Annotated in this window: 87 protein-coding genes and 2 pseudogenes; 35 read left to right on the forward strand and 54 right to left on the reverse strand. The window is 73.3% G+C overall.

Going from position 1 to position 95592, the window contains the following annotated elements:
- A partial coding sequence (locus ACIRS1_RS07100; protein WP_402837527.1) for a hypothetical protein occupies positions 1–589 on the forward strand: 589 nt, incomplete at its 5' end.
- 116 nt (positions 590–705) lie between these two features.
- Here ACIRS1_RS07100 and ACIRS1_RS07105 read toward each other — a convergent pair.
- The 12 genes from ACIRS1_RS07105 to ACIRS1_RS07160 form a co-directional block, all read right to left on the reverse strand.
- On the reverse strand, positions 706–1599 hold the full coding sequence (locus ACIRS1_RS07105; RefSeq protein ID WP_402837529.1) for an alpha/beta hydrolase: 894 nt from the start codon (positions 1597–1599) through the stop codon (positions 706–708).
- Positions 1596–2309 carry an indole-3-glycerol-phosphate synthase gene (locus tag ACIRS1_RS07110; protein ID WP_402837531.1) on the reverse strand — a complete coding sequence of 238 codons (714 nt, stop codon included), beginning with the start codon at positions 2307–2309 and terminating at the stop codon, positions 1596–1598. The genes ACIRS1_RS07105 and ACIRS1_RS07110 overlap by 4 nt, the downstream gene beginning before the upstream one ends.
- Positions 2306–3043, reverse strand: a complete 738-nt coding sequence (locus tag ACIRS1_RS07115) for an N-(5'-phosphoribosyl)anthranilate isomerase (protein WP_360206768.1) — start codon at positions 3041–3043, stop codon at positions 2306–2308. The genes ACIRS1_RS07110 and ACIRS1_RS07115 overlap by 4 nt, the downstream gene beginning before the upstream one ends.
- On the reverse strand, positions 3040–4185 hold the full coding sequence (locus ACIRS1_RS07120; protein WP_360206766.1) for an acyl-CoA dehydrogenase family protein: 1146 nt from the start codon (positions 4183–4185) through the stop codon (positions 3040–3042). Before ACIRS1_RS07120 ends, ACIRS1_RS07115 begins: the two co-directional genes overlap by 4 nt.
- A 172-nt stretch (positions 4186–4357) precedes the next feature.
- Positions 4358–4732 carry an ectoine synthase gene (locus ACIRS1_RS07125; RefSeq protein ID WP_360206763.1) on the reverse strand — a complete coding sequence of 125 codons (375 nt, stop codon included), beginning with the start codon at positions 4730–4732 and terminating at the stop codon, positions 4358–4360.
- Positions 4726–5601, reverse strand: a complete 876-nt coding sequence (gene trpA, locus ACIRS1_RS07130; protein WP_402837534.1) for a tryptophan synthase subunit alpha — start codon at positions 5599–5601, stop codon at positions 4726–4728. The genes ACIRS1_RS07125 and trpA overlap by 7 nt, the downstream gene beginning before the upstream one ends.
- A complete protein-coding gene (locus ACIRS1_RS07135) occupies positions 5594–6625 on the reverse strand; it encodes a hypothetical protein (RefSeq protein WP_402837536.1) in 1032 nt (343 codons plus the stop codon). The genes trpA and ACIRS1_RS07135 overlap by 8 nt, the downstream gene beginning before the upstream one ends.
- Before the next feature lie 4 nt (positions 6626–6629).
- Complete coding sequence (locus tag ACIRS1_RS07140; protein WP_360206754.1) at positions 6630–6899, reverse strand: phosphopantetheine-binding protein; 270 nt, start codon at positions 6897–6899, stop codon at positions 6630–6632.
- A 94-nt stretch (positions 6900–6993) separates the two neighbouring features.
- Positions 6994–8589, reverse strand: coding sequence for an AMP-binding protein (locus ACIRS1_RS07145; protein ID WP_402837538.1), 1596 nt, complete (start codon positions 8587–8589; stop codon positions 6994–6996).
- A 5-nt stretch (positions 8590–8594) separates the two neighbouring features.
- Positions 8595–9422 (reverse strand): MaoC/PaaZ C-terminal domain-containing protein, encoded by an 828-nt coding sequence (locus tag ACIRS1_RS07150; protein WP_402837540.1) that lies wholly within the window; start codon positions 9420–9422, stop codon positions 8595–8597.
- Complete coding sequence (locus ACIRS1_RS07155) at positions 9419–10654, reverse strand: beta-ketoacyl-[acyl-carrier-protein] synthase family protein (protein ID WP_360206745.1); 1236 nt, start codon at positions 10652–10654, stop codon at positions 9419–9421. The genes ACIRS1_RS07150 and ACIRS1_RS07155 overlap by 4 nt, the downstream gene beginning before the upstream one ends.
- 117 nt (positions 10655–10771) lie before the next feature.
- Entirely contained in the window at positions 10772–11983 is a 1212-nt protein-coding gene (locus tag ACIRS1_RS07160) for an aminotransferase class I/II-fold pyridoxal phosphate-dependent enzyme (RefSeq protein WP_360206742.1), read from the reverse strand.
- A 628-nt stretch (positions 11984–12611) separates the two neighbouring features.
- Here ACIRS1_RS07160 and ACIRS1_RS07165 point away from each other — a divergent pair.
- The 11 genes from ACIRS1_RS07165 (at position 12612) to tpx (ending at position 25141) form a co-directional block, all read left to right on the forward strand.
- A complete protein-coding gene (locus ACIRS1_RS07165; RefSeq protein ID WP_360206739.1) occupies positions 12612–13487 on the forward strand; it encodes a bacterial transcriptional activator domain-containing protein in 876 nt (291 codons plus the stop codon).
- Positions 13488–13731: 244 nt separating this feature from the next.
- On the forward strand, positions 13732–14094 hold the full coding sequence (locus ACIRS1_RS07170; RefSeq protein ID WP_360206736.1) for a helix-turn-helix domain-containing protein: 363 nt from the start codon (positions 13732–13734) through the stop codon (positions 14092–14094).
- 1061 nt (positions 14095–15155) lie between these two features.
- Entirely contained in the window at positions 15156–15716 is a 561-nt protein-coding gene (locus tag ACIRS1_RS07175; protein WP_402837543.1) for a hypothetical protein, read from the forward strand.
- 812 nt (positions 15717–16528) lie between these two features.
- Positions 16529–18607, forward strand: a complete 2079-nt coding sequence (locus ACIRS1_RS07180) for a hypothetical protein (RefSeq protein ID WP_402837545.1) — start codon at positions 16529–16531, stop codon at positions 18605–18607.
- Between the two features lie 53 nt (positions 18608–18660).
- Positions 18661–19008 (forward strand): hypothetical protein, encoded by a 348-nt coding sequence (locus ACIRS1_RS07185; RefSeq protein WP_402837547.1) that lies wholly within the window; start codon positions 18661–18663, stop codon positions 19006–19008.
- Positions 19009–19145: 137 nt separating this feature from the next.
- Positions 19146–19682, forward strand: coding sequence for a GNAT family N-acetyltransferase (locus tag ACIRS1_RS07190; protein ID WP_402837549.1), 537 nt, complete (start codon positions 19146–19148; stop codon positions 19680–19682).
- Positions 19683–20155: 473 nt separating this feature from the next.
- Entirely contained in the window at positions 20156–20494 is a 339-nt protein-coding gene (locus ACIRS1_RS07195) for a WXG100 family type VII secretion target (RefSeq protein WP_402837551.1), read from the forward strand.
- Positions 20494–22227: an alpha/beta hydrolase gene (locus ACIRS1_RS07200; RefSeq protein WP_402837553.1), complete on the forward strand. Its 1734-nt coding sequence runs from the start codon at positions 20494–20496 to the stop codon at positions 22225–22227. The genes ACIRS1_RS07195 and ACIRS1_RS07200 overlap by 1 nt, the downstream gene beginning before the upstream one ends.
- On the forward strand, positions 22224–22955 hold the full coding sequence (locus tag ACIRS1_RS07205; protein WP_402837555.1) for a hypothetical protein: 732 nt from the start codon (positions 22224–22226) through the stop codon (positions 22953–22955). Before ACIRS1_RS07200 ends, ACIRS1_RS07205 begins: the two co-directional genes overlap by 4 nt.
- 10 nt (positions 22956–22965) lie before the next feature.
- The gene (locus tag ACIRS1_RS07210) at positions 22966–23478 is read left to right on the forward strand and encodes a hypothetical protein (RefSeq protein WP_402837557.1); all 513 of its coding nucleotides are present in this window, start codon (positions 22966–22968) and stop codon (positions 23476–23478) included.
- A gap of 1162 nt (positions 23479–24640) precedes the next feature.
- Positions 24641–25141: a thiol peroxidase gene (gene tpx, locus ACIRS1_RS07215; RefSeq protein ID WP_360206715.1), complete on the forward strand. Its 501-nt coding sequence runs from the start codon at positions 24641–24643 to the stop codon at positions 25139–25141.
- Between the two features lie 456 nt (positions 25142–25597).
- On the opposite strand, the gene ACIRS1_RS07220 is transcribed toward tpx, so the two are convergent.
- Positions 25598–25837, reverse strand: a complete 240-nt coding sequence (locus ACIRS1_RS07220) for a hypothetical protein (RefSeq protein ID WP_402837559.1) — start codon at positions 25835–25837, stop codon at positions 25598–25600.
- A 533-nt stretch (positions 25838–26370) separates the two neighbouring features.
- Between ACIRS1_RS07220 and ACIRS1_RS07225 the strand changes: the two genes are divergently transcribed.
- The 3 genes from ACIRS1_RS07225 to ACIRS1_RS07235 are packed head-to-tail and all read left to right on the forward strand — an operon-like array spanning position 26371 to position 29143.
- A complete protein-coding gene (locus ACIRS1_RS07225) occupies positions 26371–27129 on the forward strand; it encodes a DedA family protein (protein WP_402837561.1) in 759 nt (252 codons plus the stop codon).
- Positions 27126–28511 carry a sensor histidine kinase gene (locus ACIRS1_RS07230; protein ID WP_402837563.1) on the forward strand — a complete coding sequence of 462 codons (1386 nt, stop codon included), beginning with the start codon at positions 27126–27128 and terminating at the stop codon, positions 28509–28511. The genes ACIRS1_RS07225 and ACIRS1_RS07230 overlap by 4 nt, the downstream gene beginning before the upstream one ends.
- Positions 28499–29143, forward strand: coding sequence for a response regulator (locus ACIRS1_RS07235; protein ID WP_402837565.1), 645 nt, complete (start codon positions 28499–28501; stop codon positions 29141–29143). Before ACIRS1_RS07230 ends, ACIRS1_RS07235 begins: the two co-directional genes overlap by 13 nt.
- 248 nt (positions 29144–29391) lie before the next feature.
- Here ACIRS1_RS07235 and ACIRS1_RS07240 read toward each other — a convergent pair whose 3' ends face one another.
- Positions 29392–29637, reverse strand: coding sequence for a hypothetical protein (locus ACIRS1_RS07240; RefSeq protein WP_402837568.1), 246 nt, complete (start codon positions 29635–29637; stop codon positions 29392–29394).
- A gap of 597 nt (positions 29638–30234) precedes the next feature.
- Here ACIRS1_RS07240 and ACIRS1_RS07245 point away from each other — a divergent pair.
- Positions 30235–30501 carry a hypothetical protein gene (locus tag ACIRS1_RS07245; protein ID WP_402837569.1) on the forward strand — a complete coding sequence of 89 codons (267 nt, stop codon included), beginning with the start codon at positions 30235–30237 and terminating at the stop codon, positions 30499–30501.
- A gap of 596 nt (positions 30502–31097) precedes the next feature.
- On the opposite strand, the gene ACIRS1_RS07250 is transcribed toward ACIRS1_RS07245, so the two are convergent.
- Positions 31098–31313: a hypothetical protein gene (locus ACIRS1_RS07250; protein ID WP_402837571.1), complete on the reverse strand. Its 216-nt coding sequence runs from the start codon at positions 31311–31313 to the stop codon at positions 31098–31100.
- Positions 31314–32203: 890 nt separating this feature from the next.
- On the opposite strand from ACIRS1_RS07250, the gene ACIRS1_RS07255 reads away from it, so the two are divergent.
- Together ACIRS1_RS07255 and ACIRS1_RS07260 are read left to right on the forward strand one after the other, a co-directional pair.
- On the forward strand, positions 32204–32992 hold the full coding sequence (locus ACIRS1_RS07255) for a hypothetical protein (RefSeq protein WP_402837574.1): 789 nt from the start codon (positions 32204–32206) through the stop codon (positions 32990–32992).
- An 81-nt stretch (positions 32993–33073) separates the two neighbouring features.
- Entirely contained in the window at positions 33074–34441 is a 1368-nt protein-coding gene (locus ACIRS1_RS07260; RefSeq protein ID WP_402837576.1) for a hypothetical protein, read from the forward strand.
- 1192 nt (positions 34442–35633) lie between these two features.
- Here the strand turns inward: ACIRS1_RS07260 and ACIRS1_RS07265 are convergent.
- The 3 genes from ACIRS1_RS07265 to ACIRS1_RS07275 form a co-directional block, all read right to left on the reverse strand.
- The gene (locus ACIRS1_RS07265) at positions 35634–35879 is read right to left on the reverse strand and encodes a hypothetical protein (protein ID WP_402837579.1); all 246 of its coding nucleotides are present in this window, start codon (positions 35877–35879) and stop codon (positions 35634–35636) included.
- Between the two features lie 608 nt (positions 35880–36487).
- A complete protein-coding gene (locus ACIRS1_RS07270) occupies positions 36488–36694 on the reverse strand; it encodes a hypothetical protein (protein ID WP_402837581.1) in 207 nt (68 codons plus the stop codon).
- A gap of 717 nt (positions 36695–37411) precedes the next feature.
- Positions 37412–37669 carry a DUF6221 family protein gene (locus ACIRS1_RS07275; protein WP_402837583.1) on the reverse strand — a complete coding sequence of 86 codons (258 nt, stop codon included), beginning with the start codon at positions 37667–37669 and terminating at the stop codon, positions 37412–37414.
- 311 nt (positions 37670–37980) lie between these two features.
- On the opposite strand from ACIRS1_RS07275, the gene ACIRS1_RS07280 reads away from it, so the two are divergent.
- The gene (locus ACIRS1_RS07280; RefSeq protein ID WP_402837585.1) at positions 37981–38466 is read left to right on the forward strand and encodes a hemerythrin domain-containing protein; all 486 of its coding nucleotides are present in this window, start codon (positions 37981–37983) and stop codon (positions 38464–38466) included.
- Positions 38467–39717: 1251 nt separating this feature from the next.
- Here the strand turns inward: ACIRS1_RS07280 and ACIRS1_RS07285 are convergent.
- From ACIRS1_RS07285 to ACIRS1_RS07295, 3 genes are read right to left on the reverse strand one after another with little or no spacing between them, the layout of a single operon-like run.
- Positions 39718–40473, reverse strand: coding sequence for an SDR family oxidoreductase (locus ACIRS1_RS07285; RefSeq protein WP_402837587.1), 756 nt, complete (start codon positions 40471–40473; stop codon positions 39718–39720).
- Positions 40470–41453 carry a 3-oxoacyl-ACP synthase III family protein gene (locus ACIRS1_RS07290; RefSeq protein WP_402837589.1) on the reverse strand — a complete coding sequence of 328 codons (984 nt, stop codon included), beginning with the start codon at positions 41451–41453 and terminating at the stop codon, positions 40470–40472. The genes ACIRS1_RS07285 and ACIRS1_RS07290 overlap by 4 nt, the downstream gene beginning before the upstream one ends.
- Before the next feature lie 22 nt (positions 41454–41475).
- Positions 41476–41736, reverse strand: a complete 261-nt coding sequence (locus tag ACIRS1_RS07295) for a hypothetical protein (protein ID WP_360206673.1) — start codon at positions 41734–41736, stop codon at positions 41476–41478.
- A gap of 3045 nt (positions 41737–44781) precedes the next feature.
- Between ACIRS1_RS07295 and ACIRS1_RS07300 the strand changes: the two genes are divergently transcribed.
- From ACIRS1_RS07300 to ACIRS1_RS07315, 4 genes are all read left to right on the forward strand, one after another.
- Positions 44782–45669 carry a class I SAM-dependent methyltransferase gene (locus ACIRS1_RS07300; RefSeq protein ID WP_402837591.1) on the forward strand — a complete coding sequence of 296 codons (888 nt, stop codon included), beginning with the start codon at positions 44782–44784 and terminating at the stop codon, positions 45667–45669.
- 18 nt (positions 45670–45687) lie between these two features.
- Positions 45688–47280, forward strand: a complete 1593-nt coding sequence (locus ACIRS1_RS07305; RefSeq protein WP_402837593.1) for a flavin-containing monooxygenase — start codon at positions 45688–45690, stop codon at positions 47278–47280.
- 214 nt (positions 47281–47494) lie between these two features.
- Positions 47495–48991 (forward strand): FAD-binding protein, encoded by a 1497-nt coding sequence (locus ACIRS1_RS07310; RefSeq protein ID WP_402837595.1) that lies wholly within the window; start codon positions 47495–47497, stop codon positions 48989–48991.
- Positions 48992–49250: 259 nt separating this feature from the next.
- Positions 49251–50018 (forward strand): 4'-phosphopantetheinyl transferase, encoded by a 768-nt coding sequence (locus ACIRS1_RS07315; RefSeq protein ID WP_402837597.1) that lies wholly within the window; start codon positions 49251–49253, stop codon positions 50016–50018.
- A 283-nt stretch (positions 50019–50301) separates the two neighbouring features.
- Here ACIRS1_RS07315 and ACIRS1_RS07320 read toward each other — a convergent pair whose 3' ends face one another.
- Positions 50302–50526, reverse strand: a complete 225-nt coding sequence (locus ACIRS1_RS07320; protein ID WP_402837599.1) for an e9imm peptide — start codon at positions 50524–50526, stop codon at positions 50302–50304.
- Positions 50527–50640: 114 nt separating this feature from the next.
- Here ACIRS1_RS07320 and ACIRS1_RS07325 point away from each other — a divergent pair, with 114 nt between their 5' ends.
- Positions 50641–51114: a hypothetical protein gene (locus ACIRS1_RS07325; RefSeq protein ID WP_402837601.1), complete on the forward strand. Its 474-nt coding sequence runs from the start codon at positions 50641–50643 to the stop codon at positions 51112–51114.
- A gap of 209 nt (positions 51115–51323) precedes the next feature.
- On the opposite strand, the gene ACIRS1_RS07330 is transcribed toward ACIRS1_RS07325, so the two are convergent.
- Positions 51324–52028: a metal-dependent hydrolase gene (locus ACIRS1_RS07330; RefSeq protein ID WP_402837603.1), complete on the reverse strand. Its 705-nt coding sequence runs from the start codon at positions 52026–52028 to the stop codon at positions 51324–51326.
- Between the two features lie 337 nt (positions 52029–52365).
- Between ACIRS1_RS07330 and ACIRS1_RS07335 the strand changes: the two genes are divergently transcribed.
- From ACIRS1_RS07335 to ACIRS1_RS07345, 3 genes are all read left to right on the forward strand, one after another.
- Positions 52366–53808 carry a bifunctional phosphatase PAP2/diacylglycerol kinase family protein gene (locus ACIRS1_RS07335; RefSeq protein WP_402837604.1) on the forward strand — a complete coding sequence of 481 codons (1443 nt, stop codon included), beginning with the start codon at positions 52366–52368 and terminating at the stop codon, positions 53806–53808.
- A 579-nt stretch (positions 53809–54387) separates the two neighbouring features.
- Entirely contained in the window at positions 54388–54558 is a 171-nt protein-coding gene (locus ACIRS1_RS07340) for a hydrophobic protein (RefSeq protein WP_387903734.1), read from the forward strand.
- Between the two features lie 495 nt (positions 54559–55053).
- A complete protein-coding gene (locus tag ACIRS1_RS07345; protein WP_402837607.1) occupies positions 55054–56784 on the forward strand; it encodes a thiamine pyrophosphate-dependent enzyme in 1731 nt (576 codons plus the stop codon).
- A gap of 251 nt (positions 56785–57035) precedes the next feature.
- On the opposite strand, the gene ACIRS1_RS07350 is transcribed toward ACIRS1_RS07345, so the two are convergent.
- The 5 genes and pseudogenes from ACIRS1_RS07350 to ACIRS1_RS07370 form a co-directional block, all read right to left on the reverse strand.
- Complete coding sequence (locus ACIRS1_RS07350; protein WP_402837609.1) at positions 57036–57521, reverse strand: ATP-binding protein; 486 nt, start codon at positions 57519–57521, stop codon at positions 57036–57038.
- 97 nt (positions 57522–57618) lie between these two features.
- The gene (locus ACIRS1_RS07355; RefSeq protein WP_402837611.1) at positions 57619–58017 is read right to left on the reverse strand and encodes an STAS domain-containing protein; all 399 of its coding nucleotides are present in this window, start codon (positions 58015–58017) and stop codon (positions 57619–57621) included.
- The gene (locus ACIRS1_RS07360; protein ID WP_402837613.1) at positions 58014–58994 is read right to left on the reverse strand and encodes a SigB/SigF/SigG family RNA polymerase sigma factor; all 981 of its coding nucleotides are present in this window, start codon (positions 58992–58994) and stop codon (positions 58014–58016) included. Before ACIRS1_RS07360 ends, ACIRS1_RS07355 begins: the two co-directional genes overlap by 4 nt.
- Positions 58995–59154: 160 nt before the next feature.
- A pseudogene (locus ACIRS1_RS07365) lies at positions 59155–59403 on the reverse strand (ATP-binding protein); the annotation flags it as partial.
- Between the two features lie 10 nt (positions 59404–59413).
- Positions 59414–60199 (reverse strand): response regulator, encoded by a 786-nt coding sequence (locus ACIRS1_RS07370; RefSeq protein WP_402837615.1) that lies wholly within the window; start codon positions 60197–60199, stop codon positions 59414–59416.
- 111 nt (positions 60200–60310) lie between these two features.
- Here ACIRS1_RS07370 and ACIRS1_RS07375 point away from each other — a divergent pair, with 111 nt between their 5' ends.
- Together ACIRS1_RS07375 and ACIRS1_RS07380 are read left to right on the forward strand one after the other, a co-directional pair.
- Positions 60311–61918, forward strand: coding sequence for a CHASE3 domain-containing protein (locus ACIRS1_RS07375; RefSeq protein WP_402837617.1), 1608 nt, complete (start codon positions 60311–60313; stop codon positions 61916–61918).
- Complete coding sequence (locus tag ACIRS1_RS07380) at positions 61915–63144, forward strand: PP2C family protein-serine/threonine phosphatase (protein ID WP_402837619.1); 1230 nt, start codon at positions 61915–61917, stop codon at positions 63142–63144. Before ACIRS1_RS07375 ends, ACIRS1_RS07380 begins: the two co-directional genes overlap by 4 nt.
- A gap of 86 nt (positions 63145–63230) precedes the next feature.
- Here ACIRS1_RS07380 and ACIRS1_RS07385 read toward each other — a convergent pair whose 3' ends face one another.
- The 11 genes from ACIRS1_RS07385 to ACIRS1_RS07435 form a co-directional block, all read right to left on the reverse strand.
- Positions 63231–63617, reverse strand: a complete 387-nt coding sequence (locus tag ACIRS1_RS07385) for an STAS domain-containing protein (RefSeq protein ID WP_402837621.1) — start codon at positions 63615–63617, stop codon at positions 63231–63233.
- Positions 63618–63667: 50 nt separating this feature from the next.
- Positions 63668–65338 carry a SpoIIE family protein phosphatase gene (locus ACIRS1_RS07390; RefSeq protein WP_402837623.1) on the reverse strand — a complete coding sequence of 557 codons (1671 nt, stop codon included), beginning with the start codon at positions 65336–65338 and terminating at the stop codon, positions 63668–63670.
- Entirely contained in the window at positions 65335–67182 is a 1848-nt protein-coding gene (locus ACIRS1_RS07395) for a hybrid sensor histidine kinase/response regulator (RefSeq protein WP_402837624.1), read from the reverse strand. Before ACIRS1_RS07395 ends, ACIRS1_RS07390 begins: the two co-directional genes overlap by 4 nt.
- Positions 67179–68447, reverse strand: a complete 1269-nt coding sequence (locus ACIRS1_RS07400) for an ATP-binding protein (protein ID WP_402837626.1) — start codon at positions 68445–68447, stop codon at positions 67179–67181. Before ACIRS1_RS07400 ends, ACIRS1_RS07395 begins: the two co-directional genes overlap by 4 nt.
- The gene (locus ACIRS1_RS07405) at positions 68435–68851 is read right to left on the reverse strand and encodes an anti-sigma regulatory factor (RefSeq protein ID WP_402837628.1); all 417 of its coding nucleotides are present in this window, start codon (positions 68849–68851) and stop codon (positions 68435–68437) included. Before ACIRS1_RS07405 ends, ACIRS1_RS07400 begins: the two co-directional genes overlap by 13 nt.
- Entirely contained in the window at positions 68848–69225 is a 378-nt protein-coding gene (locus tag ACIRS1_RS07410; RefSeq protein ID WP_360206616.1) for an STAS domain-containing protein, read from the reverse strand. The genes ACIRS1_RS07405 and ACIRS1_RS07410 overlap by 4 nt, the downstream gene beginning before the upstream one ends.
- Positions 69222–70064, reverse strand: coding sequence for an STAS domain-containing protein (locus ACIRS1_RS07415; protein WP_402837630.1), 843 nt, complete (start codon positions 70062–70064; stop codon positions 69222–69224). Before ACIRS1_RS07415 ends, ACIRS1_RS07410 begins: the two co-directional genes overlap by 4 nt.
- A 315-nt stretch (positions 70065–70379) precedes the next feature.
- The gene (locus ACIRS1_RS07420; RefSeq protein WP_402837756.1) at positions 70380–72344 is read right to left on the reverse strand and encodes an APC family permease; all 1965 of its coding nucleotides are present in this window, start codon (positions 72342–72344) and stop codon (positions 70380–70382) included.
- A gap of 191 nt (positions 72345–72535) precedes the next feature.
- Entirely contained in the window at positions 72536–72895 is a 360-nt protein-coding gene (locus tag ACIRS1_RS07425; protein WP_402837632.1) for an STAS domain-containing protein, read from the reverse strand.
- The gene (locus ACIRS1_RS07430; protein ID WP_402837757.1) at positions 72892–74001 is read right to left on the reverse strand and encodes a B12-binding domain-containing protein; all 1110 of its coding nucleotides are present in this window, start codon (positions 73999–74001) and stop codon (positions 72892–72894) included. Before ACIRS1_RS07430 ends, ACIRS1_RS07425 begins: the two co-directional genes overlap by 4 nt.
- A gap of 11 nt (positions 74002–74012) precedes the next feature.
- Complete coding sequence (locus ACIRS1_RS07435) at positions 74013–75668, reverse strand: PP2C family protein-serine/threonine phosphatase (RefSeq protein ID WP_396316472.1); 1656 nt, start codon at positions 75666–75668, stop codon at positions 74013–74015.
- 221 nt (positions 75669–75889) lie between these two features.
- Here ACIRS1_RS07435 and ACIRS1_RS07440 point away from each other — a divergent pair, with 221 nt between their 5' ends.
- Positions 75890–76279: an STAS domain-containing protein gene (locus ACIRS1_RS07440; protein ID WP_402837634.1), complete on the forward strand. Its 390-nt coding sequence runs from the start codon at positions 75890–75892 to the stop codon at positions 76277–76279.
- Between the two features lie 161 nt (positions 76280–76440).
- On the forward strand, positions 76441–76881 hold the full coding sequence (locus tag ACIRS1_RS07445; RefSeq protein ID WP_402837636.1) for an ATP-binding protein: 441 nt from the start codon (positions 76441–76443) through the stop codon (positions 76879–76881).
- Positions 76882–77218: 337 nt separating this feature from the next.
- Here ACIRS1_RS07445 and ACIRS1_RS07450 read toward each other — a convergent pair whose 3' ends face one another.
- The 6 genes from ACIRS1_RS07450 to ACIRS1_RS07475 form a co-directional block, all read right to left on the reverse strand.
- Positions 77219–77941, reverse strand: coding sequence for a hypothetical protein (locus ACIRS1_RS07450; RefSeq protein WP_402837638.1), 723 nt, complete (start codon positions 77939–77941; stop codon positions 77219–77221).
- Between the two features lie 273 nt (positions 77942–78214).
- Complete coding sequence (locus ACIRS1_RS07455; protein ID WP_402837640.1) at positions 78215–78568, reverse strand: beta/gamma crystallin domain-containing protein; 354 nt, start codon at positions 78566–78568, stop codon at positions 78215–78217.
- Positions 78569–79131: 563 nt separating this feature from the next.
- Positions 79132–79356 carry a translation initiation factor IF-1 gene (gene infA / locus ACIRS1_RS07460; RefSeq protein ID WP_360206599.1) on the reverse strand — a complete coding sequence of 75 codons (225 nt, stop codon included), beginning with the start codon at positions 79354–79356 and terminating at the stop codon, positions 79132–79134.
- A 172-nt stretch (positions 79357–79528) separates the two neighbouring features.
- Positions 79529–80326, reverse strand: coding sequence for a GNAT family N-acetyltransferase (locus ACIRS1_RS07465; RefSeq protein WP_402837642.1), 798 nt, complete (start codon positions 80324–80326; stop codon positions 79529–79531).
- 214 nt (positions 80327–80540) lie between these two features.
- On the reverse strand, positions 80541–80825 hold the full coding sequence (locus ACIRS1_RS07470) for a hypothetical protein (RefSeq protein ID WP_402837644.1): 285 nt from the start codon (positions 80823–80825) through the stop codon (positions 80541–80543).
- A 147-nt stretch (positions 80826–80972) separates the two neighbouring features.
- Positions 80973–81830, reverse strand: a complete 858-nt coding sequence (locus ACIRS1_RS07475; RefSeq protein WP_402837646.1) for an SDR family NAD(P)-dependent oxidoreductase — start codon at positions 81828–81830, stop codon at positions 80973–80975.
- Between the two features lie 99 nt (positions 81831–81929).
- Between ACIRS1_RS07475 and ACIRS1_RS07480 the strand changes: the two genes are divergently transcribed.
- Positions 81930–82658, forward strand: coding sequence for a GntR family transcriptional regulator (locus tag ACIRS1_RS07480; protein ID WP_402837648.1), 729 nt, complete (start codon positions 81930–81932; stop codon positions 82656–82658).
- A gap of 95 nt (positions 82659–82753) precedes the next feature.
- A complete protein-coding gene (locus tag ACIRS1_RS07485) occupies positions 82754–83857 on the forward strand; it encodes an NADH:flavin oxidoreductase/NADH oxidase (RefSeq protein ID WP_402837650.1) in 1104 nt (367 codons plus the stop codon).
- Positions 83858–83975: 118 nt separating this feature from the next.
- Here ACIRS1_RS07485 and ACIRS1_RS07490 read toward each other — a convergent pair whose 3' ends face one another.
- From ACIRS1_RS07490 to ACIRS1_RS07500, 3 genes are all read right to left on the reverse strand, one after another.
- Entirely contained in the window at positions 83976–84869 is an 894-nt protein-coding gene (locus tag ACIRS1_RS07490) for a RimK family alpha-L-glutamate ligase (protein ID WP_402837652.1), read from the reverse strand.
- Positions 84870–85014: 145 nt separating this feature from the next.
- Positions 85015–85641 carry a hypothetical protein gene (locus ACIRS1_RS07495; RefSeq protein WP_402837654.1) on the reverse strand — a complete coding sequence of 209 codons (627 nt, stop codon included), beginning with the start codon at positions 85639–85641 and terminating at the stop codon, positions 85015–85017.
- 225 nt (positions 85642–85866) lie between these two features.
- Positions 85867–86715 (reverse strand): hypothetical protein, encoded by an 849-nt coding sequence (locus tag ACIRS1_RS07500; RefSeq protein ID WP_402837656.1) that lies wholly within the window; start codon positions 86713–86715, stop codon positions 85867–85869.
- A gap of 190 nt (positions 86716–86905) precedes the next feature.
- On the opposite strand from ACIRS1_RS07500, the gene ACIRS1_RS07505 reads away from it, so the two are divergent.
- A complete protein-coding gene (locus tag ACIRS1_RS07505; protein ID WP_402837658.1) occupies positions 86906–88168 on the forward strand; it encodes a glycosyltransferase in 1263 nt (420 codons plus the stop codon).
- A gap of 225 nt (positions 88169–88393) precedes the next feature.
- On the opposite strand, the gene ACIRS1_RS07510 is transcribed toward ACIRS1_RS07505, so the two are convergent.
- A complete protein-coding gene (locus ACIRS1_RS07510; RefSeq protein ID WP_402837660.1) occupies positions 88394–89446 on the reverse strand; it encodes a DNA polymerase IV in 1053 nt (350 codons plus the stop codon).
- 463 nt (positions 89447–89909) lie between these two features.
- On the opposite strand from ACIRS1_RS07510, the gene ACIRS1_RS07515 reads away from it, so the two are divergent.
- Positions 89910–90416, forward strand: a complete 507-nt coding sequence (locus ACIRS1_RS07515; RefSeq protein ID WP_402837662.1) for a hypothetical protein — start codon at positions 89910–89912, stop codon at positions 90414–90416.
- Positions 90417–90521: 105 nt separating this feature from the next.
- On the opposite strand, the gene ACIRS1_RS07520 is transcribed toward ACIRS1_RS07515, so the two are convergent.
- The 5 genes and pseudogenes from ACIRS1_RS07520 to ACIRS1_RS07540 all read right to left on the reverse strand — a co-directional run bounded on the left by ACIRS1_RS07520 (position 90522) and on the right by ACIRS1_RS07540 (position 95329).
- On the reverse strand, positions 90522–90791 hold the full coding sequence (locus tag ACIRS1_RS07520; protein ID WP_387903778.1) for a hypothetical protein: 270 nt from the start codon (positions 90789–90791) through the stop codon (positions 90522–90524).
- 108 nt (positions 90792–90899) lie between these two features.
- Positions 90900–91859 carry a hypothetical protein gene (locus ACIRS1_RS07525; protein ID WP_402837664.1) on the reverse strand — a complete coding sequence of 320 codons (960 nt, stop codon included), beginning with the start codon at positions 91857–91859 and terminating at the stop codon, positions 90900–90902.
- 60 nt (positions 91860–91919) lie between these two features.
- On the reverse strand, positions 91920–92135 hold the full coding sequence (locus ACIRS1_RS07530; RefSeq protein ID WP_387903781.1) for a hypothetical protein: 216 nt from the start codon (positions 92133–92135) through the stop codon (positions 91920–91922).
- The gene (locus tag ACIRS1_RS07535) at positions 92132–93112 is read right to left on the reverse strand and encodes a S8 family serine peptidase (protein ID WP_402837666.1); all 981 of its coding nucleotides are present in this window, start codon (positions 93110–93112) and stop codon (positions 92132–92134) included. The genes ACIRS1_RS07530 and ACIRS1_RS07535 overlap by 4 nt, the downstream gene beginning before the upstream one ends.
- A gap of 157 nt (positions 93113–93269) precedes the next feature.
- A pseudogene (locus ACIRS1_RS07540) lies at positions 93270–95329 on the reverse strand (phosphocholine-specific phospholipase C).
- Between the last annotated feature and the right edge of the window lie 263 nt (positions 95330–95592).

Raw genomic sequence — 95592 nt, forward strand, 5'->3', positions numbered from 1 at the left:
GATGTCGCCGATCCCCGCCGGGTGGGTGATCACCAGCTCCTACAGCAGCGCGGGCTGCGCCGGCACCGGCGTCGCGTACACGATCTCCAACACGGCCACCCTGAACGGTGCGACGGTCTGCTCGATGTCGCCGATCCCCGCCGGGTGGGTGATCACCAGCTCCTACAGCAGCGCGGGCTGCGCCGGCACCGGCGTCGCGTACACGATCTCCAACACGGCCGGGCGCACCGGCGCCACCGTCTGCTCGATGTCCCCGATCCCCACCGGATGGGTGATCACCAGCTCCTACAGCAGCGCGGGCTGCGCCGGCACCGGCGTGGCGTACACGATCTCCAACACGGCCGGGCGCACCGGCGCCACCGTCTGCTCGATGTCCCCGATCCCCGCCGGATGGGTCGTCACCACGTCCTACAGCAGCGCGGGCTGCGCCGGCACCGGCGTGGCGTACACGATCGCCGACACGGCCGGGCGCACGGGTGCGACGGTGTGTTCGTTCTCGCCGATCCCGTCGGGGTGGGTGGTCAGCGGTTCGTACAGCACCAGCAGCTGCTACGGCTCCGGTTGGGCGTACAACATCCGCAAGGCCTGATCCGGTGTGAGGGCCCCGTCGCTTCCCGGCCGCGCGCCGGGGGCGGCGGGGCCCTCGCGCGTGCCGGGCCTTCGCGTGTGCCGGGAGTGCGGGCGGTGGCCGGGGGCGGGGGCGGGTCAGACGGTGGCCAGGGCCGGGGCCGCGGTGGCGGGGGTGTGGGGGGCGCGGGTGAGGCAGTCGTCGGTGAAGGCGAGGGCGCGCAGGTGGTAGGGGCGGGCGGCGTGGCCGAGGGAGAGGTTGTGGCCGGCGCGGTGGGCGGTGACGAGGTGGGCCAGGCCGTCGGGGAAGGCGGCGGTGAGGGCGGTGCGGGCGGCGGGGTCCAGGCGCCACCAGTGCTCGTGGTCGGCCAGGGTCAGGCGCACGGGCACGCGCACGCGGGCGGCGAGGGCGCGGTAGCGGGCGGGCCAGGTGGCCAGTTCGCGGGATTCGAGGGCGGGGACGGGGGTGAGCAGGGTGCGGGCGGCGTGGAAGGTGCCGGGCGGGTAGAGGTGGAGGGGGCCCCAGTTGAGGCGGCCGCCGCCGGCGAGGTCGTCGGGGCGGTCCCAGGCGCCGGGGGCGTAGTGCTGGGCGAGGCCGGAGATGTCGGCGCCGAGCAGGGGCAGGTGCGGGTCGTGGGGCCAGTGGGCGGCCAGCTGCAGGGCGATCTTGCCGCCGAAGGAGTGGGCGAGGAGTTGGACGCCGGCGCCGGTGTCGTGGGCGCGGGCGTAGTCGGTGAGGGCGGCGTGCAGGGTGGCGGCCTGGTCGGCGATGAGCTGGCCGTGGGGCAGGCGGTGGGCGGAGGCGCCGTGGCCGGGGCGGTCGGGGGCCAGGACGGTGTAGCCGAGGTCGGCGGCGAGGGTGAGCAGGTCGGTGTCGGGGTGGGCGGGGCCGGCGAAGTAGGCGCCGCGCATGCCGCGGCCGTGGATGGCGAGGACGACGGCCTTGGGCGCCCGGTCGCGGGGTTCGGCGACCAGGACGGACAGCGGGATGCCGTCGGCGTCCAGGACCAGGGAGCGGGTGGCGGTGTTCATGCGGCGGCTCCGGCGCGGGCGGTGTCGAGGCCGGCCAGCCAGCCGGTGAGGTCGCCGGTGCGCATCAGGGTGGTGCCCACGAGCAGGCCGGCGTAGCCGGCGTCCAGGAGGCGGGCGGCGTCGGCGGGGTCGGTGATGGCGGAGGCTGAGACGGGGGCGCGCACGGCGGCGGCGAGCAGGGCGGGCAGCAGGCGCAGGCTGCGGGTGAGGTCGCCCGGGTCGCGTTCGCGGGTGCGGATGTCCTTGTTGTTGACGGCGATGACGCAGTCGGCGGGGTCGTCCAGGAGGTCGAGTTCGCGGGCGTCGGTGATCTCCACGAAGGGGGTCAGGCCGAGGGTGAGGGCGGCGGCGACCAGGCGGCGCAGGGAGAGCGCGGGCAGCAGGGCGGCGGTGAGCAGGACGGCGCTGGCGCCGAGGGCGGCGGAGGCCTCGAGCTGGGCGGGGCGGGTGAGGAAGTCCTTCTGCAGGACGGGCAGGCGGGTGGCGGCGGTGACCTCGCGCAGCAGGCGGGGGGTGCCGCCGAACCAGCGGCCGGTGACGACGGACAGGCAGGGCGCGCCGGCCTGTTCGTAGCGGGTGACGAGGTCGGTGACGGTGCGCGGGCCGAGCAGGTCGGTGCCGTGCGGGTCGCGGAGTTTGACCTCCATGATCAGGGGGCGCTGCGCGGCGAGGAGGGCGTCGGTGAAGCGCTGGGGGTGGGCGCTGCTCATGCGTAGGCCTCCGTCGGGTGGGGCGTGCGCCGGGTGTGCTGCCAGGCGTGGGTGAGGGCGGTGACGGCTTCGCGGGTGAAGCGGCCGGCGTGGTCGCGGGCGGCGGTGTCGATGTCGGCGCCGGCGTACAGGGGGTGGTCGGTGACGGTGCGGTAGGTGTCGCGGTTGGCGGCGTTGAGGCCGCCGGCGAGGAGGAAGGGGATGCCCAGGCGGGGCAGCAGGGTGTGGACGTCGGTGGGGGCCAGGGGGTGGCCGGTGGATCCGACGCGTCCGTCGGCGGTGACGGTGTCGAGGAGGAACAGGTCGGTGCCGGCGCGTTCGAAGGCGCCGATGAAGGGGCGTTCGAGGCAGCGGCCGCGGGAGAGGTGGAGGACCTTGACGAGGACGGCGTAGGGCAGGCGCTCGCGCAGCTCGGCGACCAGGGAGGGCGGCTGGTAGGCGTGCAGCTGGATCCAGCGGATGCCGGTGGCGCGGGCCAGGGCGGCCAGGCGGTGGGCGTCGTCGAGGAAGGTGACCAGGACGGGTTCCAGGCCCAGGCGGATGGCGGTGGCGGCGAGGTCGGCGAGGCGTTGTTCGGTGAGGTCGGCGGGGCCGTCGGGGACGCCGTGCCACAGGCCGACCAGGGTGGGGCCGGATTCGGCGAGCAGGGCGAGGTCGGCGCGGGTGCGGGCCCCGCACACCTTGAGGTGGCGGGGCCGGGCGGGGGCCGGGCGCGGCGGGGCGGGGGCGCTCATTTGCCCAGTCCGAGCATGGCGGCGATGCGGTTGTACTGGATCTCGTTGCTGCCGGAGTAGATGGTGCCGGCGACGGCGTTGCGCACGTCCTTCTCCAGTCCGTACTCGGACATGTAGCCGTTGCCGCCGAAGACCTGGACGGCGGCCAGGGAGGTGGCGAGGTTGGACTCGCTGGTGAGGAGTTTGGCGATGGCCATGTCGACGGTGACGTTCTCGCCGGCCTCCAGGCGCTGGGCGGTGTCGTAGAGCCACTTGCGGGCGGTCTCGAGGCGGATCTTGGTGTCGACGATCTTGTTGGCGACGGACTGGTAGGAGCCGATGGGCTTGCCGAAGGACATCCGGGTCTTGGCGTAGTCCAGGCAGCGGGCCAGGCGGTGCTGCATCTCGCCGGTGTTGACGATGAAGGAGTAGAGGATCTCGCGTTTCATCACGTGGTCCAGGACGAGGAAGCCGCCGCCGACGCGGCCCAGCACGCGGTCCTTGGGCACCCGCACGTCGTCGAGGTAGAGCTCGGACAGCGGGGAGGTGCGCAGGCCCATCTTCTTGATGGGGTTGCCGGTGGTGATGCCGGGGGTGTCGCGGTCCAGGAGGAACGCGGTGACGCCCAGGGCGCCGCCCTGGGGGTGGGTGCGGGCGTAGACGACGATGACGTCGGCGACGGGGCCGTTGGAGACGAAGGTCTTGGCGCCGTTGAGGACGAAGTGGTCGCCGTCGCGCACGGCGCGGGTGCGCATCTGCATGGCGTCCGAGCCGCCGTCGGACTCGGTGATGGCGTGGGCGCCGATCGCCTCGCCGGAGGCGATGCGCGGCAGGTAGGCCTCCTTGAGGGCGGGTGAGCCGAAGGCCTGCAGGGGTACGCCGGTGGAGGCCATGGAGGTGGTGACGGAGAAGTTGAGGCCTCCGTCGCGGCAGGTGTGGCCCAGTCCCTCGAGGACGTACATGGTGGTGAGCAGGGACTGGCCCAGGCCTCCGTAGCGCTCGTCGAAGGGCAGGGAGAGGATGCCGGTCTTCTGGATGAGGCGCCACTTGTCGTGGGAGAAGGCGGCCTGTTCGTCGCCTTCGATGTGGCCGGCGCTCAGGTCGTCGCCGAAGCGGGCAAGGCCCTCGCGCAGGGCGTTCTGGTCGGCGTCCCAGCGGATCATGACGTTGCCGCCTTCCTCCCGGGCCCGCCGTGGGGGCCCGGGGTGGCAGGGCCGGCGCGCGGGGCGGCGCGCCGGTGGGTGGCTCGGGGCGGGGGGGCCCGCCCCGGGGCGGGTCGCAGGCGCCCTGCGGCGTGCCCGGCACGCCTGGGGGCGTGTGCGTGGACCTTTCGCCTCAGTAGGCGGAGGAGGAGTGGGCGTCGAGCTGGTGGACCTCGTCGCCGCGCAGGGCCGGGGAGAACACGCACACCAGGCGCAGGTCCTCGTGGGGGCTGGCGATGAGGTAGTGGGCGTCGTGCTGGTCGAGGGCGTACAGCCGCCCGGGGGTGATGGGGTGGGAGTTGCCGTCCATGTCGACGACCTCGCCGGAGCCGGCGATGCAGTAGCACGCCTCGAGGTGGTTGCGGTACTCCAGGCGGGACTTGGTGCCGGCGTTGACGACGGTGTCGGTGAGGCTGTAGCCGAGGCCGTCGCCGGCGAGCAGGAAGCGGCGGGACACGCCGTTGCCCCACTCGACGGTCTTCACGTCGGCGATGTCGCGGATCAGCATGCCGGTTGTTCCTCTCGGGTGGTGGTGCTGGCGGGGGTGAGGGTGGTGGTGCGTCCGCCGGGCGCGTCCGGGTACGGGGGACGGGTGGGGCGGAGGTCGGTGAGGAAGGCCCGTAACTCCTCGACGGCGTCGAGGCCTTCGGTGTGGGCGTGTTCGATGCGGGCGACGGCCGCGGAGCCGACGATGGCGGCGTCGGCGCCGGCGGCGGCGACCGCGTCCAGGTCGGCGGCGCTCTTGACGCCGAAGCCGACGGCGACGGGGACGGCGGGGGCCGCCGTGCGCAGCGCGGCGACGGTGTCGGCCAGGGCGCGGTGGCCGTGGGCGGGGGTGGTGCCGGAGCGGCCGTAGTGGGCGACGAGGTAGACGTAGGCGCCGGCCGCGCCGCGGGCGGCGGCGGTGAGGACCTCGGGGGTGGAGGCGGGGTAGCAGGTGGTGACCTCGGGCAGGCCCTCGTCGTGCAGGGCCTGCTGCCAGGCGGGGCGCACCCGTGGGGGCAGCGCGTGGACGAGCAGGGCCGCGGCTCCGGCGCGGGTGACGGCGCGGGCGGTGGCGGCGGGGTCGCGGTGGCGCAGGCTGTGGCTCCAGTCGGCGAGCAGGGCGACCTTGAGGCGGGTCAGCTGCGGTGTGAGGTCGGCGAGTTCGGCCAGGACGGTGTCCAGGGTGGTGCCGGCTGCCAGGGCGCGGGCGGCGGAGCGGCGGATGACCGGGCCGTCGGTGGGCGAGTGGGGGAAGGGCACGGCGAGTTCGAGGACGTCCACGCCGTGGGCGTCGAGCATGTGCGCGAGGTCGGCCAGGCGCGCGGCGGGGTCGCCGGCGTTGAGGAAGAGCGCCAGTCCCAGCCGTCCGTCGGGGAAGAGGGGCTCAGACACCGGCCGCCTCCCGGGGGCGGGCGCGCAGGCGTTCGGCGAGCGCGCGCGGGGCGCCGTCGGCGAGCGCGTCCAGCGCGGCGGCGTGGGCGGTGTGCCAGCGGGTGTGGCGGCCGGAGGCGAGGGCGAGGGCGGCGGCGTTGAGCGCGATGGTGTGGGTGGCGGTGTCGCCGCCCTGCCCGGCGAGGGCGCGCAGGAAGTGGCCGGTGAGGTCGTCGGGGTGCGGCGCGAGGTCGGCGAGGGTGCCGCGGTCCGGGGCGACGGACCCGGCCGACAGGTGGATCGCGCCGCCGGGGGTGTGCAGGGTGTTGTCGGCGAACGGCAGGAGCTCGTCGGCGCCGGCGCTGTTGGTGGCCAGCCACACGGTGCGGGTGGCGGTGCGGGCGGCGAGGTCGCGCAGGGCGTCCAGGCGGGCGGCGGCGCAGACGCCGGTGAGCTGGGCGGTGACGGGCACGCTCGCCAGGAGGGGCCCGAGGGTGTTGAGGAACGCGCCGAAGGGTTTGAGGGTGAGCGGGTACAGGATGCGGGCCAGGCGGGTGAGGGCCGGCGGGTAGACGTGCGGGCCGGCGAAGGCGATCCCGTGGCGGGCGAGGTCCTCGCCGGTGGCGGCGTGGGAGGAGGTGAGGGTGATGCCCAGGCGTTCGAGGAGGTCGATGGAGCCGGCGGCGCTGGTGTAGGCGCGCGAGCCGCTCTTGACGACGGGGATGCCCATGCTGGCGGCGGTCAGCGCGGCGGCGGTGGAGAGGTTGAAGGTGGCGGGGCCGCCGCCGGTGCCGACGATGTTGACGCTGCCGGGGTGGGCGGGGCCCGGGTCGGGGGCGCGTTCGGTGAGGGAGGTGGTGAGGGCGGCGAGGGTCGCGGGCTCGGGCAGGCCGGTGGTGAGGCTGGCCAGCAGGGCCGCCGCCTGGGCCCGGTCGCTGTCGCGGGCCGGGCCCAGGGTGCGCTGCTCCAGCTGGTCCCACCACGAGCGCCAGGCCTCCAGGGGCACCGGGCGGCCGGCGAGGAGTGCGGTGAGGGCCGGGTGCATGGGATCAGCCGCCCACCGTGGCGGTGGCCGCGGCGCGGCGGGCGGTGATGAAGGCGTCGATGGCGGCGACGGAACGGAAGTTGTTCGGGTCCAGGTCGGTGTCGTCGACGGGCAGGGCGAAGTGGTCCTCGACCCAGGCGATGAGCTTGAGGACGCCCAGGCTGTCGATGACGCCGTCGGAGAGCAGGTCGTGGTCGTCGGCGAGCTGCTCGGGGGTGACGTCGGGCAGGAACTCCTCGATGAGGAACCGCTTGATCTGGGCGATGTTGCTCATGGTGGCAACTCCCTTGCAAGAGTGAGGAATCGAAGAAGGAATCGGGTGCGGATGGGGCCGGTTCGGGCGGGGCCCGGTTCAGGCCCGGGGGGGTTCAGGTGGGGGGCAGGACGGCCTTGCGGTCGACCTTGCCGGTGGGGGTCTTGGGCAGCGGGGCGTCGTGGATGGCCAGGCGCTCGGGCACGGCGGCGCGCGGCAGGTTGCGGGCCAGGTGCTCGCGCAGGACGAGGCTGTTGAGGGTGCTGCCGGGGGCGCGCTGGACGGCGGCGTGCAGGCGTTTGCCGGTCATCGGGTCGTCGGCGGCGGCGACGGCGGCCTCGCGCACCTGCGGGTGGGCGAGCAGGACGCGTTCGACCTCGGCGGTGTTGACGGCGACGCCGCGGACCTTGACCTGGAAGTCGGCGCGTCCGCGCAGGTGCAGGCGGCCCTGGTCGTCGCGGACGGCGAGGTCGCCGGTGCGGAACCAGCGCCGGCCCTGCCCCGCGCCGGCGGGCTGGGTGGTGAAGCGGCCCGCGTCACGGGAGCGGTCCAGGTAGCCGGCGGCCTGGAAGGGGGTGGAGACGTACAGTTCGCCGCTGCCGGGCCCGGTGACCGGGGTGCCGTCGGGGGCGGCGAGCAGGGTGCGCACGCCGGGCAGCGGGGTGCCGATGGGCACGGGCAGCGCGGCGGTGGCGTCCAGGCGGTCCAGGCGGTGCAGGAAGCTGTCGTTGGTCTCGGTGCAGCCGTAGATGTTGTACAGCGCGGCGCGGGGCAGCAGTGCGGGCAGCGCGGCCAGGGTGCGCGGGTCGATGGCGTCGCCGGTGAACGCGGCGTGTTCGACGCTCTCCAGTGCCCGGGTGTCGCGGGCGGCGGCCTGGACCAGCAGGGCGTAGGCCAGCGGGACGGCCTGCAGGACGTGGGGGCGGTGGCGGGTGAGCTGGTCCAGGAGGTGGCGGCCGTTGAGGGCGTGGGCGGGGTCGACGAGCAGCACGGTGCCGCCGGCGGCCAGGGTGGCCCACACGTCGAGCAGGCACAGGTCGAAGTTGAGGGGGGCGTAGTTGGCGACGGTGCGCCCGGGGCCCAGGTCGAAGGTGTCGTGGGCCCAGGTGGTGAAGCGGTCGACGGCGCTCTGCGCGAGCGGGACGATCTTGGGCAGGTCGGTGGAGCCGGAGGTGGTGAGGAGGAAGGAGGTGCCGGCGGCCAGGGTGGGGCGGGTGGCGGGGTGCGGGGGCTGCGGCAGGCGGGGGGTGTCCTGGCCGTGGGGGGCGAGGACGTGGCGGGCACCGGCCTGGGCGAACAGCGCGGCCAGCAGGGCCGGCGGCAGCTGGGGGGAGGGCAGCAGGAAGGGGCGGCGTTCGGTGAGGCAGGCCAGGACGAGGGCGATCGCCTCGGGGGACTTGGTCGCCACCAGGCCCACCGGCTCGCCCGGGGCGAGGTCGAGGGCGTGCAGGCGGGTGCGTTCGGCGTCGGCGGCGTCGGCCAGTTCGCGGTAGGTGACGGCCCGCTCGTGCCACAGGAGGGCGGCGGCGTGGGGCTGGTGGCGGGCGTGCGCGGCGAACGCGTCGGCCAGGGTGAGCGGCGGCGCGCCGTGCCCGGCGGTGCCCGCGGCAGCGGAGTCCGCGGTGGCCGCGGCAGCGGAGTCCGCGGTGGCCGCGGCGGCGGAGTCGGCGGTGGGGGCCGCGGTGTCCGCGGGGGTGGGGGTGGTGGTCACGGTGTTCACTCCCCCGCCAGGGTGGCCCAGCCGGCCTTGACGGCGGTGCCGGTGTCGGTGGCGACGCTGAAGCGCACGACGGTGGCCCGGTCGTAGGGCTGCAGGGTCAGGCGCAGGGCGGCGCCGGGGGCCAGCGGGGCGGCGAAGCGGGCGCCCAGAGCGGTGATGCGGGCCGGGTCGCCGCCGGCGTGGCGGTCGGTGATCTCCTCGGCGGCCAGGGCGACCAGGTGCATGCCGTGGGCGATGACGCCGGGGAAGCCGGCGGCGCGGGCCGCGGTGTCGTCGAGGTGGATGGGGTTGAGGTCGCCGGAGGCGTGGGCGTAGGCGGCGACGTCGGCGCGGGTGAGGGTGTGGGTGAGGGTGAGGGGTTCGGTGTCGGCGGTGGTGCCGGGGTGGGCGGCCGGGGCCGGGGTGCCGAACGGTTCGAGGGTGGTGACGCCCACCAGCAGGGCGGCGGTGGACAGTTCGGCCAGCAGGGTGCCCCGGGTGTCGTCGCTGATGCGGGTGGCCAGGGCCAGGCGGGTGCCGCGGGCCTCGCGGCGCACGGCGGTGAGGGCGACCTCCACCAGCACCGTGGTGGCGGGGCTGAGGCGGTGGTGGGTGCGGATCTCCTGGCCGAGGTGGACCACGCCGGTGAAGCCGACATCGCCCGCGGTCAGGTCGGCGACGCTCTGCTGGGCGAGGGTGTGGGCCAGCACGAAGGGCTGCGCGGGCGAGGGCGCGGCGCCGGTGGCGGCCGGCAGGCGGGTGCGGGCGGCGGCGCGGTAGGCGGCCAGGTCCTCGGCGCCGAGGGTGTGGCGGGCGCGCCGGGCGGGCGGGGCGGTCGTGGTCATAGCGGGGTCACCACCAGGGTCGAGTTGTGGCCGCCGAAACCGAAGGAGTTGGACAGGGCCGCGCCGGCGCGGATCGGGCGGGCGGCGCCGTGGACGACGTCGAGGTCCAGGCCCTCTTCGGTCTTCTCGTGGTTGGCGGTGGGAGGGACGAGGCGGCTGTTCATCGCCTGGACGGCGGCGATCAGCTCGACGGCGCCGGCGGCGCCGATCAGGTGGCCGATGACGCCCTTGGTGGAGGTCACCGGCACGCCGTGCGGGCCGAACACGGTGCGCAGCGCGGCGGCTTCGGCGCGGTCGTTGTGGACGGTGGAGGTGCCGTGGGCGTTGACGTGGGCGATGTCGGCGGGGGTGAGGCCGGCGTCGGCGAGGGCGGCGCGCATCGCGGTGACGGCGCCGGCGCCGTCGGGGCGGGGGTTGGCCAGGTGGTAGGCGTCGGAGCTGGAGCCGTGGCCGGCGAGCAGGGCGTAGGGGGTGCGGTGGCGGGCGCGGGCGTCGTCGAGGCGTTCCAGGACGAGGAAGCCGGCGCCTTCGCCCATGACGAAGCCGTCGCGGTGGGTGTCGAAGGGGCGGCTGGCGTGGGCGGGGTCGTGGTTGCGCTGGGAGTGGGCGCCGAGGTTGCCGAACGCGGCGAGGGTGACGGGGGTGAGGGTGGCCTCGCAGCCGCCGGCGATGACGACGTCGGCGCGGTGGGTCTGCAGGAGGAGGGCGGCGTGGCCGATGGCGTCGGCGCTGGAGGCGCAGGTGGTGGCGATGGTCAGGGCGGGGCCGCTCCAGTTCAGGCGCATGGCGATCTGGGCGGCGGCGGCGTTGGGCATGGTGACCAGCGGCATCAGGGGGGAGACGCGCAGGGGGCCGTGGGTGGTGTAGAGGGCGGATTCGCGGTCGCTGGTGGTGCGTCCGCCGACGGCGTTGCCGACGACGATGGCGGCGCGGCCGGGTTCGGGGTGGGGGCTTCCGGCGTCGCGGTGGGCGGCGAGGGCGGCGAGGGTGCCGTAGTGGGCGAAGGGGTCGAGGCGGCGGGCGTCCTTGGCGGGCAGGCAGTCGTCGTGGGGCAGGTCGTTGACGCGGCAGCCCAGGCGGACCTTGTGGCGGGCGAGGTCGGGGTCGTGCAGGGCGGTGGCGGTGGAGTGCCCGGAGGTGACGGTGTGCCAGAACTCGGGGACGGTGTGGCCGGCGGGGCTGAGCACGCCGAGGCCGGTGACGGCGATCGGTGGGCGGGGGTGCGGGGCCATGGCTTCCTCTCCTGTCCGGGCCGGGGGTGACCGGGTGCGGCCGGCGTGGGCCTGGGGTGGCCTGGGGTGACCGGCGTGGGCCGGGTGGGGCCTGGGGTGGCCGGCGTGGGCCGGGTGTCAGATCAGGCCGGTCTGGGCGGCGGCGGTCAGGAACGCGTCGGCGGCGAAGTCGATGTCGGCCGCGGTGTGGCGGGCGGTGACGGCGATGCGCAGGCGGGCGAGGTCGTTGGGCACGGCGGGGGTGACGACGGGCAGGCCGATGACGCCGGCCTTGCGGCAGGCGGTGGCGTAGTCGTAGGCGGCGTCGTCGGAGCCGGCGATGACGGGCAGGACGGCGGTGGTGGAGTCCATGGTGGAGATGCCGGCCTGGTTGAGGCGCTCGCGCAGGCGCTGGGCCTGGGTCTGGGTGTGGGTGACGCGTTCGGGTTCGCGGCGCAGGATGCGCAGGGATTCCAGGGCGGCGCCGGTCTGGGCGGGGCCGAGGGCGGCGGAGAAGAGGAAGGGGCGGGCGGCGTAGCGCAGGTGGCCGATGAGTTCGTGGCTGCCGGCGACCCAGCCGCCCATGGAGGGGATGGCCTTGGAGAGGGTGCCGAGTTTGATGTCGACGCGGTAGCGGTGGCCGAAGTGCTCCTCGATGCCGCCGCCGGTGGCGCCGATGACGCCCAGGGCGTGGGCCTCGTCGACCATGAGGAGGGCGTCGTGGCGGTCGCAGACCTCGCGCAGTTCGGGCAGCGGGGCGATGTCGCCGTCCATGGAGTAGACGCTGTCGACGATGACCAGGCGCACGCCGGTGGGGGCGGCGGCCTTGAGGCGGCGTTCGAGGTGGTCGACGTCGTTGTGGCGGAAGCGGGTGACGGTGGCGCCGGAGAGGCGGCAGCCGTCGACGATGCTGGCGTGGTCGTACTTGTCGATCAGGACGGTGTCGCCCTGGCCGACGAGGGCGCCGACGGTGCCGACGTTGGCGGCGTAGCCGGAGCCGAAGACCTGGGCGCGTTCGCGGCGGGCGAAGCGGGCGACCTCGGCTTCGAGTTCCTCGTGCAGGGGGATGGTGCCGGCCAGGGCGCGCACGCCGTGGTTGCCGGTGCCGTAGACGTCGACGGCGGCCTTGGCGGCGGCGACGACGCGTTCGTCGCCGGCCAGTCCGAGGTAGCTGTAGCCGGACATCATGAGCAGGCGTTCGCCGTCGAGGTCGCAGTAGGCGCTGTCGCGTTCCATGGTGTAGGCGACGAAGCTGTTGCGGCGGGAGGGGTCGGATTCCAGTGCGGCCACGCGGTTCAGGGTGGCGGCGAGCTTCGGCTCCAGGCGGTCCCATGCTCCGGTGGCGTTCACGTACGGGTCTCCTTCGTCGGCGGGTGCGTCGGGCTGCGGTGCTACGGGCGGTGGCAGTGCTTCGGGCGGCGGTGGTGCTTCGGGCGGCGGTGCGGGTGCTGCGGTGGCGCGGTGCGGTGTGCGGCATTCTTCGCGCGGGTTGTTCCGCGGTATGCGGGCGGTTTATCCGCGGGTGTGGCGGGCGGTGGTGCGCGGCTTTTGCGGGACGAAAGGCGCGGGGCGGTCCCGGGCTTTTCACGGGCGGTGGTTCGGGCGGGCTTTTCTGGAAGCCTTCACGCGGGGTGCTCAAGGATGGCTACATTTCTACGGCAGGAAGCGCAAGGCGTCCGCAATAGCCGTATTCCCGGCCTGCGGTTCTACCCTGACGTGCAGAAACCTTGCGTCCACGACGTATGGACCGGCCGGTGGGTATGTTTCGCCGACCGGTGTTGACACCGCGTGATACGCCGAATGTATGGTCGAAATCCGCCGAAACCGAACGGCTGGTCGGCGGCATTTTTTCCGGTCCAGGTTTCCCATACCGCAGGCCCGGCGCACGGGCCGGCGGCTCCGCTTTGGCTCAAGGGGGTTGGAGCACGATGAACGGCTTCCGGGAAGACAGTCCGTCCGGCAGATCGGGGGCGTTGGCATGCTGATCCGTCTGACGGGCCTGGTGACGATCGAGCACGACCACGGCGCCCCGCAGCACCTGTCCAGCGCCCAGGCCCAGGTGGCGTTCGCCCGCCTGGTGCTGGAGCGCTCCGCCGGCACCAGCCGCGACCAGCTGGCCGACACCATCTGGCCCGACGGGCTGCCCGACACCTGGGCCTCCGCGCTGCGCAGCGTGGTCAGCCGGGTGCGGGCCTTCGTCGCCTCCCCCGGTCAGGGGCCGGGGGCGACCCCGTTGATCGCCCAGGGCGGGCGGTACGTGCTGCGGCTGCCCGCGGACGCGGCGGTGGACCTGGAGGCGGCGGCCAGTGCGGTCGGCGAGGCCGGGGAGGCGTACGCGGCGCGTTCCTACGCGGTGGCGCAGCAGTTGGCGGCCGGGGCGATCGCGAACCTGCGGGGGGCGTTCCTGCCCGACCACGAGGGCGAGTGGGCGGGCGGGGTGCGCGAGCACGTGGAGGAGTTGCGGATGTCGGCGCTGGAGACGGCGAGTCTGTCGGCGTCGGCGCTGGGTGAGGAGCACCACGCGCTGCGGTGGGCGGACGAGGCGGTGCGGCGGGCGCCGTTCCGGGAGAGTGCCTACCGGTGCCGGATGGAGGCGCTGGCGGCGGCGGGCAACCGGGCCGAGGCGCTGCGCTGTTACCAGCAGTTGCGTCAGGTGCTGGCGGAGGAGCTGGGCATCGATCCGGCCGCCGAGACGCAGGAGTTGTATCTGGCGCTGCTGCGCTCGCCGGTTGCGCTGGCGCCGGCGCCGGCGGTGGTGCGGCCGGTGGATCCGGTGCTGATGGGCATCTTCGAGCCGCTGGCGCTGGCCCGGCTGGCGCCGCGGCCGGCGGGGCCGCCGGTGCGCGCGGCCTGACCGGGCCCCGGCCCCGGCCCCGCCCTCGTCCTCTTCTCCGGTCCCTGCCTTCCTCTCTCCCCTCTTCTGCTCCTTCCCTTCTGCTCCTTCCCGTTCTGCGCTGTGCCGGGGCGTGTTGCGGAGGTGTTGCGGTGGGCATGGGAGGGGTCGTGCTCGTAGTAGCGTCGGGGACGCGAAGTCGCGCACGCGGCGCGGCTTTTCACCGAAACCGGAACGGGGGCGATGGTGGGAAGGGGTGGTGGGTGTGGGACGGGCACGCGTCGTCGCGCGGGTGATCGTGCACCCTGGCGTGGAGGACCTGAGCGTCCAGCAGGTACTGGAGGCGCTGGCGGACCCGGCGCGCAGATCGGTGGTGCGCCGGCTCGCCCACGCCGGCGCTGATCTGAGCTGTGGTTCCTTCGACCTTCCGATCTCCCGTTCCACGTCCACCCACCACTTCAACGTGCTGCGCCAGGCGGGTCTGCTGCGCCAGTACTACGTGGGGACCACCAAGATGAACGCGTTGCGTGCCGACGAGTTGGAGGGGCGTTTCCCGGGCCTGCTGTCGGCGGTGGTCGCCGCCGCCGACGCCGAGGAGCGCCGGCTCCCGGGCCCGGCCCCGTCCTGATCCCGGGCGCCCGGCCCGGCCCGTCGGCCGGGCCGCGGTCCGATCGCGGGCCCCGGGGTCGCCGGCGGCCGGGGCGGTCCTGTTCGGTCCGGGCGCCCGCTGCCCCCGCCTGCGGCCCGCTCCCCCGGCCACGGAACGGGCCCCGGGGCGCGCGGGAAGTCGGCCCGGTCGACGTCCCGCACCCCGGGGGCACGGTCGAGCCCACCACCTGCCCACCACCACGCCGGTCACCAGCAAGAACCAGGACTCCCCGTACGGGAAGTCGGCCCGTCCGACTTCCCGTGCACGCCGCCGACACGGCGGCGCCCGGCGCGGCCCTCGCCCTACGCCCCCCACTCACCCTCCACGCGCCCGACGCGGGAAACCGGCCGGTCCGACCTCCCGCACCGCTGCCGGTCGCCGGCCGCGTGTCCGAGGTGAGAGCCGGCTGGGCCGGCGCCCGTGCGGGGCCGCTGTGACGCGGGCCCGGGGGTGCGCAGCCAACCCGGCACTGACGGTGCACCAGAAGTCGGGCCGGCCGACTTCCTCCGTACATGGGGCAGCCCGCACGCCCTCCGGGGTCTCGCGGCCACCACACCCGCAGCCGCGACCACGCCGGCCGGGGAGCGGTGCGCGCTGGTTGGTGCGGCGTGTGCGCGTGGAGTCGGGTGTGGTCGTGGCGGTGGAAGTCGGCCCGTCCGGCTTCCCGCGCGGCGCGGTTCGGGCCGCCTCGTCCGGGGGTGGGGTGCGGGTGTGCCCGGCCCGGGCCGTGGTGGCGTGGGTGGGGGTGGTGGTCGTGGTGGAATCCGGCCACTGCGGGTGCGGGAGTGGGCCCGGTCGGCGTCCCGTGCGGGTCGGGGCGGGGGGTGTGTCGGCGGTGCGGCGGCGGGTTTCGCGGGGGTCGTGACCAGGGGTTGCGGTGGTCGGGTGTGGGGGCCGGGGCTGGTGGTGCGGTGCGGCGGCCGGTTTCGCACGGGCGGCGGCGGGGGCTTGTCATGGTCCGCCGTGCGGGCCGGGCGGGCCCGGGTACAGTGGCGCGCGGGGCCCTGCCGTGAGGGCCGCGGGAGTCCAGGGGGGCCCGGATGATCATGGACGAGGCGGCCAGGGCCAAGTGGTGGCAGAGCCTGCCGGCCGGGATCCGCGACCAGGTCGACGGTTACGTGCTGCAGGACTCGTTCCTGCAGGCGGTGAAGGTCGTCGTCGACGTCGGGTTCGTCACCCACAACATCGGGGTCGGTGCCGCGCAGCTGATCGTCGGTGACCGCTACCTCCACTACGGGGACCGGATAGCCCGTACGCCGGAGAGTCCCCTGGACGTGGCGTCGCTGGCGCACCGCGCGGCCGGCTGCCCGGGGCGGATCGTGGCCGTCGAGGCGGTCTGGGACGGTGACACCGTCCACGACTGGTTCGTGGTCCTGCTCGCGATCACCACCGATCCCGCGCAGCAGCACGAGTTGGCGACGGTCTACCGGTCCACCGCCGAGCACCACCTGGGCGCGGACGCGGCGGGCGTGGGCGCGCAGCCCGTGGAGGCGGCGGCCGCCGAACGGGCCGGCCGGGCCCTGGCCGAACGCCTGGTGGTGCCCTTCCACTTCGCCAGCCCCTGCACCCCCGACGACTCGGCCCCCCGCTGGCGGCCCTGACCCCTTCCCGCGGCGCAGGTCACCGCCCTGCGCTGAAGCGCGGGGTGCCGTCACAGGGCCCGGGCGTCTGCCGGGTGGGCGGCGCCCCGGGGTCGCCTGCACGCGCCACCGAAGCGGTGGGCGGGCGGCGGCGTCCGGCCACGGCCTGCGGCCATGCCGTCGCGACCGTAGGCCGGGAGCCCCCCTTGGGGTGGCGTCTGCTGTCGGGCCGTCTGTTCCCCTGCGGCGAGCCCCCGGCCTCACCCGCCACCTGCTCGGCGGCTCCCTGCGTCGGGTGACCCGCCGAGGTCCTCGCCCACGGAGGTTCGAGCACCCGGACACCACTGTGCGGGCCCTGGCCCGGGGGTGCGGGTCACGCGGAGTCGGGCGGTGCGGCCGCCTGTGCGCCAGCGGGTGCGGCAGCGTGCGGGCGGGCCCGCCGGTCCTGTTGGCGCGGTGTCACCAGGGGGCTGGGCCCGCACCCGCCCCGAAGCCCCTCGCCCCCTCCCCCTGCCGCCGGCCCGGGCACCCGTTCCTGTCGGGCGGGCGCCTACGGCCGTGAGGGCCGCCCTGGCGCGCGGTGCGGCGTGCCGGCAGGGGCCGTGCACTCGGGGAAACCGCAGGGGACCGGAAGGCGGTCTCGCCGTCCGCCTTTCCGGGCACGGCCCGAAAAGGATCGGCGCCTAGTGTTTTCCTGCGAAGCGGCTCGGGATACGAAGGAATTCAGCGGCACCGGCGACAGATTCCAGCAGTCCCCTTGCGGCCCCACAGCGGACCTGTCGACCGGAGTCAGGCCGCCCATCTTTTCTGATCACCAGGAGAAGGAGAACGGCATGATCGTGGAGGCCACACTCCAAGAGCTCATCGACAGTGCGCACCTCGACTTGACTCCGGCCCAGCTCCAGGCCCAACTGGGGTCTCTCCCCAAGAAGGGGAGTGTCTCCACATTCTGGACCGGCGGATACAGCGGCCCCTGGAAGGCCATCTTCCGCGAATGGCTCACAATCGAGGCGCGCAACTTCGACGACAGCCCCAGCGAGAAGACTCTGGAACGCGCCGAGGAACTCTGGGAGGACCTCGACGCCGAAAGGTTCCATGACGGCCGGACGAAGCACAAGAAGGCAGAGCTCAAGAGCTTCGAGGAATTGCTCAACAAGGCTTACCGCCGGTTTCTAGAATTTCTCTACCCAGCCATCAGCGCCATGGCGCAGGAGTACAGCCCCGAGAACGTCCTGAATCGGCTGGCCGGCGGCGAGGACCTGGAAGCCCCTGCGGACCTGGGGGAGTGCAAGCGGATCTGTCATGACGTGGTGGACAACCAGCTGGCCGCCATCGACGACTGCCTGGACATCCATGCGACGATCCGGGATATCTGCGACGGATGGGGCGACCTGTCGTTCTGGACCTCGCAGCCGAAGAACCTGAAGCTCGGACGCGGCAAGATCACGCTCTCCGGGAGCTTCAGGGACGACAAGGAACAGCGACTCCAGGATCTCGTGTCCTACCTCTCCGAATACCGGCATGTCCTCCACAAGCGCCGGAAGACTCTGGAGGGTCTGCACGAGGCCATCGACGAGCTCCGGAGCGGACTCGACGTCGAGAAGTTCCTGCAGATCCTCAACGAGGAGAACGCGGAGGTCGCAGCGGCCCAAGAGCTCCTCTTCGCCAAGGTGGACTCCACGGCGAAACGCTGTGTGAAGTGGGCGGAATACCACGCGGGAAGCAACTACGTGGCGCGTATGAAGAGCGGAGAGGAGGACTGCACCGAGGTCCAGGAGTGGATCGAGGTGTCGGACAAGACCTTCGCCACCGTCGCGCTGTCCGCCACCGTGGTGGGGCACGCCCTGGGCACCCCGCTGGCCGGCGGCATCCTCACCGGCTTCTTCGCCCTGGCCGGGGTCGTGAAGAAGAAGGTGGTCAACGAACTCGTCATCAAGAACTCCGCCCAGAAGTCCGGCGTCTTCACACCCGAGAACATCGTCAGCAGCGCGGTCCTGGGACGGGCGAAGAATGCACTCCGGGGCCACGGGAAGAAGATCGCGATAGGCGGCAAAGTCGTCGACCACGGCCGTGACGTGGCGGAGACCGCCCTGATCGCCTTGGACGTCGCCGCCGACGCCGCCGAGGGCCTGGCACTGGGCGGCCACATCCTCAAGACCGCACAGGGCGCCCTCGGAAGTGCGATCTCGGCTTCGAAGGTCACCGACGTCCGGCGCCAACCGGGCGACACCCGGCGAGCCCTGGTCGCCATGCAGTTCTCCTACGACCGCGACCTGCCGAAGGCCAAGAAGGCGCTGAAGAAGATCAGGAACAGGGTGACGCGAATCGACCTCGATTCACGCATCGTCTCCGATGACGAAGCGGCCCAGGCGGCCCTGGCCCAGCTCCTGTACAGCTGGGACGACAACGGCTACTGGCAGCTCGACTCCGACGTCTACCTGAACGGCATCATCGACTTCGAGGAGTACTGGTCCCCGTTCCACGAGGTCCTCGGGGAGAACCTGAGTCTCACCTACCTGGGCCCGGACGGCGAAGGGAACCACATCTTCACGGGCCCCGTGCAGGTCGCCTGGAGCATGGGCGAGGCCGAGTGCCTCCTCGAGGTGAACGTCACAGCGGAGGGCACCATCACGAACGCGATGCTCTCCCACGGCGACTGGTGGGAGAGCACCCCGTGGTTCGACGCGCACGGCAGCGTCTCCGGCGTCGTCGGCGATGCGGTGCTCACCCGGATCCCGCGCGGGAAGCGCTTCGCGGTGGCGACATACGACCGGGAAGTGCACGACGGCACGCTGCTCTACGCAGGAGACGCCGGCGTCGGACTCTTCACCGGCACGAAGCTGAACGAAGGAAAGTTCGAGACACTCCCGAACGAAATCCAGGAGATCCTCCGACTCGCTTTCCCCCACTAGGAAGACCGCAGGAACCCCGCTTCCCGGCACATGGAAAAAGGAGAATGATCGACATGATGACCGAAGAGACCATGACGGCGCTGGAGACGGCCGAGTCCGCATTCGAGTCCGAGGCGTACGCCGAGGCGGGCAGCGCGTTCGCCACCGTCCTCACCGAGAAGATCGACCAGCTCGGTGACGACGACCTGTGGAAGGACGTCGCCTGGAACGCCGGCCTCGCCCACTTCCTCGCCGGCGACCTGACGGAGTCCAAGAAGTGGTTCGACTACGGCCAGGCCGCAGCCGACGACTTCACGCAGGCCGAGATCGAGGAGATCCACTACGCACTCCAGGCACTCGACCAGGAACTCGACGACGCACTGGCATCCATGAGCACCGACACCGAGGCGGACGAGCGCTGATGCATCCGCCCGGCCGCCCTGCACGCCCACCGGCCGCCGTGGCCGGCGCGCAGGGCGGCCGGGCCGACGCCGGGCACCGCCCCGAATCCGGCCTCCCCCTCACCGAATCCCCAAGCCTGCAGGCACTTCGCCACGCGATGACCGGCGTACGGTCCGCAGCCTGCCGCTCCTCACCGCAGGAGGCCCGCGGATGGCGCGAGCAACTCTCCCGGCACAGCCTGCTGCCCGCACTGCAGGTCGTGGCAGCCCACGACGGCGAGACCATGGTGGGCTTCTGCTACGGCACACCGGCCCGCCACTACGAGCCCTGGACCCGGGTGCCGTCGGGACACACCGCCCCCGTCGTGCCACCGGACAGGCTGGCCACGAGCCTGGCCCTGATGGAACTGCACGTGACGCCGGCCTGGCAGCGCCTCGGCATCGGCCGACGACTCGCCGAAGACCTCTGCTCCGGCCACCCCACGCTCACCGACGTGTACCTCACCACTCCTGACGGGCCCACACCGGCCCGCCGCCTCTACGCATCGCTCGGCTTCCACGACCGAGGCCTCCACGTCAGGGTCGCAGACACGGCGCTCGCCGTCCTTCACGCCCCTCTCCCCCTGCGGGCACAGGAGGCCGGCCGGCGCCGCCCACTGCGCGAGGGCCTCACGTTCACCACCCTGACCACGTGACCCCCTGAGGCGGAAATCCCCCTCCCGCAGCCCCGGTGAGGCCGGCCCGCCCACGCGACCACCCCGCACCACCGGCCGGACCGGCGCAGCCGGGCTCGGACACGGGCCGGGGGTGAGGGCTGCCCCACCGCCCCGGTCGGGCAGCCCGGGCCGGTGGGGGCGGTGGGTGTGGGGGCGGTGGGTGGGGTGGGTGGGGTTGACGGGGCCGGTGGGAGCGGTGGGTCCGATCTGCTAGTTTCGCCATGCTTCGACGCGAACCGTACAAGCGTGCGCGTTCCGTACCCCCACGCGGTCCCGCGCGCGTGCGCGCGTGCCCGTGGCGGGCCGCGCACGGCGGGCACGGGCACACGCGCGCGGGGGCGGCGGGTGCGGCGAGGCGCGCAGCACGGGCACGAGGACACGGGGGACGGGGATCCATGAACGCGTATGCAGGTTCCGACGGGCCGGGCGGGCCGTTCGCGCCGCCTCTGGGTGTGGCGGGGTCGCCGGGCGGGCCGCTGTTCGGGGTGAACCCGGCGGATCTGGACGCGGCGGCGAAGGTGGCCAAGGACACCGGTGAGGCGATGCCGACCGAGCTCAAGCACATCCACCAGCCCTCGGACACCGCGGCCGCGGCGCTGGCGGGCTGGCGCACGGGGGCGTCGCTGCACAACTGCACGGCGGCGTGGGAGGAGTGCCTGAACGCGCTGGCGTCGGAGGTGGACGGGGTGGCGGTGAAGCTGACCCAGACCGCGGGCAACTACCGGGGCACCGACACCTCCAACGCGGGCGGGCTGAAGCTGCCGGGCCTGTACGGGCCGGTGGGGAACTGATGGTCACCCTCGCGCAGCTGCGCGACGCCGACCTGTCCGGTCTGGACGGTGCGGCGGGCGCCTACGACACGTTGTCCGGTGCGTTCGCCAAGCACGTGCAGGCGATGACGACCGAGGTCGACAAGCACATCTTCAACAGCCAGTGGGTGGGCAGTGCGGCGGGTGCGGCGAACTCGGCGCTGCAGCGCACCGGCAACCGGCTGGACGCCGCGCACACCGAGATGTCGGCGGTCTCGGGGCTGCTGCGCGAGGCGTCGGAGAGTTTCCTGCTGGCGCAGTCGAAGCTGAAGGAGGCGCTGCAGGAGGCCACCACGGCGGGGCTGACGGTGGGTGAGGACGGGTCGGTGTCGTGGCCGCCGCCCTCGCCGGCCGAGCGGCACGACCCGGACTACGACACGCCGCGGCGGGCCAGGGCGCTGGCGGAGCGGATCTCGCACGCCGTCACCGAGGCCGACAACGCCGACCAGAAGATCGCCAAGCTGCTGGACGACCTGACCACCCGGGCCCGTACCGGCACCGGGCTCGACCTCAAGCAGGCCGCCGCCGACCAGAAGGCCGTCGACGAGCTGGGCACCGGTCTGATGGCGGCGGGCTGGCCGCCGGCCGGCGCCGCCCCCACCGACGTCAACTCCTGGTGGAAGGGCCTGACCCCCGACGAGCAGCAGCGCCTGATCCACGCCCACCCGGACCTGCTGGGCATGCGCGACGGCATCCCGGCCACCGCCCGCGACCAGGCCAACCAGCTCAACCTGGCACACCTGATCGACGTGTACGAGCACAAGGGCGCCCTGTCGGAGGCCGAGCAGCAGAAACTGGACGGCTTCCGGGCGATCCGCAAGAAGCTGAAGGACCAGGAGGGCCACGTCCCGCCGGCGTTCCTGCTGGGCGTCAGCGAGGAGGGCCAGGGCCGCGGCATCCTGTCCTACGGCAACCCCGACACCGCGCAGAACGTCAGCGCCTACGTACCGGGCCTGGGCACCACCCTGTCCGCGGTCGGCGGCAAGGACGCCGACCGGGCACTGAACGTGTGGAACGCCGCGCACATCGCCGACCCCAACGCCAGCACCGCCTCGATGATCTGGCTGGGCTACGACCCGCCGCCGGGCCTGGAGAAGCTGATGGACGGCAACCCGCACCCGCTGGAGGTGATGAGCACCGACCGCGCCGAGAAGGGCGGCGCCGCCTACGACACGTTCATGTCCGGGCTGCGCGCCACCCACGAGGGCGCGCCCGCCCACCTGGTCGCCCTCGCCCACAGCTACGGCTCCACCACCGTCGGCCTGGGCGCGCAGATGCCCGGCGGCACCGGCGCCGACGACATCATCCTCGTCGGCTCCCCCGGCACCGGCGCCGACAAGGCCTCCCAGCTGCACATCGACCCCTCCCACGTGTGGGTCGGCGACGCCGAGAACGACCCGGTCAGCCACCTGCCGGCCAAGGGCCGCGTCGCCACCGACGCGATCCTGGGCCCGGTGATCGGGCCGGCCGCCGACGGCGCCTACCAGCTGTTCGGCCCCGACAACAAGCTGTGGTTCGGCCAGGACCCCGCGAGCAAGGAGTTCGGCGCGAACCGCTTCACCGTCGCCGACGGGCCGTCGCTGTCGTTCGACTCCCACTCCAACTACATGACCGACCCCGGCGAGAAGGGCTCCACGACCTTGGAATCGGTCAACAACATCGGCCAGATCGTCGCCGGCAAGTACGGCAACGTCACCCACCAGGGCCAGCGGTGACCCGCCCCGGGCGCCCCGCGCCCACCCCCGCCGCCGCTGCCCCCGCTGTCCGCGGTGTCCGCGCTGTCTCCGGTGTCCGCGCTGTCTCCGGTGTCCCGGGTGGGGTCGTCGTCGCCCTGGCGCTGGCGCTCGCGTTCACCGCCACCGCCTGCTCCGCCACCGGAGCACCCACCCCCGGCAGGAACACCCCCGCCACCGGCACCGCCACCGGCACGGGGGCGCCCGGCCCGCTCATCACCCCCGCCCAGGCCCTGCAGCGCATGGACACCCTCCTGCAGGAGACCACCGCCGCCATCCAGCCCCCGCTGCGCACCTGGGACGCCTGGCCGAACTGGCGCGAGAAGTACTCCACCGGCCTGGACGAGCACTCCCTCGGCTACGCCACCACCAGCCGCGAACGCCACGTCATGACCAAGGTCGCCGCCGGCCGCTACGAGGCGCTGCTGGACGCGGTCCGTACCGCCTGGCGCGCCAAGGGCTACGTCGTCCAGGACGGCCCCGGCACCCCCACCCTGCACACCGTGTCCGCCACCGCCCCCGACGGCTCCACCGTGGGCATCGGCATCAACCCCGACACCACCGTCATCGACATCAGCGCGACCAGCGGCCCCATCGCGGTCCCCCAGGCAGGACAGCCGCCCTTCGGCACCCCCACCCCCGACCCGACCATGAGCAACGGCAACCCCGACGTCGTTCCCGACCACGACGACCCGTACTGGTCGCACTGAAAGCCCCGCCATGAACCCCGAACACGCCCCCCGGGCCCTCCTGACCCCCCAGCAGGCCCTGCACACCCTCGACGCGCTCCTCGACGAGGCGATGTCCGCGATCCGCCCCGCCCTCGCCTACCGGGCCGGCCGACCCCGCTCGACCGAACAGAGCGCCCCCGGCATCGACGAGTACTCCCTCGGCTACGCCACGCTCACCCGCGAACGCCACATCATGACCCGCGTCGCCCCCACCCGCTACGGAGCACTGCTGGGCGTCACCGAACGCGGCTGGACGGCCCACGGCCACCGCATCACCGCCGTCAACCCCCACCAGCCCGCCATGTTCGCCACCACCGCACACGGCCACGGCCTCGCCCTGCTGTTCGGCGCCGCCGGCAACATCGCCTTCCAGGCCACCGTCGGCCCCATCCCCGTCATCCGCGACCACGACCCCTTCGGCCCCCACGCCCCCGAACCCACCCTGCCCAACGGCAACCCCGACATCCTCCCCCGCCACGACCACCCGTTCTGGTCCGCCTGACCCCACCGACACCACGCAGCCCACACCACACCACCGACGGAACACGCCAACCCACCGAAGGGGACGGATCGTTGGAGTGGGTGGCGGGGGTGACGGTGACAGACCGGGGCAGCAGCGGCCGGCCCGGGACGGCCGGCCGGCCGGGGACGGGACGACCGGCCGGGGACGGCAGCTGAGCGGGGAGCAGCGGCGCAGCGCGGTGGCGGCCGCCTGCGTCTGCCCCGACCGGCCGCGACCGGACGGGCCCCGGCCCTGCGCACGGGACCCGCTCCGGACCCGCCCCCGGGTTGTGCGCGGTCCAGGCGCGGACGACGGCGGCCCGCTGCCCCGTCCGGCCCCACGGCGGCCCTGGCGCGGCCCGGGGCGAACACGTCGACCGCCGCCACCGCCTGCGCGCACCCCGGGCGCGGGCGGGCGGGGAAGGCGACCCGCGCCCGCCGCCGTCCGAAGGCGACCGGCGCAGCCGCCCCGCCGCGCGGGCCCCCCGGGGCGCACGTGCCCTGGCAGCAGAGCGGCGGCCGCCGCGTTTGCGGCAGGCGCCGGACCCGGGGCGGACACGTCGAGGTGGCCTCTCCCGCCGGTCCCGGTGAACACGTCGCCGTCCGGGAACGCGACGAGCGCCCGCCCGGGCCCGCCGATCGTGACACCTCACCGGCCGCAGCAGGCCCTGCCGGTGCCCGGCCCGAAGACCATGCGCCTTCCACCACGGCCGGGCAACGCCGCCGCCACCGCCTCGTCCCGGCCCCGCCCGCCGATCGCGCGAGGAACCGGGCACGGCAGGCGGCCCACCCGGGCGGCGGGACCCCGCCCGGAGCGCGGGCGACGGGCCACTGGATCCTCAACCCGGCGACCGGACCGGCGACCCGGCCGTCAGCGACCGGACGCCCGCCCGCCCCCACGCGCGCGCCGGAGGGCTACCGCACGCAGATCAGGCACCTCGGGTGCGCGGCCGGGACGGGCCGAAGACACCAGAACCCGAGGCAGCCCCGGGCCCGCCGGCCCAAGCGGCCGGGGCCCGCCGGCCCGGAGGTCGGGGCCCGCCGGCCCGGGGGTCGGGGGCCCGGACAGGTGTCCAGGGAATGGTCACCCTGCGTCCGGGTCGCGGACGGGCAGTAGGATCGACGGCGTTGTCACCACATACATCGCTGGTAGGAGGCTATTCATGGCTCAGGTCACGCTGAAGGGCAACCCGGTCCAGGTGGGCGGCGCGCTGCCCCAGGCCGGCAGCCAGGCGCCGGCGTTCACGCTCGTCGGCGAGGGGCTGGCGGACAAGTCGCTGAAGGACTTCGCCGGCCGCCGCAAGGTCCTCAACATCTTCCCGAGCATCGACACCCCCACCTGCGCCACCTCGGTGCGCACGTTCAACGCCAAGGCCGGCTCGCTGGACAACACCGTGGTGCTGTGCATCTCCGCCGACCTGCCGTTCGCGCAGGCCCGCTTCTGCGGCGCCGAGGGCCTGGACAACGTCCAGGTGCTGTCCACCCTGCGCGGCCGCGACTTCCACGAGTCCTACGGCGTGGCGCTGGCCGACGGCCCGCTGGCCGGCCTCACCGCCCGCGCCGTCGTCGTCCTCGACGAGAACGACACCGTCCTGCACACCGAGCTGGTCGCCGAGATCGCCGACGAGCCGAACTACGAGGCCGCCCTCGCCTCCCTCAACTGACCCACCCGTACCGGTGACCGGCCCCACCCGACGCCGGCCACCCGTACGACCCGTGGCCCCGCCCCTGGCCCCGCGCCCACCGCAACACCCCGGCAGCGCGGCACAGGAGCGGGGCCGCACCCGTACACACCCCCAGGGGCCCGGGCCCGGGCCCGGTCCTCGAGCCCCTGACCCCGGGATGCCGGGCGCCGGATGCCGGATGCCGGATGCCGGGTGCCGGGTGCCGGGCAGTGTGAAAGGGCGGGCCGGAGACGACGGTTGAGCACGCCCGGCCGACTCCCGGCCCCCCGGCACTCCCCCACAAGCAGCACGGGCACGAACGCGGACGTGAACACGGACGCGGACGTGAACACGGACGCGGGCGCCGGCGCGGGCCGTTCGCGAGGCCCCGGCGAAACACCCCGGTGGCGCAGCACGTCACGGCCGCGGCGCCCCGAGGACCGGCCGGGTCGTGGCTCAGCCGGCGGCGGGGACGAAACGCATCGAGCAGCGGCGGTGTGTCCCGTCGTCGCCGAAGACCTGTTCCGCCATCCGCCAGCCGGCCGCCTCGATGCGCCGTACGTACAGGGCGAGGTTGCGCTCGGGATGGGCCTGGTGCAGACGGATGCTGCGCAGGTGCTCGGCGTCACCGCGCTCCCGGCACCACGCGGCGTGGCTGTCCACCGGGGCCAGGCCGGCGGGTGGGTGGCGGTCCATGCCGGCGATCGTAGGCGCCACCGGGCCCACCGGGCACCCGACTTCGCCTCTCGGCATCGCTGCCTGCCCCTCGCCGCTACCCGCCTCGGCCCGCACCTCGGCCACCCGGGACAGCCCGGGACAGCCCGGGACCACCAGCCCCTCGTCTCGTGCCGCCCCGGTTCCCGGGGCGTGGAACACCGCCGGACACTCCCCCACCGGGAACCGGGCACCGGGAACCGGGCACCGGGAACCGGACGCGGACGCGGGACGGGCACCCGGGCACGCCGCGGGCGGGGCGGGCGGAGGCCCGACGGCTTCCGCCGCCCGGCTGCCTTCCTCGCCTGCTTGCGCCGCGCCCCCGGCTCACGACCCCCACCGCGCACCGCCCGTCCGCCCACCGCCCGAGGTGTCCGGACGTCCGGACGTCCGTGGCCGGCGCCCGCGCGGGGCGGCACCAGGGTGTCGCGGGCTGCGGGGGTGCGGGAAACCGCAGGGGGACCGGGCGGTCGACCGCATGGTGACCGGCCGGGCCGGTCCCTAGCGTGAACGGCATGATCACAGCAACGGTCCTCCTCCCGTTCCTCGACCCGCACACCGCCTCACCCGGGCCCGCCGACGCCCTGTGGGCCGGGCCAGCCCACGCCGTCCTCGCCGGCACCGGCCTTGCCGCAACGGCCCCGGCGCAGCCCGCCGGTGGGGTGGCCGGGTGGGTGCTGTCCGTCGTGGACTCCCTCGGTGCCGCGGGGACCGGGGTGGCCAACCTGGTGGACACGGTCCTGCCGTTCGTGCCCAGTGAGATCGTCCTGCCCGTCGCCGGATTCGCCGCCGGGCAGGGCCGGTTGAGTCTCGTGGCGGTCATCGTGTGGACCACGCTCGGTTCCGTCGTCGGTTCCTGGATCGTGTACGCGGCCGGGGCCGTGCTGGGCCGTGAGCGCACCCGTGCGCTGGCCGCCCGGATCCCGCTGCTCCACGCGCACGAGATCGACCGTGCGGAGGCGTGGTTCGAGCGGCGGGGGCGGATCACCGTGCTGCTGGCGCGCATGGTGCCGGTGCTGCGCAGTGTCATCTCCGTTCCCGCGGGGATCCAGCGCATGCCGTTGGCGGTGTTCACCGCTTTGACCGCGGCGGGCAGCCTGGTGTGGAACACGGTGTTCGTGGTGTTGGGATACTGGCTGGGCGACAACTGGCGCCTGGTGGAGGAGTACGGGGGATGGGTGTCCAAGGCCGTGGTGGCGGTGGCGGTGGTGGCCGTCGCCCGCTGGTTCCTGGTACGGGCGCGCCGGCGCCGCGGCGCCCGGCACCGCGCGTGAGAACCGCACACACCTCGGGTACCGCGCGCACGGCGGGTGCCGGGCAGGCGGCGGGCACGGAGCAGGCGACGGGCACGGAGCGGGTGGTGGGTGCGGTGCCGACGGTGGGTGCAACGGGGGCCACGACAGCCGCGCGGGCGGTGGGTGCGGTGCGGACGGCGGCCGGGATCGCGCTGGGCGCGGTGACGGCGTGTGCCGCACCGGCCGTCCTGGCCACGGCCGCGCTGACGCGTCGCGGCACGGCGGTGGTACGCCTGGCCGAGCTGGACCAGCGGCGCGTCACCGCCCTCCTCGACACCACCCCCGCCCACCCCGCCCACCCCGCCCACCCCGACCAGGCCGACCACCCCGACCAGGCCGACCAGGCCGGCAGAAGCGGGGGTCACGGCAACACCGGCAGGTACGCCCGAGCCGGCGCCGGTGCCGGAGCAGGTGCCGAAGGCGCCGGCGCCACCGGGGCCGGCGGCGGTGTGGAGGTGTGGCAGGCCCGGGCCTACCTGTGGGCGCGTCTGCCGGTCGGGCTGCTCGGCGGCGGGGCCCTGGTCCTGCTCGGCGCGGGTGCGTGGACGGTGGCGGGCGCGCTGGGCGCCTGGCTGAGCGGACACGCCGCCGACGGCATGCGGCCGACCTGGCCCGTCGCCGGCTACCTCCTGGCCGCCGCTCTGCTGCTGCTCTTCCTCGACCTGGCCGGTCTGGCCGCCGTCGCCGAACTCGAACGACGTCTGGTGCGGCGTCACCTGGGCCCCGACGAACTGGCCCTGATGCGCCGACGCATCGACGAACTGGCCGCCACCCGTTCCGGAATCGTCGAAGCCGTCGACGCCGAACGCCGCCGCATCGAACGCGACCTGCACGACGGCCTCCAACAACGCCTGATCGTCATCGCGATGCTCCTGGGCCGGGCCCGGCGCAAGGACTCCGAGGAGCTGTACCGCCAGGCCCGGCACGAGAACGAACAGGCCCTGGAGGAACTGCGCCAGGTCGCCTGGCGCATCTACCCCGCGTCCCTGGACCAGCTCGGCCTGCGCGAGGCCCTGGCCGTGGACGCCGAACGCTGCCCCGTGCCCGTCCACCTCCACGGCGACCTGACCCACCGCCCCGCCCCCGCCATCGAGACCGCCGCCTACTTCGCCGTCCGCGAAGCCCTCACCAACGCCGCCAAACACGCCCGGGCCGCCACCCGCATCGACGTCACCATCCACCAGGACGCCCACACCGTACGGGTATCGGTACGCGACGACGGAACCGGCGGCGCCGACCCCACCGGCACCGGACTGGCCGGCCTGGCCCGGCGCCTGGGCGCCCTCGACGGACACCTCACCATCGACAGCCCACCCGGCGGCCCCACCCACCTCACCGCGGAGCTGCCATGCGCCTCATGATCGCCGAAGACTCCGCCCTGCTGCGCGCCGGCCTCGAACGCCTCCTCGCCGACGAAGGACACCACGTCACCGCCGCCGTCGCGGACGCCGACGCCCTGCTGGCCGCCGTCACCGCCGACCCACCCGACGTCACCGTCGTGGACGTGCGCATGCCCCCCACCCACACCGACGAAGGACTGCGCGCCGCCCTGCACATCCGCCGCACCCACCCCCAGGTCGGCGTCCTGGTCCTGTCCCAGCACGTCGAACAGCGCTACGCCGCCGACCTGCTGGCCGCCGACACCCGCGGCGTCGGCTACCTCCTCAAAGACCGCGTCGCCCGGGTCGAGGAGTTCCTGACCGCCCTGCAACGCATCCACGACGGCGACACCGTCCTCGACCCCGAAGTCGTCCGACGCCTGCTCGCCCGCACCCGCCACACCGACGACCTGCGCCACCTCACCCCCCGCGAACACGTCGTCCTGACCCTCATGGCCCAGGGCCACACCAACACCGCCATCGCGCACCACCTGTTCGTGTCCAAAAGCGCCGTGGAGAAACACACCAACGCCGTGTTCGACAAACTCCGCCTGCCCCGCGACGACAGCACCAACCGCCGCGTCCTGGCCGTCCTACGCTTCCTCGGCACCTGACACCCACCCCGGGCCCGAGGCCCCACCCCCGGGGCCCCACCCCCGGGGCCGGTACCCCCGGCCCCGGCCACGGGCCCACTGCGCCCCCGCCCCGACACGACCCCCAACGGTGCCGCCTCGCGCCGCCCCTGACCCCACCCGCGCGCCGGAGCACGCAGGCGAAGTGGCAGACCGAGCTGGCGAAGAAGCAGGCGAAACAGCGACAGGACCACACCACGGACGGCCACGGACGGACAGGAGGCGGGAGGTCAGCCCGCCTGGGGCCGAGCAGCCCGCTTGAGCTCCGCCTTCGCCCGCGCGTCCACCGCCTTCGGGGAATCGCCGTACCACCACCACGCATACCCCGTGACCGCGAGGTTCAGGGCCGCGAAGACGTAGAAGCCCGGACCGAAACCGTGCCACCCGTTCCTGAACACGCTGTAGAGCGTGCAGAGTGCGAGGACGACCGCTCCCTGGAGCAGGACGGACAACGTCTTCTTGGTACGCAGGTTCATGCCGCGCACTGCAGGGCCTGACCACGACGCCGACCAAGCCCGGCGACACAACGGGCAATACCATCGCTGACCTGCAGAAACACCGTCAGACGATCACTAGCACACCCCGGCCTCCGCTGCCTTCCTCCCCCGCTCCTTTCCTCCGCCGCCCTCCCTTCCCCGTCCGGCGGCCAGCCCGGCAGCCCCGGCACGCGCCACCACCGCACCCGCTCCACCGTCCGAACACCAGCCACGATCACACAGCGATGGAGCGGGCCCGGCAACCCGGCCTCCGCGCACCTGCTCTGGACCCGCCACGACGATGCCGGCCAGCCGCGGCCCGGTCCGGCACCGGGAGCCGCGGTGGCATGCCGTCGTGTGGGCCGCGCCGGCACGAGAGCGGGGCTATCGGGTCCCACGGCCCATCGGGGACAAGGTTCGCGATCACGACGCTGAAGCCCGCCAGAGAAGCCGGTCGAGCAGCTCGGGCCGGCTGGACATACTCCCCGGACGGCCGACACCGAGAGCGAAACCGCGGAGCAGGGGTGGGACGGACCCTTCCACCGGGTCCGAACGGGGCGGCTCGAGGCGTCGTTCGTACACGATGCGAGCGAGCCTATGGGCGCCGTCTGCAACGTCGACGTCGAGGTCCGGCCGACGGCGGACGGCTCACGCTGGAGCGCGACCGTGTTCACGCCCGCCGAGGTCGAACGCATCATGCACGGGTGGTCCCGCACCGGTGAGGCCCTGGGCGGGCGCTACTTCTGGTGCTCCGACGGCCTCATCGTCCGGGATCCCGGCGTCGACAACATGACGCAGGTGCCGGCCGACCTGCTCGACGACGGTGACTTCACACAGGTTCTCCAGCGACTCGACGACGAATGACCGTCCGGCTCTCACGCCGAAACGGTCAGCAAGGCGTGTCTGACGAATGATCATCCGCCTGGTTCGCGGCACCGGATGATCAGGCAGGACAGGATGACTCCGGGTCGGTAGCGGTCGGCGGGCTCGGCGAATCGGGTCGCGTTCGCGCGGAACCGCTGGAGGCGGGCAGAGCGTCGTTCGGCCACGTCCACGCCCTCGGCGGGTGGCCGCCCGGTCGCGGCGCTCGGGGATCGCGGCGGCGATGACCCGGGCCTGCGGGAGGGCGCCGGCCGTCATCGGGCCGGGCGTCACCGCCACCGCCACCGCCGTCGCCGTCGCCGTCGCCGTCCCGATCCTGAGGGGCGTTGACGGCGCCGACGCCAGCGGCCGGATCACGGGGTCCCCTTCCGGTGGGCCGCGCGGATGCCCGAGGGGATCCGTGCGCGGTCGTTCACGACCATGCCGCGCACGTGGGCCCATCGGCGTACCGCCTCGTCCTGCGGGCGGGGTTGGTCGCGTTCGAGGGGCCGGGCGGGTACGACGGGCCCACCCCGGTCCCCGGCGGTGACCGCTTCCAGCAGATCCGCCGCCTGGTGGAAGAAGGCGGACAGTGAGGCTCACACCCCTTCCTGCGGCACGTGCGCCTCGGCCCACGCTGCGACCCTCTTGTCGGCCGTGTCCAGGAACGTCCCGTGGAGGCCGTCGCGCTCGGCGGCGATCGGCGGCCACTCCCGGCGCCACAGCGGGCGGTCGGGGTCCTCGGGCGGGTCCATCCGTTCCAAGGCCGGCCGGTGGAGGTAGACGCGCTGGACGTCCTCCAGACCGAGCAGCACGTGCCCACCTGGTACGGGCACGTCACGCCCGGCCACACCAGGGCAGTCCCGTCGATCGGTACGCACGCCGGCATCCACGTCGGTCGCCACAAGCCAGCCGCACCAGCGCCGCCAGCAGGCCTCCCGGCTCCCCGCAGGGCCGAGGGCGACAAAGACCCCGGGATCGTCGCGCTCGAGCCACCCGGCCACCCGCACCCACGCGGCCGAACGTCTCCTGCCCGCCCCACAGCCATGCCCTCGTGTGCGACGACCGGTGAACGCCCATGACGCCACCGTGGGCACGGCCACCGACGAGGACACCCGGCCCGCAGATCCGCAGCCCGTCCACAACCGATCCCGCGGCAGGGGCGAGGCGAGTCGAGCGATCCGGCACGGAAGCGGACAGGGCCCCTGCTGCCACCGGTGGACGCCCACGGCCGCCCGCGCCGCGACCACCCGCAGGCGGTCGACAGTGCGCTGCGGCGGCACCCCGACACCGCGCCGCCACGACCACCTCCGCCTCGACGAAGGGACACAGAGAGAGACACCCCCGAAAAGCAGAGACCGGACCACAGCCCGGCCCTCACAAGCCGCGGCAGACGCCGCTGACACCGCGGCGGCAAACTCGGACGGCGAACCCGGGACGAGGCCCCGGCCCTCCTCCACCGCCCGCGGCCACCGCGCACCACGGCGAGCACGCCCACCCGCGCCGACCGCCCCGACACACCGATGCGGGTCAGGCACCCTTTCGGGCAGCAGCGACGGGCCGGATTACGGAACCGGCGGCCGAAGACGCCTGACACACCCCCGCCTACCGTGAGCTCACGGACACCTCGCGACCACACTGCAGCCGCGCTCCCCATCCCCTGCAGCACCCATCCGACGAAGCCCCCGACCAGCACGGAGCAACCATGCACGACCCCGCCGTCACCCACACCTTCCTGGACCTCCTCGCCCAGGAACACCTGAACCCGGACAGCGACCTCACCCTCGACACCACCGAGGCCTGGGCCGCGCTCACGGCCATGGCACTGACCTGCCCGGACCCCGACGTCACCCACATCATCACGCCCGCACAACAGGACGCCCCCACCGCCGACGACCTGGAAAGCCTCTGGCACCTCCTCGACGACGCCACCAAAGCCGTCGAAGGCAAACAGTGGCCCCCGCAACCCCTCGACAACCAGGACACCGAGGCAACGGACCCCACCGCGGACACGACCCCGCACGACCTCCCCGAACTCCTCCTCACCTGGCTACACAACGCCACCCCACCGATCGCCACGCTCCTGGAACAGACGACCGACGACGACCCCACCGACAACAGCCTCCAGGACGACACCCTCCACGACGCCCCCGGCGCCGACCCGACCGACAGCCCGGACACCACCCCCGCCGACGACCAGCCAAGCGACCCGGCACTGGCCACAGACCGCTACAACGACGTCATCGCCGAACTGACCCTCAAAGACCCCGACTACAGCGGGGACTTCCACGCCGACACCCGCACCGACATCTGGAACACGATCCTGGGCACCACCGACCAGGACTGGGACACCCTGCGCCAGCAGATCATCACCACCGAGGAAACAGAGCAGGCCGAACACGACGAGGAATTCGCCAAGACGATCGCCGCACTCGAAGCCATCGCCGAGAAGATCAACACCACCGACTGGAACACCACGCCCGCACACACCTGACCCACACACCCACCCGCCACCAGCCACCCGCAGCAACCCGCCGCCAGCCACCAGCCACCAGCCAAAAGGACAGGAAACCCCATGGGCCACGGAGATTCCAAACTAGCCCTAAGCAACTTCCGGAAACGCATTGAAAACCTACACACGAGCCTCGGCACGGCCATCCTGATCCCCGACCAGCGCGACGGATATCTACAGAGAATCGGCAACCTGTACAGCGAGATCGAGAGCGCGGAGAAACTCAGACCGAAAGCCAGGAACGAACTCCTGGCGAAGCTGGGAAAAATCAAATCCGACTTTCTCGAAAAATGCCGGCGCTGCGAGCCGAAATCCCGCACGGCAGAGTCCGACGAAGAGATGGAAGCCGCCATCCACTTCATCGCGAAGAGCTCCCTCACCAGTGAAGCCGCCGAGGCGAAGGATGCGGCCATTCGCGCAGAGGAGAAGCGACAAGAGGAGATCTCCTACCACCTCGAGCGACTCAAGAAGGCAAATACTGCTCTCACGAAAGCGATCAACAGCACCCAGAGGACAGTCGCACAAGACGACATAGCAATCGCGAAACGAAACCTCTGGAAGCTCAAGGCGTCGGGATATGAGGATCTTCCCTTCGAGACCAGCGAGGAGGACTCCACGGAGCCAGAGCCAGAGCAGGCCGAAGCCCTGGACTTCAACGGCCTTATGGAAACATGGGGCGACAATGTCAAGAGGTCCTACCTCGCCGCCTTCCATCCCTACGAAGCAACGCTGAGATTTAATCAACACCATTCAGAGGTCATGAAAGCCTGGCACAGCAGCCCCTCCTGCAGCGACGACAGGCAGAACCTGCTGGAGCGCATCCGACACGAATCCATCAACTTCAAGGCGCCCAAGACTCACACCAAGATCGAGATGAGCGAGAACGAGAAGGAGACGGCGAAGCGTGTCCTCGCCAAATTCTCGCAGGAGTTGGCAAATCTCGGCATGCCGCTCAGCGTCGACCAGGCAATGAGTATCGCGCACCACCTGGGAGCCGGCGCTATCGGGACGGTAGACGACGGCGGAGTATCGGATACGCACCTCCAGCCGTTCGGCGGAACCTGTCCGAACATCTACACCATAGATGAGCTGATTAAGGATCTGAAGGATTGCGGATTCCCGACCGGTCCCGCATATGATGCAATCATTAAGCTTGCAGGGGCGGGGGGCGGAGCAGGTGGCGGGTACGGATCACGGATGCGGGTACGGAGTCCCATTGCCATTGTTGCGGCGGCAAGGGCCGGTCTCAATGTCACCACACCCGACTGCCTAGATTTTCTGCACAGTGCCATCCTTCTCGGCATGAGCGGCATTGACTCCAACACCGGTGGCACCAGCATTGTTCAGGACGCACGGGAGTATGACAATAACAGTGGCGGAATCGGCAAGAAAGGGGACCCTCGGGAATATGGCGGCAAAAAGTATGACTAAACAGCGATAGGAAGATGCGAGGGCTCTTCCATCCTGTTCTGGGAGGGTGAAATGGCTGGTCAGCGCAGGCAGGGGTAACGGGCGAGCCTCCTGGTCGTCGCGCCGGTGTCCTCTTACGCACCACGCTGCGACCGAGGAGCCCGGCCTGGTCCCCACCCTGGCGGGCTCGACATCCACCCGAACCGATCGAGCACGCCACGTGGCCGATCTGCGCTTCGACAGCGTCAACGGAGCTCGCGCCGGCCGCAGGCTCGGCCGCTTCACACACGCCTTGCCGGTCCTGGCCCATCCACGCGAACGATGCCCCCCAAGCCGCTGCCGGGCTTGGGGGGTCGGAGGCGACGGGCCCGCGGCAGGAGGACGAGAGCGCAGAAGTCCGGGCCGCGTTGACGGCGACACCCCGACCTCCGCGGGGCTGTCCGCCGGCAACGACCCGTGCCTGCACCCGGCGCGCTGCGACTACGGCACCGCGACGGCCAACACCGTCGCCACACCAGTGGTGGCGGCACCGGTGCGCCCCGGCGGGCAGGCCCAGTTCATCGCGACGCCGCCGCCACCCGAGACGGGCACCTCACCGGCCGCGACCCGGGCATGAGCGCTCGACCGGCTGCACGAACCGCTCCCCCGCGCCGACCTCGCCGCTCACGCCACGACCAGCGTCCACACGCTGACTCACAGGTTCCACGACGAGACGGGCCCGAGCCCACTGCAGTGACCCCTCCACCAGCACGTGATCCGCGCCCCTCCTGGAGACAACGGACCCGCCGATGGACCGGATCGCCCAGATCAGCGGCCACGCCACCACCGACTCCCTGCGCCGGCACCTGCCGAGAAGAACGGGACTCACTCCCAGCGCATACCGCGCCGCGTTCACCCGCAATCAACAGGCCCAGGCACCAGATCCACACACCACGACCGCCTGAGCCCGCCCCACACCCCCGACACCGGCCCTGCACAGCACAGCACAGCACAGCACAGCACAGCACAGCACAGCACAGCACAGCACAGCAGGACGATGCACCCGGGGGTACGGTCCACCCGCCCCGAACAACCGGCCCGAACAACCGGCCGCACACTCCCGACACTCCGCCCGGCCCCCGGTACCCGAGCCGGCGTCAGGGCCGCTGCGCCCGCCCGGCGGCACCGGCAAACCCGCACGAACGGCAGACGACCCGAACAGCAGACGAAACGATCAGCGCGTCTGCTGCCGGGCAGCCCGCTTCGCCTCCACCTTCATCCGCGCCTCCACCGCCTTGGGCGAATCGCCGTACCACCACCACGCGTACCCGGTGACCGCCACGTTCAGGGCCACACAGACGTAGAAACCCGGGCCCAGGCCATGCCACCCGCTCCTGAGCACGCCGAAAAGGGTCAGGAAGGCGAGGACGGCCACGCCTCTGAGCAGGATGGACAGCGTCTTCTTGGTCCGCAGGTTCATGCCGCGCACTGTAGAGCCTCACCGCGATCTTGACCAAGCCCGCCGACACAACGGGCGATACCACCGCTGACCAGCCAAAACACCGCCATTCGAGCACCGCCGCGAACCCGCGCCGCTCGACTGCCGGACGCACATGAGCCGGCACGGCACACCGCCCCTCGCATCCGGCCCCGCGCCACCGGGAAGGGCCGCCTCGCCACAAGCCCGCGCCACAGCGAACCGCCGGGGACGGTGGCCGGTCACCCGCGGTGTGGCAGGTCACCGGCCCCGGGCCCAATCCGGCAACGCCACAGGCCCACACCGCCGTGCCGGCACAGCGGCACAGCGGCACGGCGGTGACCGGCGTACCGGACGCAAGCAGCGCGGCCCGAAGGGGGTGGAGCGGCACCCTGCCCCGGTGAGCCGCGACGCGCGGACGGCCCGGTGGGACGGGCCCTGGCCCAGGGCCGGCCCGGAGCACCTCGAGGCGGCGCTCCTGCACGATGGCGGCGCACGGCGCACGGCGCGCTCGCGTCCGGGACGTGCCGCGGCCCGCGCACGTCACCGGACCGGCGCCGGCCGGCCCGCCGGCCCCGTGTCCGCACCGGGGCCGCGACGGGCGCGACCCTTCACGGCGTCATGTCCCACACGTCGGGGCGGCTCCCGGGCAGTGCGAAGCCCGCGATCCGCTTCTCCCCGTAGGACGGGAGACCCGGGCTCCGGTAGAACACGTGGTAGCGCTCGCCGTCCGGGGACGACCCGCGGCCCGTGGACAGGAGGAGGAAACGCCGGTACGAGCAGCGGCGCCCGAGGTACTCGACCAGGGCCCGTCCCACGCCTCGCCGGTGACGCACCGGGTCGACCACCACGTCCTGGACGTGGGACGAGTGCGCAGGCGGCCAGCACCGTAGGACGTGCCCGTCGTCGCAGACGGTCCGGCCCGGGCCCGGGAGCGTTCGTGAACCGCCCCGCGCGGTGGTGACGAGACGGGAGCTGCGCAGGCCCCGGCAGAGCCTGTCGACGTCGGCGGTGTGACCCTCCCGGCCCGCCGACTCGCAGACCGGCCCCACGGCGGAGACCGGCACCCCGCCCCGAAGACGGTGCCGCCGAACGCGAGAGCGTCGGTGACGCCCACACCCCGGCAGGGGCCCGTGAAGGCCCTCGCCCAACGCCCCGCCCCGGCCGGCCCGCAGATCACCGCCCCGTCCACGGACACGGGAGCCGTGAGGGCGACCATGCCGCCCGTCAGGGGTGCGGTGTGTCGAAGACCGGCGTGGGCAACGACACCGAAGGCCTGTTCTGCCTGTGGGTAAAGCCCCGAAGAACCGATCACCGGATGCTCCCCGGTGAGAAGTCCACCGAGGTCACGGGACTGGAACCCGAGGAGTCACCGTCCGACGCCGTCGTCCGTGCCCAGGGCACCACGGTGTGGGTGAACCCGTGCAACGACGCTGAGGTCGTCGCCAGGAACAGCCGCATCGTGCCGTGCGGGCACCGACGCCCCGCCCACTGCCACGACTGCGCCGACGGGGGGACCGTCTCTTCACCGCGGTTCAGGGACGCCACTCCTCGCGGAAGTCGGGGTGGTCGGCGTAGGACTGTGCAAGGACACGAAGGGCATAGGCCAGACCGACTGAACGGGGATCCGAACCGTCCATCGCCGTGCGCTCTCGTGCCAGCATGTCGATCAGATCCAGCAGGGGCAGGTGGCTGTCGAGGAGGGCCTCGCTGCCGAAGACCTGCGCGACGTAGGCGTAGGCGTGGTTGTCCTCCGTGTTGCGTGCCCGCACGAACCCCAGTAGATCGTCCATGTGCTCAGCTTCGTACATCGCCTCACCCGACGGCCGACCCCTTTCCCGCCGGCCGTGCGCGGGCCCGGACGAGGACGGCCGCGAGGTGACGTACCGCCCGGCAGGCGACGGCCGGCCCGTCCCTCGGATGCGGCCCCTGTGGCGTGAAGGGCCGAGCCGGCCGAACGCCGGGACACGGAGCCGGCGACAGGTACGGACGGGCAGCGGGCTTGCCGTGCCCGCCCGCCGCGTGATCAGATCGCGCCAGCATCGCGTGCCGGTGGCGGACCGCGCCAGGCATGGAGGTGCGCAACCGAAAGGGACCACCATCCGTGGCCTCCCGCGACGGCGACCGTGTAGTCGCCCTGAGCCGGCAACTCTCCCACGCACACCGAGAACTGCGCCGCCAGATCAACGAGATCAGGACACATCCGGGACACCACCGGACGAGCGAGGACACACTCCTCGCCCACTGCCTCGCCTTTTGCACCGCGCTGACGTCGCACCACCAGGGCGAGGACGACCACATGTTCTCCCAACTGCTGCGCCAACGCCCGGACCTCGCAACAACGGTCGCGAACCTCGTCGAAGATCACGGCATGATCGCATCCATCCTGTCCCGGGTGCGTGAACTCGCGGCAAGAGCCGGCGAATCACGCGGCCCGGCCCTGGAAGCGGTCCGGCGTGAACTCGACGGACTCGCGGCGATCATGGAATCGCACTTCAGCTATGAAGAGCGGACGATCAGCGAGGCACTCGACGACGGACCACCGGACCCCGACTGGACCGACACGGTCTTCCGGTTCGGCAGGGCATGAGTACCGGCTTGCGGCCCTTCGCCGGGACACTCGCACACAGGCCACGAGCACGCATTCGTCCTGACCGCAGGCGGGGTAGGGACGCCGCTGCCCGCGGGCAGCACACAAGCACCCGCACCGGCCGCCACCACCACCGTCACCGTCACGCAGTCGCCGTCGCCGTCGCCGTCACACCGTCACCGTCGCAGACGCAGACGCAGACGCAGACGGGGTACGCAGCCGCAGGACGGCTTCGGCTCCGTGAAGGCCCCGGCAGGCCCCGGCAGGCGCCGGCGGTCAGGCCCCGGCAGGCGCCGGCGACCAGGCCCCGGCAGGCGCCGGCGGTCAGGCGCCGGTGATGTCGACGCCGCCGGCGACCAGGTGACGGCAGGCACCCTCGACCACGACGGCGGCGAGCGTCCGGCCGCCGTCGAAGGCGGCATCGTAACGGAGCCGGGCGAGGCGGCCGAACAGGTGGCAGCGGCAGGATCGACGGCCTCGCGCCGGGAAGCGCTCCGACGTCCTCGGCCGGCCGGGTGGTCATCTCGTCGGCGGTGCGGGCGGCGTGGCCTGCGAGGATCACCGCGCGCGGTCGGCGCTCCAGGCCCCGGCCTCGGGGACGCCCGGTGCACGGACGGCGTGAGCGCCGACCCGGACGTCCTTCACCCACCGGACACCCCGGCCCTGTCCCGGGCCCGCGCAACCCCCCACGGCCCCAGGCCCCGGCGCCCGTGCACGACCCGACAGGAGCCACCGGGCACCCCCACCCGGGAAACCGCTCGCCCACCACGCACACGACCGCGGCCCGCCCCCGGGAACAGGGGCGGGCCGCGACGGGACCCGACCGGACCGGCCGACCCCGCGAACGGGGCGCCACCGCCAGGGAGGGACGGGAGAACACACAGATCAGACAGACCAGACCCCCGCCGGACCGACGCTCCCGGCCAGCCCGACCGGGACGGCCCGACCGGGACGGACGGACCGGGACGGACCGACCGGGACGGACGGACCGGACCGGCAGGCCCGACGGGACGGGACAGGGAGGGAACCAGCCCCACCACACGGGCAAGCCGAACCCGGCGGGCCGGAAGGCCACCGGACCCGGCGAGCCCCAGCACGCCCCCCGACGGCGGGCTCCCCGGGGCGGCCGGCCGCCCCGGGGAAGACGGGGCGCCGCCCCGGGGAGGCCGGGACGCCCGGGGCGGCGGGCTCTCCCGGGGAGGCCGGGGACGCCCCCGGGGGAGCTTCCGCAGGGGGCGGTCCCGGGGCGGGTCAGGTGATGGAGGCGCCCGAGTCGATGCTGATGACCTGCCCGGTCATACAGTCCTGATCGAGGAAGAGCCCGATGGAGCGGGCCACCTCCCGCGGGGTCACGAACCGCGGCACCGGGACCTTCTGCAGCATCCCCGCCACCACGTGCTCGGGCAGCGTGTCCGTCATCCCCGTGATCATGAACCCCGGCGACAACGCGTTGACCGTCACCCCCCGCCGCCCGCACTCCGCGGCCAGCGTACGGGTCAGCCCCACCAGACCGGCCTTGGACGCCGCGTACGCGGTCTGCCCGGCGGTCGCGATCAGCGCCGACGGCGACACGATGTTCACCACCCGCCCCCACCGCGCCCGCAGCATCGCCGGCACACACACCCGCGCCGTGTGGAACGCACCCACCAGATTCGTGTCGATCACCTGCCGCCACTGCACCGGATCCTGCATCGCCATCAACGCGTCCTTGCGCACCGCACCGTTGTTGACCAGCACGTCCACCGGCCCCAACACCTCACCGATGCGCTCGTACATCGCCGTGACCTGCGCGAAGTCCGCCACGTCACCGGTGACCACCACATGCGCGTTCACCAGCTTGCCCGCCACGTCCTCGGCCGCCCGGCGGGCACTGTTGTAGTGCACCGCCACCCGACACCCGGCCGCGTCCAGCTCCAACGCCAGCTCACGCCCCAGCCCACCGGAGGCACCCGTCACCAACGCCACCGGCGCATCCGGACGCACACCGAACACCTGGGCCCCGCTCACCGCGCCCCTCCCCACGTCAACAGCACCGAACCCCACGTCATCCCCGCCCCGAACCCGGCCAGCAACACCGTGTCACCGTCCTGGATCCGGCCCGCGTCCAACGCCTCCGCCAACGCGATCGGAATCGACGCCGACGCCGTGTTCCCGTACCGCTCCAGATTCGTCACCAACCGATCGGCGGGAATACCCGTGTGCGCGAGAACCGAGTTGATGATCCGGATGTTCGCCTGATGCGGCACCACATGATCCACATCCGCCGGCGTCAGCTTCGCCTGCTCCAGCGTCTCGCGGATCGTGCGCACCGTGTACCGCACCGCGTTCAGATAGATCTCGTTCCCGTTGATCTGCGCGTAGTGCAGACCCCGACGGACCGTCTCCTCACTGGTCGGCAACCGCGAACCACCCGCCAGGACCTTCAGACTGTCCTTGCACGAGCCGTCCGCACCCAGGTTCCACGCCAGGATCCGCTCCACCGAACCCGGCTGCAACACCACCGCACCAGCACCGTCACCCACCAGGATCGACAGATCCCGGTCCTGCGGATTCGCCGTCAGCGTGTGCGTGTCCGAACCGATCAGCAGCACCGGCCGCGGATCCATCCGCAACAACCCCGCCGCCGTCACCAACCCGTACACGAACCCCGCGCACTCCGAATTCACGTCATGCGCACTGCCCGCGATCTCCAGCGCCTCGTGCACGAACGCCGACGTCGCCGGCGAAGGCTGCTCGGGCGTGGCCGTCGCCACGATCAGATGCGCGATGTCCGCACCCGACAGCCCCGCCCGCTCCAACGCCCGCCGACCGGCCTCGACGGCCATCGACGCGGTCGACTGCCCCGCCCCGACCGCCCGCCGCTCACGGATCCCGCACCGCGACACGATCCAGTGCTCATCCACACCGAACCGCTCGGCCAGCTCCACACTGGTCACCACACGCTCAGGGACCGAGATCCCCCACCCCGTGACGTCGAAGCCGCTCATCGACCGACCCCTCTCCTGCGGATCAGACGCCGGCCTGGCCCACGAGCGCCAGAATCCGCCCGTGCACCACCCGCAACGTCGTCGTGTCATCGATGTCCGCGAACAACGACTCATCCGCCGGAATGTGCGGGTACCGGTTCTGGAACCCGTACAACCACTCCATCAGATCCAGCGAATCCACATCCGCGATGTGCTGCAACGCCGCATCCGCATCGATCTCCTGAGCACCCGACACCGCCTGCAACTGCGCGGCCAGATCCTCGACACTCGGAACCTCGGACATGATTCTTCCCTTTCACTCAGACGATCCCTGACAGACAGACCCCACCCACAACCACCAGGCAGAGCCACAACACAACCGAACCCGCACAACCCGAACCAACAGGCCACACGAACCGAACGCCGAACAGGCCGCACGGACCGGACCGGAGGAACCAGACCAGAGGAACCAGGCCGGAGGAACCGGACCAGGCCGAGCTCGAACAAGCCAGACCATCCCGGGCCACGCCCGAACGGACCCGACACAACAGGGCTGGACCACCCCGGACTCCAACAGGCCGGACCGAAAATGACCGGACCGGGCAACGCTCGGACGGACGGACCGGACGGACCGGACGGACCGGGCCAGGTGAACCGGACGGCACGGGCCAGACCAGGCCGGACTGCACCTGGCTGCACGGCCTGGAGCAGGCCGCGCCGGAGCAGGCTGGACGACACCCGCAACGGCCGACCCCCGCGAACGGGAGAACCGAGGCAAGCCCGGGCCAGACAGACCCGCGGGAAACCACCCCCACCCCCACCCGCACACCACCCCGCACCCCCGCCCCGCCCCCACCCCCGACTCACCGGAGACAAGAACGAACACGACGAAAGACGAACGAGACGACACACGAACAAGCAACAGGAACGGTCAGCCCGCACCCCGCGACACGACACCGCGAGACCCGAAGCCGTCTGCCTTACCGAAACCGCATGAAACCCGCCCCCACGCAAACAACCCGCAACCCCCCACCAGCCACCACGCTTGCGCACCGCTTGCGACAAGCACGCTTACCTGACCACCTGACCCACCCCACAACACACCGCACCCACACGCACGAACACCCAAGCCCAACACCCCGACAACCACACACCAACCGGCAAACCACAGCCGGCAACCGGCAACCGGCAGAACAGCCAGACACCGGGCAACCGGGCAACCGGGCAACCGGGCAACCGGGCAACCGGGCAACCGGGCAACCGGGCAAGGCCACCAGGCGGCCGAACAGCGGGACAGCGGGAAGCCGAACAACGGGACAAGCAGCCGGCCACCAACCGGCAGCACCTCAGACACCGGGCACCGGCACCAGGACGCGAAGGGAAGGGACCACGTGCAGCCACCACCAACAGCGCACACCACCCCCACCCCCAACGACCACGCCACCCACCACCGCGCACCGGCCACCACCGCGCACCACCACCACGGCAACACCCCCGGCCGGACAACACCCCACCGCCCCACCCCCGCCGGCACCCACACCCGCACCCGCACCCGCACCCGCACCGGGAACGGGAACGGAACCGGGGCCCGCACCGGGAACGGGAAGGGAACCGGGGCCCGCACCGGGAACGGGAACGGAACCTGGACCCGTACCGGGAACAGGACCGGCACCCACACCTGGACCGGGACCGGGACCGGCAGCCCCCGGCTACCCGCCACCCACACCCCGGGCACACCGCCGCCCCTGCCCCCAACGGCAGGACCGCACCCGGCAACGACCGACAGGCCGACAAACCCACAGGCCGACAAGAGGGGTCACGGGACGGCGGCAGCAACGGCGCTCAAAGCCACACCAAGAGCGACCACACCGCCCACCGGCACAACCCGGGCCGCCACCCCGTCCCACCCCGCAACCACAGGCCCCTCCACGGGCCAACAGGACGCGGACCGCACCACACACCCGGCCCGCACCGGGCCACGAACAACCCCACCCCCCTCAGCGCGGGGCGCCACCACACCAACCGGCCACCACCACACGGCCGTTCACCCAGGCAGGCCACCACCACACGGCCGTTCACCCAGGCAGGCCACCAGCACCCGGGCAACCCCTCCCACAGGACGGCACCAGGCCGCCCCGCGGACAGCACCAGCCCCGACGCACAACAGCCAACCGCCCCCCGAGGGGGGCAGCACCAACCCAATGGAAGGCGGCCCACCACCCGGCACCAGGCCGCACCACCCACACCGCACAGCGCAACCAGCCACACAGCGCAACCCCGCCAGGCCACAAACCGCACACGAAACGCGACACAGCCCGGCACCCACACCCGAACGGCAGCGTCCACCAGCCACGGGAACAGATCAGTTCACCTACACGCCCCCACACGCCACGCCGACGCCAACCCCGGCGCCACCCAACCCAGGCACCCCTGCACCACCCAGCACGACCCGGGCATGCCACCCGACACCGAACAGCGCCACCCCCGGACCAGCCCACCCAAAGCCCGCCCCCGCACCACCAACGGCCACCAGGCCCACCAGGCGTCTGCCCCCGGCGACCACCGCCAACACCCCGCAGACACCCAAAGCCCCACCCAACAGCACACCCCAGCACCACCACACCAAAGCACCACAGCAGCCCGAGACATTGAGGCACCACAGCACTGAGGCACCACAGCACCGAGGCAACAAGGCACTGAGGGACCGGGCCACCGGGCCACCGGGCCACCGGGCCACCACCGGGCGTCGATGGCACCGGCGATCACCGCCGGCCACCACGCCCCCACAACCCCAAGACCACACAACCTCACGGCCCAACGACCTCAGGGCCGCACAGCCTCAACGCCCCACCGCCCCGCGAGCCCGACGCCCCACAGCCTCAACGCCCAACCGCCCCACAGGTTCAAGGCCCAACCGCCCCGCGAGCCCAAGGCGCCACGCGCTCAACGCTCCACGGCCCCACAGCTCCAAGACCCCACAGCCTCAACGCCCAACGGATAACGGCCACACGGCTCCAGGGCCCCCAGGCCCGCGGCCCCTCAGGCCCACGGCCACACGGCCCCACAGGCCAACGGCTTCAGGGCCGCACAGCCTCAACGCCACACGGCCACACGGCTCCAGGGCCCCCAGGCCCGCGGCCCCTCAGGCCCACGGCCACACGGCCCCACAGGCCAACGGCTCCAGGGCCGCACAGCCTCAACGCCACACGGCCACACGGCCACACGGCTCCAGGGCCCCCAGGCCCGCGGCCCCTCAGGCCAACGGCCACGGCCCCACAGGGGCCCGGCCCGCGGCCGCGACCACCGGGCACCACCGCCCACCCACCACCACCACGTGAGGACCCACCCCATGACCACCATCGACGCCCGCACCATCAACCCCGACGTCGAAGCCATCCGCCACCACTACGAGGTCGGCAACGACCTGTACCGCCTCATCCTCGGCCCCACCATGATGTACTCCGGCGGCTACTGGGAGGACGGCGAAGACCTCGTCGCCACCCTCGACGAAGCCCAGGAACGCAAGCTCGACGTCTTCACCGACCTCGCCCACGCCACCGGCACCGCCAAGGTCCTCGACATCGGCTGCGGCTGGGGCACCATGCTCAACCGCCTCACCACCGTCCACGGCGTCCAGCGCGCCGTCGGCGTCACCCTCTCCCGCACCCAGGCCGACTTCGTCCACGCCCTCGGCAACCCCGCCATCGAAGCCCGCGTCGAAAGCTGGGAAGACCACAAGGCCGACGGCGACCCCTACGACGCCGCGTTCTGCATCAACGCCCTCGAACACTTCGTCCTGTCCTCCCTCACCCCCAAAGAGCGCACCCAGCGCTACCGCGTCTTCTTCAAGCAGGTCCACTCCCTCCTCAAGCCCGGCGCCCGCTTCGTCCTCCACACCATGACCGTCGAAAACCCCCCACTGCGCCGCCAGCTCCTCGACGACCTCAAGTTCCTCCAGCGCGAAGAATTCGAAGGCTGCCACATCCCCCGCCTGCCCGAACTCGCCGCCGGCCTCGACGGACTCTTCGAAGTCACCGAAATCCGCAACGAACCCGAATCCTTCGCCCGCGCCTGCCGCGCCTGGCTCGAACTCCTCGCCGCCCGCCGCGACGAAGCCGTCACCATGTCCGACGAAACCACCGTCAAGCGCTTCGAACGCTACCTCGACATCTTCGCCTACACCCTCGAAGACCACATCTTCAACAACTTCCGCGTCACCCTCACCCGCCGCGCCTGACCCCGGAGGGACACCACCATGACCACCACCGCCCCACCCCCCACCGGCCCCGCCCACAACCACCCCACCACCCCGGCAACAAACACCAACCCGGGCACAGCCACAGCCACGACCGCGGACACGGCCGGCACCGACACCACCCCCCTACGCCACCTCAAAGTCGCCATCATCGGCGCCGGCATCTCCGGCCTCGGCGCCGCCATCCGCCTCCTCAAAACCGGCACCGACGACTTCCTCGTCTTCGAACGCGCCCACGACCTCGGCGGCACCTGGCGCGACAACACCTACCCCGGCTGCGCCTGCGACGTCCAAGCCCACCTCTACTCCTACTCCTTCGCCCGCAACCCCGACTGGAAATCCACCTTCGCCACCCAAGCCGAAGTCCACACCTACCTCAAAGACACCGCCCGCCGCTTCGGCGTCGAACCCCACCTGCGCTACGACCACGAACTCCTCACCGCCCGCTGGAACCCCACCCGCCAGCACTGGCACATCCACACCACCCAGGGCCACTACACCGCCCAGATCCTCATCACCGCCGCCGGCTACCTCTCCGAACCCGCCCTACCCGACATCCCCGGCCTCTCCACCTTCACCGGCACCCTCTTCCACTCCGCCAGGTGGCGCCACGACCACGACCTCACCGGCCGCAACGTCGCCGTCATCGGCACCGGCGCCTCCGCCATCCAATTCGTCCCCCAGATCCAACCCACCGTCGCCCACCTCGACCTCTACCAACGCACACCCCCCTGGGTCGCCCACAAACCCGACAAACCCAACACCCCCCGCCACACCTGGCTCCTCCGCCACCTCCCCGGCTACCAGAAATTCCGCCGCAACTTCAACAAACACGGCCGCGAAATCGTCGCGTTCTTCATGTCCCGCCCCAGCCGCACCACCGGCATGAAAAACATGGCCGCCGGCCACCTCAAAAAATCCGTCCCCGACCCCGAACTCCGCAAACTCCTCACCCCCGACTACACCGTCGGCTGCAAACGCCTCCTCTTCTCCAACACCTGGTACCCCGCCATCCAACAACCCAACGTCACCATCATCCCCGACACCATCACCCACATCGGCCCCACCCACATCACCACCCAAGACGGCACCACCCGCCCCATCGACACCATCATCCTCGCCACCGGCTTCACCACCACCACCCGCCCCATCGCCCACCGCATCCACGGCACCAACGGCACCACCCTCGCCCACCACTGGACCACCCACGGCATGACCGCCCACCGCGGAACCACCATCCACGGCTTCCCCAACCTCTTCATGATCCTCGGCCCCAACACCACCCTCGGCCACTCCAGCCAAACCGTCATCATCGAATCCCAGATCACCTACATCACCCAAGCCGTCAAAACCCTCACCACCCGCAACATCACCAGCATCCAACCCCGCCCCGAAGCCCAAACCACCTACAACAACACCCTCAACAAACGCCTCAAAAACACCGTCTGGAACACCGGCGGCTGCACCAGCTGGTACACCGACAAACACGGCAACAACCCCAACATCTGGCCCACCTACACCTACCGCTTCAAAAACCAAACCCGCCACCTCGACCTCACCAACTACCAAACCACCACCCACACCCACCCCTAACCACCCCACACACCAAAACCAAAACAACCACCACCAGAACAACCGGAAATCACCGCCGGGATTCACCGGTGACGACGCCCCCCACGCCCGCCGGCCACCCCCACGGACCGGCGGGCACACGCCCGACCGCCGCACCCAGCCCCAGGCTCAGACCCACCGAACGCCGAAGTACGGACATGCGAAACACCGAAACCGACCGAGAGAAGGACCTCCCATGACCCGCCCGCCCCTGTCCCGACGCTCCGTGCTCGCCGGCACCGCCGCGACCGCCACCGCGATGGTCATCGGCTTCGACTCGGCCACCCGCGCCTGGGCGACCACCCAGGACGCCGTCCCGACCGGGCGCCTCGTCCCCGTCCCCACCCTGGACGGCACGCTGACCTCTAGCGCGGCCACCGTGGCCGAGTTCAGCCAGGACTTCGGGCGGCTGACCACCAGCACCCCGTACGCCGTCCTGCGGCCCGGCTCCGACCAGGACGTCGTCAAGATCGTCAACTACGCGCGCTGCAACGGCCTCAAGGTCGCCATGAACGGTCGCAGCGGCACCGGCACCGAGCTCGAGTCGCACTCCAACTACGGCCAGGCCGGAGTCGCCGGCGGCATCAGCATCGACGCCCGTTCGCTGAACCGCATCCACTCCATCTCGGCGACCAGTGCGACCGTCGACGCCGGCGTCACCTGGGCCCAGCTCACCGATGCCGCGCTCGCCAAGGGTCTGACGCCGCCGTGCCTGACCGACTACCTCCACCTGTCCGTCGGCGGCACGATCAGCGTCGGCGGCATCGGCTCCACCGTCCAGAAGTACGGCCTCCAGGCGGACACCGTGGAGTCGATCGACATCGTGACCGGCACCGGGCAGCTCGTCACGGCCACCGCCACCCGCAACCGCGACCTGTTCAACGCCGCGCTGGCCGGCGCCGGGCAGTTCGGCATCATCCTGCGCGCGACGGTCAAGCTGGTGCCCGCCCCGCAGCGCGCCCTCGTCTTCAACCTCTTCTACGACAACCTCGCCACGTACCTCGCCGACCAGGAGACCATCCTCCGGGACGGCCGTTTCCCCAGCCAGGTCGGCGAGATCGTCCCGCAGCCGAACGGGGCCGCCCCCCGGTACAAGATCGAGACCGTCGTCTACTACAACGGCACCACCGCGCCCGACCCGGCGCGCTACCTGGCCGGCCTGTCGCCCGTCGCCGCCGACACGCTCATCGCCGACCAGACGTACCGCGAGTACACGTTCCGTGCCGACGCCTTCGCCGACAACCTGAAGAACCTGGGCTACTGGAACGAGCCCAAGCCGTGGCTGAGCCTCTTCCTCCCCGCTTCCAAGGCCGCCACCTTCGTCAACTACGCCCTGCCCGCGCTCACCCCGGACGCCATCGGCGGCGGCCTGCTGCTCTTCTACCCCTTCCCGACCAACAAGATCACCCGGCCCAACGCGATCACGCCCAACGAGCCGGTCACCTACCTCTTCGACCTGCTGACCTTCCCCCACCCCGGCACCGACCCGGCCCCCCAGCTGCAGCGCAACCGCACCCTGTACGACTACGCCACCACGCTCGGCGCCAAGCGCTACCTGGTCGGCGCCGTACCGCGGATGACCCAGACGGACTGGCAGCGCCACTACGGTTCCCAGTGGGCCACCCTGGCCGCCCAGAAGTTCCGCTACGACCCGGCTCGCATCCTCACGCCGGGCCAGAACATCTTCGGCTGAGGCGCCGCGCGCACCGCCCGCGACGCCCGCACGAACCGCGACCCCGAACCAACCGCGACGCCCGAACCACCCGTAGCACGTGCACCGCCCGTTGACGCGACCCCGGTTACTTCCCCTCCCCGACCAACCGCGTCACCGAACGACCGACTCCAGGGCCCGCACCGCCCGCGGACCGCCCGGAGCTCCAGACCGCCCGCAATCCCAGAACCCCGGAAGCCACCCCACCACGCCTCGTCGAGGCCACCAGCGGAGGCCGGAGATGACCACCACCCACCCCGCCCCGACGACCGTCCACACCATCCCCGGTGGGCCCGCCGCCCCCGGTGGCATCCGACGCCTCGGCGTCGCCACCGTCCTCGACACCCTCCTCCCGCCCGGCGTCGCGTGCGCAGAGGCCTTCGGGCCCCCGCCCGACGGCCCGCTCCTCGGGCCGGAGGCCGAGCACGTCAAGGGCCGGACCCCCCGCCGGCGGCGCCAGTTCACCGCCGCCCGCACCCTCGCCCGCACCACCCTCACCGCCCTCGGCCACCCGCCCGTCCCGCTCGTGCCCGGCCCCGGCGGCGCCCCCCAGTGGCCCGAAGGCGTGACCGGCAGCATCACGCACACCCACGGCTACACGGCCTGCGCCACGGCCCCCACCGGGCGCCTCGCCTCCCTGGGCATCGACGCCGAACCGGCGCAGCCGCTCCCCCACGGCCCCCTGCAGCTCGTCACCAGCGAGGCGGAGCGGCACCACCTCGCCGGACTGCCGGCCGGCCGCGTGCCCTGGGACCGCCTGCTCTTCAGCGCCAAGGAGGCCGTGTACAAGGCCGGTTACCCGCTCACCCGTCGCTGGATCCCGCTCGCCGCAATCACCGTCACCCTCGACCCGGGCCACGGCTTCACCGCGCACCACCCCGATTTCCCCGACGCCCACCGGGGCCGCTGGACGATGGTGCAGAACGTGCTCATCACCGCCCTCGTCATCCCCCGGACGGAAGAACCGGCAAGTCAGCGCCCCCTGCCCGGGGTCGACGCGGCGCGCTGACCGCTGCCAGGATGTCCCGGCGTTCTCCCGTGCCCCTCACGGAAGCCCTCCTGCGCGGGGTCTCCGCCGATCCGGCCGCACCGCCCGAGGTGCTGCTGCGGCCGCTGAGCCCGCAGGCCCGCGCCGCCCGGGCGCCGCTCTGTCAGGAGCGCGTCTGCCCGCCGACGTCGTCGAGGCGGTGGTCGCGCACCCGGAGCGGGCGGTGCGGGCCGGCTTCGCCCGCAACCGGCGGGCCGCCCCCGAGCAGCACGGCCGGCCGGCCGACGAGGAACGGCTGCTGCTCTCACAGCGCGAACGGCCGGTAGGCGAGGGCAAGTTCGACCACCTCGGCGGCTGTCGGCTCCGGCTCGCCGGGCGGGTAGATCGAGTAGATCAGGTCGCTGACATAGCCAGTCGGACAGCCAAGGCCCCTGTCCAGCGCCTCCAGCGTGCGGTCGATCTCGGCGTCGTCATAGCAGTCCCCATCCATGATCTTCTGCACCATCGCCACGGCCGACTCGAACGTCATCACTGCTTCGACCACCCCCTCCAGGACGCGGCGAGCTTAGCGAGTCGCGTGATCGACCGGACTGTCCCTAGGGTGGGACCGAAGAACGATCACCGAGCGCCCGGGGGGGCCGAAATGACCGCGACCACAGCCGTCCGATGGCGACGCCGCACCGTCCAGGGGCTCCTCGGCGGCGCAGTGGTGCTGGCGGCCCTCGGGCTGGTGGGCGACCGGTGCAGTGAGGACGGCGGTCTGCTCACCCCCGCCGAGCTGTTCCACCACCCGCTGCTGTTCGGCACGTTGATCGCGGGCGCGCTGCTCGCCGCGGTCCTGATCGGCGTCCGCGACATCGTCGTCCGGGCCCTCACCACCGTCGTGGCCGTCCTCCTCGGCCTGCTCGCCTCGCCGTTCTACATCCTGGCCGGCGACGGGACCAGGACGTCGATGCACGAGGCCGCACCCGGCCGGGACGACCGCCACCTCGTCGTCGAGGAGGGGTCCGCGATGATCGCCCGCTCTGGTGGGTCTACGTCGACCAAGGCACCGGCCTCACCGAACGCCGGCGGAGGATCGGCTACTTCAACGGCGACGCGGGCGCGAACGCCCTGACGGGCGCGGCCTGGGACGGCCCCGACCACATCCGCCTCACCACCGGCGACACCCGGACGCACCTCGTGGAGCTCACCGCATCCGGCCGCCCCACCCGGACCGTGACCCGCGGCCAGTGACCGCCGCAGCTCCACCCGGCGGCAGCCGCCGTCGAACGGGGCCGCACCGGGCGGCCTGCCGGATCCGGCCGGTCTACCGGGTCGCCGTCCTCAGGTGGCCGGCGTGATGGTCGGGAAGGCCGCGAACCAGAGCACCACGAAGGTCGCGACCGTCATGAGCGGGACGAGGAACCTGGTCTCCACCCTGTTGCCGGTGCGCTTGATCAGGGCGATTTCGTAGTGCCGCCCGAGAGGCCAGAACAAGGGTATTCCCCGCCTGGTCAGAAGGTCACCGAGCAGGTGTGCCGATACGCCCAGGGCCACCGCGCAAGGCAGCCACTGCGGGGTGTTCGGCAGCCAGGAGTCCAGCCCGGCCGCCCCGAGCGCGGCCAGGCCGGTGGGGTAGACCCAGGTCGCCGGACCGCTGCCGGGCGGATGCAGGTGCAACGCCCGGACGGCCAGCGTCAGGAGGCAGAACGTCAGGCCGAGCGTGAAGCCGCGCCCGAGACAGCTGATGCCGGTCCAGGTGCCACCGCCCGCCAGCACGACGAACAGCAGCGAGTGGGTGGCGCGGCGGTGACCGCCGGAGATCCAACCGACCAGTCGGCAGAGCGCTCTGGAGACCGGCCCGAGCCAGTGCGCGAACGTGCTGTCGTGGTGGTCCAGGTCGGGCAGGAGGGCAGCACCAGCACACAGGATCGTGCCCATCAGGACGTCCGCCGGCCCGAGAGGTCGGCCGACGAGTACGGGCGGGAGATGGGGTGAAGCGGCCGCGAACAGCAGTGCCCCACTCACCGCGTGCGAGTGTCCCATCATGCTGCCCCGCCCCCTGTCGCTCTCTTCGGCCGGCCGACCGACCGACCGGCGGTCGACGCGAGACGGGTCGCCGGGCTATCGGGGACGGCCGGTTCGCGCTGTGCGCCCGACAGCACGTCGGCTACCCGCGATCATCATCTTGAAGCACCGCCCGTATGATCCCGACACCTTGCCGAGGTGGCGCACCTGCTGGGGCAGCGCCACTCACGTGGTCACCACCGTCCCGGTGCCGGACAGCATGCGGCTCCGCGCTCTCCAGCGTTACACCGACCGCCGACGGGGCAGCAGAGTCGCCATGGGACCCCTCTCGAAACTCGACACCGGACTCTTCTCACGGGTGGCGCACGCACGACTGCACGGCCTCGAAGGCTGGCTCCCCGGGCTCAGCCGGTCCGCTGACCACGGGCTCCTCTGGACGGCCTCCGCAGGGCTGCTGGCCGCATGCGGTGACCGCACCGCCAGAAGGGCCGCCCTGCGCGGCCTCGGCTCGCTCCTCCTGGCCTCGGCGGCGGCGAACGTGGTGGCAAAGTCCGTGGCAGGACGTCAGCGACCCGTCCTCGACGCCGTTCCTCTGGCGCGAAGGCTCACCAGGCAGCCCGTCACCACCTCGTTCCCCTCGGGGCATGCAGCGTCCGCGGCCGCGTTCGCCACCGGTCTCGCACTGGAGTCCCCGGCCCTGGGAGCGATCGCGGCACCCTTGGCGGGGGCCGTGATGGTGTCCCGGGTCTACGTCGGCGCGCACTACCCGAGCGACGTGGTCGCCGGGGCCGCCCTCGGCGTCTCGATGGCCGCGCTCACACTGCGCTGGTGGCCGCGGCGGCCCTCCGGCCCGGCTTCCGCCGCGCCCCCAGCCGTCGCCGCACCGGCGCTGCCGCGCGGCGAGGGGCTGAACGTGGTGGTGAACAGCGGGTCCGGCGGCTCCCTCCTGCCCGGCTCCGACGCCACCGCGGAGGGCAGGGCCGCCGAGCTGCGCGAGCTGTTGCCGGCGGCCCGCATCCTCGTCTGCGGCGCCGACGAGGAGCTGGAGAAGGTCATGGCCGAGGCCGCCGAGGACTGCCGGGCGCTGGGCGTCTGCGGCGGAGACGGAACGGTCAACCTGGCCGCCGAGGTGGCGTCCGGGCGGGGCCTGCCACTGGCGGTCTTTCCCGGCGGCACCCTCAACCACTTCGCGGTCGACCTGGGGTGCCCGAGCCTGCGCTCGACGGCCGAGGCGGTGGAGGCGGGCAGCGCCGCCGCCGTGGACTTGGGCCAGGTCCTCGCCGCTGAGGGCGACCGCGTCTTCCTCAACACCTTCAGCCTTGGCATCTACCCCGAACTCGTCCGGGTGCGAGAGGAGTTGGAACCGCGTCTCGGCAAGTGGCCGGCGCTGCTCGTCGCCCTGGTCCGGGTCCACGCCACCGCCGAGCCCGTCCCGATCGAGGTGTCGGGGCGGGCCCGCCAGCTGTGGCTGCTCTTCGCGGGCAACGGGTCCTACGACCCACCGGGCTTCGCCCCGAGCCACCGCAGCGCGCTGGACGGGGGGAGACTCGACATCAGGGTCGTGGACGGCAGCCACCCCTTCGCCCGGACCAGGCTGGTCGCGGCCTTCCTCTCCGGCACGCTTGCACGGTCCCGGGTGTACCGGTCCGTGCGCCTGCCCGCACTCGACCTGACGGACCTCCACGACGTGCCCCGCATGTCCCTGGACGGCGAGAGCGTCGAGGCCCCCGACCGCTTGCGACTGCGCACCGGTGTCAGGGGCCTGACGGTGTACCGCCCCGAGCACCCCGCCACGCCGTGACCCGGCGCCGCGCGGTATCGCGCGGCGATCCACGGCTCGGCCCTCATCCGGTGACGAAGGCGGCTGAGGGCTGGAGGCCCGCGAGGTCCGGAGCCGTGGCCGGCCGTTCGGGGCTGCCGGGTTCCCGGGGCTCCCGGTGACGCCGGTGAAGCCCCGGTCACGTCACCGGCCGGGACGTCGACACGGTCGGCCCGCGGCGGTGGTTCCGGCTGCCGGGCCGGGCCGCGGACACCGGTCCGCGCGGGCCGACGGGGGAACGAGCGCGGTGAGGATCGCCGCGAGCGCGAACGGAACCGGCAGCAGGACCACGGCCATGATCATGGACGCCCCTCGGGTGACGAGCAGGATCCGTACCGGCTTCCCCGATCTCCCCGGGCCATGTCGGGGAGGAACGGCCCGTCTCGACGGCACGGGATGCCGCCGCACCTGCCGGCGGCGGTCCGCGGGCCCGGAAGGACTCGCAGCGCCCGGCCGACCGGGCCGCGCCGAGACCCTCGCCGCCGTATGAAGCAGCCATGTGCATACGTCTGCGGAAGCGGGGCATGCGGGGACCCATCACCAACTGAAAGGCCACTGACCATGGTTCCCCTGCTGCTCGTCCTCCTGCTGGCACTGCTCCTGTTCGGCGCCGGCTTCGCCGTCAAGATCCTCTGGTGGATCGCCATCGCGGTCTTCGTCGTCTGGCTGCTGGGCTTCGTCGCCCGGAGCACCGGCGCCTCGGGCACCCGCGGACGGTGGTACCGCTGGTGACCCGTCACGTCCCCGAACCGGTCGCCGACTGCCCGGCGCACGGGGCGGTCCCCGGCACGGCGGCGACGAACGGGGCCGGCCGGTGGCCGTCGTGAGGCTCCCGCAGGTCACCGGCCTCACGGTGGCGGTCGTCGCCCTCCCGGCGACGGCCGCCATCCTGTCCCGGCGTGTCCACGCAGGACCGCAACCGGGCACGTGCACTGCACGGCGGTGACGAGTCCGCACGGGTTCACCGCCCCCGGCAGCCGACTCTGCGGAGCGCCCGGCAGATCGTGGCCGCGACGGGCGTCGACCACCCGCCCCGACGGAACCCCGCACATGCTGCACCGCCGGGTCGACCCGCAGACCCTGTGCAGCCTCGCGCACCTCCAGCCCCGGCCGGCGCCGGGCCGGATCCTCCACGAGCGCCCCGTCCTGGGAGCAGGACCGGAAGGCCGCCGGCCCCGACCGCTTCACCCTCTGACCCCGTGACCGCTCCTGCGAAGGGAAGTCCCCGTGCCGCGTACCGTCGCCCGTCTGATCGTCGACGCCCTGCAGGAACTGGGCGTGCGCCATGTCTTCGGCGTCGTCGGCGACGCCCTGAACCCGTTGACCGACGCCATCCGCACCACCGACGGCCTCTCCTGGGTCGGCTGCCGCCACGAGGAGGCCGCAGCGTTCGCCGCCGGCGCCCAGTCGCAGCTCTCCGGACGGCTGGGCGTGTGCATGGGCACCGTCGGCCCCGGCTCGGTACACCTGCTCAACGGCCTGTACGACGCGGCCAAGAGCCGCACCCCGGTACTGGCCATCGCCGGGCAGGTGCCCACCGCGGAGATGGGCGGCGACTACTTCCAGGAGGTCGACAACGACCTGCTGTTCCGCGACGTCGCGGTCTACCGGGCCACCCTGACCTCCCCCGGACAACTGCCCCGGATGCTCGAGGCCGCCGTCCGCGCGGCGACCGGCGAGCGGGGCGTGGCGGTCCTCACCGTCCCCGCCGACCTGGGTGAGTGCGAGGTACCGGACGACCGCCCGGCCCGCTTCCCGCGTTCCGGCCCGGTCATCCGACCGGACGACACGGGGATCCGGGCGGCCTCCGACCTGATCAACGCCGGCGGCCGGACCACCCTGTTGGTCGGACGCGGCGCCCGGGAGGCCCGCACGGAGGTGCTGGCCCTCGCCGAGCGGTTGTCGGCACCGATGGTGCTCACCCTGAAGGCCAAGGAAGGCTTCGAGCACGACAATCCGTACCAGGTCGGTCAGACCGGCCTGATCGGCAACCCCGCCGCGGTCCACGCGCTCGAGGACTGTGACACGCTGATCATGCTCGGCACCGACTTCCCGTACCGGGACTGGTACCCCACCGGCTGCAGGACCGTGCAGATCGACCTCCACCCGCGCCACCTCGGGCGTCGCACACCGGTGGACGTCGGTCTGGTCGGGGACACCGCGGCCACCCTGCGCGCGCTGCTCCCCCACGTGGACGCGGTCGAGGGGAGCACGCACCTCGACCGGGCACGCGCACGCTTCGACGACTGGCTCGCCGGCCAGCGGAAGCTCGCCGAACCACGCCGCGACCAGCACTCCCTGCTCGGCCGCATGCGCAGCGCCCTGGACAACCGGGGCCACGACGTCCGCCCCGAGGCACTGGCCGCCGCCGTGGACGCCTTCGCGGACGACGACGCCATCTTCACCTCCGACACCGGCATGGCCACCGTGTGGCTCTCGCGCTTCGTGACCATGCGCGGCCGGCGCCGGCTGCTGGGCTCCTACGACCTCGGCTCGATGGCCAACGCCATGCCCCAGGCCCTCGGTGCACAGCTCTGGGCCCCGGACCGCCAGGTCGTGGCGTTCTGCGGCGACGGTGGTCTGAGCATGCTGCTCGGCGATCTGATGACGATCAGGGCCTACCGGCTGCCGGTGAAGCTCGTGGTCTTCGACAACCGACGACTCGGCATGGTCAAGCTCGAACAGGAGCAGTCGGGCCTGCCGGAGTACGGAACGGAGCTCGACAATCCCGACTTCGCCGCGGTCGCCACCGCCCTCGGGCTGACCGGCATCCGCGTCACCGACCCCTCCGACCTGCAGGACGGCGTACGGCGGGCCTTCGGCACGCCCGGGCCGGTGCTGCTCGACGTCCTCACCAACCCCGGAGAGCTGGCGGTCCCGGGCAAGCCGACCGTCGAGCAGGGATGGGGTTTCGCCATCGCCAGGATCAAGGAGACCCTCCGCAGCCACGACGGCTGACACTCCCCCCCCCGTGCGGAGGGCCTTTGCCCGGGTCGCCCGGCACCCGGCTCCGGGCGACCCGACGCCTGCCTGTGGGGCCGGCTGCTCTGACCGCCGGGACGCTGCGGCGAAGGCCGACGCGTCCCGGCGGTCGGCCCCGCCGTGTCCGTCGCCCGCGTCACCTCACCGGCTCGGCCGCGGGGCCGCTCGGCCGGTCCACCAGGGCTCCGGGGCTCGGAAGCCCCGGAGCCCCGGGGCAGTAGCCGACCCTACGCGCAGTCGGCAGCGGGTGGACGGCCGGGGATGCCGGTCTCGGCCCACACGGTCTTGCCGGGGCCCCGGGGCTCGACGCCCCACCGACAGGCCAGCCGCTCGACGATGAGCAGCCCGTGACCGCCGGGGCTCGCGGGTGGCCGGGGAGTGCGCAGGGCGGGCAGTGCCGGAGAGCCGTCGCCGACCTCGATCCGCAGCCTGCCCGTACGCGCCGACAGCGCGAGTTCCAGAGCCCCTCCGGCGTGCATCACGGCGTTCGAGACCAGCTCGGCCACCAGGAGGACGACGTCCCGCTCAGCCTCCGCGGAACTGCCGGGACCGGCCCAGTCCGCAAGCGCCCGCGAGGTGAACTCCCTCGCACGGGCGACCGGCTTCGGGACTCCCGCCAGCCGGAGCCGCCGGAGCTGCGCGACGGGCGACCGCGCCGGACCGGCGGCAGTCCGCCCGTCCTCCAGGGCCCCGCCGCTTCCGGTCGTCTGCACCTGTCTCCCTTCCAGTCCAGTGGTCCCTTCCTGAACCGGCTCCCCGGCGAGCCGCGTCGGGCACGGTGTCGGTGTGGCCGCCCGCCCCACCGGCACGTCAGCCCGGCGGTCGGGGTACGGCCGTGTCGTCGATGTGGATGGAGAAGACCGCGTCGGTGCCCGTGAGCTCGAAGACCCGCGCGACAGCGGGTGAGGGGCGGGCGATCCGGAAGTCGATGCCGGCCGCCACGGCGTTCATGCGGGCCTGCAGGAGCAGGTTGAGGCCTGACGAGTCACAGAACGCCACGTGCTGGAGGTCGACGACGATCGACGAGGGGCGCTCCGCCGTCAGGCCGTCGAGCGCCGAGATGACGGGCGCCCGGGTCTCGGCGTCCAGGTCCCCGGCGATCTCACAGACGGACGCACGTGTGGCGGTGCGGCGGACGCGTACCGCGAGACCACTCGTGGGTGGCCCCCACGCCTCTGCGGCACTCGTGCTCCCGGACTCGCTCGTCATTCGTCCCCTCCACCCCGGCGCGTGACCCCCTGCTCCTGCCCGTCCCGCTTCCCGGCCCGCACCGACGGTTCCCCGTCACCCACGAGGCCTTCGCGCAACGTCCTCAGCGTACGGCTGAGCAGGCGTGAGACGTGCATCTGGGACAGACCGAGCCGGCCGCCGATCTGGGACTGCGTCAGGTCCTCGGTGAACCTCATCGACAGGATGAGTCGCTCGCGGGGCGGCAGGGCCGCGATCAGGGGCTTGAGCGCCACCAGGTCGGTCACCAACTCGGCGTGGTCCGCATCCGGGTCGAGGAGGCGGTCGGCCGACCCGGCCGCACCGTCCTGCTGGGGACCGGCCGGGAGGTCCAGCGAGCCGGCACTGCGGGCACGGGCGGCGGCAAGGCCCTCGGTGATCGACTCCTCGGGCAGTTCGAGGTGACGGGCCAGTTCGGCGACCGTGGGCTCTCGGTCGAGCTGCTGGGAGAGTGCGTCCTGGGCCTTCGCCAGGGCCATCCGCAGCTCCTGCAGCCGCCTGGGCACGTGGACGGCCCAGGTGTTGTCACGGAAGTGGCGGCGGATCTCGCCCATCACGGTCGGGATGGCGAAGCTGCTGAACTCGACCCCGTGATCCGGATCGAAGCGGTCGATCGCCTTGATCAGGCCGATGGCACCGACTTGGAGCAGGTCGTCCCGGCTCTCGTGGTGAGGTGCGAAGCGGCGGAGCACGAACTGCACGAGGGACATGTTGAGTTCGATCAGCGTGCCCCGTACGTAGGAGTACTCCATGGTGCCCTCGTCCAGGGCCGCGAGTCGAGCCAGGAGCGTTCGGGTCAACTCCCGCGCGTCGGCCGGGGCGACGTCGCACGGGTCGCCGACGTCGGCGAGCAACGATGCGAGATCGGGATCGGGGCCGCGGGTGACGACGGGGGTGCCGGGCGACGACGGCGCAGGCCGGGACGCGCACGGGAGCAGCTCGCGACTGATCATGGTCATGTCGATCCTTTTCCTCCGTCACCACGGCGCGGGCCGTCCGCGGTTACCCCTCGGGGAGACATGCATGCCACCGCATCGCGTGAAGGTTCTGTGCATGTCTGGACGGCGTCCGCGAACGGGGGCCAAAGCCGGGTGGCGGAACGTTCACCCCTGAGCGCCCTCAGCACACCGGAAGCGTGACGGTGATGCGCTTCCCGCCGCCGGGCAGCAGCTGGACGGTGCACGTGAGGGCCACCCGACGGACGATCGTCCAACCGCGGCCGCCGGGGCGGGCCGGGTCCCCGCCGTGCAGCGCGTGCTGCCGTGGACGCTCTTCCGTGGCGTCCTCGACCTCGAGGCACAGCACGGCCGGGTCCGCGTCCAGTCGTGCGCGGAAGCCGGTGAGCCCGCCGCCGTGGCGCACGGCGTTCGTGACGAGCTCAGGCGCGCGGCGGGCGGGTGGCGGTGTCGAGGTAGAAGGCGTCGATGGTCTGGACGGCCTGCTCGAACTCCTCGAGGTTGACGGGCTTGGTGACGTAGGCGTTGGCGTGGCTGCTGTAGGCGCCGTTGACGTCGTCGGGGGCGGACGAGGTGGTGAGGACGACCACCGGGATGGTCCGCAGATCCTCGTCGGTCTTCAGGACCTTCAGCAGGTCACGGCCGTTCATGCGGGGCATGTTCAGGTCGAGGACGATGAGGTCGGGGCGCACGCTGCCCGGAGCACGCAGGTGTTCCAGCGCGGCGAGGCCGTCGGTGACCTGGACCAGGTTGCGGGCCCCCCGCCCGGACAGGGCCTCCTCGATGAGCATGGCGTCGGCCAGGTCGTCCTCGACGAGCAGGACGTCGAAGGGGCGGGCGGGGCTGGTCATCATCGGGCGCTCCGTGGGTGCCTCGTTGGGACGGTGGAAGGAACGGTGGTAGATCCCCGGCCAGCGGCGCCGGGCACCCTGGCGGGTCATCCCGCACGCCGAACCGAGCTGCGGGTAGCCGGCCCCCGCACGTGCCGCGGCTGCGGCCGCCTCGCGCTGGAGCCGCTCGGCCGCCTGCCGGAGGTGGTCCAGCACGTGCAGCATCGACAGCGCGGGCCCCGGGCCCTCCCCGCTCTGCGGCAACGACTCGTCGAGCAGCTCGAGGACGAGCCGCCGTGCGAGCCTGTCGACCGCCGCGTCCGCGACGGCGGCCGTCTCGCGCTGGGTCGTGCGCAGCACGAAGTTCTTGCCAGGCATGACGGCACCTTAGGCCCAGTGGCGACCCCTCGACAACAATCGTTGTCCGCGGCCCTCTACAGTGTGCGCTGCGCTGCTGTGAGCGCAGCCGTCACTGTGGAGGGGTGGACCATGACCAGCGAAGAGCGGCTGGGGCGGACTCGGTGGCTCTCCACCTGGACGACCCGTCGGTGGCTTCGCGCCGGCGCGACGGCCGCGCTCGTCGTGCTGACCGCGCTCGGGGCGACGGGCTTCTGGGTCCTCGACCGGACGCAGGCCATCAGCACCGACCTCGTCGACGTGCGGTCCCCCGCGCTGACCACCGCGTTCCGTCTGGAATCGGCCCTGCTCAACCAGGAGACCGGCATCCGCGGCTACGGCCTCACCGGATCGCCGGAGTTCCTGGCTCCGTACCAGCAGGGTCTGGCCGACCAGGAAACCCAGACAGCGCGCCTCGCGGACCTGCTGAAGGACGACGCCTCCGCGCTCGAGGACCTGGCCGGCGTCGGGCGCGCGATCTCGGCGTGGCAGTCGGAGCTGGCCCGACCGGTGGCCGATTCCCCGCCCGGCGCGCCGGCGCCGGCGGCCGCCGCCCTCGCCTCGCAGGGCAAGGCCTCCTTCGACGGCGTCCGGGCCCGACTGGCCGAGCAGCAGGACCGTTTGCGCGCGGAGCGCACCAGGGCGAGGGATGAGCTCGCTTCCACACTGACGCTGCGGAACTGGGTGTTCGGCGCCATCGCGGGCCTCATCCTGCTCCTCGCCGCCCTGGTGTTCGAAGGACTGCGGCGCGGCATCAACCGCCCGCTCGAACAACTGGGAGCCGATGCCCGCATCATCGCCGGCGGCGAGTTCGACCACCCCATCACCACGACCGGCCCCGCCGACCTGCGCCGGCTCAGCGGTGAGATCGACCGCATGCGCGTTCGCCTCGTGCGGGAGCTCGGCTTCAGCGAGCAGGCCCGGCTGCGCCTGGACGCGCAGGCCGCCGACCTCCAGCGTTCCAACACCGAGCTGGAGCAGTTCGCCTACGTCGCCTCCCACGACCTCCAGGAACCGCTGCGCAAGGTCTCCAGCTTCACCCAGCTCCTCCAGCGCCGCTACGGCGGTCAACTCGACGCCAAGGCCGACCAGTACATCGGTTTCGCGGTCGACGGCGCCAACCGCATGCAGACCCTCATCAACGACCTCCTCGACTTCTCCCGGGTCGGGCGTCTCCACCACGCCCACCAGGAAGTCGACATGGACGAGGCGTTGGAGCAGACCCTGGCCGCGCTGAGCGTGGGCATCGAGGAAGCCGGGGCGGAGATCACCCACGACCCGCTGCCGACGCTGGTCGCCGACCCCACCCAGATGGGCATGCTCTGGCAGAACCTGATCGGCAACGCCGTGAAGTTCCGCAGGCCCGGAACCCGTCCGCACATCGACGTCTCGGCCGAGCGCGACGGCACGCTGTGGCGGTTCTCGGTCACCGACGACGGCATCGGCATCGCACCCGAGTTCACCGAGAAGGTCTTCCTGATCTTCCAACGGCTGCACACCAAGGACGCGTACTCCGGCAGCGGCATCGGCCTGGCCATGTGCAAGAAGATCGTCGAGTTCCACGGCGGCACCATCACCGTCGACCCCGACTACCGGGCCGGTACCCGCATCACCTTCACCCTGGCAGCCGAACCGCCGAAGCCCCCCGGCCTTCCGGCCATGCCCGAGACCTCCCGCACCCACCAGGAGCACGCACGATGACCACGACCATGGTGTCCTCCGCGGGGGCGGCCACCGGGGGGCCGTCGTACCGCATCCTCCTGATCGAGGACGACCCGGGCGACGCCCTCCTGGTCGAGGAACTCCTCCACGACACCGGCTTGCGCTTCGAGCTGACCACCTGTGCCACGCTCGCCGACGCCAGCAGCACGTTGTCCTCCGGTGTCACCGACTGCATCCTCCTCGACCTGCACCTGCCCGACGCCTCCGGCACATCCGCGGTCACGGCCGTCCGCGCACTCGCCCCGCACACGGCGGTCATCGTCCTCACCGGTCTGTCGGAGGCGCAGGCCGGCACCGACGCGATGGCCGCCGGCGCCCAGGACTACCTCGTCAAGGGCAAGGTGGAGCCGGAGTTGCTGCACCGCACAGTCCGTTACGCCGTGTACCGCAGCGAGACCGAACGCGCCGGAATCGAAGCCCAGGCGGCCCGGCTGCGGGCCGAGGAGAACGCGCGCCTCGAACGTGGCCTGCTGCCCCCTCCCATCCTCGACGCGTCGTCGGTGCGGGTCACCACCCGCTACCTGCCCGGCACCGCCATGGCACTGCTCGGTGGGGACTTCCTCGACGTCGTGGAGGGCGACGACGGGCTGCTGCACGCCGTCGTCGGTGACGTCAGCGGGCACGGCCCCGACGCGGCCGCCCTCGGCGTCTGCCTGCGGATCGCCTGGCGCTCCCTCGTCCTCGGCGGACACCGGGGCGAGGACCTGCTCGGCCTGATGGAACGCATCCTGGTCGCCGAACGGGTCAGCCCGTCGCAGTTCGCCACCTGTACCCTCCTCACCCTCGACCAGAACGTCTCCACCGCGACCCTCCACCTGGCCGGCCACCACGAGCCGCTCCTCACCACCACCGAAGGAACCCGCGAGCTGACCGCCGCCCACGGCATCGCCCTCGGCATCGTGCCCGGCCTTCGCAAGTGGCCCGCCACCGTCACCCCGCTGCCGCCCGGAGGTGCGCTCACGCTCTACACCGACGGCCTCACCGAGGGGCACAACGGAAACTCGGGAAGGCGGCTGGGCGTCGACGGGCTGCTCGCACTGATCGAGGCCCTCCCACCGGCCGACCCCGCCGCGCACATCGACCAGCTCATCACGCAGACCCACACCCTCAACGCCGGCCGCCACACCGACGACCTGGCAGTCCTCCGTCTCGACTGGGGCACCCACCGCCACGGACACCCGGCGGCGGAACAGCGGCTCGGCTGACTGCACACCGGGAGGTGGAGCAACCGGGTACCGGACGAGCGGGTCGCGTTCCGGGACGGTGGCGCCGTCCAGCGGCTCGACCCGGCTCAGCTCCTGTCGGTCCGGTCCGGGGGGCCGGGAGCGGGGGAGCAAGGGGAGCCGACGGCTTGGTCGACGTGTGCGTGGTGGGACACCAGCTGGTCCACCCCGGTCAACGTGAGCAGGTGCCGCAGGTCGGCCGGGGCGCCGACCAGCGGGAGCGGGGTTCCCGGTGTCCCGGCACGCAGGGAGGCGAAGACCAGCTCGGCGATGCCCATCGAGTCGCAGAAGCGCAGGCCGGTGATGTCCAGGACCAGCGGGAGGGCGGTGGGAGTCCCCTCGATGGCCCTGCGCAGTCGTGGGGCGGTGTGGTAGTCGAGCTCGCCGGCGAGGACGACGACGGTCGCGCCTGCCGCGTGGGCGCTGACGTGGATGGTGAGGGCGTAGGCGGGCACCTGGGCTCCGGGGCGGTCGGCGGTCGGCGGTCGGCGGTCGGGCGATCCGGTCACTGGAGGTGGGCGAGCAGCAGGGCCACGTCGTCGGCCTGCGCCTTGGCGAACGCGCCGAGCAGCAGGTCGCCCGCCGCGTCGAGGTCGGCTGGCGCCTCGGCGAAGGACTCCCTGAGCGCGCCCAGGCCTACTTCGAGGTGCTCGCCCGGAACCTCCACCAGGCCGTCGGTGACCAGCAGGAGAGTGCTTCCCGCAGGAGTGTCGTGGGTCGTCGCGGGCGGCTGCGGCAGGTCGAGTCCGAGCAGGATGCCGTGCTCGGTGAGGTAGCGGGTGGAGCCGTCGGCCAGCCGCAGCAGTGGCGGCAGGTGGCCGGCGTTGGCGACGTGGATCCGGCGGCCGCCGGGCTCGATGAGCACGAGGCAGACGGTCGCCGTGACGCCAGGGCGCAGCCGGACCATCAGGGTGTCCAGCCGGCGCAGCAGCGTCTGCGGATCATGTCCCTCGATGGCGTAGGCACGCAGCGCGTGGCGCAGTTCGCCCATCACCATCGCGGCTTCGAGGGAGTGGCCGGCCACGTCGCCGATGGCGAGGAGCAGCCCGGCCGGGGTGTCGATGGCCTCGTAGAAGTCCCCGCCGATCTCGCTTCGGTCGGAGGCGGGCTCGTAGCGGACGGCGAGGTCCACGCCGGTGACGGAGGGTAGTCGGCCGGGCAGGAAGCTGCGCTGGAGGGTGAGGGCCAGGGCGTGCTCCTCCGCCTGGCTCCGCAGGGCCTCCAGGGCCAGGGCGGCGGCCTGGGTGAGCTGGGAGAGCAACCGGTGCTGGTCCAGACCCGCGGCGGCCTGCGGATCGACCGCCAGCGCCACCAGGGGGCGGCCCGGCTTCGTCCGGGCGACGACCAGGGTGACCGGTCCGTCGGGTGTCACGTCCTGCGGCGCGGCCGCGCCGGCCAGGGCGGTCCGCCACTCGACGGCGGTGAGCAGCGCCGAGTCGGTTCCGGTGGCGTCGCCGAGGGTGTGGTGCGCGAGGGTGTCGAGCAGGACCGGCGGGGCGGTGCGCAGCCGGACCGACGGGCCCGTGTCCGGCGCGGGTCCGTCGGGCCCGCCGTCCGGGGCCGCCGCCGGGGAGCAGTGGGCGAGGTGGAGCGTCTCCGAGTGGGGCCCCAGGACGACGACGGTGGCCTGGACCGCACCGAGCTCGGTCGCGCCCAGCGCGGCGGCGGTGGCCAGGGTGTCGGCGTCGGCGGCGTCGTAGAGCGCCAGCGTGCTGCGGTGCAGTGCGGCGACCCGGTCGGCGAGCCGTTCGGCCCTGCGGCGCGCCCGGGTGTAGCGCAGCACGGCGGTGACGGTCGCCTGGAGTTCTGCGGGGTCGATGGGTTCGGTCAGGTAGGCGTCCGCGCCCCGGTGCAGGCCCTGGGTGCGATCGCTGGCTTCGATGGCGGTGGCGGAGATGTGGACGACCGGCAGGTCGGCTGTGCGCGGCCGGCCCTTGATCCGCTCGCACACCTCGAAGCCGGTCATGTCGGGCAGTTTCACGTCCACGATGGCGAGTTCCGGCAGTTCGTGCGTCGGGGCGCGGGTGAGCAGGGCCAGCGCCTGGGTGCCGTCGACGGCCTCGACGACGGTGTGTCCGGAGCGGCGCAGCCAGCTGCCCACGATGTAGCGGGTGGTGGGGTTGTCGTCCAGGACGAGGACGGTGGCGGGGCCTGCGTCGGGGGCTGCGGTGGTCACGGTCCGCCCTCCGTTTCAACGTGGTGCTCGGGCGGTGCGCCCTCGGGGGCCGCGGACGCGTCCCGGAGGGGACGGCCCAGCGGTCCGTTCGGGGGCGCGATCGCGGTGGACAGGGCAGTGGACAGCCGCCCGGCGGTCAGGCCGGACTTCTGCAGCACCGACCGGGCGTGCGTCAGCCGGTCGCGGTCGAGGGAGGAGGGGTCGGCCGAGGTCAGGACGACGACCGGGAGCCCGTGCAGGTCCGGGTCGCCCCGCAGTCGTGCGAGGACCGCGTAGCCGTCGAGGCCGCTCATGTGCAGGTCGAGGATCAGGGCGTCGGGGCGCTCGCGCCGGAGGGTGGCGAGGGCGTCGCCGCTGTCCGGGACCTCCACGACGTGGTCGGTGAGGTCTCGCAGCAGCGGCCGCAGGACGGCCCGGAACCCCGCGTCGTCGTCCACCACGACCAGGCGGGCTGCGCGGGGGAGCACGCCGGGGCCGGGCGCGGGCGCGGCCGGCAGCCGGACGGTGATGGTGGTGCCGCTGCCCGGGCTGCTCTCCAGGTGCATCGTCCCGCCGAGCAGCCCGACCAGCCGCCGGGCGTACGGCAGGCCGAGCCCGGTGCCGTGGCGGCCGCGCTGGTGGGGGCCCTTGACCTGGTAGAACTCCTCGAACACGCGCGCGTGCTGGTCCGCCGGGATGCCGATGCCGGTGTCGGAGACGGTCAGCACCAGCTCGCCCGGGCCGGCCGCGCCTCCGGTGCCGTCCAGGTGTGCCGTCAGGCGGACCGACCCGGCCTCGGTGAACTTCAGGGCGTTGGACAGCAGGTTGCGCAGGATCCTGGCCAGCATGGTCTCGTCGCCGAGGATCGGGCCGCGGTCGGCGTCCGCGGTCACGGACAGCGTGACGCCGGGCCGGGCGAGACCGCGCAGTGTGCCGTCCAGTTGGGCGAGCACGGCGTGCAGGTCCATCGGTGCCCAGCTGGGTTCGAGGTTCCCGGACTCTGCCTTGGCGACGTCCAGGAGCTCGTCGACGAGTGCGAGCAGGGTGCGGCCGGAGTCCGCGATCAGTGAGAGCCGGTGTCCGCGCTCCGTCGCCGGCGCGTCCGCGTCCGCGAGGAGCAGCTCGGCCAGTCCCACGACGGAGTTGACGGGGGTGCGCAGCTCGTGGCTGACGTTGGCCCAGAACCGGGTCTTGGCCTCGCTGGCCTCGCGCAGTTGCCGCGACTTCTCGTCCAGCTCTGCGTAGAGGGCGACGACGCCGCGGTTGGTCTCCTCCAGTTCCTCGGAGAGTTCGGCGTAGAGCGCGACGACGCCGCGGTTGGTCTCGGCCAGTTCGTCGTTGAGCCGTTTCAGTTCCTCGCTCTGGGCCCTGGTCCGTTCGAGCGCGGCTATCAGGTCCCGGGTCTGCGCCTGGAAGTCGTCCGGGTCGGCCGGGCCGCCGTGCGCGTCCAACAGTCGGCGGGCCTCCTCCGCGCCGTCCGGTTGCTCGCCGGTCGGCGCGGGGAGCCGGTGGTCCAGCCGCACCCAGCCGCCGTCGTCGGCCGGTCCGTGGCTGGTCGGGAGCAGGCGGGCGGAGGCGTTCAGGGCGTCGGCGGACGGGCCGTCGGAGCCGTGCCAGTCCACGGTCACGCTCAGTACCCTCCCGGGTGCCGTGCACAGGTCGAAGTGCGTGGTGAGCCGGCCGGATCCGAGCATGTCGCGGCTGATTTCGCTCAGAGCGGTGGCCAGCCGGATCGCGTCCTGGCCGTCCGAGCCGAGCAGTTCGGCGACGGACTTGGCGATGCGGCGCAGAGCGAAGCCGTCCTGCGCAGACGCGACCGGGACCGTCCCCAGCCGGACCACCGGCGGTTCCTCGGGGCCCGTCACCACGGGCCCTTCGCCACGAGGACGCCCGCGTCGTCCCGGCGCACGCCGGCCTCGCGCAGCAGGTGCGCGGCGGCGGTGACCGGCAGGTGCTCGAGCACGCCGGCGAAGGCCTGGGCCTGCCAGCGGTCGGTCAGGCCGTCGGAGTGCATGACCACCGCGCTGCCGGGGGCGAGCCGATGACGGACCGTGTGCAGTGCGGGCATCTGGTGTCCGACGATGCCGGGCGCGGACGGCAGTGAGCGGCGGGTCCCGGTCGACGGGGCCACCACGAAGGTACTGATGTTCCCGACGCCGCAGAAGCCGATCCGCTGCGCTGCGGGCTCGACGAGCGCGACCGCGACCGCTCCGCCGCGTCCGGCGCGCAGGGCGCCGTGGACGTCGGACAACACGGCCTCCGGGGTTCGCGCCACGCTGCGGCGGAAGGCCGCGACCGCGTCCAGCGCGGCTTTGGCGGCCAGCGGCCCGTGGCCCAACCCGTCGACGAACATGACGAGGAACGCCCCGGTGGTGGGGTCGGCCGTCGACCCCACGGGCCCGGTCGACCGGATCGGCCCGCCGGGTGAGGAGACCGGCGTGCCGGGGTCCTGAAGGGGGGGCTGAGCCGGGCGCCGGGCCGCGCCCGTGAGCACCGACCAGTCCAGGACGGTTCCATCGGCGGTCTGGCGGCGTGACCGTCCTGCTCCGGCCCCCGCGGGCGCCCGGTCCGGTCCGGCCGGCGGTGCCACGCGCACGGGCCGTGCGGCCCAGGCGTCCCCGCACAGCTCCTGGCCGCTCATCGGCCGGGTGACGCCCGCCACCACCGCCTCCCTGCCGGCCGCCGCGCGGCGGCCGCCGGGCGTGTGGTTCCAGAACCGCGCGGTCATCGCGGTGCCCCTGCCCGGCAGCGAGTGCACGTCGAAGGTGTCGGCGAGCCGGACGATGGCGCCCAGGCCGATGCCGAGCGTCCCTCCGGACGAGACTCCGTCGGTGAGCGAGCGGGGGACGTCTGCCATCCCGGGGCCACTGTCCAGAGCGACGAACTCCACGGCCGCCTCGCTGTCGGTGCGCACCACCCGCAGGAGGAGCGAGCCGTCCACCGCGTGGCGACGCAGGTTGGTCGCCGCCTCGCTGACCGCCAGCCCGACCTCGGCGACCCTCTCCGGCAGCAGCCCGGCGCGGTGCGCGATGGCCCGCGCCGCACTGCGCGCGGCGGCGGGCAACGATTCGGCGTCCCGGAACCAGACCGCGTCCTCGCACTCGAGCAACGGGACCGTCAGCGTCGCCACTTGGTCACCGACACCTTCGTGCCGGCCCCGGCCGCGCTCTCCAGGGCGAAGTCGTCCACCAGGCGGCGCGCACCGCTCAGGCCGAGCCCGAGGCCCCCGCCGGAGGTCCAACCGTCGGTCAGGGCGAGGTGGATGTCGGGGATGCCCGGGCCACTGTCCTCGAACACCGCGTGCACGCCCTTCCGTCCGTCCCGGCGCACCGTGCCGCAGTGCATCGCTCCACCGCCGCCGTAGACCAGGGTGTTGCGGGCCAGTTCGCTCGCGGCGGTGACGAGTTTGGTCTGGTCCACCAGGGAGAGCCCGGCCTGCTGCGCGAGGGTGCGCACCAGTTGCCGGGCCCGGACGACGTCGTCGTTGGACATGATCGGGACCGTCTGCTCCGTTTCTCCGACTGACCCTGTCATGCGCGGTCCGCACGTGCGGTGCGGTCGCGGTCCAGGAGGGCGAGGCCCTTGTCCAGGGTCAGGGCGGTGCGCACCCCGCCCAGGGACAGGCCGAGTTCGACCAGGGTGATCGCCACCGCGGGCCGCATGCCCACGACGACCGTCTCGGCGTCGAGCATCCGGGAGATCGCCGCGGTGTTGGCCAGCATCCGGCCGACGAAGGAGTCGACGATCTCCAGCGCGGTGATGTCGATGACGACCCCGATGGCACCGGTCGCCACGATCCGTGCGGCGAGGTCGTCCTGCAGGTCGACCACGGTCTGGTCCTCCAGGTCGATCTGGATCGACACCAGCAGGACCCGGCCGAGCTTGAGGATGGGGACGCGCTCGGTCACCGGTGACCTCCGGTCACGGCGTGGTCGCCACCGATGCGCTGGAGCACGTACCGCAACGCGTCGGCCAGGGTCGCCTTGGTGACGATGTCCCCGAACTGGACGCCCAGCGCCACGAGAGTCTGGGCGATCTGGGGCCGGATGCCGGAGATGGTGCACTCCGCACCCATCAGCCGGGCGGCCACGACCGTCTTGAGCAGGTGCTGGGCAACCTCGGTGTCCACCGCCGGTACACCCGTGATGTCGATGATGGCGTGCTCGGCCTCGGAGTCCACCAGGCTCTGGAGCAGCGTCTCCATGACGATCTGGGTGCGAGCCGAGTCCAGGGTTCCGACCAGCGGCACGGCCAGTACGCCCTCCCACAGCTTCACCACCGGGGTGGAGAGTTCGAGCAGCTGCTCGGCCTGGGCGCTGATGATCTCCTCGCGGGTGCGGGCGTACACCTCGATGGTGAACAGCCCCAACGCGTCCAGCAAGCGTGCGAGTTGGAGGTAGGCGGTGATGTCCTCGGCGGAACTGTCGGTGGTGGGCTCCAGCACGTCCTTGCAGGCGAAGACGCTCATCGCGGTCTCGGTGGGTGTGAACCCGTGCCGGGCCCGGCTGCGCGAGAGCTCCACCAGCAGCGCCCGGACCTCGGAGTACCCCTCGTCCTGCCACTCCAAGCCGCCCTGGCGCAGGGCCGGGGCCAGGGCCTGGTACAGGTCCGTCAGTTCCTTCTCGAGCTCGGCCCGGCTGATCCGGCCGCGCAGGATGGCCGACACGGCCTCCACCCACTGGTCCAGCACGGCGTCGTTTCGCGTCAGGAGCTCGACGAGCCGTTCGGACGATTCCTCTACCGCCATCAGGCGCACCCTTCCATCACAGGCATACCGGTCCCGGGAGACCCGGGCCGGGGCCCGACCCGTCGCCCGGGGTCAACCGGGCCCCGTCTGCCCCGCGATCCGGATCCCATGCACGTTCGGGCCCGCCGATTTCCGATCGGCCCGGATCACGGCCGCGACGGGCCCGTCGCGGCGAGGGCCGCCGCGACCGGCCGTCCGGGCGTGCCCAGGACGGCGAGCCCGGCCGGCAGCGCGAGCGGGCCGGCCGGGAGACCGTCCTCCCTGCGGACCATCCGGACCCGTTGAGCAGCAGGCACCCGGCGACGACCCGTGTGCTCAGGGGCACCGCGACGACGCCGCCGGTGGTCCGCCGTGCCGGTGCTCCCGGATGGCCGCCGAGACGTCGAAGGGCACGATGGTGGCGGCGGTGTGCGGCAGCCGGCTCACCGCGTGGGCGATCGAGTCCCCGCTGCGGGCGTGCAGCAGGCGTCCCAGGACCGGGCCGTACGAGCGGCGCGGGATCAGCAGGGTGACCTGGGTGCGGCCGTCGGCGGTGGTGCGGCCCGCGAGCCGGGCGATCGCGCGGTGCAGCCGGCGGTCCGGGCACTCCACCAGGTCGAGCGGGACGTCGGCGGCCCGGCTGGCCTCCCAGCAACGCCGCAGGTGCTCGGCGTGCGCCGTGTCGAGGGCGACGTGCACGGCGCGCAGCCCGTCGGGGCGCAGGGTGTGCGCGTAGCGCAGCGCGGTGAGGACCGCGAGGTCGAGCCGGTCGACCAGCACCAGCACGACGTGGCGCGGGCGGGTCGCGCCGGTGGCGGTGGCGGGCGCCGCCTCCAGGGCCTCGGCCTCGCTGCGGTACCGCTCGTTGGTGCGGATCAGGGCCCACACGCCGACCGGGAAGGCTACCACCACGAGCCAGGCGCCCTCGGTGAACTTGGTGACGACGAAGACGACGACCACGGCGGCGGAGGCGGCCGCGGCGGCCGCGTTGACGGCGGTCTTGACGGTGCGGTGCCTCCCCCGGCGCTGCCAGTGGTGCTTGGCCAGGCCGGCGGTCGCCATGAGGAAGCCGGTGAAGACCCCGATCGCGTACAGCGAGACGAGGTGGGTGAGATTGCCGCGCGAGACGAGCAGCAGGGCCAGGGAGACGGCGGTGAGCACCAGGATGCCGTTGGAGAACGCGAGCCGGTGGCCGCGCTGGGTGAGCTGGCGCGGCAGGAAGGAGTCCTCGGCGACGAAGCCGGCCAGGAACGGGAAGCCGTTGAAGGAGGTGTTCGCGCCGGTGTAGAGGATCAGCGCGGTGGCGACCTGGACCAGTGCGAACATCGCCTGTCCCGGGGCACTCCCGCCGAAGACCAGGTGCGCCTCCTGGGCCAGCACGGTCGGGCTGCCGGAGGTGTACGGGATCGCGTGTGTCCACCAGGCGAGCGCGGAGATGCCGAGCACCAGGCCGCCGAGGACCGCGCTCATGACCACCAGGGTGCGGCGCGCGTTGACGCCCCGCGGTTCGCGGAAGGCGCCGACCCCGTTGGAGATGGCCTCGAGGCCGGTGAGCGAGGACCCGCCGTTGGCGAAGGCCCGCAGCAGGACGAACAGCGAGGCGCCCATCAGCAGGCCGTCGCCCGGCGTGCCCACCGGCACGGCACCGACGGCGTGCAGCTCGGCCGTGCCCAGCCTCGGCAGGCTGCCCACCGCCAACCGGACCAGCCCCACCACGACGGTCAGGCCGGCGGCGGCGACGAACAGGTACGTGGGGACCGAGAACGCCTTGCCCGCCTCCCTGATGCCGCGCAGGTTCCCGTAGCACAGGAGGCCCAGCACCCCCACGGAGATCCACGGTTTGTCCGGGCCGATGTCGGTGTGGAGGAGCAGCTGTGCCATGGAGGCCAGGGCGTCCGTACCCGCGGCGGTCTGCACCGCGACGGTGACGACGTAGTCGATCAGCAGGGCCACCGCCGCGATCTGGGCGGTGCGCGGGCCGAAGTTCTCCCGCGCCACCACGTAGGAACCCCCGGCCCGGGTGTAGGTGGTCACCACGTCGCGGTACGACAGGGTGAGCAGGAGCAGCAGGGCGAGGATGACCCCGGTCACCGGCATGACGAGGGCGAAGCCCGCCATGCCGGCCACGGGGAGGAGCTGTGTCAGCATCTGCTCCGTGCCGTAGGCGCTGGAGCTGATGCAGTCCGGTGCGAGCACGCCCAGCGCCACCGGCTTGGAGAGCGTCTCCTCGCGCAGCTGCGCCGTCACCAGGGGCGGCCCCAGCAGTAGCCGCTTGACCCGGTACCCGAGGCGTTCCGGCACCTCGCCCGCCGCGGCGGCCTGCCGCTGCTCCGCCCTCGTCCGCTCCGTGACCGTCACCCTCGTCCCCCTTCGGGCGGTCCGTCCGGCGTTCTGCCGGAGGCTCCCGCTCGACTGCCCCGGGAACCGCGGAGCATGCCGATCGTGTCGGGCGACGGTGGAAAGGCCGCTCGTTCGGGTGAGGCGTGCGGGGGTCAGAGGCCCGGGGAGCCGCTCCCTGGGGACCGGCGGAGCAGGTAGTCGGTGGTGCCGGTGAGCTGGAGGACGCGGTCGAGGAGCGCCGGGCGGGGTTCGATCAGCAGGCTCAGCCCGGCAGCATCGGTGTGCCGGCGGATCTGGAGCAGGGTCGACAGGCCCATGGAGTCGCACATGGTCATGGCGCTGCAGTCCAGGTGGACGGTCGTCACGGACGGCCGGGCGGACAGCCCGGTGGTGACGTCGGTGAGGAGCGCGTCGCAGGTCTCGTGGTCGAGGTCGCCCTCGACCTCGACGGTGAGCGTCGCGGACGGCTCGGGGGTGAGGACGTCGGGAACGGGTTCGGGGGTCGCGGTCATGCCGGGTTTCCGTGGTGCTGGTGCTGGTGGAGGACGTTCGGTGGGTCGGTCAGGACGTCGACGACCGTGCGGCCGTGATCGAGGATCGTGACGGAGCGCGGCAGGTCCCGTAGCTCGTGGCGGAGGACGTCCAGGGCGGGCAGCAGGGAGGCGGCCGGGACCGCGCGGACGGTGAGGACGCCGGCGGTCCACGTCAGGAACCGGCCGAACAGGTCCCGATCGTCGGTGTAGAGGGCCGCGGCGAGGAAGTCCACGATGTGGGCGATGTCCTCGGCGGTGCGCTGCAACTGGACCTCGGCGTAGCCGCGCACGGCGGGGACCCGCTCGGCCAGGCCGGACATGACGGCGCCGACCAGGCGCGGCGCGCTCCGGCTGACCAGGGTGTACTCCTGGTCGGCGAGGTGGGGCAGGTCGTCCAGGGGCTGGTGCCGCACGGGGGCGGGCGGGCCGTCGGCGAGCCACTCGGCCGCGCCCCGGGCGTGCCCCGCCCAGCCGTCGGCGCCGAGCAGACGGGCGTAGCAGCCGTCGGGGCCGAAGGCCGCCCCGCCCGCCAGTACGGGGACGCCCGCGGCTTGGGCGGCGGTGATCGCCGTGTGGGCGGCGGGCAGGCGCGGGGCGAGCGAGGCGGACAGCGCCAGGGCGACGGGGGCGCTGCGGTGCAGTCGGCCGATCAGGTGCGGAGTCGGCACCTGGGCGCCGAGGTGGTCGACCTCCCAGCCGTGCAGACTCAGCACCTGGGCGAGCAACCGGGCGGGAAAGGCGTGCCACTCACCGTCGACGCACGACACGGTGACCCGCCCCCGGGAATCCCGGGGCGTGGCGTCGAGGACGGCCGGGTGGTGCGCAAGCGCGGTGACGACCCGGTCGTTGACGGCCGTGGCCGCGTGTTCCTGCGCCACCGTCATCCGGTTCGCCGCCCAGGCGTGGCCGACCCTGGCCTGGACTTCGGCGATCACGTCCAGGAGGACGGACTCGGGGCTCACGCCCGCGTTCAGTGCTCCGAAGGCGACGGCACGAGCCGCCGACTCGCTGCCGGCGGCCACCGCGGCCCACAGCTCGTCGGCCCAGTGGTCCGCCGCGCCCGCCGACGGTGTCGTGACGGTGATGTCGAGGGCCGTCACGCGGCGAACCCGTCGATGCCGCGCCCGCCGTCCCCGGGCAGCCCGCCGCTGCGCGGCGCGGCGACGACCATGACGGCCATGTCGTCGTGGCGGCCACTGCCGACCCACTGGGAGGCGAGCATCAGGACGCGTTCGACGATCGCCTCCGCGGGCATGGACCCGCACTCGCCGAGTACCCGGCGCAGACGCTCCTCGCCGAACATCGCGTCGCCGAGGGGGCCGCCGCGGGCCTCGGTGACGCCGTCGCTGTACAGCACGCACGCCTCGCCCGGTGCCAGGACGACGGTGTCCGACTCGACGGTGGTCTCCGGGAGCGCGCCCACCAGGCTCCCTGAGGTGCGGGCCGCCTCCACCCGCCCGTCGGCACGGACGATGAGCGGAGCCGGGTGGCCGGCCGCCGACAGCCGGACCGTCACCCGCTCCTCCCGGCGGCGGACCGAGGCCAGCACCATCGTGGCGAACCGGGTGTGGTGCGAGGTCAGCAGGGCTCGGTTGAGCAGCGTCAGCAACCGGGGGTGGTCGTCCGCCATCGGCAGCAGCGCGTGCAGGGTGTTGCGGATCTTGCCGGTGAGCACGGCGGCTTCGAGCCCCTTGCCGCAGACGTCGCCGAGCACCGCCAGCGTCTCGCCATCGGGATCCGCGGCGGGGTGGACGTCGTAGAAGTCGCCCCCGATCCGGTCCCGGTCGACGGAGGCCCGGTAACCGCCCGCGTAGTCCGTTCCGTTGACCTGCTCCAGCCGCGGCGGCAGCAGCTCGCGCATCAGCAGGTCGGTGACGGCGGCCTGCTCCGAGTACATCACCGCGGCGGAGACGGCGGCGCCCGCCCGGGCGGCGAACAGCCTGGCGAAGACCTCCTCCGACGGCGCGAACGCGCCGTGCCCGGGGCCGCGCAGCAGCACGAGTGCCCCTGCGGGCACGCCGTGACCCGGCAGCGGGGTGACGGACACCGCGCCGAGGGCGTCCAGACCGTCGGGCAGCAGCCAGTCCGGCGCCGCATCCGGGTCGATCCAGCGCGACGGTACCGGCGGGAAGCCGCGCAGGGCCTCCGCCAGGCCGGGGACCTCCGCCGGGTCCGCCCGTACGCCGCCGTGCACCGGCCGGCCGCCGCGTACACAGGACACGAAGCGCAAGACCCGGCCGCTGGTCGGCGAGATGACCACCGCCGCGTCCGCGAGGTGGGCGGCCGCCTGCTGCGCGGTGGTTTCCAGGCACCGCTGGACGTTCAGCGAGGAGAGCAGCAGGCTCGACAACTGGGCCAGGAGTGACCAACGTTCGCGTTCGACCGCGAGTGCGAGACCACGGTCGGCGCCGTCCACCAGCCACCACACGACGGTGCCGTCCGCCCGGACCGACGGATGGGCCTCCACCTCGCCACCGGCGAGGAGCCCGCGCACCGGCACCGCCGCCGGTCGGGGGTCGTGGTCGCGGCCGTCGCGGTCGGCCGAGATCCGCAGGTGCGCGTCGAGCAGCCACGGTGCGATCGTCCCGCCCTCCGCTCCGGCGGGGCCGCCGATCAGCTCCCAGGCGGCGTCGCTGCCGTGTACGACCGATCCGTCGGCCGCCAGGACCAGGACCGGATAAGGGGCATCACCGAGGAAGGTCAGCCCGGGTTCGGCCGTCGTGCGGGGGGTGTCCGTCGGAAGGGGTACCATCGCGTCGGCCCTGTCGGACCATCACCTCGTCACTCGTTCTGGCAGCGGCCGGGGACCACCACGGATGCGGCGCGGACGGGGACGAACCATGCCGTTGGCCCGATGTCCGTCCGAGGCCGACAGAGTCGACAGTACGCCCCGTACCGGGCGATCGTAACGTCCTGCACAGGGACGGGGGACCCGCCCGGCTCCGTCACAGCGGGATGCCGTAGCATCCCGCTGTGACGGAGAACGCCGAGGCGGGCAGCCGCGAAGCCCGTGAGCCGGATGGCCATCAAGTGGTGTGCGCCCGGGGCGATCTCGACTGGGAGAGCGCCCAGGACTTCGCCGAGAGGATCCGCTGCGCCCGTGGGCGCCGTCCGGCCCTGCTGATCGCGGACCTGTCCGGGGTGACCTTCGCCGACTCCTCTACCCTGCACACCCTGTTCGAGGCGCACCGGGGCCTCGCCGCAGCCGGCGGGCGACTCGTCATCGCCGGTCCGCTGGACCCGGTGGTGCAGCGACTGTTCGACGTTTCCGCCACCGCCGGCTACTTCCACTTCGCAGCCTCGGCCGGGGAGGCGGTTGCCGGCGCGGACGTCACGAAGCCGCGCAGGGGCGACCGCCGATGACGTCCGCGGCCGGTGTGGTGCGGCGGCGTGCCCGACCTCCGGGGCACGCGGCAGCCGACGCCTCGGGGGCCCCGCACGCCGCCGGACGCCCTGCGACTCCACTCATTCGAGGTCCTCGCATGCCGGAACCGTCCCCCCGCCCCGACCGCACGGCGAGCCCCGTGTCCGCACACGTACCGGCCCCCGCGGGAGAGCTCGCGGACGAGCCGCTGTCCGGGCCGGTCGACGCCGGCCGCGCGGTGACCACGGCCGCGCAGGCCCGGGCAGTCATCACCGGCCTGCTCGACCACGTCCCCGGTGACACCGGCGCCGCCCGTCGGGACGCCCACCTGGCGGCGACCGAACTCGTCACCAACGCCCTACGCCACGGCGGAGGCCTCACCGCGTTCCGCGCCCGGCTGGTCGCGGACGCCACGGTGCTCTGCATCGAGGTCGAGGACGCCACCAGCCAGTGCCCCCGGGAGCCCGAGCCCGACGGCCGGGACCCGAGCCGGCTCGGCGGCCGCGGCTGGATGATCGTCCGCCGGATCTCCGCCACCTGCACCGTCCGGCCGCTGCCCACCGGCGGCAAGCGCATCAGCATCACGGTTCCCGTCCGCTAGGGCTTGTCTGACAATTCCCGCCGCGCGCGGATGCGACGCGAATTGTCAGACAAGCCCTAGCACCGTCGTCAACCCCGTCTGCGGGGCGATTCCGGGCGCTCCCGGTGGGAGCCGTCGGCGAGCCGGAGGCACGGCAGGACGACCGGACGGCAGAGCCCGGAACGGGCTGGCCTCGTCCTGCCCTCGGTCCCGTACGCGGCTGTGCCGCCGGGCCGGCGCCGGCCGCGGGAACGCGGGCAGCGGGGCTGCACCCGACCGGACCGGCGCGCAGCAACGGCGATCAGAGCGTCCCTGGGCCGTGGGGCGGCCGGTTCCCGGGGGCCCGAGGGGCCGGGGGTCAGCGGGAGGGATAGGTCTTGAGGCTGACGGCTTGGCCGGCGCCGCGGTCGCGGATCAGGGCGGCGACGGGGGGTGTGACCGGGACGACCAGGTGGCCCTCGGGGGGCACCACGGCGAGGTCTCCGATCGGGGTCACGTGGACGACCTGTTGGGAGGCCCCGGGCCGCGGAGAGTCGTAGACCAGGTGCACCACGCGTCGGGTGACCGGTTCCGGATGCGGGTTCTCCAGGACGACGGCGTCGAAGGCGGCGAAGCGGCTGACCGCCTCGCCGCCGCGGGTCGGCTTGGCCTCGATGTAGCCGGACGCGCCGGCGGCGGGCAGCACCAGGAGCTTGGTGACGGTCACCCGGACGTCGGCCACCCGGTCCGCGTCCGGGCCGGAGAAGTTCAGTACGTCGAAGCCGCCGTCGGGGTGGACCACGAGCTCGCCCCGGTCGCTGCCGTACGCCGTGCCGACGCGGACCTTGCGCAGGGCGCGCCCGTCGGCGTCCACGGGGGTGAAGGCGAGAACCGGGGCCACGTCGACGGCGTTCGGGTTGGTGATGGCGAGGGTCTGGTCGATCCAGCCGGAACCGCCGTGCGCCCGGTAGTCGAAGGTCGGTAGCGCGATCGACGGCCGTTCCGGTGCCCGGGCGCCGGCGCTCCAGCGACTGACCAGGACGACGAGTGCTGTGACGAGGCTCAGACCGGAGGCCAGGCTTATCAGCTGATGGGAAGACACGCGGGGAGTCTAGTGGTGGCGGTCCGTCATCTGTCCTGGGCCCCGGGTCACCCAGCGTCACCGCGGTGAGGCGGCGTACCACCGAGGCCAGGACGCCCTCCGCGGCCGGCCCCGGGGACGGATCCGGGGACGGCCGCGGGGACGGAGCCGGGTGGGCGCATTCCTTTGGCAGGGGAATTCGGTATCCACCCGGAGTCGGGTCGGCCGACGCGAGCGCTCAGCCGTTCCGGAACTCGGCCGGGAGCCGGCTCCCGGCCTTCGACCGGCGGTCCGTCAGAGGATTTCGATCGAGTTGACCTGCGGCGGTCGGTTCGGGAACGAGATGTCGGTCCAGCGCGGGATCTTGACGGAGTCGCCGTTGGCATCGTAGTAGATGAGGTCGTTGTTCCCGGTGGAGATCCGGTCGACCCACCAACCGCCGAAGGACGTCCGGCCGGCGTTCGCGTAGCAGTCGACGCTCTGGCTGCCGCCGCTGTGCGACCAGATCTTCAGGAACTCCTCCCCGCCCCGGCACTCGATGTGGTCGATGGCGAACGCGGTGCCGGACGGCACCGCCACCGTGAACGCCGCCGCCGCGGCGAACGCGGCGGTCAGCGAGCTGACGATCTTCTTCGTTTTCGAGATCACGAATTCTCCTCATTCGAATGGAATCAAATTCCGAATCGAAACCCGGGACCCGGAGCCCGGAATCCACCGCGCAACCGATTGGCGATTGCATCGTGCCCGATCAGCATCCCCAGTCCCTTCGTTCGCAGTCAATCTCATCGACCACGGACTGACGGCTTATCGGCCAGATCCATCCGCCTCGCCCGCGCGTGGCGGGGCTCGTCGGGCGGGTGTGGCGCGTGTGACGGGGCGACACGCGGACGCGGCGGTGGCCGCCAGCAGCCGGCCCTGCAGCGATCGCCCCCGTCCTGACCTGGGCCGACGGGCTCATCCCCGGTCCGTCCGCCGGGCCGGCGGCGGCGCGGGGCGGCGGCCGTGGCGGCAGCGGTCCGCCGGATGAGTGGAACCGGCCGCGGCACCCCAGCGGGCGAGGCGCCCGACCGGCGCGCGATCTATCCTGCGCTCCTGCGCCCCCCGCCCCACGGGTTCGGCAGCACGGGCCGTCGGTCGAACAGGCGAGCGGCACGGGCCCGGACACGGCGACGCCGGCGCCACCGCGGGGTGGCGCCGGCGTCGCTGCGGTCCTACCTGTAGCGGTAGCGGATGCGGCCGCGGGTCAGGTCGTAGGTGCTGAGCTCCACCAGGACCCGGTCCTCCGGGAGGATCTTGATGTAGTTCTTCCGGATCTTCCCGCTGATGTGGGCGAGCACGGTGTGCCCGTTCTTGAGCTCCACCCTGAAGGTGGCGTTGCGCAGGCACTCGGTGACGGTGCCTTCGACCTCGATGCTGCTTCCTGCTGCTTTGGTCATGAGTCTCATTTCTTCGTTCGTCGACGCGCGGTGGCTACAAATACGGCTTGGCGGTGTGGCGGTGTGGCGATCGTGCGGTCATACGGTCGTGCGGCAAGACGCGCGGTGTGGCGGTGTGGCGATCGTGCGGTCATACGGTCGTGCGGCAAGACGCCGAACGCGTGACGGGGCGTCAGCGGCGGACGAGCTCGAGGGTGCTGCCCGAGCGACGGGCTCCGATGCCCTCGAACAGGGCGGTGGCGGCCGTGTTGGTCTCCGTGACCTCGGCCCAGGCCGTGGCGGTGCCGGAGCGGTGCAGCTCGCCCAGTGCGTGGGCGAGCAGCGCCCGGGCGACCCCGCGGCGGTGGTGGTCGGCGCGGACGGCGACCAGTCCGATCCGCGGCTGCCGCGGCAGCCGCTTCACCCGGATCAGGCCGACATACTCGTCGCCCTGCCGAGCCACAGCGTACTGCGACGAGTCGACGACGGTCGTCCCCGCCGGTCGCGGCAGGACCTCGGCCGGCATCGATCGCCAGCCGACGGAGGACTCGACCTCGTCGCGGACGACGCGGTCCAGGGCGAGCAGCGGGGCCTCCTGCGCCTCGCCGGCGGACAGGACGGTGACGCCGGCGGGCGGCTGCACCTCGCCGAGCCCGGTGACCTGCGGGTCGGTGGGCACGACGTAGCCCCACTCGCGGCGTTCGACCGCGAAGCCGATCCGCTGCCAGGCGGCCGTCGACGCGGGGTCGGCCTCGTCGACCACGGTGTACAGCGGGGCCGCCAGGTCCGCCAGCATGGCGGTGGCGACGAGGTCGAAGTCCGTGTCCTGCCAGACGTCGACGCTGACGAAGAGCCGGCCGTCGGGTCGGCGCGAGGCGTCGCCGCAGCCGACCACCTGGTCGTCCGCGACGGCCTGCCACTGGGTGTCCGAGATCCTCGTCACCGCGACCTCGCGGTCGACCTGGTTCGAGGCGGGATGGGAAGGGTTCATGGGTGTGGCCTTTCGGGAGTACCTGTTCCGAGGCGCTCCCGGCGACACCTTCGTCAATCGCCCGCCGTGACGACAAGGGGGAGCACCCACCTGCTGACAGCCTTCATGGGTCTCACCTCCTCGCGTTCGTTCACGGCTGCGCAGACGTTACCAGCCGGATGTCGTCCGCCCAACCGATTTACGCACGCGGCCCGCGCCGCGGCGCACGGGGCCCTCAGCGCGGCTCGTCGAGGCGCCGTAGGTCGTACAGGTACGACCTGCCGGCCTTCCAGCTGCGCCACGGGCCGCGCGGCGGCACCTCCTCCTCGCCGCTCCGGCCGTGCAGCGGCCAGGAGTTGGCGGTTCCGTCGGCGTCGACGGTGCACCAGCCCCGCTCCGGCAGCCACCGGCACCGGACGTCCAGGTCCAGCCGCCGGTAGGACGGTCGGCCGTTGAACGTCCCGTCCTCCCGGAAGCGGTAGACCAGGCCGTCCACGCGACGGACGAACTCGATCGGCACGACGCCTCCCCCGGCTCACCGCGGCACGACCCGGATCGCTCCGGGGCGGTTCGGGTGGAACCCCTGCCGCAGGGGAAGGCTACCCACCCGTGCGACGGCGCACGGACGACCGGGCGGCCGCCGTCGGACTGCGGCGGCCCGGGCCGCTCAGAGCCGCAGGTGGGAGGCGCCGTTGAGGTCGAGGACGGTGCCGGAGGCCCAGGTGGCCTCGGGCGAGGCGAGGTAGCGGACGGCGGCGGCGACCTCCTCGGGGGTGCCGACCCGGCCGAAGGGGCTCTGGCCGCGCAGGGTGTCGCCGGAGGCCCCGGTCAGCCGGTCGGCGACGCGTTCGGTGGCGGTGAAGCCGGGGGCGACGGAGGTCACCGAGATGCCGTGCGGGGCCAGGGCGACGGCGAGGGACTGGCCGAGTGCGTGCAGGGCGGCCTTGGTCGCGCCGTAGGCGGGGTGGTCCGGTTCGCCGCGGAAGGCACCGCGGGAGCCGATGTTCACGATCCGGCCGGGGGCGCCGCGGGCGATGAGGTGGCGGGCGACGCAGTGGCTGAGGTTGGCCGCGGCGAGCAGGTTGACGTCGACCATCTGCCGCCAGATCCGCTGCCAGTCCTCGTAGGGGACCGTGGCCACGGGGTGCGCGTTGGCCTCCGAGGTGGCGACGGCGGCGTTGTTGACCAGGACGTCCACCCCGCCGAGCTCCGCGTGCGCGGTGTCGGCGACGCGCTGCGCGGTCGCGGGGTCGCTCAGGTCGCCGCCCACCAGCACGTGGCCGTCGCCGGGGAGTGCGAGCAGGGTGGCCTCGGCCTGTGCGGCGTTCGAGCCGTAATGCACGGCGACGCGGTCGCCGGCGGCGGCGAAGGCGTGCGCGACGGCGCGGCCGATGCCCCGGGAGGCTCCCGTGACCAGGACGCCCCGGACCGGACGGGACGCCGGGGTCGCTGCGGACGCCGTCACGTCCGCGGTCGTTTCCGGCTCCGCGGTCGCCACGGTCGCCGCGGGGGCTGGACGGGTCATGGGTGACGCTCCCTGGGGGTCGCGGGCGGGATGCACCGTGCGCGACACGGCGGCGGTTCCACCTTGATCCGGACATCGTCCGAATGTCAACATTCGGGCATGAGTGACCTACCCCTGATGAAGGCCACCCGCAGAGGGCTGGCCGACGAGGTCGCGGACCGGGTCCGCGAGGCGATCTTCGACGGGCACTTCCCGCCCGGCTCCCCGCTGCGGGAGACCGAACTGGCCGACTCGCTGGGCGTCAGCCGGGGCGCCGTGCGCGAGGGCATCGCCCGGCTCGAACGGGAGGGGCTGGTCCGGACGGGCTGGCACCGCCCGACCACCGTGGTGGCGGCGACCGCCGACGACGTGGAGGAGGTCTACCGGGTGCGGGCCGCGCTCGACCGGCTGGCCGCCGCGACCGCCGCCCGGCGGGCGACACCGGCGCAGCTGGACGAGCTCGACCGACTGGTCGAGTCGATGGCGGCCGCACTGGCCGACGGCGCCGGGGTGCCGCACCTGCTGGCACTGGACATGGCCTTCCACGACCAGGTGTACGCGACCGCCGGGAACCGGCGCCTCACGGACGCCTGGCAGGCGGTGCGCTCCCAGGTGTTCCTGTTCCAGCTGCAGCGGGTCGCGCTCGCCCGCGGGCAGTACCGCGCCCTGGTCGTCGACGAGCACCGCGAGCTGGCCCGGCTGCTGCGGGACGGCGGCGCGAAGGAGGAGCTCGACCGGTTGGCCGGCGAGCACGTCGACTCGGCCCGCCGCAGCCTGCTCGCCCTGCTGCCCGGCGAGGCGGGCTCCGATCCCGGGAACGACCCAGGCGTCGCCCGGCGGGAAAAATAGGCAGCGCTTGCAACTTACGCGCGTGCACAATTATTGTGTTCACGCGCAAAGATCGGCCGCAACCACCGCGCCGACCGCCTCACCGGGAGTCCGACATGAGCACCTCACTCTTCGCCCCGTACACCGTGCGGGAACTCACCGTCCCCAACCGCATCTGGATGGCGGCGATGTGCCAGTACAGCGCGGCCCCCGACGGCGACGCGGCCGGTGTCCCGCACGACTGGCACTTCACCCACCTCGCGGCCCGCGCCGCCGGCGGCACCGGGCTGATCATCACCGAGGCGACGGCCGTGAGCCCCGAGGGCCGCATCTCCCCGTACGACCTCGGGCTCTGGAACGACACCCAGACCGCGGCGTTCCGGCGGATCACCTCCTTCCTGAAGGAGCAGGGCACCGTTCCGGTCGTCCAGCTCGCCCACGCCGGCCGCAAGGCGTCCACCGAGCGCCCCTGGATCGAGCGCGGCCGCGCGCTCGCCCCGGACGAGCCGCACGGGTGGACCCCGGTCGGCCCCAGCGCCATCCCGTTCGACGCCGCGTCCACCACGCCCGAGGAGCTGACCACCGAGCAGATCGCCGGGATCGTCCGGCAGTTCGGGGACGCCGCCCGCCGCGCGCTCGAGGCCGGCTTCCAGGGGGTCGAGATCCACGGCGCCCACGGCTACCTGATCAACCAGTTCCTCTCCCCGCACAGCAACCGCCGCACCGACGCCTACGGCGGCTCCTTCGAGGGCCGGATCCGCCTCGCCCTGGAGGTCGTCGACGCCGTGCGCGCCGTGTGGCCCGAGGACCTTCCGGTGTTCTTCCGCATCTCCGCCACCGACTGGCTGACCGAGAACCCCGAGGACGACCGCGAGGGCTGGACCTCGGAGGACACCGTCCGACTGGCCAAGGAGCTGCTGGCGCACGGCGTGGACCTGATGGACGTCTCCACCGGCGGCAACGCCCCCGACGCCAGGATCGTGGCCGGACCGGACTACCAGGTGCCCTTCGCCGAGGCGGTGCGCAACGGCACCGGCATGCCCGTCGCCACCGTCGGCCTGATCACCGAGCCCGCCCAGGCCCAGGCCATCCTCGCCGAGGGCCGGGCCGACGCCGTCCTGCTCGGCCGCGAGCTGCTCCGCGACCCCTCCTGGGCCCGCCGTGCCGCCGCCGAGCTCGGCGGCGAGGTCACCAGGCCGATCCAGTACCACCGCGCCTGAGCCACCCCGCGCGCCGACCCCGGGCCACCCTTCACCCCACCCGGGGTCGGCGCCGACTCGAACCGCCCGGCCCGCACAGGACCCGGCCCGCGAAGAGCCCGGCCGGAGCGGTCCCCGCTCAGCGCGGCGCCGCGGCCCGCGCCGCCACCGCCGCGACGAAACGCCCCAGCCCGTCCGGGTTCGCCGCCAGGAACAGGTTCGGCTCGATCAGTTCCAGCTCCATCACCACCGGCTCCCCGGCCCCGTCCAGGACCAGGTCCACCCGGGCGAACAGCGGCGCGTCCGGCGACGGGACGGCCGCCAGCGCCGCCAGCGCGGTGCGGATCTCGGCACCGGTCGGCCGGTACGGCGTGACGCCGAGGTGCGGCATCCGGTCGTTGTCGATCAGCCCGGGCTCGGTGAGCAGCTGGTCCTTGCGGATCGCGTGGCTGAAGACGCCGCCGAGGAAGACCAGGGCGCGCTCCCCCTCCGCCACCCGCGGCAGGTACGGCTGGACCATCGCGGCTCCTCCCCGCTCCTGCAGCATCCCGACGTGCCGGGCGGCGTCCGCCGACCCTCCGGGCCGGTAGCGCGCGGTGTCCTGCGCACCCGCCGAGACCGCGGGCTTGACCACCACGCCGTCCGCGCCGCCGATCCCGTCGAGGTCCGCGGCGGTGAACCGCTCCCCCGGTTCGAGGAACCGGGTCGGCACCACGGCGACCCCGCGCGCGGCGAGCTCCCTCAGGTAGTGCTTGTCGCTGTTCCAGCGCACCACCGGCGCCGGATTGCAGAGCCGGGTGGCGGCCGCCACGCCGTCGGCCCACGCCAGGAACGCGTCGAGGTGTTCCACGTAGTCCCACGTCGAGCGGATGACGGCCAGGTCGTACTCCGCCCAGGCCACCGAGCCGTCGTCCCAGCGCACGGACTCGGCCGACAGGCCGTCAGCGCGCAGCGCCCGCACGATGAGCGGCAGGTCCTCGTCGAACTCGATCCCGGCGCCGCTGGTCACGACGGCCACCCTGGCACCACTCATCCGGCCCTCCCGAGCCCTCGCAGCCGTACCGCCGCCGCCCCGTCGCCTGCCCGGCCACCGGGCGCCGCCGGCCCTGACGGTTCCGAACCTACTCCCGGTCGGGCCGGGCGGGGGTGCGGGAGCAGCCCGATCCAGTGACGTTCCGTCACCGTTCCTCGGGTGCGGCGGCCCGGCGGCGTGTGCCGGAGCGGTCTGCGAGCCAGACCGCGAGCACCGCCAGGACCGCGGCTGCCAGACCGTACACCGGCAGCCAGCGGGTCGTCGGGGCGGCCAGGCAGTCGTCGACGGCGTGCCGGGCCTGATCACTCTGCGCGTACGCCAGGGCAGCGGCGTCCTGGCCGGCCAGGTCACCCAGCGCGGCCTGGGCTCCGAGTTCGGCGTAGCGGCCCAGGTGGGCGCACGCACTGCGGGTCTCCGGCATCGGGAACAGCCACGCCCAGCGTTGCATCGCCGGGGCGAGCGCCAGCGCCGCGGCCAGGCCGACGACCAGCGCGTAGGCCGCCAGGCTCCGCGCGAACCGGGCCCCGGCGCCGGGCGTCCGGCTCGGCGGTCGGCTGAACGCGAACACCACGGCGAGCAGGGTCAGCCCGAGGTAGGTGGAGAACCACTGCCAGGAGCCGGAGGAGAGCGAGAAGGCGAGCACCCCGGCAAGCGCCGTCCCCAGCACCCCGGCCCGGTCGGCCGTTCCCGGATCCGTGCCCGGGTCCGTGCCCGTGGTCCCCGTGCCCGTGGTCCCCGTGCCCTGGGCGGTGTGTCGGCCGTCGTCGTCCATGCGTCTCCCGCCTCCTGCCCTGCCCCTGGGCCGCCAGTGTCCGGCCGCGGCGCACCCGGACCGCCCGCACCATGCCGTCCCGACCGCCGGCTCGCCCGGTTGGCGGGCGGAACGGCATGGTGCGGACCGACCGGGTCACGGCACCGGGACGAGGCCTTACGCGTCGGGGTCAGCAGTCACGGGTCGGGAGACACGGGTCGGGAGACACGAACCGGGAGACACCGGTCAGGACCCCGGCCGCCGCCGCAGCGCGAAGGTCCAGGTCCGGGTGGTCCAGCTGCGCGGGTCCTCCGGGTCGCGGGCCTCGATCCGGGCCACCAGGTGCTCGCCCTCGCGGCGCAGCGAGCCGAGGAACCGGTGGTGCTCCCCCGCCGGCACCGGGAGGAGTTCGGCCAGCACCGTGCCGGCGAGGGCGCGGTCCACGGCGCGAAGCACCCCGGCGTCCAGGACCAGCACCGTCCCGTCCTCCAGGACCACCGGCCGGCCCACCTGGGACTCCGTCAGCTCGGGGCCCGGCTCGACCACCCCGCCCGGGTGCAGCCGGACCACCCGGCTCGGTTCGGCGGTGGAGCCCCGGGTCTCGACCACCCGGACGCCACTGCCGACGACGAAGTGGCCGCAGCTGCGCCAGGAGTCGGCGACGGTGCCGTCGGGCGCGTACTGCCAGGTGTCGAAGACGTCGTAACCGCGCAGTCCGACCAGGAACCGGCCGCCGCTCAGCGCCGCTGCCGACCCGGCCCGCTGCTCGGCGAGCGGGGCGCCGTCGGCGAGGTCGAGCAGCAGCGCCGGGCCGGTGAAGCCCCAGGGCGTGTAGGCGAGGGTGTCGGTGGTGACCAGGACCCGGCCACCGGAGAGGTACGCCCCGGTGCAGCGCAGGCCCTCCAGCGGGCGCGTCCACAGGTGGCGGCCGTCGGCGGCGGTGCACGCCACCGCCTGCTCGCGGGCGTGGATCCGGTGCCCGCCCTTGGCGGCCAGCAGGCCGTCCGGGCGCTCCCGGCGCCGGGCCGGCGCGGGGCCCGGCCCGGTGTGATCGCTCACCAGGGCGACGGTCCAGGGGAGTTCCCGATGCGGCATGGCCGTGATGGTACGACGCGCGGGTGGGGCGGGCCGGAACCCGGCCGGGTGCGGGAGGGGGCGGGGGAACGACGGCTCTCCCCGCCACTACCAAGCTATAGCCCACCCGGGGGCTTGTGGCAAGGCCCCCCTCCTGCCGCACAATCGACCCCCGGAAATGCCATGACCTGCGGAAACGGGAGTCTCGGAAATGCGCGTGCTGTTGACGACATGGGGATCGCGCGGGGATGTCGAGCCGCTGGCGGCGCTGGCGGTGGCCCTGCGGGAGCTCGGCGCGGAGGTGCGGGTGTCCGCGCCACCGGACGAGGAGTTCGCGGCCCTGCTGGAGCGGGTCGGAGTGCCGCTGGTGCCGCTCGGCCCGACGGTGCGCTCGATCGTCGCCGGCCCGCGGCCACCGACGGCGGAGGACGCCTTCCGGCTGGCGCCGGAGCTGGTCGCCGCCCGGTTCGACACGCTCACCGCGGCGGCCGAGGGGTGCGACGTGCTGCTGGCCACCGGCCTGATGCCGGCCGGTGCGCGGGACGTGGCGGAGCAGCTGGGCATCCGGTACGTGCTCGCCTGCTTCCACGTCCTCGGGCTGCCGTCGCGGCACTTCCCGCCGGGAGCCCGGCCGGGCACGCCGTCCCCGGCGGGCGAGACCGACAACCGGGTGCTCTGGGAGCAGGACGCCCAGCGGGTGAACGCCCTGTACGGGCCGGCGCTCAACGCGCGCCGGGCGGCGATCGGGCTGCCCCCGGTGGAGAACGTCCGTGACCACGTCCTCGGCGACCGGCCGTGGCTGGCGGCCGATCCGACGCTCTGCCCGGCGCAGGGCATGACGGAGCTCGACCTGGTGCAGACCGGGGCGTGGATCCTGGCCGACGACCGGCCGCTCCCGGCCGACCTGGAGGCCTTCCTGGACGCCGGGGAGCCCCCGGTCTACGTGGGATTCGGCAGCATGGCCGCGCACGCCCCGGCGGACATCGCCCGGGTGGCCGTGGCGGCCTGCCGCGCCCTGGGCCGGCGCGTGGTGCTCGCCCGCGGCTGGGCCGGGCTGGCCCCGGTCGACGACGGCGAGGACTGCTTCGTCGTCGGCGAGGTGAACCAGCAGGCGCTGTTCCGGCGGGTGGCCGCCGTCGTCCACCACGGCGGCGCGGGCACCACGACGACGGCGGCCGTCGCCGGGGCGCCCCAGGTGGTGGTCCCGCGGATCGCGGACCAGCCGTACTGGGCGGCCCGGGTGGCCGAGCTGCGGATCGGCGTGGCCCACGAGGGACGGACGCCGACCGTCGACTCGTTGTCCGCCGCGCTCGCCACGGCGCTGGCACCCGAGGCCCGCACCTGGGCGCTGGCGGAGGCCTGCACGATCCGCACCGACGGGGCGGCGGTGGCCGCGCGCCTGCTCGTCGAGGGGGCGGAGGCCGCGGAGGCGACGGACGCGGCCGGCGCCGGGCGGCGTCCCGGCTCGGCGTGAGGCACCGCCCGAGGCCGGGGCGCCGCGCGGTCGGACGGTCCCAGGGCCGGCGAGGGCCGGTGGGTGCCGGTGGGCCAGACCGTCCGTGCGCCGGTAGACCGGTGGGCCGGACCGTTCGTGGGCCGGCGAGCCCGTGGGCCAGATCGTCCGTAGGCCGGTGAGCCCGTGGGCCGGTGAGCCCGTGGGCCGGTGAGCCCGTGGGCCGGACGGGACGGCTCGCGGCTGCTACGGCTCGCCGAGCTCGGCGCGGACGCCGAGCAGCCGGACCGGGCGGTCCCGGTCGAAGCGCTCCAGGACCTCCAGCGCCGCGCGGGTGATCTCGGCGGGATCGCTGGTCGGTGCCTCCAGGGCGAGGCCGTGGGTGTGGGTGTGGAAGGGCGCGAAGCGGACCTTCACGGTGACCCGGACGGCCGGCCGGCCCTCGTCCTCGACGTCCCGGGCCACCCGCCCGGCCAGCACAGTGACGTTGCGGGCGATCTCCGCGCGGTCCACCAGGTCGTGCTGGAAGGTGGTCTCCCGGCTGTGCGAGCGCGCGCGGTGCGGGGCGTCGCTGACCTCGGTGTCGCCGGCGCCGTGGGCGAGCGCGCGGTACCACGGGCCCGTGACGGGGCCGAACCGGGCGGCCAGCTCCTCCAGGTCCGCGGCGGCCAGCTCGGCGACCGTGCCGATGCCGGCGTCGGCCAGCTTCCGGGCCGTCCTGGCCCCGATCCCCCAGAGGGCGTCGGTCGGGCGCCCGGCCATCACGGACACCCAGTTCTCCCGGGTGAGCCGGAAGCTGTGCCCGGGGGGCGGCCCGTCCGGGGCGGTCGGTTTGGCGAAGCCGGTGGCGAGTTTGGCGCGCAGCCGGTTGTCCCCGATCCCCACCGAGCACCAGAGGCCCGTCCCGACGTGCACCGCGGCCCGGATCCGGGCGGCCAGTGCCTCGGGGTCGTCGGTGTCCGCGCCGAGGAAGGCCTCGTCCCAGCCGAGCACCTCCACCACGGCGGGGAAGCGGCGCAGGGTGTCGGTGAACCGCTCGGAGGCCTCCCGGTAGACCGGCGCGTCGACGGGCAGGAACACCGCCTCCGGGCAGCGCCGGGCGGCCAGCCGCAGCGGCATCCCGGAGTGGACGCCGTGGGCGCGTGCCTCGTACGAGGCGGTGGACACCACGCCCCGGGCGGTCGGGTCGCCGGTGCCGCCGACCACCACCGGCCGACCCCGCAGTTCCGGCCGGCGGGCGACCTCGACGGCGGCGATGAACTGGTCGAGGTCCACGTGGAGCACCCAGTGCGCGGACACGGGTCCCAGTATCCGCCGACCGCCCCGGGGTGGCGGCCCGGCGTCCGCGACGGCGCTCCGGGTGAGGTCGGACCACGGGCCGGACGGGGTCGGGGTGATGCCCGGACGGGGCCGGAGCGAGGCCCGGCCGGGCTGCTCCGCCGGACCGTCCGGCGCGTCGTCACTCTCCGTGGGGCGGGCGCCCGCGCGGGGTCGGCGGCCGGGATGCCGCGGGGTGTCGGGCTCCCTATCGTGAGGAGTGGAGGGCTCGCGTTCCGGGGGCGGACCCGACAGCCCCGGCCGTGTCAGCCCCGGCCACCGAATCGCCACCGGAGCGCCGCCGGATCCCGTCGCGGCCTCCGCACCCCTCGCGACCTCCGCGGCCCGACCGCGCGACCGGCCCGACCGCGCAACCGGCCGACCCCGACCCGGCCGGTACCGCTTCACGCTGCTCGGAGGACAACTCCGGGAGGAGGCAATCACGATGAACATGCCAGGCTTTGCCGCCGAGTCGTCGCTCGGCCCACCGGGCGGGTACTACCGCACCGGCGCCCACCGCCAGGGCCCGCCGTCCGGGCGCCGGGGGGTGGCCCCGGCCCGGGCCCTCGGATCCGGGCTGAATGCTTCCGGGCTCGGCTGCATCCCCAACTGCGTCTGCATCACCGCCGAGGGCTGCCCCTGCTGCGACTCGGGCGGGTTCCCCGTCGACGAGGGCGCCCTGCGGTACGCCGTACCCCGCGGGACCCAGGTCGCCGAGCCCTGGCGCCGTCGCGGCACACCCGGCCGGAGCTCGTGGGGCTCCGCCCGTCAGGGGCTGGTCCGTCCGGCGGGCTGCAGCTACTCGTACGGCGGCTGCGCCCCCGCGGACGACGTGTCGTGCATGCGCGGCGCGAGCGGCGGCGGGATCTGCGTCGGCCCGGGCTACGCACCGGTCGAGGTGAGCTGTGACGACGGCAGCGTCTCCTACGGCGAGGCCCCGTGCGTCGTGTAGCGACGACCGGGCCCGGCAGTACTGCGGGTCCCCCCTGACACCTCCTGTCAGGGGGGACCCGCAGTACTGCGCGCCCGGCTGCCCGAGGGCCGCCCGTAGCGCCGTCTACATCGGGAAGTTGCCGTTCGACGGCTCGCAGCTGCCGATCTCGTCGACGTTGTGCCAGCCGGTGACCCTCCCTTCGTCGTCCCGGTCCACGGTGACGACGGTGATCACCCCGCCCATGCACCACGTGCCCCCGTACGCGCCCTGCACGGCCGCCCGGTGGACGGCGGGCACCTCGGTGCCGGCGGTTGCGATGGTGCTGCGGCCCCTCCCCCGGTAGTGACCGCGCGTCACCGCCGTCGCCCGGTCAGCCGTGAAACCTGGAAGCATGACGCTTCTCCTCTCACTGGTTCGGTTCGTCCTCTGCCCCGTTCGTCCCTCGCTCCTCGCTCCTGGTTCCTGGCTCCTGGCTCCGCCCAGCGGCCTTCTTCACCGTCGTCAGCGCTCGAAGTACGGCTGGAGCCGGGTGACCAGGAAGGGGAACCGCTCGGTCACGTCGACCCGGACGAAGGCCTTCTCCGTGACGTCCGTGTCGCGACCGGTGTAGGAGAAGACCACGTCCACGATCGTCCGGCCGCCCCCGCCCATCCGCGACGGCCGGACCTCGACCGCGCTCAGGGACTGGTTGCGGCCGAACGCCTCGGCCGCGCGCGCGTAGACGGCCGGGTACCGGACGGCCAGGTAGTTGACGGCCCGGTGCTCGTCGGCGGCGCCCGCGTTGTCGGAGAGCTGCAGGACCAGGTCCAGCACCTCCTCCGCGGTCGAGCGGTAGCGGTCCTCGTCCTGGCCGTCCGGCACCGGCAGGCTGCCGAGCAGCGTCCGGCGGTCGAAGGAGTAGATCTGGTCGAAGGCGACCACGGGCACCGTCAGCCCGTTGCAGGCCTCCGGCGGGGCGATCGGCCCGGCCGTGCCGATGACGACGTCGAGGTCACCCGGGTCGGGCCTCGGGCGGACGGCCTCGACCAGCTGGGAGAGGTCCAGCGGGTCGCGGGGGTACAGCAGGTAGGTCTCCAACCCCTGGATGGTCAGCACCCAGCACAACTGCCGTGCCAGGTAACGGTTCCCGGGCTGGGCGAGGACGGCCTGCAGGGCCTCCCGGTCGGTCAGCCCGGTGACCTCGGACCGGCCGGTGACCTGGGCGAACTCCTTCTCCGCGCTCAGGGTGGGGAAGCGCGGTTCGATGCGCCCCACCGCGTAGACGTGTGCGGACCCGGCCCGGAACGGGTCCGTTCCGCCGCAGCCGGGGCAGCCGGCCGGGGTCGGTTCCGCGGCGGCGACGGACACGGGGACCACCTCGGCGGTCTCGCCCGCCCGCGCCCGCGGGCCACCCGTACCGTCCGCTCCCGCGGGTTCGTCGATCAGCTCTGTTGCCGTGCGCTCGGTGCTGGACTCCTCCATCGGTCCACTCCCTTCTGCTGCGGAATCGGCTGTGTTCCTCGTTCCTGCGCCGGCGGGTGCTCACCGCGGCGAGCGGCCGCGGAAGCCCACCCACCGGTTGAGCGTCTCGGCGCGCCGGCGGCAGCCTCCGCAGGGCCGGATGCCGACCGTCGAGGTCGCGCGTTTGATGACGTCCCCCAGCCCGACGTCCTCGTCGGTGAGGAACCCGGGCAGTCGCATCCTGGGCCGGTCCTGCTTCCGGGCCGGCTCGGGGGCGGCCGGTGTGCGGTCGGTCATGAGGGCCTCCTCGCGGTGGTCGTCCCACCGGTCCGGGCCGCCAGCCGGTCCAGGGCGCGCGAGGCGTCCAGCAGGGCCGGCCAGAGGGTCCGGCGGGAGCGGGCGGCGTCGCACAGCGCCCGGCGGACGTCGGCCGCGCCGGCCCGCGGGAACTCGGACCACAGGAGGGCGACGGCGCCCGTCACCAGGGGCGCGGCGACGCTGGTGCCGCTGATCGGCGGCTGGCGCTCGCCGGTGGCCAGACCGAGGAGGCCCTCGCCGGGGGCGCTCAGACCCGAGCGCCCGATCGTGGCGCCGAGATTGGAGTAGGGCGCCGGGCGGCCGTGGCGGTCACAGGCGGCGACCGGGATCACCGCGGGGTGGCGGGTGAGCACCGAGCTGCCGACCACGCCCTGGTTGCCGGCCGCGGCCACCACGATCACTCCCCGCCGGGCCGCGTGGTCCAGGGCTCCGGTCAGCGCCCGGCCGTCCCGCACCGCCGACCAGCTGAGGTCCGCGCTGATGTTCACCACCCGGGCACCGGCGTCCACGACGGCCGCGAGCGCCTCGGCGAGCTGGTCGGGGTCGGTCCGCGGCGCGGCGGCGTCCGGCTGCCCGGGTTCGGCGAAGACGGGCCGCACCAGCAGGGTGCAGTCCGGGCAGATGCCGGGTGCCACCGTGCCGCGTCGTGCGGCCAGGAGGCCGGCGACGAAGGTGCCGTGCCGGCACTGCTCGCTCCCCGGTTCGGCGCATCCCACCGGGGTGCCGCCGGGGAGTCGGCGCAGGCGTCCGCCGCGCAGGCCCGGGTGCCCGAGGGCGACCGGACCGTCCAGCAGGGCCACCACGGTCTCCGGCCGCCCCCGGGAGCGGGCCATCAGGGCCCCGAGGGTGACCAGGTCCAACGGGCTCGCGCCCCCGGTGCGCGATGCGCTCGACGGCTCGTCGATCCGGGACCGCCGGGCACCGCCGGAGACGGTTTCCGTACGGATCGTGCCCATGTTCCTACGGTAGGACGGGCCTCGGGCCCCGGCACGTCCGGCCACGGGGGCGGGACGTGCCGGGGTCCGAGGGGGCCGCACCGGCGTTGACGGACAGTGGCGGAGGGGGGTTGACGGACAGTGACGGCGGAACGGGGAAGGCTCCGGCCGCCCGGTGTCAGGAGGTGACGATGCCCGGGTCGGACAGGCCCGGCGCCCCGGTCTCCACGTGCCCGGCCAGCCGGCGCACGAAGTCCCCGGTGGCGCTGGAGGTGACGGTGACGTCGTACCAGTTGCGGCAGCCGCCGAGGTCGACGGTGTGGGCGACGGTGGCGCCCGGGCGGACGGTGACGGTGCGTGGCGTGCCGCCGTAGGCGTTGGTGACGGTGAGGACCGCGTCCGCCGTGCCCGCGTTGGTCAGGGTCAGGTCGAGGTTGCCGGTGGTCGGGTTGTGGCGCGCGGCGACCTCGGGCCCGGCGGTCTTGCCGGGGTTGCGGAAGCGGCGCAGGAAGCCGTTGGGGCCGTGGACGGTCAGGTCGGTGACGCCCTTGGAGTACGTGGTGTTCCAGGCGTCCGCGATCGTCTTGCCCGCCTCCGCGGTGTACGTCCACGGGCCGTCGGTGCGGTTGGCCGAGGTCGTCAGGAACTGGCCGCCGGCCGCGGCGCCGGCACTGAACGTGAGCCGGTACTTGCCCGTGCCGGTGTCGGCCGAACCGTCCACGTAGGGGGCGTACTTGAGCGGGCGGGTGGGCTTGGTGCCGGCCTCCTGCCGCGGCATGGTGCCGGTGGCGGGCGGGGTGGGGACGTAGTCGGGGTGCCGGTTGCGGTCCGGCGGGAGGTAGCGGGCGGTGGACGGCAGCACCGCCGGCGCCGGGTTCGAGGCGGTGAAGTCGAAGGCGGTGGTCAGGTCGCCGCAGATCGCCCGCCGCCAGGGCGAGATGTTGGGCTCGGCCACGCCGAAGCGGCGCTCCATGAAGCGGATGATCGAGGTGTGGTCGAAGGTCTCCGAGCAGGTGTACCCGCCGGTGCTCCACGGCGAGACGACCAGCATCGGGACGCGCTGGCCGAGGCCGTACGGGCCGGCCGCGTTGCCGGCGTTCCCGGCGAAGTAGTCCGCCGTGGTCGACACGGTGGACAGCCCCTGGGAGGCCGAGGAGGGCGGGAACGGCGGCACCACGTGGTCGAAGAAGCCGTCGTTCTCGTCGTAGGTGATGAACAGCGCGGTGCGGGCCCACACGGCGGGGTTGGAGGTCAGCGCGTCCAGGACCTGGGAGACGTACCAGGCACCGTAGTTCGCGGGCCAGTTGGGGTGTTCGGTGAACGCCTCGGGCGCCGCGATCCAGGAGACCTGCGGCAGCGTGCCGGCCTGGACGTCCCGCTTCAGCTGGTCGAACAGGCCGTCGCCCGCCTTGGCGTTCGTACCGGTGCGGGCCTTGTCGTAGAGCGGGGAACCCGGCTTGGCGTTGCGGTAGTTGGTGAAGTACAGCAGCGAGTTGTCGCCGTAGTTGCCGCGGTAGGCGTCGCCGATCCAGCCCCAGGAGCCGGCCGCGTCCAGGCCGTCGCCGATGTCCTGGTAGACCTTCCAGGAGATCCCGGCCTTCTCCAGGCGCTCCGGGTAGGTCGTCCAGCCGTAGCCGGCCTCCTGGTTGCCGAGGACCGGGCCGCCGCCGGTACCGTCGTTGCCGGTGTAGCCCGTCCACATGTAGTAGCGGTTCGGGTCGGTGGAGCCGATGAAGGAGCAGTGGTAGGCGTCGCAGAGGGTGAAGGCGTCGGCGAGCGCGTAGTGGAACGGGATGTCGTCGCGGGTCAGGTAGGCCATCGTGGTGGCCGTCTTGGCGGGGACCCACTGGTCGTACTTGCCGTTGTTGAAGGCCTTGTGGCCGCCGGCCCAGTCGTGGTTCAGGTCCTGGACGAACTGCATGCCGAGGTCGCTGACCTGCGGGCGGAACGGCAGCACCTCCTTCTTGGCGCTGTCCGTCTGGTGCCACACCGACTTGCCGCTCGGCAGGGTGACCGGGCGCGGGTCGCCGAAGCCGCGGACGCCCTTCATCGCACCGAAGTAGTGGTCGAACGAACGGTTCTCCTGCATCAGCACGACGATGTGGTCGACGTCCTGGATGGTGCCGGTGCTCCCCGCCGGGGCGATGGCGGCGGCACGGCGATGCTTTCCGAGAGGGAGGAGAAGGCGACGGTCGCGCCGGCCAGTTGGAGGAAACGGCGGCGGTTCAGATCAGCCATGGGGGACGACTCCGCGGGTCACGAAGGGGTGGAGGACGGGCCCCCCAAGAACAGCGGGTACGGGGTACCGCCCGGCGGACCGTTCATGACTGCCCGCTGTACGGCAGACGAATGCCTGAAGTTGTACGGACATCTACGGTCGGGGGGGGGGGGGCGGGGCCCCCCCCCCCCCCCCCCCCCCCCCCCCCCCCCCCCCCCCCCCGGCCGCCAACCGCCCCCCCCCCCCCCCCCCGCGCCCAAACCCCCCCCCCCCCCCCCCCCCG

Source organism: Kitasatospora sp. NPDC101176, assembly GCF_044768035.1.
GTDB lineage: Bacteria > Actinomycetota > Actinomycetes > Streptomycetales > Streptomycetaceae > Kitasatospora.

What these genes read in the sequence shown, in the direction of transcription:
- ACIRS1_RS07105 (WP_402837529.1), bottom strand. Translation starts at nt 1,599, where the DNA reads ATGAACACCGCCACCCGCTCCCTGGTCCTGGACGCCGACGGCATCCCG.
- ACIRS1_RS07110 (WP_402837531.1), bottom strand. Translation starts at nt 2,309, where the DNA reads ATGAGCAGCGCCCACCCCCAGCGCTTCACCGACGCCCTCCTCGCCGCG.
- ACIRS1_RS07115 (WP_360206768.1), bottom strand. Translation starts at nt 3,043, where the DNA reads ATGAGCGCCCCCGCCCCGCCGCGCCCGGCCCCCGCCCGGCCCCGCCAC.
- ACIRS1_RS07120 (WP_360206766.1), bottom strand. Translation starts at nt 4,185, where the DNA reads ATGATCCGCTGGGACGCCGACCAGAACGCCCTGCGCGAGGGCCTTGCC.
- ACIRS1_RS07125 (WP_360206763.1), bottom strand. Translation starts at nt 4,732, where the DNA reads ATGCTGATCCGCGACATCGCCGACGTGAAGACCGTCGAGTGGGGCAAC.
- ACIRS1_RS07135 (WP_402837536.1), bottom strand. Translation starts at nt 6,625, where the DNA reads ATGCACCCGGCCCTCACCGCACTCCTCGCCGGCCGCCCGGTGCCCCTG.
- ACIRS1_RS07140 (WP_360206754.1), bottom strand. Translation starts at nt 6,899, where the DNA reads ATGAGCAACATCGCCCAGATCAAGCGGTTCCTCATCGAGGAGTTCCTG.
- ACIRS1_RS07150 (WP_402837540.1), bottom strand. Translation starts at nt 9,422, where the DNA reads ATGACCACGACCGCCCCGCCCGCCCGGCGCGCCCGCCACACCCTCGGC.
- ACIRS1_RS07155 (WP_360206745.1), bottom strand. Translation starts at nt 10,654, where the DNA reads ATGGCCCCGCACCCCCGCCCACCGATCGCCGTCACCGGCCTCGGCGTG.
- ACIRS1_RS07165 (WP_360206739.1), top strand. Translation starts at nt 12,612, where the DNA reads ATGCTGATCCGTCTGACGGGCCTGGTGACGATCGAGCACGACCACGGC.
- ACIRS1_RS07175 (WP_402837543.1), top strand. Translation starts at nt 15,156, where the DNA reads ATGATCATGGACGAGGCGGCCAGGGCCAAGTGGTGGCAGAGCCTGCCG.
- ACIRS1_RS07180 (WP_402837545.1), top strand. Translation starts at nt 16,529, where the DNA reads ATGATCGTGGAGGCCACACTCCAAGAGCTCATCGACAGTGCGCACCTC.
- ACIRS1_RS07185 (WP_402837547.1), top strand. Translation starts at nt 18,661, where the DNA reads ATGATGACCGAAGAGACCATGACGGCGCTGGAGACGGCCGAGTCCGCA.
- ACIRS1_RS07190 (WP_402837549.1), top strand. Translation starts at nt 19,146, where the DNA reads ATGACCGGCGTACGGTCCGCAGCCTGCCGCTCCTCACCGCAGGAGGCC.
- ACIRS1_RS07200 (WP_402837553.1), top strand. Translation starts at nt 20,494, where the DNA reads ATGGTCACCCTCGCGCAGCTGCGCGACGCCGACCTGTCCGGTCTGGAC.
- ACIRS1_RS07210 (WP_402837557.1), top strand. Translation starts at nt 22,966, where the DNA reads ATGAACCCCGAACACGCCCCCCGGGCCCTCCTGACCCCCCAGCAGGCC.
- tpx (WP_360206715.1), top strand. Translation starts at nt 24,641, where the DNA reads ATGGCTCAGGTCACGCTGAAGGGCAACCCGGTCCAGGTGGGCGGCGCG.
- ACIRS1_RS07220 (WP_402837559.1), bottom strand. Translation starts at nt 25,837, where the DNA reads ATGGACCGCCACCCACCCGCCGGCCTGGCCCCGGTGGACAGCCACGCC.
- ACIRS1_RS07225 (WP_402837561.1), top strand. Translation starts at nt 26,371, where the DNA reads ATGATCACAGCAACGGTCCTCCTCCCGTTCCTCGACCCGCACACCGCC.
- ACIRS1_RS07235 (WP_402837565.1), top strand. Translation starts at nt 28,499, where the DNA reads ATGCGCCTCATGATCGCCGAAGACTCCGCCCTGCTGCGCGCCGGCCTC.
- ACIRS1_RS07240 (WP_402837568.1), bottom strand. Translation starts at nt 29,637, where the DNA reads ATGAACCTGCGTACCAAGAAGACGTTGTCCGTCCTGCTCCAGGGAGCG.
- ACIRS1_RS07245 (WP_402837569.1), top strand. Translation starts at nt 30,235, where the DNA reads ATGGGCGCCGTCTGCAACGTCGACGTCGAGGTCCGGCCGACGGCGGAC.
- ACIRS1_RS07255 (WP_402837574.1), top strand. Translation starts at nt 32,204, where the DNA reads ATGCACGACCCCGCCGTCACCCACACCTTCCTGGACCTCCTCGCCCAG.
- ACIRS1_RS07260 (WP_402837576.1), top strand. Translation starts at nt 33,074, where the DNA reads ATGGGCCACGGAGATTCCAAACTAGCCCTAAGCAACTTCCGGAAACGC.
- ACIRS1_RS07265 (WP_402837579.1), bottom strand. Translation starts at nt 35,879, where the DNA reads ATGAACCTGCGGACCAAGAAGACGCTGTCCATCCTGCTCAGAGGCGTG.
- ACIRS1_RS07275 (WP_402837583.1), bottom strand. Translation starts at nt 37,669, where the DNA reads ATGGACGATCTACTGGGGTTCGTGCGGGCACGCAACACGGAGGACAAC.
- ACIRS1_RS07290 (WP_402837589.1), bottom strand. Translation starts at nt 41,453, where the DNA reads ATGAGCGGCTTCGACGTCACGGGGTGGGGGATCTCGGTCCCTGAGCGT.
- ACIRS1_RS07295 (WP_360206673.1), bottom strand. Translation starts at nt 41,736, where the DNA reads ATGTCCGAGGTTCCGAGTGTCGAGGATCTGGCCGCGCAGTTGCAGGCG.
- ACIRS1_RS07300 (WP_402837591.1), top strand. Translation starts at nt 44,782, where the DNA reads ATGACCACCATCGACGCCCGCACCATCAACCCCGACGTCGAAGCCATC.
- ACIRS1_RS07305 (WP_402837593.1), top strand. Translation starts at nt 45,688, where the DNA reads ATGACCACCACCGCCCCACCCCCCACCGGCCCCGCCCACAACCACCCC.
- ACIRS1_RS07310 (WP_402837595.1), top strand. Translation starts at nt 47,495, where the DNA reads ATGACCCGCCCGCCCCTGTCCCGACGCTCCGTGCTCGCCGGCACCGCC.
- ACIRS1_RS07315 (WP_402837597.1), top strand. Translation starts at nt 49,251, where the DNA reads ATGACCACCACCCACCCCGCCCCGACGACCGTCCACACCATCCCCGGT.
- ACIRS1_RS07320 (WP_402837599.1), bottom strand. Translation starts at nt 50,526, where the DNA reads ATGACGTTCGAGTCGGCCGTGGCGATGGTGCAGAAGATCATGGATGGG.
- ACIRS1_RS07325 (WP_402837601.1), top strand. Translation starts at nt 50,641, where the DNA reads ATGACCGCGACCACAGCCGTCCGATGGCGACGCCGCACCGTCCAGGGG.
- ACIRS1_RS07330 (WP_402837603.1), bottom strand. Translation starts at nt 52,028, where the DNA reads ATGATGGGACACTCGCACGCGGTGAGTGGGGCACTGCTGTTCGCGGCC.
- ACIRS1_RS07340 (WP_387903734.1), top strand. Translation starts at nt 54,388, where the DNA reads ATGGTTCCCCTGCTGCTCGTCCTCCTGCTGGCACTGCTCCTGTTCGGC.
- ACIRS1_RS07355 (WP_402837611.1), bottom strand. Translation starts at nt 58,017, where the DNA reads ATGACGAGCGAGTCCGGGAGCACGAGTGCCGCAGAGGCGTGGGGGCCA.
- ACIRS1_RS07360 (WP_402837613.1), bottom strand. Translation starts at nt 58,994, where the DNA reads ATGACCATGATCAGTCGCGAGCTGCTCCCGTGCGCGTCCCGGCCTGCG.
- ACIRS1_RS07370 (WP_402837615.1), bottom strand. Translation starts at nt 60,199, where the DNA reads ATGCCTGGCAAGAACTTCGTGCTGCGCACGACCCAGCGCGAGACGGCC.
- ACIRS1_RS07375 (WP_402837617.1), top strand. Translation starts at nt 60,311, where the DNA reads ATGACCAGCGAAGAGCGGCTGGGGCGGACTCGGTGGCTCTCCACCTGG.
- ACIRS1_RS07380 (WP_402837619.1), top strand. Translation starts at nt 61,915, where the DNA reads ATGACCACGACCATGGTGTCCTCCGCGGGGGCGGCCACCGGGGGGCCG.
- ACIRS1_RS07405 (WP_402837628.1), bottom strand. Translation starts at nt 68,851, where the DNA reads ATGACAGGGTCAGTCGGAGAAACGGAGCAGACGGTCCCGATCATGTCC.
- ACIRS1_RS07415 (WP_402837630.1), bottom strand. Translation starts at nt 70,064, where the DNA reads ATGGCGGTAGAGGAATCGTCCGAACGGCTCGTCGAGCTCCTGACGCGA.
- ACIRS1_RS07425 (WP_402837632.1), bottom strand. Translation starts at nt 72,895, where the DNA reads ATGACCGCGACCCCCGAACCCGTTCCCGACGTCCTCACCCCCGAGCCG.
- ACIRS1_RS07435 (WP_396316472.1), bottom strand. Translation starts at nt 75,668, where the DNA reads ATGGTACCCCTTCCGACGGACACCCCCCGCACGACGGCCGAACCCGGG.
- infA (WP_360206599.1), bottom strand. Translation starts at nt 79,356, where the DNA reads ATGACCAAAGCAGCAGGAAGCAGCATCGAGGTCGAAGGCACCGTCACC.
- ACIRS1_RS07465 (WP_402837642.1), bottom strand. Translation starts at nt 80,326, where the DNA reads ATGAACCCTTCCCATCCCGCCTCGAACCAGGTCGACCGCGAGGTCGCG.
- ACIRS1_RS07475 (WP_402837646.1), bottom strand. Translation starts at nt 81,830, where the DNA reads ATGACCCGTCCAGCCCCCGCGGCGACCGTGGCGACCGCGGAGCCGGAA.
- ACIRS1_RS07480 (WP_402837648.1), top strand. Translation starts at nt 81,930, where the DNA reads ATGAGTGACCTACCCCTGATGAAGGCCACCCGCAGAGGGCTGGCCGAC.
- ACIRS1_RS07485 (WP_402837650.1), top strand. Translation starts at nt 82,754, where the DNA reads ATGAGCACCTCACTCTTCGCCCCGTACACCGTGCGGGAACTCACCGTC.
- ACIRS1_RS07490 (WP_402837652.1), bottom strand. Translation starts at nt 84,869, where the DNA reads ATGAGTGGTGCCAGGGTGGCCGTCGTGACCAGCGGCGCCGGGATCGAG.
- ACIRS1_RS07495 (WP_402837654.1), bottom strand. Translation starts at nt 85,641, where the DNA reads ATGGACGACGACGGCCGACACACCGCCCAGGGCACGGGGACCACGGGC.
- ACIRS1_RS07500 (WP_402837656.1), bottom strand. Translation starts at nt 86,715, where the DNA reads ATGCCGCATCGGGAACTCCCCTGGACCGTCGCCCTGGTGAGCGATCAC.
- ACIRS1_RS07505 (WP_402837658.1), top strand. Translation starts at nt 86,906, where the DNA reads ATGCGCGTGCTGTTGACGACATGGGGATCGCGCGGGGATGTCGAGCCG.
- ACIRS1_RS07515 (WP_402837662.1), top strand. Translation starts at nt 89,910, where the DNA reads ATGAACATGCCAGGCTTTGCCGCCGAGTCGTCGCTCGGCCCACCGGGC.
- ACIRS1_RS07520 (WP_387903778.1), bottom strand. Translation starts at nt 90,791, where the DNA reads ATGCTTCCAGGTTTCACGGCTGACCGGGCGACGGCGGTGACGCGCGGT.
- ACIRS1_RS07525 (WP_402837664.1), bottom strand. Translation starts at nt 91,859, where the DNA reads ATGGAGGAGTCCAGCACCGAGCGCACGGCAACAGAGCTGATCGACGAA.
- ACIRS1_RS07530 (WP_387903781.1), bottom strand. Translation starts at nt 92,135, where the DNA reads ATGACCGACCGCACACCGGCCGCCCCCGAGCCGGCCCGGAAGCAGGAC.
- ACIRS1_RS07535 (WP_402837666.1), bottom strand. Translation starts at nt 93,112, where the DNA reads ATGGGCACGATCCGTACGGAAACCGTCTCCGGCGGTGCCCGGCGGTCC.